Origin of the sequence: Roseibium aestuarii (assembly GCF_008477545.1) — a bacterium.
Classification (GTDB): domain Bacteria; phylum Pseudomonadota; class Alphaproteobacteria; order Rhizobiales; family Stappiaceae; genus Roseibium; species Roseibium aestuarii.
The window spans coordinates 1-115343 of sequence record NZ_VORA01000006.1; the positions used below are offsets into that span (position 1 = coordinate 1).

The window sequence follows — 115343 nt, forward strand, 5'->3', positions numbered from 1 at the left end:
ATCGTCATCCTCAACGCAAGGATCAGGGACGACCTCGCTAAACAGAGTTGATGACGGCAGCACAGGTGAGAGGTCCCGGATCAGGTCCGGGACGGCCGGCGATGAGCTTGGGGCGGAGGGGCCATCCTTCGGCAGGGTACGAGGTGCCGCCTCAGGACGAAGGTTCATGTGATAAGCGTGCTCATGAGAAGGGGCGCGGGCCGCACGCCAGGCAACAAAAAAGCCGCCCTTTCGGGGCGGCTTCTTGCGTCTTCGGGCGGTCTGACAAAGGTCAGACGCGGCGCTCGACCAGCATCTTCTTGATCTCGGCAATAGCCTTGGCCGGGTTCAGACCCTTGGGGCAGGCTTGCGAGCAGTTCATGATGGTGTGGCAGCGGTAGAGGCGGAAGGGATCTTCCAGGTTGTCCAGACGCTCGCCGGTGGCTTCGTCGCGGCTGTCGATGAGCCAGCGATAGGCCTGCAGCAGGATGGCCGGGCCGAGGTAACGATCGCCGTTCCACCAGTAGCTCGGGCAGGAGGTGGAGCAGCAGGCGCAGAGAATGCACTCGTAGAGGCCGTCCAGCTTCTGGCGATCCTCGTGAGACTGGCGCCATTCCTTTTCCGGTTCCGGGGTCGTCGTCTGCAGCCAGGGCTCGATGGAGCGGTGCTGGGCGTAGAAGCGGGTGAGATCCGGCACCAGATCCTTGACCACCGGCATGTGCGGCAGCGGATAGATCTTGACCACGTCGCCGGCCACTTCTTCCATGCCCTTGGTGCAGGCCAGGGTGTTGGTGCCGTCGATGTTCATCGCGCAGGACCCGCAGATCCCCTCGCGGCAGGACCGCCGGAAGGTCAGGGTCGGGTCGATGTTGTTCTTGATGTAGATGAGCCCGTCGAGAACCATCGGACCGCAGTCGTCGAGATCGACGAAATAGGTGTCGACCCGGGGATTGCGTCCGTCATCCGGGTTCCAGCGGTAGATCCGGTATTCACGCAGGTTGGTCGCGCCGGCGGGCTTGTCCCATACCTTGCCTTCCGTCACCTGGGAGTTCCGGGGAAGCGTCAGCTGAACCATTTTTCTTCGCTCCGCATTTGGGCCCTGGTGTCGCGTCCGGGCCGCGTTCGAAACGGTCTGGTGACTTACGTCAGCGCGAAGACCGTGTTGTCGTCGGTTTCACCGGCGTTCCCGTAACCGAGGGCCGGCAGAAGCGCCAGGCAATCCTCGGCCCAGTGGGACCGGCAATTGGTTTCAAGCAGTATGACACGGGGCCAGAGGTCCCGCGGGGAAGACTTCAGGAACGGCAGGAGGACGCGGTCCTCGAAGCCTTCCACATCCACCTTCATCACGTCGATCCGGGTCAACCCGGCCTGCACCACCACATCGGCCAGGGGGCGGACCGGAACCCGGGTGGGGCGCCAGTCGCCGGCCCATTCGCCGGTGGTGAGGTCGGGCACCAGGGTCGCAAAGCCGCAATTGGACGGCTCGGACCACAGGTCCAGTTCACCGGCCTCGGCCCCCACCGCCGTCTCCGCGATGCGGATGACGCCGGAGAACCCGTTGGCCGCCGCATTGAAGCGCAACTTCGCCGCCGTTTCCGGGTTGGCCTCGACCGCCAGAACCTCTGCCCCGCGCGAGGCGGCGAAGAGGGAATAGCTGCCGATGTTGGCGCCCACATCCACGAAGCAGGTGCCCGTGGAAAGATGAGCGGCCAGAAGCTTGTGCTCCGCCCGCTCGGGCAGACGGCCCTTGGCCAGGATCTTGCGATCGTCGTAATTCGCACCCGGATAGATGCGGAACTTCAGCCCTTCGGCTTCCGTGTCATAGGGCCCGGCGAAGAAGCGGGCGACGAGAGAGCGGATGCGCTTGCGCAGGGAGGCGGACAGATCGTGCCGATCCGCCAGCCGCCAGGCCGCCTTGACCAGACCTTCGGCACGATAGGTGCCGAAGGGACTGGTCACATCCGTCAGGGTCGCCGTCATGCTCACCGGGCGCCTTGCTCCTTAGTAGACGCGCGCCTTGGGCGCGATCTTCTTCGGGTCGATGCCGCCGTCCTCGTATTTGGTCAGCGGATCGAGGACGACCGGACGGTAGTCCAGCTTCACGTCACCGGCCTCATTGACCCATGCGAGGGTGTGCTTGCGCCATTCGTCGTCGTTACGACCGCCGAGCGGACCGTCCTTGTAGTCCTCGCGCGCATGGGCCCCGCGGGACTCCTTGCGGGCTTCGGCGCCGTAGACGGTGGTGATGGCGTTGGCCATCAGGTTTTCCAGCTCGAGGGTTTCCACCAGGTCGGAGTTCCAGATCATCGACCGGTCGGTGACCTTGATGTCCTTCAGCTCGCCCCAGATGGTGGACAGACGCTTGCAGCCCTGCTCCAGGCTTTCCTGGGTGCGGAAGACGGCTGCGTCTTCCTGCATGGCCTTCTGCATCTTCAGGCGCAGGTCAGCCGTCGGCGTGGAGCCGCTGGCGTGACGCAGGCGGTCGAAGCGATCCATGATCTTCTCGCAGGAGGCTTCGCTCGGCTTCGGAGTGGCTTCGTTCGGATCAACCACCTCACGGGCCCGGATCGCGGCCGCGCGGCCGAAGACCACAAGGTCGATGAGGGAGTTGGAACCCAGACGGTTGGCGCCATGCACGGAGGCGCAACCGGCCTCACCCACGGCCATGAGGCCCGGCTGGATGCGGTTCGGATTGGCGCTGTCGGCGTTGAGCACTTCGCCCCAGTAGTTGGTCGGAATGCCGCCCATGTTGTAGTGCACGGTCGGCAGGACCGGGATCGGCTCCTTGGTGACATCCACGCCGGCGAAGATCTTCGCGCTTTCGGAGATGCCCGGGAGACGCTCTGCCAGCAGGGCCGGATCCAGGTGATCCAGATGCAGGAAGATGTGGTCCTTGTTCTTGCCGACGCCGCGGCCTTCGCGGATTTCCAGCGTCATGCAGCGGGACACCACGTCGCGGGACGCGAGGTCCTTGGCGGACGGGGCGTAACGCTCCATGAAGCGCTCGCCTTCGGAGTTGACGAGATAGCCGCCTTCGCCGCGTGCGCCTTCGGTGATCAGACAGCCGGAGCCGTAGATGCCGGTCGGGTGGAACTGCACGAACTCCATGTCCTGGAGCGGCAGGCCCGCACGGGCCACCATGCCGCCGCCGTCACCGGTGCAGGTGTGGGCAGAGGTGGCGGAGAAGTAGGCGCGGCCGTAACCACCGGTAGCGAGCACGACCATCTTGGCCGCGAAGCGGTGGATGGTGCCGTCGTCCAGGTTCCAGGCGATCACGCCCTGACACACGCCGTCTTCCGACATGATCAGGTCCAGTGCGAAATACTCGATGTAGAATTCCGCATTGTGGCGCAGGGACTGGCCATAGAGCGTGTGCAGGATGGCGTGACCGGTCCGGTCGGCAGCGGCACAGGTGCGCTGCACGGGGGGGCCTTCGCCGAAGTTCTGCATGTGGCCGCCGAAGGGGCGCTGATAGATGCGGCCATCTTCGGTGCGCGAGAACGGCACGCCGTAATGTTCCAGCTCGTAGACGGCCTTGGGCGCTTCACGGGCCAGGTATTCCATGGCGTCGGTGTCGCCGAGCCAGTCGGACCCCTTCACCGTGTCGTACATGTGCCATTCCCAGCTGTCCGGCGTCATGTTCTTGAGCGACGCGGCGATGCCACCCTGGGCGGCAACGGTGTGGGAACGGGTCGGGAAGACCTTGGTGATGCAAGCCGTCCGCAGACCCTGCTCGGCCATGCCGAGGGTCGCGCGCAGACCTGCGCCGCCGGCGCCGACCACCACCACATCATAGGTGTGATCGACGAATTCATACGTCTTGGCCATCAGGGTCAGCCTCCAAAGCCAATTTTGAGCACTGCAAAGATGCAGCCGAGACCAACGACCGTGCAGAAGAACGTGTTGGCCATCAGGGTGAGGAACTTGATGCCGTCGCCGTGGACGTAATCCTCGATGATCACCTGCATGCCGAGCTTCATGTGGAAGATGCCCGAGAGGATGACCAGCAGCAGAAGGATCGAGACCAGCGGATTGCTCAGGCAGCTCACCACGTCCTCATAGGAACCGCCCTGAAGGGAGATCACCAGAATGACGAAGGCGGAGATGAGGAACACGTTGGCGACAGCGGTGACGCGCTGCTTCCAGAAGTGATCCGTGCCATCCTTTGCAGAGCCAAGGCCGCGGACCTTGGCAAGAGGGGTGCGCATATCAGACATGATGTTCTCCCTCAGCGGACCATGTAGCCGATGATCCAGAGGACCAGGGTCAGGGTGACCGAGCCGATGATCGTGGCGCGGGCCAGCCATTCGCGGGCTTCGCGTCCAAAGCCGGCTCCCATGTCCCAGATGAAGTGGCGCAGGCCGCCGAGCATGTGATGAACCAGAGCCCAGGTGAACCCGAAGAGGATCAGGCGGCCGATGATCGACCCGTAGATCCCGTTCACGAACTCGAAATACTCCGGACCCGCAGCGGCTGCGATCAGCCACCAGGCCAAAAGAAGCGTCCCGAAATAAAGTGCTCCACCGGTGATGCGGTGAAGAATCGACATGACCATCGTCAGGATCAGCTTGTAGATCTGAAGATGGGGCGACAGGGGGCGGTTGCCCCGCAGGTCGGCATTCGACATGGAAATCTCTCCCGTACGACGCCAGTTTACGCTGACGTAAACGTAACCTTCTCAAGGCGTTGTCTAGAAGCGTTCTAGCGCCAACGTCTCCATTCGTCAAAGCATCGTATGGGGGAAATCTAAACGAGATTTGTGCCGGAAAGCCGATTTTTCAGCGCATTGGACAGGACGGCCACCGGCATCGACCATTTAAACCGATTGATCCCGGCAAAAGGTTATACGTGCCGACAAAGTTTCATGCTCGGTCAAGTCAAGGTGATGGTCGGGTCAGATCGCCTGACCTGCCTTCATGCGCTTGAAGAGATGCATCATGAAGATGGTGGCGAAGATTGGCGTCACGAGATTGAGGATCGGAACGGCCAGAACGCCCGCGATCACCAGTCCGCCCATGAAGACGGTGCCGCTGCGCGCCCGGCGCAGGGCCTTGGCCTCGGCCACCGGCATGAAGCGGGTCGCGGCGAATTCGAAGAACTCGCGTCCGAGCAGGTAGCCGTTGACGAGGAAGAAGGCGACCAGGTTGACCCCGGGAATGAGCAGCAGGAACAGGGCAAAGATATTGCCCAGGATCACCACGCCGGTGAAGCGGATCGCCATCAGGATGGAGGGAATGAAGGCCATGGCGCGGCCGGGCCGGTCGTTCGGGTAATCCCGCGTCTCGACCAGATCGGCAATCTCGTCCTGGAAAAGACCTGCGAGCAGGGCGGAAACCGGGGCGATAAGGAAGCCGAGGACAAAGATCGCGCCGATGCCGGTCAGCAGGGCCAGAACCGTTTCCATCCAGCCGTAAGGCAGCTCGACGAAGCCGGCGAGGACGCCCTGCAGCCCGACCCAGATGGCCAGCAGGATGCCGAGGGTCAGGCCCAGCATCTTCAGGAAGATCGCCCGGAACGGGGCTTCGAAAACCTGGGACATGGCACGGGAAGCTGCGGGGAACATGGTGACTTTCGACAATTGGTGGCGCGTCTCCTCGAGATAGGGAAGATGGGCGGTCGATGCAAGGCCGGCCCGGGCCCGGATCTGACCCGGCAGCACGGATCCCCGCAGCCCTGATCCCCCGACGCCCAGCTCATGGCCACGTGGGGCAGGCTAGAGGACAGTCGCGCCCTCAGCAGCCAGTTGCTTGAACGCCTTCTGCCGGGCGGTCTCGTCGGTCGCCAGAATGGCCTCGCTTGCAAGCTCGACCTGGAAACCTCGCGCGAGGCCCGCCTGGGCCGTCCGGGCGACGCAATAGCACGCGTCCAGCCCGCAGATGCGGAGGGTCCCGACGTTCAGGCTGGCCAGAAGCCGGTCGAGCTCTCCTGTTTCAAAGGCGTCCTGCACGCGCTTGATCAGGATGTGGTCCGGCGCGGCCTTGAAGGGCGCGGCCAGATCTGTGCCCGACGTTCCCGCGATGGCCTGCCCCTTCATCACCAGGCGAGCCAGAACCCGCGTTGACGGGATCGACCATTCCTGGCGAACCGCGATGACCGGCGTTCCGCTGGCCCTTGCCGCGGCAACTTCCGCCAGGACCGCCGCTTGCGCCCGTGCCTTGCTCGCGTCGCTGTAGGCGCGGCCGGCCCAGAAGACGGCCTGCAGGTCGATCAGCAGCAGCGCCCTGCCAGACCTTTCGCCGATCCGCTCGCCCCGGCTCACCCTTCCGATCAGCCGGATGCCATTGGCGAGCCAGAGGAAGACCGCGACCACGGGAGCCGCAACAAGGAGCCAGATCATTCGCGTTCCTCCTTCACGGCGGTCTTCATCTTCTGCAGGAGCGCCGAGGTCACCTGCAACGTCGTCCGGACCTCATCCGGATTCAGCTCGGCACCGAGCGCCGCGACGATCTCGAGCTCGCGCTCCGTGACCCGCGCAATCAGCTGCTCTCCCTTGCCGGTCAGGGCGATGAGCGGCGAGGCCCTGTGCCTCGGGTTGTCCTGTTTCCGGGTCAGGCCTTCTGCCAGCGTTTCATTGACCATCACCTGCACGTATTGCCGCTTGATCTCCAGATGAACGGCAATGTCCGGCACACTCAGGCTGCCGTGCCTCAGCAGGATCTCGAGGACGGCGCGCGCCCTCACGGTCAGGCCGGTGCCCTGGAGCCCCTGCTCCACCAGCGTCTCGGCCGCCTGCATCAGCGGGCGCGACATCCAGATAATCTTGTAAAGATCGTCATGCTTCATCATGACATTAGTCATGTCAGATTGACATGTATGATGTCAAAATATTTCTGATCGAGAGGCCACAGGCAATACCCGGTCTGCGTGGCGCCGGTCGTGGCACGGAACAGTTGTGAATGAGGCGGGTGTCTGCGCGGGTCCGGCGTGCTGGACGTGTCAGACCCGAGTGCGGGCCTTCAGGGCTTGGGCAAGCGTGCCCTCGTCGAGATAGTCGAGTTCGCCGCCCACCGGCACGCCATGGGCAAGGCGGGTGACGTTGACGTCGAGACCGGTCAGCCGGTCCATGATGTAATGGGCCGTGGTCTGACCCTCGACGGTGGCGTTGATCGCGAGGATCACCTCGGCGACCTCTCCCGACCGGCAGCGCTCGACCAGGCTCTCGATGTTGAGGTCTTCCGGCCCCACGCCGTCGAGCGGCGACAGGGTGCCGCCGAGCACGTGATAGGGCGCGTTGATGGCCGCCGCCCGTTCCAGGGCCCAGAGATCGGCCACGTCTTCCACCACCACCAGAACCGAGCGGTCACGCTTCGGGTCGGCACAGATGGCGCAAGGGTTGGTGGTGTCCACGGTGCCGCAGGTGTCGCAGACGCCGACCTTCGCCACCGCCACGCCCATGGCCTCGGCCAGCGGAACGAGCAGCTGCTCCTTCTTCTTGATGAGCTGAAGCGCCGCACGGCGCGCCGAGCGCGGCCCGAGCCCGGGCAGGCGGGCGAGCAGCTGGATCAGGCGCTCGATTTCAGGACCGACAACTTTGTTCTGCGCCATCGTTTCACATCTTCACATTCGGAAATCCGCCCTCACCCGGACCTCGCGGTCCGACCTCTCCCCCGCCGGGGAGAGGTTGATTGGCGCATGCCTTTCGGCCTGTCCCCTTCGCCTCTTCAAGGGGAGAAGGTGCCCCGGAGGGGCGGATGAGGGGTGTCAATCAAGACTCAGAACGGCAGCTTCATGCCTGCGGGAAGGCCCATGCCGCTCATCAGCTCCTGGGTCTTTTCCTGCATCTGAGTCTCGGCCTTGACGCGGGCTTCCGTGTGGGCGGCGATGATCAGGTCTTCCAGGATCTCCACGTCCTCTTCCTTGAAGAGAGACGGGTCGATCTTGAGGGAGCGGATCTCGCCCTTGCCGGCGATGGTGATCTTGACCAGGCCGCCACCGGCGGTGCCTTCGGTCTCGATCTCGGCAAAGGCCTGCTGCAGGTCGCCCATCTTTTCCTGCATCTGCTTGGCCTGCTTCATCATCTTGAGGAAGTCCATGATCCCCGTCTCCATGCTGTGGGTCTGTGTGTTTGCGGTCGGCCCCGCGAAGGGGCCGGGTCCGGTCTCTGCCCCTGCCTTAGTGCAGCGGGCGGCCGGTGACAATTCCCTATGTCAGGTGCCACTGTCTGGTCCCTATATCGGGAGCCGGTCAGGCTTCGTCCAGATCATCGTCGCCCAGCGCCTCGGAGAGAAGCGGATCGACCAGACCGGCCTCCTCCTCTTCTTCCTCATGCACCCGGATGTCGACAATGCGCGCGCCGGGGAACTGGCTGAGCAGGGCAGCGACAGTCGGGTGCGCCTTGGCGTCGGAGAGGAGCTGCTGCTGGTTGGCCTCCTCCTCCTCGTGGATCGTCGGGCGGCCGGGGGACTGGCTGACCACCACCACCCAGCGCATGCCGGTCCATTCGGTCAGCTTGCGGCCGAATTCCCCTGCGATGTCCGGCTGGGCATCCTCGGTCGGCTGGATCTCGATCCGGCCGGGCTCGAACTTGACGAGCCGCATGTGGCGGTTGATCGCCACCTTCATCATGATGTCGCGCTTCTCGGAAGCCAGGGCCGCGCAGTCGCGCAGGTTGGACAGTCCGACGGCGGGTGCCGCAACGGGCTGGGGCGCATTGCCGGGCATGGGGCGCGCGGCAACGCGCGGCGCGCCCTGGGGCAGGCCACCCTGAATGGCGGAGAGCTGCGGGCGCGGCTGAGCCTGTGCCCCCTGCAGCATGGCCGTCGGGCCGCCAGAGCCGCCAGAGGGCGCCCCGTGAGTGCCATAGGCCTGAAGTCCGGAACCGGACGGGCCCGATCCGCCTCCGCCGCCAGAGCCGCCACCACCGGACGGGCCACCAGAGGGACCACCGGGCACAAGCGTGCCATTGCGCAGCTGGTTGAGCAGGTCGGACGGGTCGGGCAGGTCGGCCGAATAGGCGAGGCGCACGAGAACCATGTCCGCCGCAGCAAGCGGCTTGGGGGCGGCCTGAACTTCCTGGATGCCCTTGAGCAGGATCTGCCAGGCCCGCGACAGCAGGCGCATGGAGAGCTTCTCGGCAAATTCCCGCCCGCGCAGCCGCTCGGTCTCGGTCACGGAGACCTCGTCGCCGGCCTGGGGCACCACCTTCATGCGAGTCACAAGATGGGTGAAGTCCGCCAGATCGGTGAGGACAATCGCCGGATCGGCGCCCACCGCATATTGTTGCGCCAGTTCGTCCATGGCAGCGGCGAGGTTGCCGGACACCAGATGGCCGAAGAGATCGATCACCCGGGCGCGGTCGGCGAGACCCAGCATCTGGCGCACGTCGTCGGCGCCGATCTCGCCCTGACCATGAGCCATGGCCTGATCGAGGAGCGAAAGGCTGTCACGGGCCGAGCCCTCCCCGGCGCGGGCGATCAGCGTCAGGGCCTCGTCGGAGATGGAGATGGATTCCGCATCGGAGATGCGGCGCAGAAGACCGACCAGCTTGGGCTGTTCGATGCGGCGCAGGTCGAAGCGCTGGCACCGGGAGAGCACGGTCACCGGCACCTTGCGGATCTCGGTGGTGGCGAAGATGAACTTCACATGTTCCGGCGGCTCTTCCAGCGTCTTCAGCAGGCCGTTGAAGGCCGCGTTGGAGAGCATGTGCACTTCGTCGATGATGTAGACCTTGTAGCGGGCCGTCGCCGGACGATAGCGCGCTGCTTCGGTGATCTCGCGAATGTCGTTGATGCCCGTATGGGAGGCGGCGTCCATCTCGATCACATCGACATGACGGCCCTCCATGATGGCCCGGCAGTGGGTGCCCTCCTGCTCCAGCCGCACGGTCGGACGGTCGATGACGCCAGGCACTTCGTAATTCAGGCCCCGGGCCAGAATGCGGGCGGTCGTCGTCTTGCCCACGCCGCGCACGCCGGTCAGCATCCAGGCCTGCGCGATGCGGCCCGTGTCGAAGGCGTTTTCCAGGGTCTGGACCATGGGCTCCTGCCCGACCAGATCCTCGAAGGTCTCCGGGCGGTACTTGCGCGCCAGCACCCGGTAGGCGCTGTCGCGCGACGCCGGTTTGCCCATGCTGTGATCGGTCGTCAGCGCGGCCGCCGGATCGGCGCCGTGCTGCGGAAAGCCAGTGTCATCCATGAGCGCACCATACTCATTTTTTTCCCGAGTGGGACGGGCTTTTGCAAGTTTTTCTGTGAACGGCAGCCCAGCGCCGGAACCGGCTGCCCCAGCGCGGGTTCCCTTGACAGCCCCCCTGCATGGAGACCCCTCATGGCACCCAGACGCACTCTCGCCGGAGACATGGCCAGCCTCTGGTTCCAGGCTCCGCTCGTCATCGGAATGCGCTGTGGCGCGATGGCCACCGCCGCCCTGACCGGCAAGGCGCAGGATGGCGCGGAGATGAACCGCATGGTCATGGAAAAGGCGAGCGCGTCCGTAGAAGGCGCAACCGCCTTCAATCTGGCCCTTGCCCGGCAGGGGCTGGCGGCGTTTCACGACATCGCCTTCGGGCGGCAACCGACCGCTCAAGCGCGGGCCGGAGAAGCGCTGGCCGCCGCCGCCATGGCGCCCTTCGCCAAGCGCGTGCGCGCCAATGCGCGCCGGCTGTCCCGCCGGCAGGCCTGAAAGCCGAGCCTCAAAAAGCAAAAAGCGCCGCGGAAATCCGACGGCGCTCTGGCTCTTCATGTCCTTCGTCTTCAGATCCATGATCTGAAGTGAGGGTGGGAGGCTGGCACGATGACCCGTACCGAATCTCGTTAGGGCTGCTTCCTTCCGGACCTGACCCGGTTGGCGAGTGGTTCGTCCACCACCAACCTCCCGAGGGCCTTATATCAGCATGAGGGTGGGTCTTGGCAAGAGGGCTTGCCAAGTTTGTTCCCGAGCACGGCAGACCGCCTCCTGGCTTCGTCCTCGCTTGCGAGGGCTGGCTTGCGCGAAGACTGGATTTGCCGGACCGACGGACTATAGTCGGCCCCACCTCAGCCTTGCAGGACGCTTCCATGCCCATGCCCGCCCAGCCTTCCTTTTCCATGACGCCCCGGCTCGAGGGCGACAGCCTGCCCGTGACCGATCTGCCGCTCTGCGCGGTGCGGCTCATGAAGGATGCGAATTATCCCTGGCTGATGCTGATCCCCCGGCGCAATGACATGATCGAGATCATCGATCTGGAGCCGGAGGACCGGTTGCAGCTGATGCGCGAGATCGCCGCCGTGAGCGAAGCGCTGAAATCGGTCAGCGGCTGCGACAAGATCAATGTGGGCGCGCTCGGCAATGTGGTGTCCCAGCTGCATGTCCACGTGGTGGGCCGCTTCCAGGGAGATGCCGCCTGGCCCGGTCCGATCTGGGGCGCGGTGCCGGCCGTGGCCTATGAAGACAATGCGGACACGCGGCTGATCGAACGGCTGCGCGACGCGATTGCCCTCTGAAGGCCGACGCTTCTCCCGTTTCTCTTCTCTCCCTTTTCCGAGCGGATGATTCCGCTGCCTCCCTGTTCCGGATCGCCCATGACCGCCGTCGACACTTCCATCTTCCCCGCCATGAGTTTTTGCGACAATCCGCTGGACCGCTGCTCGGAGCACCGCAGCGACGCGGCCTGGCTCGAGGCCCGTCTGACCGCCGAGGACGCGCGGGTCGTGCTTTGCACCTCCAGCCAGATCGTGCTGCGCTCCGGCGAACCGCCGCTCATCGGCCACACGCTCGAGGCTGCCCTGTCCCTTGGCGCGTCTCGCGAGGAGCTGGTGTTCCTGGGGCAAATGCCGGATGGAACCGCGCCGCTGTTTGCCGGCGCCCTGGAGATGTCGGAAGACGACACGGCCACGCTGGAGGGCTGTTTCGGCATGGACCTGCGGACGCTGGCGCTCAAGCGGCTGGTGAGTGAACCGGATCTGAGCGCGCTCGCCCAGGCCCGCGCCATGCTGCACTGGCACAAGAGCCATCTGTTCTGCGCCCGCTGCGGCAAGCAATCCGACATGCGCGATGCGGGTTACCGGCGCGAATGTTCCTCCTGCGGCGGTCAGCATTTCCCGCGCACCGACCCGGTGGTGATCATGCTCGTCACCGATGGCGACAAGCTGCTGCTTGGCCGCCCGCCGCGGCTGGCCACCGGCGTCTTCACCACGCTGGCAGGCTTCATGGAGCCGGGCGAGACCATCGAGCAGGCGGTGCAACGGGAAACCATGGAAGAGGCCGGCATTCCGGTCGGCGATGTGCGCATTCTCGCCAACCAGCCCTGGCCCTTCCCCGCCAACCTGATGCTCGGCTGCATCGGCCATGCCACGGGAACCGAGATCGCCATGGACGCCAATGAGCTGGAAGCCTGCCGCTGGTGCGACCGGGCGGAAGTGGGACAGATGATCGACGGCACCCATCCGGCGGGCGACCGCATTCCGCCGGCGCTCTCCATTGCCCATCACCTGATCACGGGATGGTACGAAGGCCGCTACGCGTGAGCTCTCGCGGTGCCCGTCTGCCCCGGCCGGTGCCTGTGCTAGGCTGAGCCAACATCAGAATCAGGAGCACTGCCCCATGTTGTCCCCTCGCCTTTGCAAGGCCCTGCGCCGGATTGCCGTGCTGTCTTTCACAGGCCTCGCCGCAACCTCGGCACAAGCCCAGGATGCCGGGTTCCGCAGGTTCCTCGATGCCGAGGTGGCGCCGCTCGCGCGCAGTTCGGGGATCAGCGCGGCCACTCTGGAGGCGGCCTTTGCCGGCATGAGCCCGGACACCTCGCTTCCCGGGCTCGTTGGGCCCGGTGGCAAGGGCAAGGCGCCGGAGATCAACTTCCAGGCCGAATTCCGCAAACCCGCAGGCTACTTCAAGGAGAGCCAGTTCAACGCACTGGCGGGGCCCGGCCGGGCGCTGATGAAGAAGCATGGGGCGGCGCTGAGCCAGATCGAGGCGCGCTACGGGGTTCCGGCGCGGATCATCCTGGCAATCTGGGCGCGGGAATCCGGCTATGGCGGGGCGAAAATCCCCCATGACGCGCTGCGGGTTCTGGCCACACGTGCCTATATGGGCGAGCGCCGGGACTATTTCCGCGACGAACTGGTGGCGGCGCTGAAGATCCTGCAGAACGGAGACATCTCTCGCAAGGGTCTGAAGAGCTCCTGGGGCGGGGCCCTCGGTCAGCCGCAATTCATGCCGAGCAACTTCCTGAAATACGCCGTCGACTTCGATGGGGACGGGCACCGCAACATTTGGACCTCCGACGTCGATACGATGGCCTCCATCGCCCACTACCTGTCGGAACACGGGTGGCAGCGCGGACGGGACTGGGGCTACGAGGCGGTGATCCCCCAGACCATCTCCTGCGCCGAGGAGGGCCCGGACAACCGTCGCCCGATCGCCGAATGGGTGCGCGCCGGGGTGACACGGGCGAATGGCAAGCCCTTCCCGGCGGGAGAACTGCCCCTGGCCGGCAACATCCTGATGCCGGCGGGCCGCTACGGTCCGGCCTTCATCGCCACGGAAAACTTCTACGTGCTCAAGGCCTATAACGAGAGCGATACCTACGCGCTTTTCGTTGGCCATCTGGCAGACCGCTACGGGTCCGATGCGGGTTTCATTCAAGGTTGGAAGCCAACGAAGGACACCACCCGTGGCGCCGTGCGAAACCTGCAGAAGGCGCTGGAGGCCAAGGGCCATGATGTGGGCGGCACCGACGGACTGATCGGCTTCAAGACCCGCCGGTCCATCGGCCGGGATCAGGAGAAGAACGGCTATTACCCCACCTGCTGGGTGGGATGATCCACACCCCAACGCGTCCGTCTTGCAAAGCGCCGCGCGGACCCTGTGCAAATTGACGTAAAGTCATTTCAGGCAGGATCTTGCGCGTGATGAATTTTCCCAGACTGACCGCGCGCTATCGCCGGCTTCTCAAGTCCTTCGTGAAGCGCACCCGGCATTTTTTCCTGTTTCGCCATGGGCGTCACGGCTACCTGCTCCTGAATGCCACGGAGCCGACCTCCCGCGAACTCTTCGCGGGCTACACCTATGACTATGACACGCTTGACTTCATCGCCGACCTGATCCGTCGGGAAAAGGTGACCGTCTTTCTGGATGTGGGCGCCAACTGGGGCAGCTATTCGCTGATGGCGGCCCGCGCCGGCGTGCCCCGGGTCGAGGCCTTCGAGCCCAATCGCAAGGTCTTCGGCCAGCTTGCCGCCAATATCGTCCTCAATGACCTGCACCGGCAGATCCGGGCCTGGAACGTGGCCGCCAGCGACCGGAACGGTGAGGGCGAGCTCTTCCTCGATCCACGCGCCACCGACGTCTCCACCCTGACGCCGGACCGCATGGATGCGAAGTGGAGCTACAGCGACCGGCTGCTCTGTGCCATGCGCCGCCTCGACGATTTCATGCCGCTGAGCGGAGAGACCCTCTTCGTGAAGGTGGACGTGGAAGGGGCCGAAGCCCTCGTCTTCTCAGGCATGCGGGAGATCCTCTCCCGAAACCGGGTGCATCTTCTCGTCGAACTTCTGGACGACCGGGACAAGGCCATCGCCAAGCTCAAGGAGCTGGGACTGAAACCCGTGAAGACCTTCGGGACCAACACCTATTTCACCAACAGCGCGCCCTCCGCCGAAGAGGAGCGTGAGGGTGCCCCGCAACCCCTTGCTGCCATGTCCAGCGCCTTCGCCTGACCGTGGTTCAGCCTTGAGACGGCGTCGCTTAGGCGCTGTGTCCTCTCGGAAATCAGCGCAAAGAGCTGGAATTGTCTTGCCATGAGCGGCTTGCGGGGCGGAGAATGAGAACCTTCCTTCCCTCCCCGGATGGTCTCGGCCCGTGAGACAGCCCAAGCTTCTGACCACCATGAGAACCTACTCATGGTCTCTTTTCCTGTCCGACCTTGCTGCCGGCATCACCGTCGCGATGGTGGCGCTGCCGCTGAGCCTGGCGATCGCCATCGCGTCCGGCGCGGATCCGGGCACCGGCCTCGTCACGGCCATCGTCGGCGGCTTCTTCATCTCGGCGCTTGGCGGCAGCCGGGTGCAGATCGGCGGGCCGACCGGGGCCTTCATCGTCGTGGTCTACGGGGTGATTGCCAGCCACGGGCTTTCCGGACTGGTTCTGGCGACCTTCATGGCCGGGATCCTGCTCCTGATTGCCGGGTTCTTCCGCATCGGCCGGCTGATTTCCCATGTGCCGGAAGCGGTCGTCAACGGCTTCACCATCGGCATCGCCATCATCATCGCCTCGAGCCAGCTCAAGGATTTTCTGGGGCTGGATGTCAGCAACCTGCCGGCGGACTTTCTGGAGAAGATCCCGGTGCTGTGGGCCGCGCGGGACACCGCGAATCCGTCCACGCTCACGGTGGCGTTGCTCTCTCTCGGGCTGATCATCCTGTTCCGGCGGCTGGCGCCGAAGCTTCCCGGGCTGATCGTCGCCGTCGCCATCGGCTCGCTTGCCGTGGTTCTCGGCGGACTGCCCGTCGACACGATTGCGACCCGCTTCGGCGCCCTGCCCTCGTCCCTGCCCGCGCCCCACCTGCCTGATCTCTCGCTGGCGCGGGTCATCGAGCTCTTTCCGTCTGCCGTGGTCATCGCCTTTCTGGCCGGGGTGGAGTCCCTCCTGTCGGCGCTTGTCGCCGATCGGATGATCGACGGTCACCACCGGCCCAATGCGGAGCTGCTGGCGCAAGGGGCGGGCAACATCGCCTCATCCCTCTTCGGCGGATTGCCGGTCACCGGCGCCATCGCGCGCACGGCAACGAACATCCGGGCAGGCGGCAAGACCCCCGTCGCGGGCATGGTGCACGCGCTCGTCATCCTGATCGTGATGCTGGTGGCCGCACCGCTCGCCGGCTATCTCGCCCTGCCCGCCATGGCGGCGGTGCTGATCATGACCGCCTGGAACATGAGCGAACCGCACAAATGGGCCGGCTATCTGGCCGAGCCCTGGACCGACAGGATCCTGCTGCTGGTGACCCTTGTGCTGACGGTTGTGGTGGACCTGACGGTCGCTATCGGCGTCGGGGTGGCGCTGGGACTGCTGCTGCGGCTACGCCACGCCGAGGTGCTGCCGGAGGACTGGACCCCGCCGGAGCGGTGAGCGTCAGCCCTCACCCGATCCTTGCGGATCGACCTCTCCCAAACCCGGGAGAGGTTTTCCTGAGCATCTGCGGATTGCCTTATGCGCTGACCACCCCCTCCGGAGCGGTCTCGATGCGGAAGGCGGCCGCCATCAGAGCCTTGGTATAATCGGTCTTCGGCGCCTCGAAGATCTCGTGGGCCTGACCCTGTTCCACCACCTTGCCCGACTTCATCACCACCACCTCGTTGGCCAGCGCACGGACCACCTTGAGGTCGTGGGAAATGAAGAGATAGGCGAGGCCATGCTTCTTCTGCAGATCGCGCAGGAGATCGACCACCTGAGCCTGCACGCTCATGTCGAGGGCCGAGGTCGGCTCGTCGAGCATCACGAATTTCGGCTCCAGCACCATGGCCCGGGCAATCGAGATACGCTGACGCTGGCCGCCGGAGAATTCATGCGGATAGCGGAAGCGGGTGGCGGCATCGAGGCCGACCTCTTCCAGCGCGCGGGCCACGCGGGTGTCGCGCTCCTCGGCGGTGATGCCCGGGAAATGGACAGCGAGCCCTTCTCCCACGATATCGGCGACGGACATGCGTGGACTGAGCGCGCCGAACGGGTCCTGGAAGACGATCTGCATGTCCCGGCGCAGCGGGCGCATGTCCTTCCAGCCAAGGCCCTGAATGTCCGCGCCCTTGAAGGCGATGCGGCCAGTGGAGGAAATCATGCGCAGGATGGCGAGACCCAGAGTGGTCTTGCCCGAGCCGCTCTCTCCCACGATGCCCAGCGTCTGACCTTCACGCACCGTGACGTCGATGCCGTCGACCGCCTTCACGTGGCCGACCGTGCGCCGCAGGAAACCGCGCCGGATCGGGAACCAGACCTTGAGGTCTTCGGCTCGGACCACGACCGGTGCGCTGTCGTCATGGGCCGGGGGGCTGCCCTTGGGTTCGGCCGCCAGCAGGTGGCGGGTGTATTCATGTTGAGGATTGGCGAAGATCTCGGCCACCGGGCCGCTCTCGACGATCTCGCCCTTCGTCATCACGCAGACCCGGTCGGCGAACTTGCGCACGATGCCGAGGTCATGGGTGATGAAGAGCATCGCCATGCCTTCTTGGCGCTGCAGGTCCTTCAGCAGCTTCAGGATCTGGGCCTGCACCGTCACGTCGAGCGCGGTGGTCGGCTCATCGGCAATCAGCAGGTCCGGCTCGTTGGCCAGCGCCATGGCGATCATCACGCGCTGGCGCTGCCCGCCGGAAAGCTGGTGCGGATAGGAGCCGAGCCGGGTTTCCGGCTCGGGAATGCCCACCTTGGTCAGAAGGTCGATCACCCGCTCGCGCGCCTGGCGCTCGCCCATGCCGCGGTGGATCTTCAGCACCTCGGCGATCTGGCGCTCCACCGTATGCAGCGGATTGAGCGAGGTCATCGGCTCCTGGAAGATCATGGAGATCTTGTTGCCGCGCACCTTGCGGATGGCCGTGTCGCCGGCGGTCAGAAGATCCTTGCCCTGAAACAGGATCTGGCCGGTCGGATGGGAGGCCGGCGGATAGGGCAGGAGTTTCAGCACGGACAATGCGGAGACGGACTTGCCCGAGCCGCTCTCGCCCACCAGCGCCAGGGTCTCTCCCTTGCGGATGGAGAAGGAGATGCGGTTCACGGCAAGGCTGCGGGTCTCGCCCTCGCCGAAGGCCACGGAAAGGTCGCGCACATCCAGCAGCGGTTGATCCTGCGGGGTCTTGGCGGTCATGGAGGTCTCGTCACTCATGGATCGCCCTTTCAACGGAAGCTCTTGCGCGGGTCGAAGGCATCACGCACCGCCTCGCCGATGAAGATCAGCAGGGACAGCATGAGCGAGATGACGATGAAGCCGGTGATGCCGAGCCAGGGCGCCTGAAGGTTGTTCTTGCCCTGGGCCAGCAGCTCTCCGAGCGACGGCGAGCCGGGAGGCAGGCCAAAGCCGAGGAAGTCCAGCGCCGTGAGGGTGGAGATCGAGCCGTTCAGGATGAAGGGCAGGAAGGTCAGCGTGGCCACCATGGCATTGGGCAGCAGATGGCGCCACATGATGGTGAGGTTGGACACGCCCAGCGCCCGGGCGGCGGAGATATATTCGAAGTTGCGGCCGCGCAGGAACTCCGCCCGAACCACGCCCACCAGCGCCAGCCAGGAGAAGGCCAGCAGGATGCCGAAGAGGGTCCAGAAGCCGGGGATGAGCACCGAGGAGACGATCAGGATCAGATAGAGGGTCGGAATCGCCGACCAGATCTCGATGAAGCGCTGGAACAGCAGATCGACCCAGCCGCCGTAATAGCCCTGAACCGCACCGGCCGCGATGCCGATGAAGGACGAGGCCACGGTGAGCGTGAGGCCGAAGATGACCGAGATGCGGAAGCCATAGACCAGACGCGCCAGAACATCGCGGCCCTGATCATCCGTGCCGAGCCAGTTCCAGTTGCCGACGACGCAATTGGGATCGTTCGCCCCTTCCGGGTACTGGGCGCAACGGGTCTCCTTGTCCATGGACCAGGAGGGCGGTGCGGGGGCCGGCACCGGGATCTCGTTGTTCACCGTCCGATAGGAGTACCGCACCGGCGGCCAGAGCATCCAGCCATTGGCGCCGATCTCCTCCTGGATGAAGGGATCGCGATAGTCGGTCACGGCGAGGAAGCCGCCGAACTTCTCTTCCGGATAGTCCACCAGAACCGGCGCCAGCAGCTCGCCCTTGTAGCTGACGAGGATCGGCTTGTCGCTGACCAGCACCTCGGCGAGGAGGCTGAGGCCGAAGAGAACGAGGAAGATCCAGAGCGACCAGACGCCACGCCGGTTGGCCTGGAAGTTGGCGAGGCGGCGGCGGTTGATCGGCGACAGGCGATGCCGCTCGACCGGGACAGGAGACGAGTTCATGGGCGCAGGAGTTGCGGTGCTGTCCATGGTCAGACCTCCCGGCTTTCGAAGTCGATCCGCGGATCGATCCAGGTGTAGGTCAGGTCGGACAGAAGGGTTACCAGCAGGCCCATGAGGGAGAAGATGTAGAGGGTGGCGAAGACCACCGCGTAATCGCGATTGATGACGGATTCAAAGCCGAGCAGCCCGAGACCGTCGAGAGAGAACACCGTCTCGATGAGCAGGGAGCCGGCAAAGAAGGCGGAGATGAACGCGCCCGGGAATCCCGCCACCACGATCAGCATCGCGTTGCGGAAGACGTGACCGTAAAGCACCTTGCGCTCGCTCAGACCCTTGGCCCGGGCGGTCACCACATATTGCTTGCGGATCTCGTCGAGGAAGGAATTCTTTGTCAGCAGCGTCGTGGTGGCAAAGGCAGACAGGGCCATGGCCGTCAGGGGCAGGGCCAGATGCCAGAAATAGTCGACGATGCGCATGGGCCAGGAGAGGCTCTCCCAGTTTTCCGAGGTCAGACCGCGCAAGGGGAAGAGATCGAGGAACGAGCCCCCGGCAAAGAGCACGATGAGCAGAACCGCGAAGAGGAAGCTCGGGATGGCATAGGCCACCACCACCACGGCCGAAGTCCAGACATCGAAGGTCGAGCCGTCGGAAACCGCCTTGCGGATCCCCAGCGGAATGGAAATCGCATAGGAAATCAGCGTCATCCAGAGACCGAGGGAGATGGAAACCGGCATCTTCTCCTTGATCAGCTCGAGGATGCTGATGTCGCGGAAATAGCTCTCGCCGAAGTCGAAGCGCGCGTAGTCCCACATCATGCCGACAAAGCGTTCGAGCGGCGGCTTGTCGAAGCCGAATTGCGCCTCCAGCTCCTTGATGAATTCGGGATCCAGCCCTTGCGCGCCGCGATACTTGGAGGAAACCCCATCCATGGTGCCGACGCTGTCGGCGCCGGGTGCCATGTCGGAGCTGCCGCCAGAGATGCGCGCGGTGGCGGACACGTCATTTCCCTGGAGCTGGGCGATCACCCGCTCCACCGGTCCGCCGGGCGCGAATTGAATGATGAAGAAATTCACCGCCATGATGCCGATCAGGGTCGGGATCATGAGGAGCAGACGTCGCAGAATGTAAGCGCCCATGCAGCTTTGCTCTTGTCTCTTGGTGTCTGGGGGCTACCCGGCCTTGCCGAGCGCCTTCGCCTTGTCCGGCTCGATCCACCATGTGGTGGCCACCGGGAAAACGTCATAGGCCGGCAGGGTTTCCGGATAGCCGAACATGTCCCAGATGGCCACGGTGTGAATGGACTTCGTCCACTGCGGCACCCAGTAGTGCCCCAGCCGCAGCACCCGATCGAGGGCGCGTGTCGCGGTGAGAAGCTCCTCGCGCGAGGCGGCGCCCGTCATTCCTGCGATCAGCGCATCCACCGCAGGACTGTCGATGCCTGCCAGATTGCGCGTTCCCGGCGTGCGGGCCGCCTCGGAACTCCAGAGCTGCTTGACGTCCTCGCCGGGGGTTGCCGTCAGGGCAAAGCGGCTGGAGACGATGTCGAAATCGAAATCGTTCACCCGCGACTGATACTGGGCTGGATCCACCACCCGGAAGGTCGCCGCGATGCCGAGCCGTTCCAGGTTCTGGATATAGGGCAGCACAATGCGTTCGAAGGAGGGCGAATTCGACAGGAACTCGAAGGAGAGCTGCTCTCCCTTGCCGTTCACCAGACGGGTGCCGTCCTTACGATAGCCCGCCTCGCCCAAGAGCTTCAGGGCGCGGGCCAGCAGCTTGCGGTCCGTGCCGCTGCCATCGCTCACCGGCGGCATCCAGGCCTCGGCAAAGACCGCCTCGGGAAGCTCTGCGCGGAACGGCTCCAGCAACGCCAGCTCCGCCTCGGAGGGCAGGCCGGTCGCCATCATGTCCGAGTTCTCGAAGAAGGACCGGGTGCGCTCATAGAGGCCGTAGAAGAGGGACTTGTTCGACCATTCGAAATCGAAAGCCAGACCGATCGCCTCACGGACCCGGGGATCCGCGAACTTGTCGCGCCTGGTGTTGAGGAACCAGCCCTGGGCGCCCGCCGGCCGGTCATCCGGGAAGGTCTTGCGCACCACCTTGCCCTCGTTCAGGGCGGGGAAGTCGTAGCCGGTGGCCCAGAGCTTGGAATAGAACTCCTCGTGGAAGGTGATGTCGCCCTTCTTGAAGGCCTCGAAGGCGACCTGATGGTCGCGGAAGAACTCCACGCGGATCGTGTCGAAGTTGTTCTGACCCGCCATGACCGGCAGGTCCTTGGCCCAGTAATCCTTCACCCGGTCATATTCGATGTAGCGCCCGACCGCCCGGTCGCCGACCTTGTAGGGGCCGGAGACCAGCGGCGGGGTCAGGCTCGACTGCTCGAAGTCGTAGGTGGTGTAATAGGCCTTGGACACCACGGGCAGCACGGAAACCAGAAGCGGCGTCTGGCGCCCCTGGGTGCCGGAGAAGACCAGCTCCACCCGGCCGGGATTGAGGGCGACGGCCTTGTCGAGGCTGGCGAGGACCTGCCGCAGCTGGGGGTGCCCCTTCTCCTTCAGCAGCATCATGGAGAAGGCCACGTCCTCCGCCGTGATGGGCGACTTGTCGTGGAAACGCGCTTCCGGGCGCAGATTGAAGGTGTAGGTGTTGCCGTCTTCCGACACCTCGACGGAGCGGGCGATCAGACCGTAGACCGCGTCCGGCTCGTCATAAGCCCGCACCATCAGACTGTCGAAACAGATCTCCATCAGTGGTGGCGCGTCGCCCTTGAGTGTCAGGGTGTTCAGCGTGTTGAAGGTCTGCGGGTTCTGATTGTAGCTCCAGCCCCCGGGGCGGAACATCAGCTTGCCGCCCTTGGGAGCGTCCGGGTTCACATAGGTGAAGGCGGAAAAATCCGCGCCGTGCTTCAGTTCTCCGAAAACAGAGAGGCCGTGACGCGGCCCGATGGCCGGCATGGCTCCGTCAGCGGCCCGGGCCGCATCGATGCCACCCAGCCCCGAAAGCCCCCAGCCCCCGAAGGCAGAGGCGCCGAGCGCGGCTGCCGAAAGCTGAAGGACCCGGCGGCGGGAGGGGCCGCCGTTCTCCGGTTCACCGGGACGGTCGGGTCCGCACCCGCTGGCGGCGCCGGTCATTTCGGCGCCCCGGTCTTGGCGGCCTTGGCCTCGTCATACCACCAGATCGTGGGGAAGCCCGGCGTGTATTCCGGAATTTTCTCGGGATGACCGAACCGGTCCCAGCGGGCGGTGCGGTCATAGTCGAGATACCACTGGGGGATCACGTAGTGATGGTGCACCAGCACCCGGTCCAGCGCCCGGGTGGACGCGACCAGCGTTTCCCGATCCTCGGCGAAGATGATCCGGTCGATCAGGGCGTCGATGCCCTTGTCCTTGATCCCGGCATAGTTCTGCGACTGCTCCAGATCGGCCGAACCGGAGCCCCAGTAGTTGCGCTGCTCGTTGCCCGGCGACAGGCTCTGCCCCCACAGGAGGGTGGCCATGTCGAAGTCGCGCGACCGGATGCGATTGATATATTGCGGCGTATCGAGAACGCGCAGGTTCAGCTCGATGCCGATCAGCTTGAGATTGTCCGCCAGCGGCAGGACGGTGCGCTCCGCGGTCGGGTCGGAGGCCAGATACTCGATGGTGAAGGGCTCGCCCGTCTTGGCATTGACCAGCTTCTTGCCGTCCAGCTTCCAGCCGGCTTCCTGCAGCAGCTTCAGGGCCTTGCGCAGGTTGGAGCGAACCGCCTGGGGCGATCCGCCCACCGGGTTCTCGTATTCGGTGGTGAAGACGTCGGCAGGCACCAGATCCTTCACGCTTTCCAGGATCTCCAGCTCCTTGCCGGTGGGCAGGCCGGAATGGGCCAGCTCGGTACCAGCGAAATAGGAGTTGATGCGCTTGTACTGGCCGAAGAAGGCCGTGCGGTTCAGGCTCTCGAAGTCGAAGGCGAGATTGATCGCCTCCCGCACGCGCGGGTCCTGGAACTTCTCGCGGCGCAGGTTGGGCACGAAGGCCTGCATGATGCCCGAGCCATGATCGGGGAAGGTTTCCAGCACGATGCGCCCCTGCTTCACCGCATCAATGTCATAGGCGGTTGCCCAGTTCTTGGCGATGTTCTCTGTGCGCCAGTCGAACTGGTCGCCCTTGAAGGCTTCCAGCATCACGTCATTGTCGCGGTAGCTGTCGTAGCGGATCTCGTCGAAATTGTTCGTGCCCACATTTGCCGGAAGATCGGCACCCCAGTAGTCGGCAACGCGCTCATAGGTGACCGAGCGGTTGAACTCGAAATCCTTCACCCGATACGGTCCGGAGCCCATCGGCGCTTCCTGCAGGCCGGAGGCGATGTCCCGCGTCTCGCCCTTGGCATTGGTGCCTTCCCACCAGTGTTTCGGCAGAATGGTCAGCTGGCCGACGATATGGGGCAACTCGCGATTGTTGCTCGTGTCGAATTCGAAACGAACGACGCCCGCCTCCGGCGAGGTAACGCTCTTGACGTTCTGATAGTAGAACTTGTCGCGCGGGCTGAGCTCGATGGACTTCTCGAACGACCAGATCACGTCATCGGTGGTGATGGGTTCCCCGTCGTGCCAGCGAGCCTTGGAGTTGATGCGGTATTCCACCCAGGAAAAGTCGTCCGGATAGCGCATGGCCTCGGCGATCTGGCCGTACATGGCGCTGATGTCGAGCTCGTCCAGCGAGGAGGTCATCAGGTTTTCGTAGACGAGAAGAACGCCCGGCGCCGGGTTGCCCTTGGGCAGGACCGGATTGAAGGTGTCGAAGCCGCCGCTGGTCGACAGGCGCACGCGGCCGCCCTTGGGAGCGTCCGGGTTCACATAGTCGAAATGCTTGACGTCGGGACCATATTTCGGCGTGCCGGTCAGGGCCGTGGCGTGGTGCCATTCCGGCGAGGCCGCACCTTGCGCCATCACCGGACCGGCAAGCCCGAGCCCCAGTCCGAGCCCCCCGGCAAGAAGAAGTGTTCGCAGTCCCGCAGCCCCCATGTCTCCCGTGCGCTTCAGACGCGCGATCAAGCGACCGGAATGAACCTGGGCCATGCAACTCTCCAAATTTCGTAAGACGCGACAGCTCGTGCCGGAGGGTCGATTCATCGATCCTTCCGACCCCTTCATACTAGGAGAGGATTGGGGCGCTCGCCAGCCCGCCCAAGGCTAGATGACGGAAATTTAACATGAAGGCTTTTCGCTGGGAACGCCGACCTTGACCGGCTGAAGGGCCGTGGCGGAGAGGGTCGACCCGCCTCTGCCGCGCGATGTCGGTGATGTCGGCTTGGGGCGCGGACGGGACTTTTCGCCCTTGCGCAGATACATGGCCTGGTCGGCGGAGCGCAGGATCTCCTGGGCCGTCAGCCCATCCTCCGGATAGCGCGACATGCCGATCGACACATCGACAGAGAGGCTTCCGGCTCCCGCTGCGATAGGGGCGCGGATCGCACTGCGCAGACGTTCGACGAACATGAGCCGGGCCTCGTCCTCCATGCGGTTGCAGGTGAGGATCACGAATTCGTCGCCGCCGATGCGCGCCGCCGTATCGGAATTCCGGATCTCCACGGAGAGGCGCCGGGCGACTTCGCGCAGCACCAGGTCGCCGATCTCATGTCCGTAGGTGTCGTTGATGGGCTTGAACCCGTCGAGATCCAGATAGAACAGGTCATAGCCGCGCCCCTCCCGCTCGACCATGCGGCTCAGCTGGTTGATGCGCTCTTCCAGCAGCCGGCGATTGGCCAGCCCGGTCAGGGTGTCGTGCAGGGCCAGCCCCCTGACCTGGAAGACCTCATGAACAAGGAAGAAGCTCAGCACGGAGATAAGAAGCGTTGCGGCAATTCCGAAGAAGTGCGCCATCATCGCGCCGACGGGGATCTGACCCGCATCCGGGCGCAAGCGGTACATGACAATGTCCCACGGAGCGAGAGTCGGCAGACTGACGGAGATCCGCGCCACCTCGGTGGCCAGTTTCATGTCGCCGGGAAAGTCCTCTTCGAGCGGCCGCGGCGGGGTGTCTGCCCGCTCGACCCGAAGAACATGGGTGTCGGGCTCCACGGAAAGCTGAAGGGTCTGGAAGAGCTGGCTCTCGTCGACAAGGAAGCTGGCAAGACCCCAGAAGACCGATGTGCCCTCCACCCGGTCACGGCGCGCGGCCACAGACTGGCCCAGCGGCAGATGGATCGGAACCTCGACCATGATGCCCCGATCGCCGGACCGCAACTCGCGGGCATCCGAAAGGAAGCTGCGACTGCTTTCCCGCGCAGCCTCAAGGGTGACATACATGTCCGGATTGGCGTCCAGATTCTCTCCGAGGACGAAGGGCTCGGCCCCGCGTGGATAGCTGAATGCGACCCTTGCACCGCGCGACAGGTGAAGGGACAGGATCTCGTCATGCCCCTGCAGCAGCCGCTCGGTGAAAGTCTCGAACCGCGCACGGTCGATCTCCGGATCGACCGCGAGATAGGCCTCCAGCCCCTGTCCAAGGGACATGATCTCGCGCACCCGCCCCTGAAGGCGTGCCTCTGCCTCGAGAACCTGCCGCTGAAGGGTGTTGCGAGCCCGTGCACTGTCAGAGGAATCCACCAATGACCCCACGTAGCTGGTCACCCAGAGCCCGCAGATCAGGCAAAGAGTTGCGGCCAGGGACGCGGGAACCACTCCACTGCTTGTTCGACCCGGAAAAAGGCGAAATACCTGCCGCAAGATCTCTCCTCCAAATCACTGCAAAAATCAACAGTAAGGATTAGATCGTAATTTGCTTAAATCTATATTATCGGAATAAATCAGACTGCAAGAGCTAATATATGCAAGTTGCAACGATAATATTGTCAATTATAACCATGAAATATCTATATTCACCCCACAAACAGACAAGGCCGCCCACAGAGGCGGCCTCGGTCCTGAACGGGGTTCTCGACGGGAGCGGTGAACGCCCTCACGCATTGATCTTGCGCTGTTCCTTCGTTTCCAGTGCGGCAAGAGGCGTGCGCGCATTGGTGCTGGAAGACCGCTTGCGGGATTTCTCGTGATACATGCGCGCGTCTGCGGTCCGGCGCAACTCGATGATGGTGCGTGCATCTTCCGGATAGCTTGCGGTCCCCACGCTGGCCTTCATGTCGAGTTCGACGGAAGACAGGTCCACCCGGTCATGCAGAGCTCCCTCGATACGCTTGCGGAAGGCTTCCCGGTCGGCGGCCTTGAGGGAGCCGACCACAAGGACGATGAATTCGTCGCCGCCGATGCGAGCGACCATGTCGTCATTCCGGGTCAGCCGGCGCAGGCGCTGCCCCACTTCCATGAGCAATTCATCGCCGACCTCGTGGCCATGAGTGTCATTCACGGCCTTGAACCCGTCGAGATCGACAAAGAAGATGTCGAAGGCCTGACTGGACTTGCGGGATCCCTCGACCAGTCCCTGCATGCGGCTTTCGATCTGGCGCCGATTGGGCAGTCCGGTGAGCGGGTCGTTCAGGGCGAGACTGCGGACCTTCTGCAGTTCGTAAATCACGAGGAAGACCAGACCCGCGATCAGGCCCGACAGGAGGAGACCGATCCCGCCAACCCAGAACACGGCGGCGCCGGTTGTCTTCCAGCCACCTTGGGTGCGCGCCTTGAGGATCCAGCCGGAACCACCGGGGACATCGATCGACAGGGTGACGAGACCCTCTGCGGCATCCAGCACCGTGCCTGCAATGTGAGCATTCTCCGCGGAGATCCCGCCGCTCGCATCGCGGGCCAACTCGATCTCCAGCCCCGACGGAAGATTGATCAGATCCGCCGACTTGAGGATCCGCTCAATGTCGAGCACGAGCGTCGCCACGCCCCAATAAGGCCACTGGCCAATCTCGCGGCGTCCCTCATGCGGGGTGTAGATGGGGATGCGGACCAGAAGGCCGCGACCGCCCTGCACCAGATTGATCGGCCCGGAGACAACCGTCGAGCGCTGGGTCATGGCCCGTTCGATATCCGGCCACTGGGCTTCCACCTTGCGATAGTCGAGGCCGATGGCGCGGCTGTTCACCTCGTTCGCCGGATAGACGAACCTGATGACATTGTCGGGCGCGACGCCGAGGGAGCGGATGTTCGGATTGTCTTCCACCAGATTGGCGCCAAGAAACTCGAAGTCTTCCTGCGACAACTCCGGATGGCGGCTGATGTAGCTGCGAAACCCTTCCCCCAATGCGACCGCCTCGAGCAGGCGGCCTTCGAGGCGCGCCTTCATCTGGGACAATTGGCCAAGGACGCTCTGCCGCTGCTGAGCGACAAGACTTCCCGACACCAGACTGGCGACATGCAACGTCAACCCGAGCGACAACACAGCTGCGATCAAAGACGCAATGATTGCAGGGCCGCGGACGGGATGTTTGGAATACCAGTTCTGGAGCCGGGTCATGGCGCTCCCCTCGTCTGTACCTCGAACAGGCGATTACGTAGCGTCCATTGTTGGTGCAAAGGTCTTAACATTGGTAAAATACAAAAGACCACGCCCGTTAAAAGCGTGGTCTTTCTGCGTCTCAATTGTTGCGAAAAAGGCTTACGCAACAATACCCTTGGTGATTTTACTGAGCGGTCGCAGTGGCTTCCGGAAGCGGCACCGGACTGTCAGCCTGTTCGCGCAGATAGGCGATCAGATCGGCGCGTTCTTCAGGCTTCTTCAAGCCCGCAAAACCCATGCTCGTTCCCGGCACATGGTCCTTCGGCTTCAGGATGAAGGCGTCCAGATGGTCGAAGCTCCACTCCGGGTTCTGCTCGCCAAAGGCGACCATGCCGGCGGAATAGGCGAAGCCCTCATGGGAGGCCGGCTTGCGACCGACGACGCCCCAGAGTGCCGGACCAACCTTGTTGGCGCCACCCTGGCTGAAGTCGTGGCAGGCGGCGCATTTCTTCGCGACCTTCTCGCCATCGGCAGCCGATGCGGAGGCCAGACGAACGGCAATGGGCTCCTCGGTGGCCGCTTCTGCGGTCTCTGCCCCTGCACCGCCCTCTTCGGTGGCAACGGCAATCGCGTAACCAGGCGTTTCCGGCTCTTCCGTTTCGAAGATGATGTCGGACACGATGCCGACACCCATCGTCAGGATCAGAACCATCAGAACCGCCCCCGCGGCCTTGTTCAGCGTGAAGGAATCCATACTTCCCGGCTCCTCTCTCCGGCCTCAAGCTCATGCGCGTTCAGGCCCGACTCAATGCGCATCCGGACCCGCCAAGCTTTTTAGATAGTTGCCGGACCCTACAAATTTTTTGACCTCTCTGTCCATAGGTATAAAAGGACGAGGCCTATGACAATCGGCCGCATTCACGCGGCCGGTCGAAGGCTATTCTTTCAGGAGATGCCGTTGATTTCGCCGCTTGTTCTCATTCCGGCCCGCATGGCCGCCACACGCCTTCCGCGCAAGCCGCTCGCCGACATCTGCGGCAAGCCGATGATCGTGCGCGTGTGGGAACAAGCCATGGCCGCCGAACTGGGCCGCGTGGCGATTGCCTGCGACCACGAGGAGATCGCCGCCGCTGCACGCGCGCATGGGGCGGAAGTGGTGATGACCTCTCCCGACCATGCGTCCGGTTCGGACCGGATCCACGAAGCCGCCAACCTGCTGGACCCGAACCGCGCCCATGACGTGGTGCTCAATCTTCAGGGGGATGTGCCGCTGATCGAGCCGGAGGCCGCCCGCGCTGCCTTTGCGCCGCTCCAAGATCCGGACGTGGCCATCGGCACCATCATGACGGAGATCCGCGACCCGCGCTTCCGGGACGATCCGAGCTTCGTGAAGACCGTCGCGAGCCCGCTCGGAGGCCGGCGCCACCGCGCGCTCTACTTCACCCGCGCCACCGCGCCCTCGGGCGACGGGCCGCTCTACCAGCACATCGGCGTCTACGCCTATCGCCGCGATGCGCTGGAGCGCTTCGTGTCCCTTCCGCCCTCTCCGCTGGAACTGCGCGAGAAGCTGGAGCAGCTGCGGGCGCTGGAGGCGGGAATGCGCATTGACGTGGAGGTGGTCGACAGTGCACCGATGGATGTGAACACGCCGGAAGACCTGGAACGGGTGCGCGCGGCCTTTGCCAAGGCCTGAGACCGCGCCGGACCAGACCCACAAGGACAGGACAGCCCGGAACCGGGCCACAGGACACAAGTGATGAGCGACAGAAAGAAGATCGTCTTCCAGGGCGAAATCGGGGCCAATTCCCACATGGCCTGCCAGAATGTCTATCCGGACTACGAGGCCATTCCCTGCGCGACCTTTGAAGACTGCTTCACCGCCATGGAAAACGGCGAGGCGGACCTGGGCATGATCCCGGTCGAGAACTCCGTCGCCGGCCGGGTGGCCGACATCCACTATCTGCTGCCGCGTTCCAGCCTGCACATCATCGGCGAGTATTTCCTGCCGATCCGCTTCCAGCTGATGGCACCGAAGGGGGCGACCCTCGAAGGCCTGAAGAGCGTGCAGAGCCACGTGATGGCGCTCGGGCAGTGCCGCAACATCATCCGCGACCTGGGGCTGAAGGCCATCGTGGGCGCCGACACGGCAGGTTCCGCCCGCCAGGTCGCCGAGGCAGGCGACCTGAGTGCTGCAGCGCTGGCGCCGGGACTTGCCGCCGACATCTACGGTCTCGACATCCTGAAGCGCGACGTGGAAGACGCCGCCCACAACACCACCCGCTTCCTCATCCTGTCGCCGGAAGACCGCCTGGCCGCCAACACCGGCCAGCCGATCATCACCACCTTCATCTTCCGGGTGCGCAACGTTCCGGCCGCGCTCTACAAGGCGCTCGGCGGCTTTGCCACCAACGGGGTGAACATCACCAAGCTGGAAAGCTATCAGCTGGAAGGCCAGTTCTTCGCCTCCATGTTCTATGCGGATGTGGAAGGCCATCCCGATGATCCGAGCGTTGCGCTGGCGCTCGAGGAGCTGCGGTTCTACTGCGCCGAGCTGAAGATGCTCGGCGTCTATTGCGCCAGCCCGTTCCGCGAGAAGATCCGTGAACCGGAAGCCAACCGCGCCCTGCGCCCGGCCGCTTCCAACTGACCCCCTTCCGACCGAAGAGACCTTGAGCCCCATGACCGACCTGCGCTTCGACGCCCTCTGCATCGGCAACGCCATCTGCGACGTGTTCGCCCATGTGGAAGAGGACTTCCTCTCCCGCGAGAACCTGATCAAGGGCTCGATGCGCCTGATCGACACGGACGAGGCCGTCCGCCTCTATGGCAAGATGGGCCAGACCGTGCGCATTTCCGGCGGCAGCGCCGGCAACACGGCGGCCGGCATCGCCTCGCTGGGCGGCAAGCCGGCCTTCTTCGGCAAGGTGGCCGATGACGAGCTGGGCGACAGCTACGCCCATGACATGGTGGGCACCGGCGTGCATTTCGACACGCCCCGCCTGATCGGCGAGATCCCGACTGCCCGCTCCATGATCCTGATCACGCCGGACGGCGAGCGCACCATGAACACCTATCTGGGCGCCTGCACCCGCTTCGGCCCGGCCGACGTGGATGCGGATGTGGTCGCGGCCTCGGCGGTGACGTACATGGAGGGCTATCTGTGGGATCCGGAAGAAGCCAAGAAGGCCTTCCTGGAAGCCGCCCGCATCGCCCATGCCAACGACCGCAAGGTCGGCATCACCCTGTCCGACAGCTTCTGCGTCGATCGCTACCGCGCCGAGTTCATCGGCATGCTGAACGACCGCACGGTCGACCTGATGTTCGCCAACGAGCATGAGATCAAGGCGCTCTACGAGACCTCCGATCTGGACAGCGCCGTCATGGCCGCCTCCCGCAGCGGGGCGCTGACCGCGCTGACCCTGGGCGAGAAGGGCGCCATGGTCATCACCGGCGACGAGGTGCTGGAAGTGCCCGCGCGGGCCGTCTCCGACGTGGTCGACCTGACGGGGGCCGGCGATCTCTTTGCCTCCGGTTTCCTCTTCGGCATGGCCCGCGGCCTCGATCTGGCGACCTGTGCCGAACTCGGCTGCCTCTGCGCCTCCAACGTGATCACCCATGTGGGTGCACGCCCGGAACGGCCGCTCAGCCAGGCCGCGACGCAGGCCGGTTTCAAGTTCTGAGGACTTCCGAGCCTCGAGTGCAAAGGCGGTCCGGACCCCGGGCCGCCTTTTTTCGTTCTCGGGCCCTGCTCCGCTGAACCAACACGCCACTCTCCTCATCCCCGCGCAGGCGGGGATGCAGGACCCGAGTACCCCCGCGCAGTTGCCTTCAGAAGTTCTGGATCCTCGGCACAGGGCCGAGGATGACGGCTGAAAGGTGCGGGCGAGGAGACCGGCGAGTGGATCCCCGAGCAAGTGAGGATGACCGGGAGGGATACGGGAGCGCCGACCCGCTGCACCTCCCAAACACAAAAAAGGCGGCGCCTTGCGGTGCCGCCTTTCTGAAGATCGAACCTTGAAAGCCTCAGTCGGCCAGGTCTTCCTTGCTGGTGACGTTGCCGTCTTCGTCCAGGTGGTAGATCACCGGGGTGCCGGTGCCGAGTTCCCGCTTCAGGATCTCATCCGGGGTCAGCTTTTCCAGTTCCATGATCAGGGAGCGCAGGGAGTTGCCGTGAGCGGCGACGATGGTGCGCTTGCCAGCCAGGACCTGCGGCAGGATCTCGGCGCGATAATAGGGCAGCACGCGCTCGGCGGTCATCTTCAGGCTCTCGCCGCCCGGAGGCGGAACGTCATAGGAGCGGCGCCAGATGTGGACCTGCTCCTCACCGAACTTCTCGCGGGCCTCGTCCTTGTTCATGCCGGTGATGTCGCCGTAGTCGCGTTCGTTGAGCGCCTGGTCGCGGATGGTCTCCAGATCCTGCTGGCCCAGTTCCTCGAGGATCAGGGCAAGGGTCTTCTGGGCGCGGGACAGGGCCGAGGTGTAGGCGAGGTCGAAAGTCAGCTTCATGTCCTTCAGCTGCCGGCCGGCGGACTGGGCCTCAGCAACGCCCTGTGCCGTCAGGTCCGGATCCTTCCAGCCGGTGAAGAGGTTCTTCAGATTCCATTCGCTCTGACCGTGACGGACAAGCACCAGAAGGCGTTCCATGGTCGTATCTCCTCGCAAATTCAATCAGTCATTCAGGCCGAGAACATCGGCCATGGAGTAGAAACCGGGGCCCTGCTTGCGGGCCCAGAGCGCCGCCTTGACGGCACCCTTGGCAAAAAGCTGGCGATCCTCGGCCCGGTGGATGAGCTCGATGCGCTCTCCTTCGCCGGCAAAGATCACGGAGTGTTCGCCGATCACCGAGCCGCCGCGCAGGGTGGCAAAGCCGATGTCGCCCGCGGTGCGCGCGCCGGTGATGCCATCGCGGGACCGCACGGAGCGGGCCTCCAGGTCGATGTCGCGTCCGTCGGCCGCCGCCTGTCCGAGCAGCAGCGCGGTGCCCGAGGGCGCATCCACCTTGTGCTTGTGGTGCATTTCCAGCACCTCGATATCGAAGTCCTCGTCCAGCGCCCTTGCGGCCTTCTTCACCAGTGCAGCCAGAAGATTGACGCCGAGGCTCATGTTGCCGGACTTGACGAGCGCCACGGACCTTGCCGCCTCGTGCAGGGGCGCGTCCTCACCGGCGGCCCAGCCGGTGGTGCCGATGATATGGGCGATGCCCGCACGGGCCGCGAGGGCGGCAAACTGGAGAGACGCCTGAGGTGCGGTGAAATCCAGAACGGCCTCGCCCTTGCCGAAGGCGGCTGCGGCATCAGCCGTGATCGCGACGCCGAGCGGCCCGACGCCGGCCAGCTCCCCCGCGTCCCGGTCGAGGGAATCGCTGCCGTCCCGCTCCACTGCGGCGACCAGAACGGCCCCCGGGGTTTCCGTCACGGCCCGCACAAGGGCCCGTCCCATCCGGCCGGCCGCGCCAACGACCACAAGGCGCATATCGCTCATACCCAATCCCATGTCGCTTGAGGGTTGCCTGATCATCCCCGGATCGCGCAACGACGCAACCCCTTTCGGACAAACGGATTACACCGGCTTGCGCCCAAAAGAAAAGGGCGGAGACATGTGTCTCCGCCCTTTAATCCGTTCAGATGCCGAGAACCGGGATTACTCCTCGGTCTTCTCGATTTCCTTGCCGGTTTCCTGGTCGACGACCTTCATGGACAGGCGAACCTTGCCACGCTCGTCGAAGCCCATCAGCTTGACCCAGACCTTGTCGCCTTCATTCACCACGTCGGTGACCTTGGCCACCTTCTTGGGAGCGAGCTGGGAGATGTGGACCAGACCGTCCTTGGCGCCGAAGAAGTTCACGAAGGCGCCGAAATCGACGCACTTCACGACGGTGCCTTCGTAGATCACGCCCACTTCCGGCTCGGCGGCAATGGAGTTGATCCAGTTGACGGCGGCCTTGATGGCCTTGCCGTCGGAAGAGGCGATCTTGACGGTGCCGTCGTCCTCGATGTTCACCTTGGCGCCGGTCTTTTCCACGATCTCGCGGATGACCTTGCCGCCGGAACCGATGACTTCACGGATCTTGTCGACCGGGATCTTCATCACTTCGATGCGCGGTGCGTGTTCACCCAGCTCGGAGCGAGCTTCGGTGATCGCGTTGGCCATTTCGCCGAGGATGTGGATACGGCCGTCACGCGCCTGAGCCAGGGCGACCTTCATGATCTCTTCGGTGATGCCGTCGATCTTGATGTCCATCTGCAGCGAGGTCACGCCATTGGCGGAACCGGCCACCTTGAAGTCCATGTCGCCGAGGTGATCTTCATCACCCAGGATGTCGGACAGGACGGCGAAGCGATCGCCTTCCTTGATCAGACCCATGGCGATGCCGGCCACCGGAGCCTTCAGCGGAACGCCGGCGTCCATGAGGGCGAGCGAGGTGCCGCAGACGGTTGCCATGGAGGACGAACCGTTGGATTCGGTGATCTCGGAGACAACACGCAGGGTGTAGGGGAAGTCGTGCTTGGCCGGCAGCATCGGGTTGATGGCGCGCCATGCCAGCTTGCCGTGACCGATTTCGCGGCGCCCGGGGGAGCCCATGCGGCCCGTTTCACCGACCGAGTAGGGCGGGAAGTTGTAGTGCAGCATGAAATGGGACTTGTAGGTGCCTTCCAGCGCATCCACGAACTGCTCGTCTTCGCCGGTACCGAGGGTGGCAACCACGAGGCCCTGGGTTTCACCACGGGTGAACAGGGACGAGCCATGGGCGCGCGGCAGGATGCCGACTTCCGAGGTGATCTGACGCACGGTGGACAGGTCACGGCCGTCGATGCGCAAACCGGTGTCCAGGATGCCGCCGCGAACGATCTCGGCTTCGAGCTTCTTGAACTGCTCGCCCAGAACGGTGCCTTCCGGCGCGGTGCCTTCGGCTGCGTTGGTGATCAGGGCCTCGACGACCTTCGCCTTGGCGGCGTCGACAGCGTTCTTGCGCTCGGTCTTGGCGGTGATCTTGTAGGCCGCCTTCAGGTCTTCGCCTGCGATTTCCTTGACCTTGGCAAAGAGAGCGGAGTGATCCGGCAGGTTCAGCTCGCGCGGTTCCTTGGCAGCGGTCTCGGCCAGCTTGATGATGGCATCGATGACCGGCTGGAAGCCACGGTGACCGAACATCACGGCGCCGAGCATCGTGTCTTCGTCCAGTTCCTTGGCTTCGGATTCCACCATCAGAACGGCTTCGGTGGTACCGGCCACGATCAGGTCCAGAGCGGACTCGGCCATGTCGTCAACGGCCGGGTTCAGCACGTATTCGCCGTTGATGTAACCGACGCGGGCGCCGCCGATCGGGCCCATGAACGGAACGCCGGAGATGGTCAGGGCAGCGGAAGCCGCAACCATGGCCAGGACGTCCGGAGCGTTTTCCATGTCGTGGGACAGGACCGTGACGATCACCTGGGTGTCGTTCTTGTAGCCGTCGGCGAAGAGCGGACGGATCGGACGGTCGATCAGGCGAGACGTGAGGGTCTCGTGCTCGCTCGGACGGCCTTCACGCTTGAAGTAGCCACCCGGGATCTTGCCGGCTGCGAAAGCCTTTTCCTGGTAGTTGACGGTCAGCGGGAAGAAGTCCTGGCCCGGCTTCGGCGACTTCGCGGAGACGACGGTGGCGAGAACCTTGGTTTCGCCGTAGGTCGCCATGACGGCGCCGTCAGCCTGACGGGCAACCTTGCCCGTTTCGAGGACGAGAGGACGACCGCCCCACTCGACTTCCACACGATGGATATCAAACATTGTCTGTCCTTACAGCTTGGTCCCGGGACCACGAACGGTTCCGGGATCAGGTCCGGTCGGCCCCGTATGGGCCGGTTGCCGGAGCGACGAGCCACGGGCAAGACGACGGGCAACTCTCGAGGGATCCGGAGATCCGTTTCACATCGAGAGTGGCCGGCAATCCTGCCCCATGACCAGTCACGTGTTCTCTAATAGTAAAACGCGGCGGGCAAATCCACCCACCGCGTTCAGAAGATCCGGTCTTAGCGACGAATGCCGAGGCGCTGGATCAGGGTCTGGTAGCGCTCTTCGCTCTTGGACTTGAGGTAGTCCAGCTGGGAACGGCGCTGAGCAACCATCTTCAGCAGGCCACGACGGGAGTGGTTGTCCTTGTCGTGAGACTTGAAGTGGCCAGTCAGGTTGTTGATCCGCTCGGTCAGAACGGCCACCTGGACTTCCGGAGAACCGGTGTCGCCTTCCTTGGTGGCGTATTCCTTGATCAGTGCGGCCTTGCGCTCTGCAGTAATCGACATCGCATGTCCTTTCAAAGTTATGCAGCCGGCCCGAAAGCCGGCGGTTCTTGTGGCTCGTCTGAGCCTCTTTCCCCGTCACCAGAGCCGAGATGTCGTCCAGCAAAGGTTCTGCGGGAAAGCAAAGGGCCGGATCTCCGGCCCAATGAGCGGGTGTTATGACGGAAAACCGCCGGGAGATCCAGCTTTTTCGCGGCGCCCCGGCCAGGGGCCCCGCGCAGCCTGTCTCAAAGGTTAAAGACGCGGGCGGGCTGGAAGCGGCCCTTCTCGATGGAACCGATGGCCACCGGCACCCCGGCATGGGAGGCGAAGACCTCGTCGGCGTTCAGCGGCGCGTCGCGGCCACGCAGCAGGATCGCCATGCCCTGGCGGATCTTGCCGGCATCGTCCAGGCTGACGGGCAGTTCGCGGACATGTTCCAGGGCCTCGCGGACCGGCAGGATGAATTCCTCGACCAGAGCCTCGACGCCCGCACCCTCTTCCAGTTCCTCGACGGCTTCCTGAAGCTCTTCGAGGGTGACCATGTCCTCCTCGCCGAACGGGCCGACAAGAAGACGGCGCAGCTCGGTCACGTGACCGCAGGTTCCCAGACGCTGGCCCATGTCGCGGGCAAGCGCGCGCACATAGGTACCCTTGCCGCATTCGGCCTCGAACACCGCCTTGTCGGGCGACGGGCAGGCCACGAGATCGAGACGATGCACGTCGATGGGGCGGGCCTCCAGCTCCACTTCCTCGCCGTCACGGGCAAGGTCATAGGCGCGCTCGCCGTCCACCTTGATGGCGGAGAAGATCGGCGGAACCTGCATGATGGTGCCGACGAACTCGCCGAGGATCTCGCGGATCGCTGTCTCGTCCGGGCGCACATCGGAGGTTGCGATCACCTCGCCTTCCGTATCGTCCGTGGATGTCTGGGTGCCCCAGGTCACCTCGAAACGGTAGATCTTGCGCCCGTCCATGACGAGGGAGACGGTCTTGGTCGCTTCACCGAACGCCAGCGGCAGGCAGCCGGAGGCACGCGGATCGAGCGTGCCCGCGTGGCCGACCTTCGCCGGGGACAGGATCCGCTTGATCTTGCCAAGGGCATCGTTGGAGGTGATGCCGTAGGGCTTGTCGAGCACGAGCCATCCATTGATGGTGTTGCGGGGACGCTTCTTCTGTTGTTGCCGTTTCGCCATGGATCTGTCCGGTGGTGTTCAACCCGGGGACCTTCGATCGTCATCCCGGTTTGGCGCCAAAGCGGCAAGACCGGGATCCAGTAACCCCGGCCTGCGTGCCTGATCGCCAGCGTTCCTGTTTACTGGATCCCTGCCTGCGCAGGGATGACGCGCCGCGTGCAGCACGCCAGCATCACTCCTCGTCGCCGGTCTCGTCATCCGCATCCAGATCGCGCGCCACGCCGGAGGAGTGGAGCAGCTGATCGATGCGGGAGGCGTCGTCGAAGCGGGTGTCGAGAATGAAGCGCAGGTCGGGCATGTATTTCATGGTGATGCGCCGGGACACCGAGCCGCGCAGGAACTTCGCGCAGCGGGTCAGTGCCTTGACCACCTTGTCGCCGTCGCCCCCGCCCAGCGGCATGACGAAGCAGGTCGCGAGCTTGAGATCCGGGGTCATGCGGACTTCGGGAATGGTGACGATGATCCCGTCGAGGTCGGGGTCATTGAGCCCGCCACGGGTCAGGATATCGGAAAGTTCCTTGCGGACGAGCTCGCCCACGCGGAGCTGGCGCTGCGACGGCGCCTTGGCGCCCTGTCCTGGAGTACGTGCCATGTGGTCTTCGGTCCTGTCGTCTGCGGTGGCCGGCCGGATGCGGCGCCATGCGCAAATGCAAGCCGCCGGCGCCCCTCCCCCAGGGAGCGGCGCCGGCGGGCGTGTTTCGTCGTGCGAGTGTGCTCGTCAGAGCGTGCGGGCGATCTTCTCGACCCGGAAGCACTCGATGATGTCGCCCGGACGCATGTCCTGGTAGTTGACGAAGTTCATGCCGCACTCCTGACCGGATTCGACGGACTTGACCTCGTCCTTGAAGCGCTTGAGCGTGCCCAGCTGACCTTCGTGGATGACAACATCGTCGCGGATGAGGCGCACGTTGGCACCGCGTTCCACCACGCCTTCGGTAACCAGACAGCCGGCGACCTTGCCCACCTTGGTGATGTTGAAGATCTCGCGGATCTCCGCATTGCCGAGGAAGGTCTCGCGCAGTTCTGGCGAGAGCAGGCCGGACATGGCTGCCTTAACGTCATCCACCAGATCGTAGATGATGTTGTAGTAGCGCAGTTCGATGCCTTCGCGCTGAGCCGCTTCGCGGGCCTGCTTGTTGGCACGGACGTTGAAGCCGATGATCGGAGCCTTGGAAGCCGCCGCGAGCGTGATGTCGCTCTCGGTGATCCCGCCGACGCCGGACATCAGGATGCGGGCGCTGACTTCGTCGGTGCCCAGTTCGTTGAGGGCATGCACGATGGCTTCCGCAGAACCCTGCACGTCGGCCTTGAGGACCAGCGGGAATTCCTTCCGGCCCTTCTCCTGCAGACGGTTCATCATCTGCTCGAGCGAGCCACGGGCGCCGGAGGCAACCACGGAGGCCTTCTCGCGGATCTGGCGCTGACGGTAGTCAACGATCTCACGGGCGCGGGCTTCGTTCTCGACCACGGCGACCATGTCACCGGCAGCAGGGGTGCCCTGGAAGCCGAGGATCTCGACCGGCTTGGACGGATCGGCGGACTGGACCTGCTTTCCATCCTCGTCGAGCATGGCGCGGACACGGCCCCATTCGGCCCCGGCGACGACGATGTCGCCCGGCTTCAGGGTGCCCTTCTGGACCAGGACGGTGGCAACCGGGCCACGGCCGCGATCCAGCTGGGCTTCGACCACGATGCCTTCGGCGGTACGGTTCGGGTTGGCCTTGAGCTCGAGAACTTCGGCCTGCAGCAGGATCATTTCCAGCAGCTTGTCGAGGTTCGTGCCGGCCTTGGCGGAGACTTCGACGTCGATCACGTCGCCGCCCATGCCTTCGACCACGATGGAGTCGTTCAGCAGTTCGGTGCGGACGCGGTTCGGGTCGGCCGAGGGCTTGTCCATCTTGTTGATGGCAACAATGATCGGCACGTCGGCTGCCTTGGCGTGGGCAATCGCTTCCTTGGTCTGCGGCTTGACGCCGTCATCGGCGGCCACGACCAGGACCACGATATCCGTCGACTTGGCCCCACGGGCACGCATCTGGCTGAAGGCCGCGTGACCCGGGGTATCGATGAAGGTGATCTTGTTGCCGTTCTGCTCGACCTGATAGGCGCCGATATGCTGGGTGATGCCACCGGCTTCGCCGGAGACAACCTTGGCATTGCGGATCGCATCCAGCAGCGAGGTCTTGCCGTGGTCGACGTGACCCATGATGGTGACGACCGGCGGACGCGGCAGCAGGGTTTCCGGAGCATCGGCTTCGGAGAACAGGCCTTCTTCCACGTCGGCTTCGGAGACGCGCTTGACGGTGTGACCCAGTTCGGAGGCAATCAGCTCGGCGGTGTCGGCATCGATGACGTCGTTGATCTTCATCATCTGACCCTGCTTCATGAGAAGCTTGATCACGTCGACGGCACGTTCCGCCATGCGGTTTGCCAGTTCCTGGATGGTGATGGCTTCCGGCAGGATGACTTCACGGGAAATCTTCTCGCGGACGACCTGCTGCTGGCCACGCTTCGCCTTTTCCTGACGACGGCGCATGGAGGCCAGAGACCGGGCACGCTGCTCGTCACCACCGGTTGCGGCGGAGATCGTCAGCTTGGAGCGGCGACGGCTCTCTTCGGTGGTGCGGGGGCGAGCCGGGGCCGGAGCGGCCTTCGGACGCTTGACCGTGCGAAGACCGGCCTTGGCACGTTCTTCTTCCTCGGTCTCGCCGGCACGGGCCTGAGCCTGTTCCTTGCCGACGCGGGCCGCGACCTGCTTCGGATTGGCCTTGCGGGCAGCAGCGGCAGCGGCAGTTTCGCCAGCATCGGCTTCAGCAGCCGGAGCAACCGCCGGAGCGGCCTCGACAGCCGGCTTCGGCCGCGCAGCTTCCTCGGCGGCGCGCTTGGCTTCTTCGGCTTCGCGGACCTTGCGTTCTGCTTCTTCGCGCTGGAGACGCTCTGCCTCTTCGGCGGCGCGGATCTTCGCCAGTTCAGCCTGACGCTTTTCCTCTTCCTCGCGCTGCTTGCGCTCGACGACTTCCCGTTCCTGGGCGGCCTTCAGCGCGATTGCACGCGCTGCGGCTTCTTCCTTGGTCAGGGTGCGAAGGACGTTGCCGCCCTTGCCGCGCTGCTGGGCCTGACGGCGCGCTGCATCGGGCTGCGGCTTGCGCGGAGCGACCTCGGACGGCTTGTCCAGCCGCTGGGTCTGAAGCGGCGGCTGCTCCGGCTTGGGCTCCTGGCCCGGCACCACAACACGGCGCTTCTTCTTCTCCACGACGACAGCCTTCGACCGGCCATGCGAGAAGGACTGGCGCACCGTTCCCTGGTCGCCACCGCCGCCCCGCTTGAGGCCGAGCGTCTTTCGCTCAACACTGATCGTCTTGTCGCCTGGATTTTTTGTATCGCTCATATTGCCTTCAGTCCTGCGCAACTGCACCGTCTGCGTTGCCTGTCATTTCAAGGGCGGAGTTGGAGCGAAATGCTTCCAGTTCGCTTACACGCGATAGGAAGTTTCTGCTCGCCGGCCCCGCCAGCAGTGCAGCATGTATCACATTTGAACGACCCAATGCCAAATCCAATTGAGTCGAATCGAACAAACGGACGATTTGCAGCCCGTTTGCAGTCTCAGTGCGAGCCGCGGCCACGGCCGACAGCTTGCGAATGCCATCCTCGGCGGCGTCTGCCGCGTGGATCAGTCCGACGACCGGGTCGCGCCGCAGCGCTGCCTCGACCTTGGAGAAGCCGGTCGTCAGCTCCCCCGCCTTGCGCACCATGGACAGGGCGCCCAAGGCCGCCGTTTCCATGAGGCGATCAACCTGATCGGCCAGGCCCGGTTCGACCCGCGCCTCGCCCTTGAAGCCCCGGCCAAACACCTTACGCCGGTCCTTTTCCGCAGTCTCGACCACGGAGCGGGCGGCCAGAAGCCATACGCCGCGCCCCGGGAGGCTGCGCTTCAGATCCGGGACGACCTGATCGTCCGGACCGAGCACGAAGCGCAGCAGGCGATCCACGGGATAGACCGTCCGGGATACGGCACATTGCCGTTCGGTCGGCTCGTTCTTCCTGGGCACCTGCATCTACTCCAGCATGGGTGGTCCGCGCCGGCCGTCGGGGACGGCGCGGGCCCTGTCATCAACCGTTGAGGATCACGCCAGTGGTTTCGCCGGCGTCTTCGCCCGCGTCATCACCAGCCTCGTCCTCGAGGTCTTCTTCCAGTTCTTCCTCGGCTTCCAGTTCGGAGGCATCGATCCAGCCGGCGGCAACGCGCGCGGCCATGACCATTGCTTCCGCATCGGCGCGAGACAGTTCGTAGCCCGTCAGGGCGCCTTCGAAGCGCTTGACTTCGCCGTCCTTGCGCTCGGTCCAGCCGATCAGATCGTCGGCGGCGCAACCGGCCAGGTCCTCGACGGACTTGATGCCGTCCTTGCCGAGGGCAACAAGCATGGCGGTGGTCAGGCCGTCAATCGACTTCAGCTCGTCGGCGACGCCGAGTTCGCGGCGCTCTTCGTCCAGCTTGGCTTCCTGTTCTTCCAGGAAGTCGCGGGCACGGGCCTGGATCTCTTCTGCGGTTTCCTCGTCGAAGCCTTCGATGTCGGCGATTTCCTCGAGGTCCACATAGGCCACTTCCTCGACGGAGGCAAAGCCTTCGGTGGCCAGCAGCTGGCCGACCATCTCGTCGACGTTGAGGGATTCCATGAACAGGTTGGAACGCTCGACGAATTCCTTCTGACGGCGGTCGCTTTCTTCCTGCTCGGTCATGATGTCGATGGCCCAGCCGGTCAGCTGGGAGGCCAGACGCACGTTCTGACCGCGACGGCCGATGGCCAGCGACAGCTGCTCGTCGGGAACCACCACTTCGATGCGCTCGGCGTCTTCGTCAAGCACCACCTTGGCCACTTCGGCCGGCTGCAGCGCGTTGACGATGAAGGTTGCCGGATCCTCGTTGAAGGGGATGATGTCGATCTTCTCGCCCTGCAGTTCGCCGACAACGGCCTGAACGCGGGAGCCGCGCATACCGACGCAGGCGCCGACCGGATCGATCGAGCTGTCCTTGGAGATCACGGCGATCTTGGCGCGCGAGCCCGGGTCACGGGCAACGGCACGGATCTCGATCACGCCATCATAGATTTCCGGCACTTCCTGGGCAAAGAGCTTGGCCATGAACTGCGGATGAGTACGCGACAGGAAGATCTGCGGGCCGCGCTGTTCGCGACGCACGTCATAGATATAGGCGCGGATGCGGTCGCCGGTGCGGAAGAGTTCACGCGGGATCAGCTCGTCGCGACGGACAATGCCTTCGCCACGGCCGAGATCGACGATGACGTTGCCATATTCGGCGCGCTTGACCACACCGTTGATGACTTCGCCGACACGATCCTTGAACTCGTCGAACTGGCGGTCGCGCTCGGCTTCACGAACCTTCTGCACGATGACCTGCTTGGCGGACTGGGCGGCGATACGGCCGAAGTCCAGCGGCGGCAGGGGCTCGGCGATGAAGTCGCCGTAGTTGGCTTCCGGATTGCGCGCCTGCGCATCTTCCAGGGAGATCTCGGTGGAGATGTTCTCCACCTGCTCGACCACCTGAAGAAGGCGCTGCAAACGGATCTCGCCGGTCTTGGCGTTGATCTCGGCGCGCACTTCCGTCTCGGTACCATAACGGGACCGGGCGGCCTTCTGGATCGCATCCTCCATGGCGGCGATCACGATGTTGCGGTCGATCGACTTTTCCCGAGCAACCGCGTCAGCGATCTGAAGCAGTTCCAGCCGGTTCGCGCTGATAGCCATTCAATCCACTCCTCTCGCGCAGCACGTCTCATTGGCTGGCTGCGCGTTGTCGTCAAAAGCCCGAGCTTGTTTCCGCTCAGTTGGGCTTGTTGTCCCCGTCATCCATGTCGTCATCTTCGCGGGCTGCCAGGGCAGCCTTTTCCGCCTGAAGGGCGGCGGTGATGAGATCGTCGGTCAGCACCAGCTTGGCTTCGCCGATATCGGCAAGCGGCAGGGCCACCGTGTCCTCATCTCCCTCGCGAACGTCCTGCAGGCGCACCAGCGCCGCATTGTCCTTCACGCCCAGCAGGATGCCGCGGAAGCGCTTGCGGCCTTCCTGCATGACATCCATCTCGACCTTCAGCACGTGGCCGGACCAGCGATCAAAATCGCCTGCACGCACCAGCGGCCGGTCGATGCCCGGAGAGGACACTTCCAGGTGGTAGGCACGGGTGATCGGATCATCCACGTCCAGCGCCGGCGACACGCCGCGGCTGATGGTTTCGCAATCCTCGACGGTCATGGTGCCGTCCGGCCGTTCGGCCATGATCTGCAGCGTGCACCCGTTGGCCGCGCTGACCTTGATGCGCACCAGTCGGTAGCCCAGATCTTCGATGACCGGCTCGACAATGGCGGCAATGCGGGCTTCAAGCCCCTGTTCGACAACAATGCGTGCTTCGTGTTGGCTCACGCTCAAACTCCTTGCTGACAGCCTCGATGCTGTCCGGATCCACCTCATTCGCCGAAGGGGCGAAGCAAAAAAGAGCGGGTCCCTTCCGGGCCCACCCTCATACCGCCAACCAGCCGTTTGAGATGAAACACGGGCTGTATACAGGCAAAGACGGGTCCATGGCAAGGGCCAAGGGCAATTCATCGCCGCGGAGGGCGCAAGAACCGCCCCGTCACCCGGGCCATTCCACCCGGCTCCCCCCGTGGCCCCAGCCCATTTTCGGCCAGGCACCGCCACCGGTGAGCGATGCCGGTCGACCCGAGCGGCTCAGACCCGCAGGAACGTCAGATAGCGGGGAACGCGGCCCTCGCGCAGGGCCTTGCCCTCATAGCGGGTGCCGGGCCAGTTGGCCCAGGGGCTCTTCCAGTCGGCCGCGCGCGTCGCGGTCCAGCGGAAGCCGCCGTGATCGCGGATGTGGCGCAGGGTCCAGTCCACGTAGGTGTCGATGTCGCTGGCAAAGCGGAATTCCGCTCCCGGCTTCACGGCGCGGGCATAACGCTCAAGGTTCTGCTCGTTGATGAAGCGGCGCTTCCAGTGGCGCTTCTTCGGCCAGGGATCCGGGTATAGCTGATAGGCCATGTCGAGGCTGGCTTCGGGCAGCCAGTCGAGCACGTTGACCGCGTCGTCATCATAAAGACGCACGTTGCCCAGCCCCTCTTCCTCCAGGGCGGCGACCACCTTGGCCATGGAGCCCACGAAGGGTTCGATCCCGATATAGCCGACGGTCGGGTTCTCGCGGGCCCGGTGCAGCAGATGCTCGCCGCCGCCGAAGCCGACTTCCAGGCACACGGTCTCGACGGGCGCATCGAACAGGTCGCGCAGGTCGGCGGGTGCGGGTTGGCTCAGGTCCAGCGCCAGGCGCGGCAGGAGGTTTTCCATCAGGTCGGTGCGGCGCGGGCTGAGGGGCTTGCCCTTGCGGCGGCCGAAGAAGGAGCCTTCGTAACGGTCGGTCATGATCTTCTCAAACGGCAACGCCGGCCAACGGGATGTCCGGGCCGGCGTCACTCTTCATTCTGGGTTGGGTCCGGTTGGCGGGCCTTATCCCGCAATCGACCGCAGTGCGTCAACCAGATCCGTCTTCTCCCAGGAGAAGCCGCCGTCCGCATCCGGCGTCCGGCCGAAGTGGCCATAGGCGGAGGTGCGTTCGTAGATCGGGTTGTTCAGCTGCAGATGCTGGCGAATGCCGCGCGGGCTGAGGCCCATGACATCGCGCAGGCCCTTTTCCAGCTTCGCCTCATCGCACTGGCCGGTGCCGTGCAGGTCCACATAGACCGACAGCGGATCGGCCACGCCGATGGCGTAGGAGAGCTGGATGGTGCAGCGCTCGGCCAGCTCGGCAGCGACCACGTTCTTGGCCAGGTAGCGGGCGGCATAGGCTGCGGACCGGTCCACCTTGGTGGGATCCTTGCCGGAGAAGGCGCCGCCGCCATGGGGGGCAGCCCCGCCATAGGTGTCGACGATGATCTTGCGGCCGGTCAGGCCGGCATCACCGTCCGGACCACCGATGACGAAGGCCCCGGTCGGATTGACGTGCCAGACGGTTCCGGCGTCGATCCAGCCCTCGGGCAGGCTCTCGCGGATGTAGGGCTCAACAATGGCGCGCACGTCGGCGGACGTCAGGCTGGCGTCCAGATGCTGGGTGGAGAGAACGATGGAGGTGACGCCCACCGGCTTGCCACCGGCGTAGCGCACGGTCACCTGGCTCTTGGCATCGGGGCCGAGCACCGGCTCCTGGCCCGACTTGCGGACCTCGGCCAGGCGCTTCAGGATCTTGTGCGAATAGAGGATCGGCGCCGGCATGAGCTCTTCGGTCTCACGGCAGGCATACCCGAACATGATGCCCTGATCGCCCGCACCCTCGTCCTTGTTGTCGGCCGCATCAACGCCCTGGGCGATGTGCGCGGACTGGGCATGGAGATGCACCGAGATGTCGCAGGTTTCCCAATGGAATCCGTCCTGCTCGTAGCCGATGTCCTTGATGGCCATGCGGGCGAGATGGGCGATGTAGTCCTTGGTGATCTCTGCCGGGCCGCGGGTTTCACCGGCGATCACCACGCGATTGGTCGTCGCGAGGGTTTCACAGGCCACACGGGCTTCGGGCATGCGGGAGAGATAGGCGTCCACCACGGCATCGGAAATGCGATCGCATACCTTGTCCGGGTGACCTTCGGAGACGGACTCCGACGTGAAGAGGTAGTCCTGACGGGCCATTGGCTATCGTCCTTCTGGGAAAAAACAAGGCAGGAGCGGCGAAGTTCCTCGCCGCTCCTGCCACATCAATCTAAGAAGTTTTATGACACGTCAACCGATTACCGCTCGGTCATACCGTATCTCATTCGTCGCCGGCGAGCGCGCGCACCAGATCGACCACGCGGCGGCGGACCTTCGGGTCCTCAATGCGCACAAAGGCCTTGTTGAGCGAGAGCCCTTCGGAAGACGACAGGAAGTCGACCACATAGGACGTGGGCTGCATCTCCGCAAAACCATCGACTTCATCGGGCGTGCCGGGTGCATCCTCGAAGAAGAAGGCGACCGGAACCTTGAGGATGGTTGCGATATGCTGGAGACGGCTCGCACCGACGCGGTTCGTGCCCTTCTCGTATTTCTGGATCTGCTGGAAGGTGATGCCGAGGCTTTCACCGAGCTTTTCCTGGGACATGCCAAGCATCATGCGGCGCAGGCGAACGCGGCTGCCGACATGGATATCAATGGGATTGGGAGCCTTCTTACTGGGCATCGGACACTGATCTTTCTTTGTCTTCTCGCTTTGCGCGATTGGTTGGCCTTTCGCGAACAAGCGCCCGACCAGAGTGCCTCACATCACCGGTCGGACTGGAGCCGCCCCATCTGCTCCTGCCCGTTCGCTGTGCAGACGCTATCCACAGCGGCAAATCGGTTGTAGCATGTGAAATAGACAAACCCAAGGCGAAAGATCAATTTTTACGCGAGTACGGGTTGTAACGGTAGTAAGATGCCAATATTGCAAGAAGAATCAGTAGGATCGCGTAAATGATACTACCTAGACGCGTGTAAACTGTACCCTGCAAAGCCTTGGGGACTGCTGCGTCTGCAACCGCGCGCTCTCCCAGTTCAAGCCGCGTAACGAAACGTCCCTTTGCGTCCACAACCGCCGAGATGCCAGTGTTGGCCGCCCGCACAAGCGGCAAGCCTTGCTCGATGGCCCGAAGGCGCGCCTGGGCAAGATGCTGATAGGGGCCGGCCGTGTGCCCGAACCACGCATCATTGGTCACGTTAAGGATCAGATCCGGGCGTCCACCTTCCATCGCAAGCTCATTGGGGAAGATGGCCTCGTAGCAGATCAGCGGCAGAAGGGTCTTGCCCGAACGCAGGGTCAGCGGCATGCGCGCGAAGCCGGGCTCGAAGACGCCCGGTCCCTGCACCAGCCGGGAAATGCCGAGGGCCTCGAAGATCTCCGACAGGGGAAGATACTCGCCGAAGGGCACGAGGTGGAGCTTGTCGTAGGCTCCGCTGATCTCTCCGTCGGGATCGAAGAGATAGAGGCTGTTGTAATAGCGCGAGGCCTCCGGGGTCTCGCCCTGCTCCAGCCGGATGGCGCCGGTTGCCAGCTGGTTCTCCCCGTGCAGCAGCGCGGAGATGGCCACCAGCGCGGTCGGCGTGCGGGTCAGCAGAAAGGGCACCGCGCTCTCGGGCCAAATGATCAGGCGCTCGGCCCCCACGCGCGCGCCCTCGCCCAGAGGCCGTGACGACAGGTCCAGATAGGAGGAAAAGACGCGGTCGCGGTTTTCAGGCACCCATTTCTCGTCCTGCGGAATGGCCGGCTGGACGATGCGCACGTCGAGGTCGGAGAGGCCCGGCTCCTCGACAGCATGCAGGCGCCAGAGGCCGAAGACGCCCATTGCGACGAGAAGCAGGGTCGCCGCGCCGAAGCCGCGCCAGCGCGTCTTGAGCTCGCCCGTCAACAGGGCCGGGGCAGCAGCGATCAGCAGGACCAGCAGCCCCAACCCGTAAAGACCGACAAGGCTGGCGGTCTGGGAGAGTTCGAGACTGCCCGCGACCCCATAGCCGAAGCTGTTCCAGGGAAAGCCCGTCAGCACGTGGCCGCGCAGCCAGTCCGACAGGGAGAGCGTGATCGCCAGAACGAGAATGCGGCTTCCGCCCGGCGTCCAGAAAAGCGCCGCGAGAGCCAGAGCCGCGCCATGGAACAGGGCCAGCCCGACGGGCATGGCGGTCACGGCGAAAGGCATCAGCCAGGCATAGCGGTCGCCATCGACGAGAAAGGCCGATCCGACCCACCAGAGCCCTGCCAGGAAATAGCCGAAGCCGAAGAACCAGCCGACGGAAAAGCCACGAAGCATCCGCTGGCGCCGTGTGAGATCGCTGTCACTCAGGGCGCCGTCCAGAAGCCAGACCAGGCCGGGAATGGCCAGCAGCAGGAGGACCGACAGATCCACCGGCGGCAGCGACAGGGCCGCGACCACGCCCGCCACAACCGCATAGAGCCGACGGCGCCCCCCCCAAGCAAGAAGACAGGCGTTCGGCACCGCGCTCAAGGCGGCGAAAGGTCCACTCATGTGACGGAAATCCCGTGCGATTCGGCCTGAAACGGAGGGTGACAAGCCGCCTCCCCCCGGTCAAGCTGCGTTTCCCTTGCGCAAGGCGCTCAGGCTTCCGGCGCGGTCTCCTCGGCAGCCGGGCTGCCTTCCGGGCGCTTGGCGCGGCGACGCTGATCGGCGACGCGGACCTCGGGCCGACGACGACGGATGCGCAGGCGCTTGATGCGCCGCGGGTCGGCGTCAAGGATCTCGAACTCGAAGCCGGGCACATCGGGCACATGCAGCAGCTCGCCGCGCACCGGCACCCGGCCGATGGAGACATAGAGCAACCCGCCGAGCGTATCGACGTCCTCGCTGGCCTCGGATCCGGAAAGATCCGTGCCCAGTCCCTTGCCGAGCTCCTCGAGCGGCAGACGCGGATCGGCAACCCAGATGCCGTCGGAGACGGGCTGCATCATGGCTTCCTCGTCCTCGTCGTGCTCGTCTTCGATGTCGCCCACTACCGTCTCGACCAGATCTTCAAGGGAGATCAGACCGTCGGTGCCGCCGTATTCGTCAATGACCAGCGCCATCTGGATCCGGTCCGCCTGCATCTTGGCCATCAGATCCGTGGCCGGCATGGACGGGGGAACAAAAAGAAGCTGGCGGATGAGACCCACGTCCTTGAGGGACCGGGTCAGATCGACGCCGGAAAGATCCATTTCCTGGGAGTTGTCACCGGCTTCGGCCATGGTCTCGGCCTCCGGCAATTCGGCGGCACCATTGACCATCGGCCGACAGGAACGCTCGCCATGCTCGGCGATATAGGCCATGAGATCCTTGATGTGGACCATGCCGCGCGGATCGTCGAGGGTCTCGACATAGACCGGCATGCGGGAGTGCCCGGATTCCTGGAACAGCTCCATGAGCCGCCCGAGGGTGGTGCTGGCCTCGACCGCATCGATATCGGCGCGCGGGATCATCACGTCATCCACGCGCAGCTCCCGCAGGCGCAGGATGTTGCCAAGCAGCATGCGCTCCTCGGCGGAAAAGACCGTGTCGCCGTCGCTTTCGCGGGCGAGCTCGTTCTGGAGGTTCTCCCGGAGGGAGGCCGTGGCATGCCGCGGGAACAGGAGGGCCTTGAAGCGCTGGATCAGCGCACCCTTCTGCCGCGGCCTACTCGGTTGCGGATCTTCGTCCTGCGACTTCGCGGCCGGAGCGCCACCGGAGGCCGCTGCCTCGCTTCGCCCGCTTTCGGAAACCATCATCATCATCGTTCTACAAACAGACTTTCTAGATCAAACAAGGGCCTGAAGACCTTCACTCCGGATCCGCCTCAAGCGGCCGGTCGGCATAAGGGTCGGCAATTCCCAGGGAGGCAAGAATGCGCCGCTCCAAGCCTTCCATCAGTTCGGCTTCTTCATCATCCTGATGATCATAGTCGAAAAGGTGAAGAATTCCGTGAACCACCAGATGGGTGAGGTGAGCGGAGAATTCAATCTCCATCTCGTCCGCTTCCCGCTGCACCGTCTCAAGGGCGAAAACAATGTCGCCGAGAAGCGGGCCATAGAGCTCGCCGTCCGGATCACTGCCGGGGAAGGACAGCACGTTGGTCGGCTTGTCCTTCTCGCGCCAGTCACGGTTCAGCTCGCGGATCGCCGCGTCATCGGTGAAGACGAGCGAGACCTCCGATCCGTCGACGGCCTCCAGGGCCGCTTCGCGAAAGGCTGCGCCCAGCGCCGTGGTGCAGAGCGCGCGCAGGGCGTCCTCCTCGGGCCACCCTTCCACGGAGAGGGTGATGTCTATGGCGAAATCCTCCGGCAGATCCGCAGATCCTGCCGGTTCAGGCGCAGTCATGGTCTCGTCTTTCCAATGCGCTCTCAGCTGTCTTCCGGTTCCAGGGCCTGCTCCAGGTTCGAAGCCGGCCGCCGGGTGCGCTCGTTTCGCTCCATCCGGTCCGCAAAGCGGCGTTCGCGCGCCTGAGAGGCTTCGCGCGACGCGTTGTCATAAGCGGTCACGATGCGCGCGACAAGCTCATGACGCACCACGTCGGTTTCGGTGAAGCGGACGGTCGCCACGCCCTCGACCCCGTCGAGCAGTCCGAGAGCCTCGCGCAGGCCGGACGTCTGGCCCACGGGAAGGTCGACCTGGCTGGGGTCGCCGGTGACGATCATCTTCGAGCCCTCGCCCAGACGGGTGAGGAACATCTTCATCTGCATGGAGGTGGTGTTCTGCGCCTCGTCGAGCAGGACCACCGCATCGGACAGGGTGCGGCCGCGCATGAAGGCAAGCGGCGCCACCTCGATCATGCCCGAGGCCAGGCCGCGTTCGACCTTTTCCGGCGGCATCATGTCGTAGAGCGCGTCATAGAGCGGACGCAGGTAGGGATCGACCTTTTCCTTCATGTCGCCGGGCAGGAAGCCGAGGCGTTCGCCGGCTTCCACCGCCGGACGGGACAGGATCAGGCGGCTGACATCGCCGCGCTCGATGAGGGCGGCGGCATAGGCAACCGCCAGATAGGTCTTGCCGGTGCCGGCAGGTCCGGTGCCGAAGATCAGGTCGGCCCGGTCCATCGCCCGGATGTAGGCATCCTGAGTGGCGGTGCGGGCGACCACGGTCTTGCGGCGGGTGGAGATCTGCGCGAAAGCAAGGCGCGAGCGCGGCTCCAGGGTCGGCAGCGTCAGCTGCGCCTCGGCGGAAGCCGCCATGCGCAGCGCGCCATCCACGTCGCCCGGATGGATCTCGTGCCCCTGCTGGAGACGCTGATAAAGGGCTTCCAATGCGGCACGCGCCTGGGAGCAGCCTGCGGCGGACCCCTTGAGGGTCACCTGATTTCCGCGGGCGATGGCGTCGATGCCGAGTTTCTGTTCGATGAGCGCGAGGTTCTGGTCGAATTGACCGAACAGATCGCCGATCAGCCTGTTGTCTTCAAACGCAAGTACGATATGCGTCAGGTCAGATGCCGCAGCTTGGGGCTCACGCGTCAAATGCCGCCTCCTCGATGGACCGGATCACGCTCCGGCACTTTCATCTTGCCCGGCCTTCAGGCGACCGAACAGGGAATTCCGGCCGATCTCGACGATTTCCACCGGTTGTACGGTGCCGATCATCTCGTCCGGCGCATCGGCCTGAACGGCCTGCAACCACGGGGATTTGCCCACGAGCTGGCCGGGGCGCTTGCCCTTGCGCTCGAAGAGAACCCCGAAGGTCATGCCCAGACGCGAGGCGTTGAACCCCGTCTGCTGGGCGGTGATGAGCTCCTGCAGGGCGTGCAGACGCTGGGTCTTCACGTCCTCGTCCACCTGTCCGTCCATCAGGTCGCCGGGCGTTCCCGGGCGCTGGCTGTACTTGAAGGTGAAGGCGGAGCCATATTCGACCCGGCGCACCAGATCCATCGTGTCCTCGAAATCCGCATCCGTTTCGCCGGGGAAGCCGACGATGAAGTCGCCAGAGAGGGCGATTTCCGGGGCCACGGCGCGGATCCGGTCGACAAGACGGAAATAGTCGTCCCGGGTGTGCTTGCGGTTCATCGCCGCCAGGATCCGGTCGGATCCGGCCTGCACCGGCAGATGCAGATAGGGCATGAGCTGCCGCAAGTCACGATGGGCGCTGATCAGGTCGTCATCCATGTCGCGCGGGTGACTGGTGGTGTAGCGCAGGCGCTCCAGCCCGTCGATCTCCGCGAGCCGGCGCAGCAGACGCCCGAAGCCCCAGGCCTTGCCGTCCGCGCCTTCGCCGTGCCAGGCGTTGACGTTCTGGCCGAGCAGCGTCAGCTCGCGCACACCGGCAGCGACCAGCTGGCTGGCTTCGGCCAGGATCTGCTCCACCGAGCGGGACACTTCGGCGCCACGGGTATAGGGCACCACGCAGAAGGTGCAGAACTTGTCGCAGCCTTCCTGCACGGTCAGGAAGGCCGTGGGGGCGCGCCGCGGCGCAGCAGGTTGCGCGGACCGGGCCGCCGCATCCGACAGGTGGCGGAACTTGGCGTCGATGTCGAATTCGGTCTCGACGATCCGGCCCCCCTTGCCCGCCTGCTTCAGCAGGGCCGGCAGCTGATGATAGCTCTGCGGTCCGATCACCAGATCCACCACGGGCGCACGGCGGGTCAGCTCGCGTCCTTCGGCCTGGGCCACGCAACCGGCGACGCCGATCATCGTGTCCTTGCCGTGCAGGGCGCGCTCTTCCTTGATCTTGCGGATGCGGCCGAGCTCCGAATAGACCTTTTCGGCGGCCTTCTCGCGAATGTGGCAGGTGTTGAGGATCACCAGATCCGCATCCTCGAGGGTCTCGGTGGGCGCAAAGCCTTCCGAGCCGAGAACATCGGTCATACGCTCGCTGTCATAGACATTCATCTGGCAGCCATAGGTGCGCATGAACACCTTCTTCGGCGCGGTCGCCGACGCGGCGGCGGCGTCCTCGTGGTCCGGGCCCGGAGCCAGTTCCTGCTGATGCGTCATTCCGTCCTCGTTGCCGCCGGTTGCGGGCGGCATCCCTCCGACGCCCGCAACAACGGCTGGCGTCCCGTCATCTCTCGGTTTGCATTGTCCGGCAGGGGCGCTCCGCACGGCACGGACACCGGGTCCGCGCGGACGACCGGGAACGGTCGCGCGATGGAGCGCCATGGCACGACAGGCATCTGGTCCCGTCCGGCTCTGCCTCGTGTTTCAGGCGCCAGCTTTAACCTCTTTTGCCGGGCTTGAGAAGACGAGAGCGGGCGGCAAGGCCGGAACCTCCTCGTCGACTGCCGGGTCCGGCTGCGGGAGGCGCGTTTCGCGGGGCGCGTGCCAGCCCTCGACAAGGGCGTCGACCGTCATGGCGCGCACGCTGTCTTCCATCTGGCGGGTCAGGGCCTTGCGGTCCGTCGTCCCGTCAACGCGCACCGGCTCGCCCCAGGTGATGCGGATATCCATGGGACCACGGGTCAGCACCCCCCAGAGGTGACCGGCCATCTCCATGTCGCCATACCAGGCCACATGAGGCCGGAACTGGCGCCCCATCGGCACCCCGTGCAGGGAGACATAGGCGACAGACAGGGGCTGGACCCAGACCCCGCCCTTTTCGCCCACGGCGCGTGTGGCGGCGCCCAGAAGGGCGGAGCGGAAGGGCAGCACGCCGTTGCCGTCGTTCGAGGTGCCCTCGGCGAAGAGCACCATGGCATCGCCTCCGGCCATGCGCTCGGCGATCTCTCCGGTGACCTGCCCCGTCTCGGTGCGGCGGGTGCGATTGACGAAGACCGTGCGCTGAAGGCGGGCGAAGAGGCCGAAGATCGGCCAGCCGGCCACTTCGGACTTGGCGATGAAGGACAGGGGCATCAGGGAGCCGATGACCGTGATGTCCACCCAGGAGGCGTGATTGGACACGACCAGAAGCGGGCGCCCGGCCTCGGGCCGGCCGGACTGGCGGATGCGCATGCCGAGAAGGCGGGTGGCCGCCAGATGCCAGAGATGGGGGAGCCTGCGCTGTACCGGCAGGCCGAGCTTCATCGCAAGCCACTGCGGCGGGATCAGCGCGCAGGTGACGATCGTCAGACCCAGAATGGTGACGACGGCCCTAGCTCGCCTCATCCTCGCTCCCCGGTTTTTCGGAGGCCGCGACATCCGGCGCATTCAGCGGCACGGCGTAAAGCTCCAGGCGGTGATCCACCAGCTTGTAGCCGAGACTGCGGGCGATGGCTTCCTGAAGGAGCTCGATTTCCTCGCTGCGGAACTCGATGACCTGGCCAGAGCGCAGATCGATGAGGTGATCGTGATGCTCGTCGGGCACCGTCTCGTAACGGGAGCGACCGTCGCGAAAATCGTGACGCTCGATCATGCCCGCGTCCTCGAAGAGCTTCACGGTGCGGTAGACGGTGGAGATGGAAATGCGCGGATCGATGGCGACCGCGCGGCGGTAGAGCTCCTCGACATCCGGATGATCTTCCGAGGCCTCTTCCAGAACCGCCGCGATGACCCGGCGCTGCTCGGTCATGCGCAGGCCCTTGGCCGCGCAAAACTCCTCCAGCGCTGTCTGCCGCGTCTCGGTCATGGGGTCGTCGATCCTTCCATCCGTCCCTGAGCGCGCCCTGCGCCGCCGCCGCTCAGGCGATTAGCGAAGATCGACGCGCATGACAAGCGCCGTTCCATCCCCGTCACCGGCGCTGTAATAGCCCTTGCGTTCCCCCACTTTGCGAAATCCGAGCGCCTTGTAAAGCGCAACAGCGGGAAGATTGGCGGCATCGACCTCGAGAAACAGGGTTTCGCAGCGGTCGGAATAGAGGCGGAAGAGTGCCTGCTTCATCAGGGTCTTTCCGAGCCCACGCCCGCGACAGGCCGGGTCGACGGCAAGGGTCAGAACCTCGGCCTCTCCCGCCACGGCGCGGATCAGGACAAAGCCCTTGAGACGGGACGACCGGAGCAGGCCGGGCACACGGGCCACCAGGCAGAAGGCGCCCGGCTCTTCGGCCATGCGGTGCAGCTCGTCAGCGTCCCAGCCGTGGGCAAAACAGGCCGCATGAATGTCGGCGAGCGGGGCGAAATCCTCGCTGTCGGCCGGCTCAACCACCGGAGGCTGGGAACGGGGCCAGGAGAAAATCATTGGCGCGCGATCTTCCCCTGCTTCTGAGGTGCCGCATCGGGCGGGCGAAGATAGAGCGGCACGGGCAGGTCGGTCTGGGGATTGGCGCTCAGGCCAAGCTGCGCCACGTCGCGCACATCCGGATAGGCCGCATCGCTGATCACCCGCTCCGGACCGAGTCCTGTCACCTCCGCAATGCGCGGCGCGATGGCGCCAGCAAGGCGGACATCGGCCGGCAGAAACGCGGCGAGGTCCTGCATGCGGCGCACTTCAGGGGCGGAGAGGGCAATGCCATCGACGCCAAAGAGCTGGCCGTAGACCTCGTCGCCCTTGCCTTCGAGCGCCACGTAAAGCGGCGTCGTGGCGGCCTCCAGATGGGGCGCGGCCAGGGCCGAAAGGGTCGTGATGCCGACCACGGGCATGCCGAGCACCAGACCGAAGCCCCGGGCAACGGAGAGGCCGACGCGCATGCCGGTGAAGCTGCCCGGACCCGTGGTCACCGCGATCCGGTCCAGGGCAGAGAAGACGCAGGAGGCTTCCGCCATGGCCTCGGCAATCATGTCCATCAGCCTTTCGGCATGGCCACGGCCGATCTCCTCGGACACGACAACAGGTGCTGCCCCGTCGGCCTCCGTGTCGAGGACGGCGACGGCACAATTGGCCAGAGCGGTGTCGATTGCCAGAATACGCATGATCAACCGAAGTAGACGCCGGGGCCGGTCCTGTCGAGATGCGCTTTCGACTTACCCCAAGGGTTGCGATTGATTTCTGGGCCGTTCGGGAGATCGAGTGGCGCCGGAGACGCACCCTTGCCAAGAATGCGAGGGGATCTATTCGCGAGCACCCCAGCCCGGAAACAGGAAATCCCCGCACGAGGGCGGGGATGTCTTGCTGGTGTCAGGGTGTCGAGAAGCGGACCCGATCAGATCGGGCGAACTTCCTCGACTTCCGGAACGAAATGGCGCAGCAGGTTCTGGATGCCGTGCTGCAGGGTCGCCGTGGACGACGGGCAGCCGGCACAGGCGCCGCGCATGGACAGGTAGACGATCCCGTCACGGAAGCCCTTGAAGGTGATGTCGCCGCCATCCTGAGCCACGGCCGGACGCACGCGGGTCTCGATGAGGTCCTTGATCACGGTGACGGTTTCCTCGTCGGCGGCATCGAAGAATTCGCCTTCCTCGGTGTCCTCGCCGGCAGTCGCGGTGGCCATGACCGGCTGACCGGACATGAACTGCTCCATGATCGCGCCGAGGATGGCCGGCTTCATGTGCTGCCAGTCGGTGTCATCCTTGGTCACGGTGATGAAGTCATGGCCGAAGAAAACGGCAGCCACGCCCGGAACGGCGAAGAGCTTTTCCGCCAGCGGGGACGCCCCGGCTTCTGCGGCGGAGCGGAAGTCATAGGTGCCTTCCGGCAGGACGACGCGGCCGGGCAGGAACTTCAGGGTCGCCGGGTTCGGCGTCGCCTCGGTCTGGATGAACATGGTCGAACTCTCGCAATCGGATGGGCGCTCAGGGGCGCCACTCATCGGTATCTGGCGATAGATTTATCCCAGCCCGGCGGGGAATGGAACCTCCGCCGGTGTCTTTCTAAGGGTCATATGGGAAACATGGTTCCCTTCGCCAAGTCCTTGGGGTCCAAGTCCGGGGGGGGGCCAAGTCCCGGCACCAGGTCACGGAGGCTGCGATCGCTCAGGCGAGCGCCGCGATGGACTCGTCGTCGAGGGTGCCGGGCACGATCGTCACGGGGATCGGGAAGCTGCCCGAGGCCTTGCCGGCAATCGAGGACACGAGAGGGCCCGGGCCGTCCTTGCTCAGGCCAGCCGCCAGAACCAGGATCGCGATGTCGGAATCCTGCTCGATGACGTCGAGGATCACCTCGGAGGTGTTGCCCTCGCGGGTGATGCATTCCGGCTCGGTGCGCGCCACGGCCCGCACCCGCTCGGCCGCCCGGGCCAGGGTGCGATCCGCGGTTTCCTGCGCCTCGGCCCGCATGATGTCTTCCACGCCCAGCCAGTGCTGGAAGTCGCCCTGGGCGATGACGAACATGAGCAGCACCACGCCACCGGTGCGCGCGGCGCGCTTGGCCGCATAGACGATGGCCCGGTCACATTCCGGGGTGTCGTCCACGATGACCAGGAACTTGCGGCGGTGGCCTTCCTCGTTGCTCTTGCGGATCGCTACCATCTTGCGTGCTGCCTCCGGCTGCCTCGATTGATCGGGAGATTAGAGAATGAACCGGGAGAGATCCACGTTCTTCGCCAGCTCGCCGATGTTTTCCCGCACATGGGCGGCATCAATGGTGACCACCTCGCCCGGCTTGTCGGGGGCGACGAAGGAGATCTCGTCGAGGATGCGTTCCATCACCGTCTGCAGGCGGCGGGCGCCGATGTTCTCGATGGTGGAATTGAGGTCCACGGCAACGGAAGCAATCTCCTCGATGGCGTCATCGGTGAAGACCAGCTCCACCTCTTCCGTCTTCAGCAGGGCCACATACTGCTTGATCAGGCTGGCTTCCGGCTCGGTCAGGATCGCCTTGAAGTCTTCCTTCGTCAGGGGCTTCAGCTCCACGCGGATCGGCAGGCGGCCCTGAAGTTCGGGCAGCAGGTCCGAAGGCTTGGCCACGTGGAAGGCGCCGGAGGCGATGAAGAGAATGTGGTCGGTCTTGACCGGGCCATGCTTGGTGGAAACCACCGTGCCCTCGATCAGCGGCAGCAGGTCGCGCTGCACGCCCTCGCGGGAGACATCGGCGCCGGACCGGCCTTCGCGGGCACAGATCTTGTCGATCTCGTCGAGGAAGACGATGCCTGCGTTCTCGACCCGGGAAATGGCTTCCTGAATGATCTTGTCATCATCCAGTAGCTTGTCGGATTCCTGATCGATCAGCAGGGCGTAGGAGTCCTTCACGGTGACGCGCTTCGTCTTGGTCTGGCCGCCGAAGGCCTTGCCGAGAAGATCGGACATGTTCATCACGCCGATGCTGCCGCCGGGCATGCCCGGCATGTCGAAGCTGGGCATGGACGCCTGGGCGCGGACCTCGATCTCGATTTCCTTGTCGTTCATCTCGCCGTCGCGCAGCTTCTTGCGGAAGCTGTCGCGGGTCGCCGGGCTGGCGGTCTTGCCGACCAGGGCGTCGAGCACGCGTTCCTCGGCCTGCAGATGGGCCTTGGCCTTCACGGCCTCGCGCTGCTGACTGCGGACCATGGAAATGCCGGCTTCCACCAGATCGCGGATGATCTGTTCCACGTCGCGGCCCACATAGCCGACCTCGGTGAACTTGGTGGCTTCCACCTTGGCGAAGGGCGCATTGGCGAGGCGGGCCAGACGGCGGGAAATCTCCGTCTTGCCAACGCCGGTCGGGCCGATCATGAGAATGTTCTTCGGCAGAACCTCCTCGCGCATCTGGCCTTCCAGCTGCTGGCGCCGCCAGCGGTTGCGCAGGGCAATGGCCACGGCGCGCTTGGCGTCCTTCTGGCCGACAATGTAGCGGTCGAGTTCGGATACGATTTCGCGGGGCGAAAAGTCGGTCATCTCACGTCTTTCATTCAGTCGGAGCAGAGCTGTGCTCAACGCTCAATTGGGGGCGGGCACATAGGCCAGCAAGGGGGACCCGGCCAGTGGCCGCAGCAGAAGGCGGCGCAACTGGTGCCAGCCGGAGCCGACGAACAGGATCACGGCGCCAAGCACGACCAGGGTGACCGCAAAGGTCGCCTCGGAGGACACGCTGGTCTCTGCGATCAGATAGCCGATGGCAAAGCCGAGATAGCTGAGGGCCGAAACCAGCAACGCACGGCGGTCGACCACCAGCGCGATGACCGCCAGAACGAGGAACAGGACGATGACCGCAGTGTAATAGGCGGAGGTCTCCGCTCCGGCGACGCCGGACATGAGATCCAGAACCGAATGCACGATCAGCGGCGCGGCCATCAGATGCAGCCAGAAGGCCTTGTCGGAATTCAGGGTCACCCGGCCCGGGTCACGGGCATCGAAGACCATGGCAAGCGCGAAGGTGAGCAGGCCAAGAACCAGGAAGAACAGGGAGTTCCAGCTGGCAATCAGTCCGGGCACCACGGTCTCGACAATGACGGCGCCGAGGAAGAGGCAGCCGGCCGTGATGGAGGCGATGCCGACGGGAACCTTGAAGCGCCGGTAGAAGAGCACGGAGCCCGCGATCACCACGAGGATCATGGGAATGACGAAGAGACCCTCGTGCTCGTGCAGCCACCGACCCGGATCGGCCAGCGTCAGGTCCTGATGGACCACGAGGCCGAAGCAGGCGGCGAAGAAGAAGGGCGTGAAGGCGACACTGAGCAGGAAGGACGGCAGAGCAAGCCGCATGCGCCGGGCAAAGACCTCGGCGAGCGCCCAGGTTGCGGCCGCGCAGACCCCGGCAATGCCCCAGGCCGGCACCACGTCCTGCAGGCCGTAGAACAGGCCGAGCATGAGGATCACCAGACCGATGCTGATGAAGATGTCGTGGAAGCCGCGCACGAAGCGGACCTCTTCCCGGTCGGCATAGGACACGTCGAGCGCGCTGACATCCGCAGAGGCAGCCTCTCCGGCGGCCCAGAACTCCACCAGCCGGTCGGCCTGATGCTCGGTCAGAATGCCTGCATCCACGGCGGCCTGAAGACGATCAGGGGCGAGAGGGGCTGAATCCGCAATGTGCGAGGCGGGCGATGCGTCACTCAAGTGGTGCTCTCCAGAGTTTCAATCAGAACGTTGCCGTTGGTATAGACGCAGATTTCGGCGGCAATCGCCATGGCCTTGCGGGCGATCTGCTCCGCATCGGCGTCCGTATCCACCAGGGCGCGGGCGGCCGCGAGGGCATAATGTCCGCCCGATCCGATGCCCATGACGCCGCCTTCCGGCTCCAGCACGTCACCATTGCCGGTCAGCACCAGGGTCACGTCCTTGTCGGCCACGATCATCATGGCTTCCAGCTTGCGCAGATAGCGATCGGTGCGCCAGTCCTTGGCCAGCTCGACGCAGGCGCGCATCAGCTGCCCGGGATATTGCTCCAGCTTCGCCTCGAGGCGCTCGAGCAGGGTGAAGGCGTCAGCGGTCGCGCCGGCAAAACCGGCGATCACCTCGCCACGGCCGAGCGGGCGCACCTTGCGGGCAGTGTGCTTGATCACGGTCGCGCCGAGCGACACCTGTCCGTCGCCGGCGATGACGACCTTGCCGCCCTTGCGGACAGTCAGGATGGTGGTGCCGTGCCAGCTTGCGGGTCCTTGAGTCTCGCTCATCGACGCCTCTCTTTTCATTGACATGTCTTGTGTTTCGCGCGCGCCCGCAGACGATGGACGTCCGATCTCGAGGCCGCGCCGGGTTGCGCCCTATGTAAGCCCCATTGCGGGTTTTTCCAAGCGGACGCATCCGCGCAGGCGCGTTTCAGCGTGCGGCGTTGAGCCGCCGGGCATGGTCGAGAAGCGTCTCCACAAGCCCGTCCAGCTGGGCAGAGAGGCCCTCATCGGTGAGCTCTCCGGCCGTGTCGAAGGCCTTGTCCGCGCGGGCGATGCTCACCATGCGCGGCAGCACCAGGGCACCCAGCCCCACTTCCAACACCGTGCGCGTGCCGATGAGCCCGCGCATGCCGCCAAATCCACCCGGAGACGCGGAGCCCAGGGCAAAGACCGGACGGCGGAAGGCCGCAGTCGCCGGTTCCCCCGGGCCATTGGCGCGGCTGATCCAGTCGAGCGTGTTCTTCAGGATCGGGGTCATGGCGGCATTATACTCGGGACAGGCGATGAAGATGCCGTCCTGGGCCTGAAACAGGCGCTTCAGGCGGAAGGCATTCTCGGGCACGCCCTTGTCCTGTTCCAGATCCGCGTCATAGAGGGGCAGCGGATAGTCCTTGAGGGAGATCCAAGTGGCCTCCGCATCGGCGAGCGCGAGTTTCTTGGTCACCAGCCCGGCCAGCCGGGTGTTATAGGAGCCCGCGCGAATGGAGCCGGAGAAGCTGAGAATTCTGGTCTGTCTCATGGAGTGTCTATCCCTTTCATGGCGTCGGGCAGCGCGGGGTCAGGCAAGAAGCCGCCGATAGACAAAGACGCGCGCGGGGGGAAGGTTGCGCCAGATCCACGGCGAGATGGTGACGGAGATCGAGGGGTCTACCGGCTTGATCGGGGGCGCGAGGCCATAGGAGAACTGGATGAACGGGGCGCCGGGGGCCATATGAGCCAGAGCCGCGTCGAGAAGCGCGATGCGCTCGCGCTCGGGGCGGGTCAGCAGGGGCAGGCTGGACACGATGCCCTGCACCGTGCCGGGCTCGATGCCGTTGCGCGCGAGGGTGACACGGAGCCCGTAGGCATCTCCCTCGACGATCTGCACGCCCGGAAACCGGGCCTGAAGCAGACGGCAGAATTCGGAACTGTATTCGATGAGGTGAAGGTCGCGGGGCTGAACGCCGCGCTTCAGAATTGCTTCGGTGACGACGCCGGTTCCCGGACCGAGTTCGAGAACGGGCGCGCCGGAATGGGGATGGAGATACTGGGCCATGGCGTGGGCCAGTTCCGGGCCGGAGGGGCTGACCGCGCCGGTTTTCAGCGGGCTTTCAAGCCAGGTTCGGAAGAACCGCAGCTCGTCGGCCGCCTTGTCGCGGACCATGGCCATGCGGTCCGACTTCCATTTCTTCAAACCAGACTGACGCAATTGCTTCATTCGCACCGTCCTCCTCACCGCGCTTAAGGTGGGTGGAGGACGGCGCAAACGCAAGCCGCAAGATCAGGCAGACAGACGCATCCGTCGCAGGATGCGCGCCGGCCGGGTCAGTTTCCGAGGTTCTCGATGAAGTCCTTGACCTTGGAGAAGAAGCCGGCGGATTCCGGATGGTTCTCGCCGGTTCCTTCCTTCTCGAACTCGGCCAGAAGTTCGCGCTGGCGCTTGGTCAGGTTGGACGGGGTCTCCACGGTCACCTGGACGTACATGTCGCCCATCTGGCTGGAGCGCATGACCGGCATGCCCTTGGAGCGCAAGCGGAACTGCTTGCCGGTCTGGGTGCCGTCGGGAACCTTCACCCGGCTCGTGCCGCCATCAAGGTTCGGCACCTCGAACTCGCCGCCGAGCGCCGCGGTGGTCATGGAAATCGGCACGCGGCAATAGAGATCGGCTCCGTCACGCTGGAAGATGCTGTGCGGCTTGAGCGACAGGAAGATGTAGAGATCGCCCGCCGGGCCACCGCGCAATCCGGCCTCGCCCTCACCGGCGAGACGAATGCGTGTGCCGTCCTCGATCCCGGCCGGGATGTTGACCGACAGGGTGCGTTCCTGGGTCACGCGGCCGGCGCCTGCGCACTTGTCGCAGGGGTCGCTGATGACCTGGCCCTTGCCCTGACAGGTGGGGCAGGTGCGTTCAAGCGTGAAGAAGCCCTGAGCCGCCCGGACCCGACCCGCGCCACCGCAAGTGCGGCAGGTGGTGGGGCTGGTGCCGGGCTTGGCGCCCGAACCCGTGCAGGCATCGCAGGTGATGCTGGTCGGAACCTCGATCTCGACGGTCTTGCCGTGGAAGGCTTCTTCCAGGGTGATGTCGAGGTTGTAGCGCAGGTCCGCGCCGCGCTCGCGGCCACCGGACCGGCGTCCGCCGCCCATGCCGAAGAATTCTTCGAAGATATCGGACATGGTGGAGGAGAAATCGGCGCCATGTCCGCCACCGCCACCGCCGAAACCGCCATTCTCGAAGGCTGCGTGACCGAACCGGTCATAGGCCGCGCGCTTCTGGGGGTCCTTCAGGGTATCATAGGCCTCGTTGGCTTCCTTGAAGCTGTTTTCGGCCTCCGCATCCCCCGGATTTCGGTCGGGATGGTATTTCATCGCCATCTTTCGATAGGCGCTCTTCAGCGTCTTTTCATCCGCATCGCGGGTGACGCCCAGTACCTCGTAGAAATCGCGCTTGGCCATTCTCGGTCACTCGTCTTGGGGCCGGACCCAAAAGGGCGGCAACCGCTCCATGTCGTGCCCTGTCTGCGTTCCGCGCCTTGCGCGCATCAGCGCGAAGGGGGCACGACAGGGGCAGGAGATGCCGCGGCCGGCACGATCCGGCCCCGCATCCCGTGAAGGATGCGAGGCCGGACCTGTTTCATCTCAGCGATCAGGACTTCTTGTCGTCGTCCTTGACTTCCTCGAAGTCGGCGTCGACCACGTCGTCGTCCTTGGCTTCCTCGGAGGCCTCACCGGCTTCCGCTTCGGCCTGGGCCGCTTCGTACATCGCCTGGCCCAGCTTCATGGACGCTTCCATGAGGGTCTGGGTCTTGGTCTGGATGTCTTCGAGGTCTTCCGTCTGCAGGGCGGCCTTCAGGCTTTCCAGCGCGGTCTCGATGGCACCCTTCTCGTCGGCGGACACCTTGTCACCGTAGTCCTTCAGGGACTTCTCGGTGGAATGGACCAGGGATTCACCCTGGTTCTTGGCTTCCACCAGTTCCTTGCGGCGCTTGTCGGCTTCGGCGTTGGCTTCAGCGTCCTTGATCATCTTCTCGATGTCAGCGTCGGACAGACCACCGGAGGCCTGGATGCGGATCTGCTGTTCCTTGCCAGTGCCCTTGTCCTTGGCGGACACGTTGACGATGCCGTTGGCGTCGATGTCGAAGGTGACCTCGATCTGCGGCACGCCGCGCGGTGCGGGCGGCAGGCCGGTCAGGTCGAAGCGACCGAGCGACTTGTTGTCCGCAGCCATTTCGCGTTCACCCTGGAACACGTTGATGGTCACGGCCGTCTGGTTGTCTTCGGCGGTCGAGAAGACCTGGCTCTTCTTCGTCGGGATCGTCGTGTTGCGATCGATCAGACGGGTGAAGACGCCACCGAGGGTCTCGATGCCGAGCGACAGCGGGGTCACGTCGAGCAGCAGGACATCCTTGACGTCACCCTGCAGAACGCCGGCCTGAATGGCAGCACCCATGGCCACCACTTCGTCCGGGTTCACGCCCTTGTGCGGCTCCTTGCCGAAGAAGGTCTTCACGGTTTCCTGGATCTTCGGCATGCGGGTCATGCCGCCGACCAGAACCACTTCGTCCACTTCGCCGGCTGCGAGGCCCGCATCCTTGAGGGCGGCCTTCATCGGCTCGATGGTGCGCTTGACCAGATCGTCGACCAGGCTTTCGAACTTGGCGCGGGTCAGCTTCAGGGTCAGGTGCTTCGGACCGGTCGCATCCGCCGTGATGAACGGCAGGTTGATTTCGGTCTGGGACGAGGACGACAGCTCGATCTTCGCCTTTTCCGCAGCTTCCTTCAGACGCTGCAGGGCCAGCTTGTCGTTCTTCAGATCGATGCCCTGTTCCTTCTTGAACTCGGAAGCCAGGTAGTCGACCAGAACCATGTCGAAGTCTTCACCGCCGAGGAACGTGTCACCGTTGGTGGACTTCACTTCGAAGACGCCATCGCCGATTTCGAGGATGGACACGTCGAAGGTGCCGCCGCCAAGGTCATAGACGGCGATGGTCTTGCCGTCGTTCTTCTCCAGGCCATAGGCCAGAGCAGCTGCGGTCGGTTCGTTGATGATGCGCAGGACTTCAAGACCGGCGATCTTGCCGGCATCCTTGGTGGCCTGACGCTGAGCATCGTTGAAGTAGGCCGGAACGGTGATCACCGCCTGGGTCACGGTCTCGCCGAGATAGCTCTCGGCGGTTTCCTTCATCTTCTGCAGGATGAAGGCAGACACCTGGGACGGTGAGTACTTCTCGTCATGAGCCTGAACCCATGCATCGCCGTTGTCGGCCTTGACGATCTCGAACGGGACGAGCTTCTTGTCCTTGGCAACGGTCGGATCATCGAACCGACGGCCAATCAGGCGCTTCACGGCGAACAGGGTGTTCGTGGGGTTGGTCACTGCCTGGCGCTTGGCCGGCTGACCGGTCAGACGCTCACCGTCTTCGGTGAATGCCACCATCGACGGGGTGGTGCGGGCGCCTTCAGCATTCTCGATGACTTTTGCAGTCTTGCCGTCCATGACGGCGACGCACGAGTTGGTCGTGCCGAGGTCGATACCAATGACCTTTGCCATTTTAAGCCTCTCTTTCTAGCAAACCGGAAAGACCCGTTTCGGCATCAATCCGGCTCCTCTTCATGGATTGTCCGAAGCAGGCCTTCGAACACTCGCGACGAGCGCGTTGATCGCTATATAGGTGGATGATCCTGCGGCTGCAAGACGGGGATCCGCGGGTTTTGCGGAGCATCCAGTCATCGGACGGCCGGGTTTCAAAGTGGTTACCAAGGGGAACGCACGATACCGCTCCCGCCGTTATCCAGAGGTGATGCCATGCCCGCACCGACACCACCCCGGCCGGAGAGCCTGCCGGCAACTCTGCCTGAAGGTCTGCGCCTCATCCCCGGCCGCTTTGATCGCGCTGCCCAGGAGGCGCTCGTGGCGGATCTGCGCGGCATTCTCGCAAAAGCCCCCCTCTTCCGGCCGGTGATGCCGCGCACGGCCAAGCCGTTTTCCGTGCGGATGAGCAATTGCGGCGCGCTCGGCTGGGTGTCGAACGTCAACGGCTACCGCTATCAGGCGACCCATCCGGTCACCGGAACCCCGTGGCCCGGGATCCCGCCCGTGCTTCTGGACCTGTGGCGGGAGGTGGCGCCCGACGCTCCGGAGCCGGAGGCCTGTCTCATCAACTATTATGAGACCACAGCGAAGATGGGAATGCATCAGGACCGGGACGAGGAGACGTTCGATGCGCCCGTGGTGTCGGTCTCCCTCGGGGACACGGCCACCTTCCGCGTCGGCGGCACCACGCGGGGCGGCAAGACGTCGTCCTTCCGGCTGGCCTCGGGCGATGTTGTGGTTCTCGGCGGCGAAGCCCGCCTCGCCTATCACGGCATCGACCGGATCCTGCCCGGCTCCTCAACGCTGCTGAAAAATGGCGGACGGATCAATCTGACACTGAGGCGGGTGACGAGGGCGACGTAAAACCCTCACCCGTCGCTGCGCTCCGACCTCTCCCGATCTCGGGAGAGGTGACCTGGTGCATGCCGCTCCGCTGGTGTCATCGGCGCATCGCACTGAAGCAGGATTATTTCGAGGACGGCCTGCGTTTCCTGCAAGACCTGATTGTTCCAGAACCTCACAACCCGAAAGCCGACGCTCTCCAGAAAAAGCGTTCGTGCCGCATCCTGATCTGCTTGAAGAGAATGATGCCCCCCGTCGAGTTCCACGACCAGCTCGGCTTCCTTGCAGACGAAGTCAGCGACATATGGCCCAACGGGAACCTGGCACCTGAATTTCCATCCATTCAGGCCGCGGTTTCGCAAATGATACCAGAGCAGCTGCTCCGCATCGGTGGCATTGCGACGAAGGTGTCTGGCAAAGGTCGTTTTCTTCAAACGGCGCTCTCTGCAGCTTGACCCCAAGTACTGCTTGAAGCGGAGAGCACTGCAAGAGCGTAACGGTAATCACCTCTCCCGAGACCGGGAGAGGTCGGAGCGCAGCGACGGGTGAGGGTTCAGGCCCACATGCCTGCCGCAATGGCCACCATGGCGGCGGCGATGATCCAGAGAGCGAGGCGGCCGGAGCGGGTGTGGCGGGCTTCGGCCTTGCCGATGGCCTCGGCGGTTTCCGCATCGAAACGCAGGCCCTGTTCGACCATGCGCTCCATTTCCGACGACATGCGGCCGATGCGGTCGGCAAAGATCGGCAGGTCGTTGGCGATGCGGAACATCGAGCCCACCAGATTGCCGGTGTCGCGCAGCTTGCCGACCGGACCGAGGTTCTCGCGGATCCAGTCGCCGACCACAGGCTCGGCAGTCTTCCACATGTCGAGGCGCGGATTGAGCGTGCGGGCCACCCCTTCCACCACGACCATGGTTTTCTGCAGCATGATCAGCTGGGTCTGGGTGCGCATCTCGAAGAGTTCGGTGACCTCGAAAAGCTGGGTGAGCAGCCGCGCCATGGAGATTTCCGAGGCATCGTGACCGTGGATCGGCTCGCCGATGGCGCGGATCGCCTGGGCGAACATGTCCACGTCCTGATGGGCCGGAACGTAACCGGCCTCGAAATGCACCTCGGCGACCCGGCGATAGTTGCGGGTGATGAAGCCGTAGAGGATCTCGGCCAGGAAGCGGCGCTCGCGCGGAGACAGGCGGCCGGTGATGCCGAAATCGACGGCCACCAGCGTTCCGTCGGTTTCCGCAAACAGGTTGCCCTGATGCATGTCCGCATGGAAGAAGCCGTCGCGCAGGGTGTGGCGCAGGAAGCTCTGGATGACAGTGTCGCCCAGACGCTCGAGGTCCTGACCGTCGTCAAACAGGCCTTCCACGTCGGACAGCTTGCGGCCGTCGATCCATTCCATGGTCAGCACGCCCTTGGCGGTGCGCAGCCAGTCGACGGAGGGAACGCGGAAGCCGGGATCCTGAGCCGTGTTCTCGCCCATCTCGGACAGGGCGGCAGCCTCGAGGCGGAAATCCATTTCCATGGCCACCGACTGGGCGAGCGTGTCGACCACCGCCACCGGGCGCAGACGCCGTGAAGGCGCGTGGAAACGCTCCACCAGACGGGCCACCATGTAGAAGCTCTGGAGGTCGCGCTGGAAGCGGCGCTGCACATTGGGGCGCAGCACCTTCACGGCCACCTTTCTCAGGGTGCCGTCCCGGTCCCGCAGGGTGGCCGGATGCACCTGGGCGATGGAGGCGGCAGCAACCGCCGGTTCGAAGCTTTCGTAGATCGCTTCCACCGGCTGACCGAGAGCCTCGGCCACGGCGCGACGGGCGGCTTCGTGGTCAAAGGCCGGCAGACGGTCCTGCAGGGCGGAAAGCTCCTTCGCCGCTTCCTTCCCGACCACGTCGGCACGGGTGGCGAGGAACTGGCCGAGCTTCACATAGGAGGGGCCGAGGCGGTTGAGCGCGTCGGACAGGCGCAGGTCGGCGCTCTTGTCGCGCACGGACCGGCGCTCCAGCAGGCGCGCGGCGCCAATCGCCAGGCGCGGACCGGCGGGCAGGTCGGGCAGACTTGCCAGACCGAAGACGCCCTCCCGGGCCATCACGAACCCCGCCCTGGCAAGGCGGAGCAACGGCATTACCGCAAAGCCCATGGATCAGAATTTCCAGCCGGAATGAAGGGCGGCGATGCCACCGGTGTAGTTGCGATAGGTCACCCGCTCGAAGCCGGCCTCGCGGATCATCTCGGCGAAGCGCTCCTGATGGGGGAACTTGCGAATGCTTTCGACGAGATAGCGGTAGGGTTCGCCGTCGCCGGTGATCACCTGGCCCATGGGCGGGATCGCCTTGAAGGAGAAGGCGTCATAGACCTTGTCGAGCAGAGGCACGTCGACCTCGGAGAATTCCAGGCAGAGGAACCGCCCTCCCCGCTTCAGAACCCGGTGCGCCTCGCGCAGGGCCTTGGGGATGTCCGGCACGTTGCGGATGCCGAAGGCGATCGTGTAGGCGTCGAAGGTCTTGTCCGGGAAGGGCAGATCTTCCGCATTGCCCTGGGAAAAGCGGATCAGCTCGCTGAGGCCCGCCTTGTCCGCCCGATCCTGACCGACATTCAGCATGGAATTGTTGATGTCGCAGACGACCGCCTTCACCGCGTTGTTGGAGCGGCGCACCACCTTGGTGGAAATGTCTCCGGTGCCGCCGGCCACATCCAGCAGGGTCCATTCGCGGGCCGGGGTCTTGGGCGGCGCCAGCACGGAGACCATGGCGTCCTTCCACACCCGGTGCAGGCCACCGGACATGAGGTCGTTCATCAGGTCATAGCGCTCCGCCACCTTGTGGAAGACGTCGTTGACCATGCCCTGCTTCTGGCCTTCCGCCACGGTGGTGAAGCCGAAGCTGGTGGGCATGTCCTCCGGCGCGCGGCTGGACGACGTACGGGCAGAAGCCTGATCTTGCGCCATGTCTCGAGGTCTCCTTGAATGCGAACGGACGGCTGGGGCCGAAGAGGCCTGCTCCTATATGTCGCTGTCTGGCCGCTTTTCACACCGCCCGCCTGCAAATTGCAAGCACGCGAGACGAAATTCGGCCACGGGACCATAGAACAACCCGGCGGGCGTGACTATGTTCCGCCCTGTCTTGCCAGCCCAGGAACACCGATCCATGCCAGAATTGCCCGAAGTCGAAACGGTCCGGCGCGGTCTCCAGCCCAGCTTCGAGGGCGCGCTTGTGACGCAGGTCGAGCAACGGCGCCCGGACCTGCGCTTCCCCTTCCCCACGGACTTCGTCGCACGGCTGGAAGGCCGCCGCGTGGAGGCCCTGTCCCGCCGGGCAAAATATCTTCTGGCCGATGTGGAAGGCGGGGACGTTCTGGTCATGCACCTGGGCATGTCCGGATCCTTCCGCATCGAGACCTCGGATCCGGATCCGCTGATGCCCGGCGCCTTCGCCATTCCGCGCGGCAAGGACGAAAAGCACGACCACGTGGTGTTTCGCCTCAGCGCGCCGTCCGGCCAGAGCACCCGGGTCATCTACAATGACCCGCGCCGCTTCGGCTTCATGACGCTGGTCGAGCGCGGCGGCCTGGCCTCCCATCCGCTGTTTGCGGCCATGGGCCTGGAGCCGCTGGGCAACGCGCTGGATGGGGGCACCATCTCGCGCCTCTTCGCGGGCAAGGCCGCCCCTCTCAAGGCCGCGCTGCTCGATCAGAAGCTGATTGCCGGGCTCGGCAACATCTATGTCTGCGAGGCCCTGTGGCGCGCCGGACTGAGCCCGACCCGCAAGGCCGGCACCATCGCCTCGAAATCCGGCAAGGCAACGGAGCGGACGACGGCGCTCGCCGGACATATCCGCGACACGCTGAACGAGGCGATCGAGGCGGGCGGTTCAAGCCTCAGGGACCATCGCCAGGCGGATGGCACGCTGGGCTATTTCCAGCACCGTTTCAACGTCTATGACCGGGAAGGCGAGCCCTGCCGCAAGCCCGGCTGCGGCGGCACCGTGAGCCGCATCGTCCAGTCGGGACGTTCGACCTTCTACTGCCCCTCCTGCCAGCGGTGATCCGGTTGCATCCCTTTGGGCGTTCGGCTAGGCCTTGTAGGGAAAAATGCGTTCGCTCCGGACGTTCCGGAGACGGCGCAAGAGGATCCGAGGGGAAGCAATCATGGGTTACGAGCATATCCGCGTCGAGAGCAAGGGCCGCGTCGGGGTCATCACCCTGGACCGTCCGCAGGCGCTGAACGCGCTCTGCACGCCGCTGATCGACGAGGTGAACCAGGCGCTCACCCAGTTCGAGGGCGACGACAAGATCGGCTGCATCGTGCTGACCGGCTCCGAGAAGGCCTTTGCCGCCGGGGCGGACATCAAGGAAATGTCCGAGCTCACCTACATGGACGCCTATCTGGGCGACTTCATCACCAAGTGGGAACAGGTGTCGCGGACCCGCAAGCCGATCATCGCGGCGGTGGCCGGCTATGCGCTCGGGGGCGGCTGCGAGCTGGCCATGATGTGCGACTTCATCATCGCGGCCGACAACGCCAAGTTCGGTCAGCCGGAAATCACCCTGGGCGTCATGCCGGGGGCTGGCGGCACCCAGCGCCTCACCCGTCTGGTGGGCAAGTCCAAGGCCATGGACCTGTGCCTGACCGGGCGCATGATGGATGCGGAGGAAGCCGAACGCAGCGGCCTTGTGGCCCGGGTGGTGCCTGCCGACGATCTGATGACCGAGGCCCTGAAGGCGGCGGACAAGATCGCCGGTTTCTCCCTGCCCATCGCCATGATGACCAAGGAAAGCGTCAACCGCTCCTATGAGACGACGCTGACCGAAGGTCTGCGCTTCGAGCGCCGGGTGTTCCATTCGATGTTCGCGACCGAGGACCAGAAGGAAGGCATGGCCGCCTTCGTGGAGAAGCGGAAGCCGCAATTCTCCAACAAATGACTCAGAACCTTGCGCTTTGCCGTTGACGGGCGTCTGAACCCCGACTATAAGCAGCGCCCAACCGGTGGCGATCGTTTCGCTGCCGCTGTTTTTCATCGGAACAGCCTTGCTCCTCAGGGACAGCCGTTTCGACCTTCAACTGAACGAAAGTTCCACCTTGGATCAGGATTGAGCCCATGGCCAACACTCCCTCGGCCAAGAAGGCGGCCCGCAAGATTGCCCGCCGGACGGCCACGAACAAAGCTCGTCGGAGCCGCGTGCGGACCTACCTGCGTAAAGTCGAAGAAGCTATTGCTTCCGGCGACCAGGCTGCCGCTAACGAGGCACTGAAGGCTGCTCAACCGGAAATCATGCGCGCTGCCGGCAAGGGCGTGATGCATGGCAACACCGCATCTCGCAAGGTGTCTCGTCTGAGCGCCCGCGTGAAGGCACTGAGCGCCTAAGCCAGTCTCTTCGCACATGCATGCGATCTGAAAAACCCGGCCTCTGGCCGGGTTTTTTGTTTGCCGCGCAATTTTGCCAAGGTAAATTTTCGGCGCGAAATGCTGCCTTTACGAAGTTTTCCCGAGGCTCAAATTTGGCAGACTTTCCTCTTATCTTTCAAGGCCTTACCCATATGTCGGGAGGGTCATGCGGAAGGTTTGCGGATTCGACCCCTGTCAAGCGGAAACGGCTCGATTTTTTTTCGCCACCACAGCTTATCGCATGAGCAGGACAGCCGGGCGCAAAAGTCGTTAAGCACCAAGGGATTTCGCAGGCGCAAACAGGCTCCACCTGTCAAACTTACGTAACGTCCAAAGCATGCCTGCTAAGGATTTGTTCAGGACATGCGCTTGCTGCCCCCTACCCCCCTGTATATGTTTAAAACATCGGTTGGGCGGCAAGCGAGACCGGCAAAAAGCATCAAATAAGATCTGGGGTAGTCATGATAAATTCCAATCATCATCACGCTACGAATTCAGCCAGACACTTAGATAATGAATACGAAAACGTATTTGTTGATCTGAGATAAATACCGACGGTTTCGCGTTTTTCTTCTTTAATTCGTCTGCGGTTTTTACTGGAGCATGCTATAGCGTGTGCTCCATGGGGGGATCCGTGTGCCACGTCTCTGAAATCTCCGGACATGGGCTCGTTGCGCCCGCGGCTGGCTGTGCCAGATATGATGCGACGGCAGCCGCCCAGCCCTGGGTGAAGCCCCTGCATGCCGGGGCTTCCGATGGCCGGAGGTCTTTGAAACATGGCAACAATCTGTCCTCGGACAGGAAGGACGCGACCACGCCGGACATGGCCCTTGCGTCAAGCAGGAAATTTGCAAACGCCACGTGGCTGACAGACTTGAGGAATTTTGCGCCGGGTGAAAAAAACGCCGAGAAAGGACTTGACCTGACGGCCCCGATCGACATTTTGTGCCGCTCCAACCGGCGGCGCCCGATGTCCAAAGACGGGACCCTAACCGCCTGGTCGATTTCCGCAAACGGCAGTGACGCAAGCCCAGGGCTTGCCCCCGTCGAGGAACCAAATTTGCAAGACCCGACCGGGGTTTCCCGGACCACGCCGGCCAGATCCGCCGCAAGGCAGGATCCGGTCACGGCTTGCAAACGCACATGACCGCGCCCCCACCGGGGCGACGCAAGACAAACAGTCCCAACTCACGTGGGACGCAATAAGAGCCACGAATGTGGCATGGGCAAAGACGAGCGGCTGTGGCGGATCGCTCCGATAACAGGAGGCGGAAGACAATGCAGGTTCAGGAGGCAATTGGCTCTGAACACTGGAACCGTGTGAAAAAGCGGCTCCGCGCTGAACTTGGAGAAGACGTCTTCTCCAGCTGGTTTGCACGTGTGGATCTCGAGGATCACAGCGACGGCACCGTCCGTCTGTCTGTCCCGACCCGCTTTCTCAAGCAGTGGATCCAATCCCATTACAACGATCAGCTGGTCGGCCTCTGGAAGGGCGAGTGCGAGGGTGTGCACCGCATCGAGCTGACCGTGCGTGGCGCCATGCGCCCGCGTCCCATCGCACCGCCGGCTGCAAAGACCCTGGCTGCTCCCAAGCGCCCGAAGGTCAGCGGCGACACGCGCCTCGAAGGCTTCACGACCTCCCATCCGGTCGTCGATGCCCAGGCTGCGACCGCAGCCGTTGGCGTTGGCCGTCCGGACTCCAGCCTGGAGGCGTCCCGTGATGTCTTCCAGGGTGCAGCCCTGGACCCGAAATACACCTTTGAGACCTTCGTCGAGGGCGACTCCAACGGTCTGGCGCTGGCCGCCGCCCGTCAGGTTGCTTCCGGCAGCCCGGTGACCTTCAACCCGCTCTATCTCCATGCCGCTGTCGGCTTGGGCAAGACCCACCTGATGCAGGCGGTCGCCGCGAAGGTGCGCGGATCCGGTCGCAAGGTGCTCTATCTGACGGCCGAGCACTTCATGTACCGCTTCGTCGCGGCGCTGAAGGCTCAGTCGGCGCTTGCCTTCAAGGAAACCCTGCGCACCATCGATCTCCTCCTGATCGACGACATGCAGTTTCTCCATGGCAAGCAGGTGCAGCAGGAATTCTGCCACACCCTGAACGCCCTCATCGACGGTGCCCGTCAGGTGATCGTAGCCGCAGACCGGGCTCCCTCCGAACTGGACACCCTGGACGACCGGGTTCGCTCGCGTCTATCCGGCGGTCTCGTGGTCGGCATCCAGGAGCCGGACTTCAACCTGCGCCGCAACATCCTGACCACCCGCGTCACCCAGGCGCAGCGGACCTATTCGAACTTCGAGGTTCCGGAAGGGGTTCTGGATTACGTGGCACGCCACGTGGTGTCCTCGGGCCGTGACCTGGAAGGCGCGCTGAACCGGCTGATTGCCCACAATCAGCTGACCAACCAGCCGATCACCCAGGACATGGCGGAGATGACGCTCCGCGACCTGATCCGCACCAGCGAACCGCGCCGGGTGAAGATCGAGGACATCCAGCGGGTCGTCTCGAAGCACTACAACGTGACCAAGGCCGATCTGCTGTCTGCCCGCCGGACCCGCACCATCGTGCGTCCGCGCCAGATCGCCATGTATCTGGCCAAGGTGATGACCCCGCGCTCCCTTCCGGAGATCGGACGCCGCTTCGGAAACCGGGATCACACCACGGTTCTGCACGCCGTGCGCAAGATCGAGGAGATGGCGCGCACCGACACCGGCCTGTCGCAGGAGCTGGAGCTGCTGAAGCGCATGCTCGACGCTTAAGAAAAGCGGGAAAGAGCCAAGAAATCAGAGGGCGTCCTTCGGGGCGCCCTCTTGCATTTGGGCGGACAAAAGGGCAGTGTCTTCCCCCCGTTCCCGATCCGGAACATCGTCATTTTCACGAGCCGGTTTCCCGGCCCTCCATGAGTACGGACGAAAGCATGAAAGCGACCCTCGAGCGGACCGACCTCCTCAAGTCCCTGACCCATGTGCACCGGGTTGTCGAGCGCCGGAACACCATTCCGATCCTCTCGAACGTGCTGCTGCGGGCAGAGGGCGGGTCGCTGAAGCTGAAAGCCACCGACCTGGACCTGGAAGTTCAGGAGACCGTTCCGGCCATGGTCGAGCGCCCCGGCGCCACAACCGTCCCGGCGCACATGATCTATGACATCGTGCGCAAGCTGCCCGACGGCTCCCAGGTTGTTCTGGAAACGACCAGCGACTTCGCCACGCTCGAGATCCGCGCCGGCCGCTCGAAGTTCTCCCTGCAGATGCTGCCGGAGACCGACTTCCCGGATCTGACGGCCAGCGACTTCAGCCACGCCTTCAGCCTGACCGCAGGCGACATCCGCAAGCTGATCGACACGACCCAGTTCGCGATCTCCACCGAGGAGACCCGCTACTACCTGAACGGCATTTTCATGCACACGGTGGACACGCCGGAAGGCAGCCGCTTCCGTGCCGTTGCCACCGATGGTCACCGTCTGGCGCAGGCCGAAGTGGCCGCCCCGTCCGGCGCCATGGGCATGCCGGGCATCATCGTGCCGCGCAAGACCGTGGGCGAGATCCAGAAGCTGCTGGAAGCGCCGGATGCCGATGTGCAGATCGAACTGTCCGACACGAAGATCCGCATCGTCACCGCCAATATCGTACTGACCTCGAAGCTCATCGACGGCACCTTCCCGGACTACGGCCGGGTGATCCCCCAGGGCAACGACAAGGAGCTGCGAGTCGACCGGGACGAGTTCAAGGAAGCTGTCGACCGCGTGTCGACCATTTCCTCCGAGCGCGGCCGTGCCGTGAAGCTGTCGCTGACCGACGGCCGCATGATCCTGACCGTGAACAACCCGGACTCCGGCAGCGCGACCGAAGAGCTGATGGTCGAGTATGATGCGGATCCGATGGAAATCGGCTTCAACTCCCGCTACCTGCTCGATATCGCGAACCAGCTGACGAGCGATACGGCCTTGTTCCGTCTGGCGGATTCCGGCTCGCCGACCCTGATCCGCGACAGCACCGTCGACGAATGCCTGTTCGTCCTCATGCCGATGCGCGTCTGACATTGCCTGCCGCCGACCGGAGATCCGCTCCGGTCGGCGCCCGGGCCTCATCCTGCCGCAAGACCGGAGCAGGGGCATGCTGACCCGCCTGACCCTCACCGATTTCCGAAACTATCGCGGCCTGGACCTCGTCTTTTCCCGGCCGCTGGTTGCCTTTGTCGGCAACAACGGGATCGGAAAGACCAATATCCTTGAAGCCATCTCCCTGCTGACCGCCGGCCGTGGCCTGCGCCGGGCCGCGCTCGGTACCCTGTCGCGCGTCGATGGGCCCGGCGGCTGGAGCCTTGCCGCCCGGCTGGAACAAGACGGCTACGAGCACCGGATCGGCACGGGCCTCGGCCCGCAGGAGGCCGGTCGGCGGGTGCGCATCGACGGAGAAGAGGCGCGGACCTCGGAAGCGCTGCTCGACTACATGCGGGTGCTCTGGCTGGTGCCCGCCATGGACGGGCTCTTCATCGGCCCTGCCGGTGACCGCCGGCGGTTTCTCGACCGGCTGACGCTCTCCCTCAATCCCGCCCACGGGCGCATGGTCACCGACTTCGAAAAGGCGCTGCGCCAGCGCAACCGGGGGCTGGAGCAAGGCGCGTCGGCACAGGTGCTGACCGCGCTCGAGCGGCAGGTGGCGGAGCTGGGCATGGCCGTGTCGCTGGCCCGGGCCGAAACCGTGCGCCTGCTCAGCGCCACGCTCGACGATCAGGAACCGGAGCCGGAAGCAGCCGCCCCCGACGCGCCCGCGCCCGCATCCTTCCCGCAGGCGGTGCTGGGGCTCGAGGGCGAGTTCGAGAGCCGGTTCGCGGGTCTCCCTGCAAGCGATGCGGAAGCGCTTTACATGCAGGCGCTCGCCGAGGGCCGCGCCCGCGATCGCGCCGCCGGGCGGACCCTCTTCGGACCGCATCTGAGCGACCTGACCGTGCTGCACCGGGCCAAGGGCATGCCTGCGGCCCAAAGCTCCACCGGCGAGCAGAAGGCCCTGCTGATCGGGCTGGTTCTGGCCCATGCGGACCTGACGGCGCGTGTCACCGGGCGGGCGCCCGTCCTGCTCCTCGACGAGGTCGCGGCCCATCTCGATCCCGGCCGGCGCAAGGCGCTCTTCGACCGGCTGCTGCGCCTGGGCGGACAGGTGTTCATGACCGGAACCGATGCGGCGCTCTTCGAGGCGCTGCCCGTCGAAAGCGAGATCTTCGCCATCACCGCGCAAGGGGCCCGGGCGCTGTCTCTGCCAGGCGCCCGAGAGACCGGCGACACACCCTGAAAACACCGCTCAAACGCGGGGTTTTCCACCATTTTCCGGGCGCTCATACCCCCGCCACTTTTGCGTGGTTGAACCCTTGGTCCAACCCCTTATAACGGGTGTTTACTTCACAAGAGCCATGAGTGACTGATTCGCATGAGCGACACCTCCACGCCCGAACAAACCCCCTCCGCCGATGCTGCCCCGTCGTCCGAATACGGCGCGGATTCCATCAAGGTCCTGAAGGGGCTGGACGCTGTCCGCAAGCGCCCGGGGATGTACATCGGTGACACGGACGATGGTTCCGGCCTGCACCACATGGTCTACGAGGTGGTCGACAACGCGATCGACGAAGCCCTTGCAGGACATGCGGACCGGGTGACCGTGACGCTCAACGCGGATGGCTCCGTGACGGTGACCGACAACGGGCGCGGCATTCCCACCGACCTCCATCCGGAGGAAGGGGTGTCCGCAGCCGAGGTCATCATGACCCAGCTTCATGCGGGCGGTAAGTTCGACCAGAACTCCTACAAGGTGTCCGGCGGTCTGCACGGGGTGGGTGTCTCGGTGGTGAACGCCCTGTCGGTGCGGCTCGATCTGCGGATCTGGCGCAACGACAAGGAACACTTCATGCGCTTCAGCCATGGCGATGCCGTGGCGCCGCTCGAAGTGGTCGGGCCGTCCAACGGCAAGAAGGGCACGGAAGTCACCTTCCTGCCCTCGCCCGAGACCTTCACCAAGACCGAATTCGATTTCGCCACCCTGGAGCACCGGCTGCGGGAACTGGCCTTCCTGAACTCCGGCGTGCGCATCCGCCTGTCGGACAAGCGCGGCGCCGACGAGCGGGTCGAGGAGCTGTTCTACGAGGGCGGGCTGGAAGCCTTCGTGCGCTATCTCGACCGGGCCAAGCACCCGCTGATCGAACAGCCGATCACGGTTCAGGCGGAACGCGACGGGATCACCGTCGAAGTGGCCATGTGGTGGAACGACAGCTACCACGAGCAGGTTCTGTGCTTCACCAACAACATTCCGCAGCGTGACGGCGGCACCCATCTGGCCGGCTTCCGCGCCGCCCTGACCCGCCAGATCACCGGCTATGCGGACACGTCCGGCCTGCTGAAGAAGGAAAAGGTCTCGCCGACCGGCGACGACTGCCGCGAGGGCCTGACCTGCGTTCTTTCCGTCAAGGTGCCGGACCCGAAGTTCTCGTCCCAGACGAAGGACAAGCTGGTCTCCTCCGAAGTGCGCCCGGTGGTCGAGAACCTGGTTGCAACCGCCCTGGCCGAATGGCTGGAAGAAAACCCGGCACCGGCGCGGTCCATCGTCTCCAAGGTGGTGGAAGCCGCCAGTGCCCGTGAAGCCGCCCGCAAGGCGCGCGAGCTGACGCGCCGCAAGGGCGCGCTGGACATCGCCTCCCTGCCCGGCAAGCTGGCCGACTGCCAGGAGCGCGATGCTTCCAAGGCCGAACTGTTCCTCGTCGAGGGTGACTCCGCAGGCGGCTCCGCCAAGCAGGGCCGTCACCGCGAGAACCAGGCCGTTCTGCCGCTGCGCGGCAAGATCCTCAACGTGGAACGCGCCCGCTTCGACAAGATGCTGTCGTCGAACGAAATCGGCACCCTGATCACGGCGCTCGGCACCGGGATCGGCAAGGAAGAGTTCAACATCGAGAAGCTGCGCTACCACAAGATCATCATCATGACCGATGCTGACGTGGACGGCGCCCACATCCGCACCCTGCTTCTGACCTTCTTCTTCCGTCAGATGCCGCAGCTGATCGAGAACGGCTACATCTATATTGCCCAGCCGCCGCTCTACAAGGTGAAGCGCGGCCAGTCCGAGCAGTATCTCAAGGACCAGAACGCCCTTGAGAACTACCTGATCTCGACAGGCCTTGAAGACACCTCCCTGACCCTTGCCAGCGGCGAAGTCCGCATGAGCGAGGACCTGCGCCAGGTGGTGGAGCAGGCCCGGACGATTTCCGGCATCTTCGACGGACTGCACACCCGCTACAACCGGGATGTGGTCGAGCAGGCCGCCATCGCCGGCGCGCTGAACGAAGAGGTTCTTCACGACGCCGACAAGGCGAAGGAAGCCGCGGCCTATATCGCCCGCCGTCTCGACATCCTGGCGGATGAATTCGAGAAGGGCTGGACCGGGGAAGCCCGGGAAGACGGCAGCCTGGTGTTCAAGCGCACCGTGCGCGGCGTGGAGGAAGTGGCCATCATCGACCCGGCGCTGCTCGGCTCCTCCGATGCCCGCCGCCTCGACAACCAGGCCAAGCATCTGCAGGAAATCTACGGCAAGGCTGCCGTTCTGCGCCGCAAGGACACCAACACGGAAATCCGTGGCCCGCGCTCGCTCCTGTCCCAGGTCTTCTCCTTCGGCCAGAAGGGCATCTCGCTGCAGCGCTATAAAGGTCTGGGCGAAATGAACCCGGAACAGCTCTGGGAAACCACGCTGGACCCGAATGTCCGCTCCCTGCTGCAGGTGAAGATCCGCGAAGCCGACGACGCGGACGACATCTTCACAAAGCTCATGGGCGACGAAGTGGACCCGCGCCGCGAGTTCATCCAGGACAACGCCCTGTCGGTCGCCAACCTGGACATCTGATCCGGGCCAGCACCAAGCACGAAAGGCCGCCCAAGGGGCGGCCTTGTCGTATCTGAACCCTTGGTTTCGGCACAAGGCTGGGACGACAAAGGCGAGGGTTTGTCTGAAGGCCTAACCGTCCGTCATTCCCGGCCTTGTGCCGGGAATCCATGCCGTTCCCTATGGTGGGGAGGGGCCTGGGCTGTCAGCCATGGAGCTGACCCACGGGGCCGCCGGACCAGGGCCGGGCGGCACCGATATGGAAGCCCTGTCCGCCCCAGAAGCCGGCCTGACGCATGGCCTCCAGCTCGTCCGCGCTCTGCAGGTGCTTGGCGATGCCGCGAATGCCGAGATCCTTGAGCGAGGTCACCAGACAGCGCAGCAGGGACAGCTTGCGGGCATCATGGACAGCCGGACGGGTCATGACCGGATTGACCTTCACCGCGGAGAACCGCAGGGCCACAAGCCGGTCCATGGCCACCCAGTTTCCGGTGAAATCGTCGAGCACCGTATGAATGCCGAGATCGGCGCAAATGGTCAGGAAGCTGCCTATCCCTTCCGGTTCGCGCAGCAGATCCCGTTCGGAAATTTCCACGCTGAGACGGCCGGCCAGCAGCGGATTGCCCTGAAGACGGGCGCGCAGCAGCTCGCGCAGGCCGGACCCGGTGGCAGCCGCCGCCGACACGTTGAGCCCGATGAGGCTGCGGTCCGCATGGGCAAGGGCCAGATCGATGACCTGATCCATGATCCAGGTGTCCACCTGGGCCAGCCATCCGCGCCGGTCGGCCAGAGCGATGAGCTGGCTGGGGGTGAGGCGATCGTCGCCCTCCCGGTGGCGCAGAAGGACCTCCTGCCCCAGCGGCTTCAGATCCGTCAGCCGAACCAGAGGCATGGCATGAAGCTCGAGCTCTTCGAGTTTCAGATCCCCGAGATCCTCGCCATCCTGAACCGATCCGGTCTGGCTGCCATCGGCCGCGCCCCAGGCCGGCGCAAGACGTTCCGCCAGGGCGGCCGTCTGCAGCGACACCCGGTCGGGATCCGGATCGAGATCGGGCTGATGCCATTCCACCAGGCATGTGCCGCCGCCCTGACGCTTGCCCTTCAGGCACAGGGTATCGGCATGATGGATCAGATCGGCTGCAAGTTCCTCGCCAGAAGCCTGCGCCGGATCGAAGAGGCTGACACCGATGGACCCGGTGATGGAGAAGATGCGCCCGTTGCGGGGCAGGGTCAGGGCGGCCAGATCGTCCCGCAGGCGGCGGCTCAGCTCCAGGGCCTCCTCCTCGCCGGACACGAAGACGGTTGCCGCAAATTCATCGCCGCCGGTGCGGGCTGCGGTTCCGCGTTCGCCCATGCGGCGGGTCAGGCATCCGGCCACCAGACGCAGCATCTCGTCGCCGCAGGCGTGGCCCGCCAGGTCATTGATCTTCTTGAACTCGTCCAGATCCACACAGAGCACCGCGATCACCCCTCCCTGGCTGGTTCCGGTCCGTGCCGTCATTTCCCTTTCGAGATCCCGCTGGAAGGCCCGCCGGTTGGCGAGACCCGTGACGATGTCCTGATAGGCGAGACGCCGGATCTCGGCCACTTCCACCGGATCGGCCACATCGGACCGAATGGCGGCCCAAACGGTGGCGGACGACGCAGGGCCTTCGGCCTTGGCAGCACAGAAGAAGCGGACCTCGACGCCCTGCTCTTCCGGCAGGGCCCCAAAGCGCAGACCGTCGCGGGCAACGGAAAGCACCGGATGGGTGCGCAGATAGAGCGTCTGGCCGCTGCCCTTCCGGGTCAGGGCCAAGGCCTCTGCCAGGGTTTCGGACGCCACTTCCGCGCCGGTTTCCTCGGCAAGGCGCCGGGCGCTCACCGACGCCGGCTCGTCAGCCGGGAAGGACATCATGCGATCCGGGAAGACCCCGGCCGGCGGCTGACCTGCCGGAGACATCACGTCCTTGCGATGGTGTACATCAGGGGTCGCATCCTCGGCGGCAGTCTGCGCCACCACCTGGCCGGACCAGAGGCCTGCACGAAGCTGGAGAAGGATGAGGCGGGTGTCGGCGGGAACGGCCGGCACCGGGCGCATGTCGGCGCCAAGGGCCACCACATGGCCATCGCGGGTGGTGAGCAGGCCATCGAGGCTCCGGGAGGCGCCAGCCGCGACATCGCCCAAGGGGCCTGCCAGCAGCTGCTCGGAGGCCGGATGGAACAGGTCGGAAAGCGCCAGCACCTGCCCCGTCTCGGGCGGACGGGAAAAGACCTCGAGAAAGGCGCGGTTCGTGGCCACCACGTCGCCGGAACGGCTGACAATGGCGGCAGCTTCCGCGAACCCTTCCAGAAGGGACGCATAGACGACTTGCAACAACTCTGCGTCGGGGCGAGGACGTTGACCTGTCCGCCCCAAAGCATATTGCCGTCTGACTCTCATCAGACCATCCCTTCCAACTATTACTTGTGACGAACAGTGCCGAATACAAATTACAGGGCAGGCACCATGTGTATAAATACGAGTACTAGCACATTCCGGCGCGTTTTCTCTGCTGCCGCTGCTGTTCCCACAGCCCAATGATTTACTCTGGTTAACAACAAGTTAACAAAATTGCTTCAAATTTTAAATAAAGCAGACACATCATGACCTTGAGGAAGGCGCACCCTTCCGCGCACAGGAGACGCCAATTCGCACGGCACGGTGCGCGCACCCGCCAGATCCCGGAAAATCACCCGCAGGAGGCCTCACCCTACCTTCCGTAGAGCGAATCAGGCACCGCAACCGGTCAGGCCGCCCGACAACCCGAAATTGATCGAAGCATCACCCTAAAATCAAAAAATAAAATGGGTGCATGTAATGACATGTGTTTCAACCGGATGTATTCTTTGCAGGTGGTCGATGGGGCCACGTGCACTTTGACTTCAAGCGCGGGTTGCGACCCGCGCTTTTTTCTTGGTCAGGTCTTCACCGTCAAACCCGCCTGCCCGCATCGATGCGGTCGAGATAGGCCTGCGCGGTCTCGAGATAGGCCTCGCGGGTGGCGGCGTCCATCCGGTCCCAGGTGCGATAGATCTGGGAAAGGCGCATGTTGCCCTTCAGCCGCTCCCGGTGGCGGTCTAGGAAATGCCAGTAGAGCGGCGTAAACGGGCAGGCTCCCTCGCCTGTCTTTCGCTTCACCGAGTAGGCGCAGCCAGTGCAATAGTCCGACTGGCGATGGATGTAGTTGCCGCCAGCCGCATAGGGCTTGGATCCGAGCAACCCGCCATCGGCAAACTGGCTCATGCCCAGGGTGTTGGGCAGCTCCACCCATTCGAAGGCATCCGCATAGACCGCGAGATACCACTCATGCACCTGGTGCGGATCCACGCCCGCCAGAAGCGCGAAGTTGCCCGTCACCATCAGGCGCTGGATATGGTGGGCGTAGGCCTCCCGGCGGGTCTGCCTCACGGCCGCCGCAACACAGGCCATGTCCGTCTCCCCGCTCCAGTAGAAGTCGGGAAGGTTCCTGTTCGCGCCAAGGGCATTGCGCTCCCGATATTCCGGCATCTTCAGCCAGTAGATGCCGCGCACATATTCCCGCCAGCCAATGATCTGCCGAATGAAGCCCTCCACCGCATTGAGCGGTGCGTGGCCGGAGCGATAGGCCGCCTCGGCCTTGCGGCACATTTCGAGCGGATCCAGCAGACCCGCATTGAGATAGGGCGAGACGACCGCGTGATAGAGGAAGGGCTGGCCCTGCAGCATGGCGTCCTGATAATCCCCGAAGGAGGGGAGCGCCTTGTCGAGAAAGGCCTCGAAGGCCGTTTCCGCCTGATCTCGCGTCACGGCGAACCAGAAGGGCTCCAGATCGCCGAAGCCACCGGGGAAGCGGTCGGCGACCATGTCGAGCACGTCGCGGGTCACGGCGTCCGGCTCGAACCGGGACGGACGGGGCATGAACAGGTCCGGATCAGCCGCCTTGCGGTTTTCCGCATCGAAGTTCCAGCGCCCGCCAGCGGGCTCGTCCCCCTCCATGAGCAGGCCCGTGCGGCGGCGCATGTCGCGGTAGAAATATTCCATGCGCAACTGCTTGCGCCCTTCCGCCCAGTCGGCGAACTCCGCCCGCGAACAGAGAAACCGGTCGTCCTCGATGATCACCACCGGACAGCCGGCCTCAACCTCCCAGGCGCGCATGGCCTGCAGCACGCGCCACTCTCCGGGAAAGGTCACATGGACCTCCTCGGGTTCCAGCCGGTCGCAGGCCCGCTTCACCTCTCCGGAAAAGCTTCCCGTGTTCTGCGGATCATCAAGGGTCACATAGTCGACCTGCCAGCCATCGGCGCGCAGCTCCGCCGCGAAATGGCGCATGGCCGACAGGAGGAAGGCGATCTTCTTGCGGTGATGCGGCACATAGGTGGTCTCCTCGCTCACCTCCATCATCAGAATGCGGTCGCTGTCCTTGCGGCCCCCGCGCAGGCTGGGCAATTGCCGGGTCAGCTGATCGGCAAGGACGGGGAGGAGACGGCGAACGGGCATGGGCAGACGGAAACCTCCAAGCAGATGGCGCGCCGAACAGACGACAGCGAGAGAATGCGGGCCGATCACCGGCACCGGTCGAGCATGGCGGCGGATCTTTTGACGGGCGGTCCTCTTGTCATGTGGCGCCCGCGCGCCGAGGCGCTCGGGGTGTTCGCATCGGCATAGAGGACAGGTACCGCCTGCAGGGCCGGAGTGATCTTCAGCGATGTTACGCCGGGAACGACGCCGCGGATCTGCCCCCCCGCTGCCGACGGCATCGCGATTGCCCCCTCTCCGCCCCGCTACCGGATCACTCCCCTCGCCTAAAGGCTCAGGGCTTGGGCTCAGGGCTCAGGGCTCAGGGCTCAGGGCTCAGGGCTCAGGGCTCAGGGCTCAGGGCTCAGGGCTCAGGGCTCAGGGCTCAGGGCTGCGTGGCGGAACCTGTCCAAAAGGGCAAGAAAGCAATTGAAGGCCCGACCGTCTTGCGCTATCAGGGGCACCTGTCCGCCCGGTTCCTTCCGGATGCACGGCCCAAGCACCCGTAGCTCAGCTGGATAGAGTGCTGCCCTCCGAAGGCAGAGGTCACAGGTTCGAATCCTGTCGGGTGCGCCAATAAAAGCTCCAAGCCATTGTTTTACAACAGCTTGCTCGAATGAAAAAGCGGCCGTAGCACATGTCGGAGCACAAAACGCCTGCCCATTCCTTCTAGGCCGACCAGGCCTCCCGTCTTTTCCTCAGTGTCCTTCTCGCTTCACGAAAGCCGATAGATATTTGCATGATCAGAGGCTGGCAACCCGGGCATCAGCCTGTCCTTCGGACGCATGCGTTCAGTCGCGAGCTTTCAAGGCCAGCGCACCCTCCTCCCGGTCAAGATGAGCCGATGAGTCAAAGACTGTTCCTCTGACCGGACGGCAGATGCCGGGCGGTGCGGCCCGGCATCCATCTTTCCCGAAATCTGATCGGATCTCAGCGCGGGGCCATGCGGACGGCGCCGTCAAGGCGGATGACCTCGCCGTTCAGGTACTGGTTCTCCACCATGAAGCGGACCAGATCGGCGAATTCGGCCGGATCGCCCAGACGCGCCGGATAGGGAATGCTGGCCGACAGGGACTGGCGGCTTTCCTCCGGCAGGATGGCGAGAAGCGGGGTCAGGAAGATGCCCGGGGCGATGGTGTTGACGCGGATACCAAAGCGGGACAATTCGCGCGCTGCCGGCAGGGTCATGGCTGCCACGCCGCCCTTTGAGGCGGAATAGGCTGCCTGCCCGACCTGCCCGTCGAAGGCCGCCACGGACGCCGTGTTGACGATGACGCCGCGGGACTGGTCTGCCCCGGTCTCGGCCACGGGCTCGTGGTTCTGCATGCGCGCCACGGCAAGGCGCATCATGTTGAACGTGCCGACAAGATTGACCCGCAGCACCCGCTCGAAGGTCGCCAGCGCGAGGGGACCGTCCTTGCCCACGATGCGGCCCGGCGTGCCCACGCCGGCGCAGTTCACCAGCACCCGCAGGGGGCCGCCTTCGGCCTCGAGCGTGTCCATTGCCCGGGTGACCTGGTCCTCATCGGCCACATCGGCGACAAGCGCCACGCCCCCGATCTCGCCTGCGATCCGGGCCGCAGCTTCCGCATTCACGTCGAGGACACCGACCCTGGCGCCCTGAGCAGCCAGAAGCCGCGCCGTTGCCTCGCCAAGTCCCGATCCGGCGCCCGTTACCAGGGCGCATGCACCTTCCAGCTTCATTCCGAAAATTCCTCCCAAGAGCAGCCCCATTTGGCGGGCTGCCAATCATTCTCCTGCCCTGATCAGGGATCAGGCGCCTTGCGGACGGCACTGCGCCCGAAGGTCTGCGCCAAGCCTTGTCGCGAAAGCCGGCTTTGTCCAGAAGCAACATGGGCTTCACCCCTGCGCGCCGTCTCACCCGGACACACCGGGCCGACCTGCCCAAAGGTCATCTGTGGAGCGTCGCCGCGCCCTTGCCCGAACGGCGGCCAAGGCTTGCCGGTCAGGCCGGTGCCGGGGGCAGGACGGAAGACCCCTCGTCATTCTTTGCAAAGGTTTTTGGGGTTAAGTCGCGGAACCTGCCTCCCAGTCGAGAAAGTCCTCATGCTCCGCTTCTGTGTTGCCGCCTGCCTGCTTGGTGCCGCTCTCCCCCTGTCCGGTTGCGCCGTCATGGCCGTGGGAGGCGCGGTGGTGGGAACGACGGCCAGCGTCGTCGGAACGACCGTCTCGACCAGCGCAAAGGTGGTCGGCGGTACCGTTTCCCTAGCCATCCCCGACGGGGACGAGGAGGAGGAGCGCGAAATCCAGAGGTAAGGTCTTCGTTGGGCCCGCCAGCTGCCCGGCCAAGGTGGACGGCGCGTGGACCTCGGGCTAGAACCCGTCAGACACGGGACTGCCCGACAGTGGGCTGCCGGAACTCTGGAGCTCCCATGAAGATCGCCATTGTCCTGCCGCGCGGCATGCATTTCGGCCCAGAGGGTGCCACGTCCATCGACCTGGTTACCCGCGACCTGCTGAGCCACAGCCGGTTCCGCGACAGCACCACGGTGCTCGGCGAAGCGGTTGCGATCCCCTTTCCCGGCGTCGCCTTCCAGGCCGTTGACGGCACGAGCCAGAAAGACCTGACCCGCGGCTATGCAAGGGCCCTGCGGCACCTTCAGCCGGACGTGATCGTGGTGCACCAGCATCCGGAGACGGCGGCAGCGCTTGCAAGGCAACTGGCGGGAACACCGGTCATCCTGCATCGGCACGGGCTCCTGAAGGAAAAGCGCTCCGGCCTTTCACGCTGGCTGAAGAGCCGCCTGTTCCGGCGCCTGTCTCTCATCGTCTTTGTCTCCGACTTCATCGAAGACCGGTTCCTCACCCAGTTCCCTGGTCTCGCAGGCCGGACCACTGTGATTGTGAATGGCGTCGACATGCAGGTGTGGGCCCCCTCCGAGAAGGACCGGACCATTGCCTATGTGGGCCGTGCCCGCGAGGACAAGGGATTGCTCCCGCTGATCAATGCCTTCACCGACCTCTCGAAACACCCTGCGGCAAGTGGCTGGGGGCTTGAGCTGGTTCTCGGCGTCCAGACGGAGGCGGAAGAGGCCTTTGCGGACAGGCTGGAGGCCCTCGCCGCGCGCAAGAGCGGCATCCGCATCCGCCGCAATCTGCCCTCGACCGAGGTGCGGGACACGCTTGCGCGCGCGTCAATCGCCGCACTCCCGTCCATCGTGCGGGAGGGTTTTCCCAGAGCCGTCGTGGAGGCCATGGCCTGTGGCTGCGCCACCATTGCCACGGCCCAGGGCGGGACCCTCGAGGCGGCTGGAGATGCCGCGCTGCTTCTGGACAACCCGAGCGCCCCTGACTTCAAGGACCGGTTGCGACACGCCTTGCTCGGCCTGATCGAGAATGACCCTCACAGGCAGGAACTGGGCCAGCACGCTCGAACCCACGCAGAGGCCACCCTCGGCATTGCCGCCGTTGCGGCGCGCTATGACGCGCTTCTGGCCAGCGCCGCCCGCGTCGGCTAGACAGAAGATCGACTGTCCCACTCCATGATGAGCAGACCCACATGAACGACCGCCCCCTCAAGATCGGCATTCTTGTTTGCACGGCAGGCCGACCGCAGATGCTCCTGCGCTGTCTGGCCTCGCTTGCCGCGCAGCAGGTTCCCGATCACGTCTCGCTCGAGGTGCATGTGGTGGAAAATGACAAGGTGCCTCATTCGCGCGAGGCGGTGAAAGCCTTCGCGGCATCCGCACCGGTCACTGTTCATTACGCGCAGGAGCCCCGGCGCGGCATTCCCTTTGCGCGCAACCGCACGCTCACCGAGGCGACCGGGCGCGGGTATGACTGGATCGCGCTGATCGACGACGACGAGGAAGCTCATCCGGACTGGATCGCGCGGCATCTTGCCTCTCTGGCGCGGCACGGCGGCAGGATCAGCCGTGGTCCGGTCGTGCCCCACTATGAGCAGCAACCGCCCGAGTGGTGGCCGGGCTATGTTCCCGAAACCCAGCCGGAAGGAACGGTTCTGACCCGCTCCAACACCGGAAATGTCGTCTTTGATGCAAGCCTCCTCGAGGAGCCGACATCCCTGCGTTTCAACGAAGTCTTTCTCTATGGCTACGAGGATCTGGATTTCTTCGAGCGCGCCCATGGGCTGGGTTACAAGATCATCTGGACACCATCCGCCGTGGTCGAGGAAGACGTTCCAGCCAGCCGGGTCCAGCCCCAGCGGATCTACGCCTGGGCCAGATCCAGTGCGGCGGCCCATGTGCAGGTCGGCATCCTGCGGAAGGGCTATGGTCGCAGCTTCCTGAAATTCTCGATCAAGGGTCTTCGCCGAATCCTCGCCGGGTCAATCGGTGTCGTGTTGTTCGGCGCGCTGATGTGGACGGGTCTGCCGAAGACCCGCCGGCTCTATCATCGCAGCCGGCTGAAGATCGCCCGCGGCACAGGAAACTGGCTCGGCCTGCGGTCGGCGCAAAATGGATATTACGATGTCATCGACGGACGCTGACAACCGGTCCGCGCGAGCGGCGGGAGCGGTTCCGCGCCGGCTCTTCACCTTCTGGACCGGCGACAACCCCATGTCCGATGACCGGAAAAGATGTGCCGCGACACTGCACAACGCCGGTTGCTCCGTTCATCTGGTGACCCCGGAGACGCTGAGCAACTGGATCGTGCCTGATGCGCCATTGCATCCGGCCTTTGACCTGCTGAGCGCCGTGCACAAGTCGGATTATCTGCGCGCCTATTTCATGCATCACCACGGGGGTGGTTATTCCGATGTGAAGGAAACCCGAGAAAGCTGGCTGCCGGCATTTGAAAGGCTGGACGCGAACTTGAATGCCTTCGCGATCGGCTATCCGGAACAGCGCGGCAAATGGATTTCTCATTTTCACCGGCATCCGTTGCACGGCCAATCCTATTATCTGGACCAACCGACGAGCGCACGCGCCAACGGTCTGCGACATCGCTGGCTGCGCCATTGCCGCAGATATCTGATTGGCAATGGCGCCTATATCTTCCGTCACCACACGGCCTTCACCGCGGAATGGATGCGGCAGATCCACTTCCGGCTCGATCTGGTCTCGGACGCCTTGCGCCTTCACCCGGCGCGTGATCCCCGCGACGCCCCGGGACATCCCCTCCCGGGAGAAGGCCCGTCCCGCTATCCGCTGCCCTGGTCGGCGATCTGCGCCGACGTGCTGCATCCGCTGGAATACCGTCATCGCGGCCGCTTCCTGCACGGCGTGCCGACGCCGAACCTGAAGAATTATCGCTGAGCCGGATCAGACGGCGGGAAGTGCCTTCAGCGCCCGTTCCAGCTCTGCCAGGTCGACTTCGGTTGTCGCCGTGAAGCCACGTCCCTCGGGGGCCAGTGTCATCTGGCTCTCGTAGGTGAAGCCCAGTTCCCTGGCCAGCATGTAGTATTGCGGGGAGCCCATGGTGGGGCTGAAGAGTTCGATGATGTGGCAGGGCGCGCCGGCACGGAAGATCAGGTTCGTCAGCCCGGCGCCATGGGCGCCGAGCAGCACTCCGGCTGTCGAGAAGAGTGCCGCCTGCTGAACCAGATCGAGGCCCGCCGGATCCACCAGCTCGAAACCGTAGGCCTGCGCCAGGGCGCTCACCTTGTCCTGATTGCGGAACTGACGGCCGTTGGCGGCATTCGCCCCACGCAGCACGAACAGGCGCCGGCTTCCCGACGGCGCCTCCGGGCGCAGTCGCTCGGCAATCCAGCCGTGATACCGCCGATCATTGAACCAGACCCGGACCACATGGGCCGTCTCCACCCGCACCACCTCGCGCTTGCCCTGCACGATCAGCTGGCGCTTGCCGAAGACGCCGGCCTCCACCGCCCGCTTGAAGAACCCGGTCCGCGCCGTGCCTTCTGGAACGAGAAGGGGGATCGTGTCCGGAATGCCTGCGAACTCGGCCACGGCTGCCTTGCTCAGCACATAAAGGAAGAAGTGGAAGTAGTTGTCACCATGCACATGGTGCAGCAGCACCGCCTCGGACAGGACCCTGCCCGGCTTGCGCAGATGGGAGAAGAATCGCGGATTGCGCTCGCGCTCCGGTTGGTCGCTCGATCCCCACAGCACCCGACCCCGGTGGAAGAGGATCCCCATCTTGGGATCCACGGTCACGGGAACCGACAAGCGGTAGACAGCCTCTTCTTCGGTCTTGCCCCTGCGGTCCGCGAGATACTGCCTTGCCTGATCGGGCAGGATGGCCGGACCGGCATCATCTTCGTTCGGCCGCGTGGCCCGCATCAGCGGCACGGCAAGTGCTGCAAAATCTCCGCTGGGCCAGAGCCTGTTGAGGCCACGGCCCAGCGCCTTGCGGGCGCGGTGATACTGATCGCGCAGGGGATAGCTCATCTCGGCAGACCTTGTCTTGGCCGGTCGGTCAGACCGCGCCCATCTGCCCCAAGACCTACCCGCCGATGGTGATCTCCACCAGTGCCTGTGTGCGATTTTCCTCGATATGGGCAATGGCACGGGCAAGAACGGCAGGCAATTCGACCGGATCGCTGACCTTGGCGGTCCAGGCACGGCTCGCCTCGGCCACCTTGGTGAAGTCCGGGCTCGGTGAGAGATCGACCAGCGGCATGTCGTTGGAGCGCGCCGCATAGCCCTGCGGATAGATGCCCGTGACCGACTGGCGCACCGCGCCCCACTCGGAATTGTTGAGCACCAACAGCAGGACCGGAAGCCCAAGGCTTTCGGCGATCTGATGGCAGGCGGTGGGGTTGGCGAACATGTAGGAGCCATCGCCCAGGGTGGCGACAACGAGCCTGTCGCGATCCGCCAGCTGAACGCCGAGCGCACAGGGGAAGGACCAGCCCAGCCCGCCGGAGTGGGGCTCCTGGAACCAGGTGCCGTGGTCCTTCAGGTCCAGCTGCGCCATGGGGCAGCCGAGCTCGGAGAGCACCGTGGCGGCCTTGCCTTCGATCGCATCGGAGAGGCAGCGGGCCACATAGGCCTTGGTCATCGGGTCGCGGGCCCCGGCCTCTGCGGCGGCATCGACCTTGGCGAGAAGTCGTATCGTATGGGCCGCGACAGACGCCCGGCGGGACGCCCGCTTTTCTGCGGTTGCGGCAGCATGGGGGGCGAGCGCCTCGCCGAGCGCCAGCACCGCATCGGCGGTGTCGGCCATGATGGTCAGGTCAGAGCGGAAATTGCGGATCGGGAAGCGGGAATGAAGGGGGTTCTGGCCGATCTGGATGACCTTGGCGCCGTCCTTCAGCTTGTGCACGTCCGGCGACCAGGGGGCGAGGCAGTCGAGGACGACGATCACATCCGCTTCGGACAGATAGGGCTCGAGATCCGCGCCGAGGTTCATGGGATGGCGGGTGGGCAGAGCGAGCTGGACCGCCCAGTACTGGGACACCGGAATGCCCCAGTCGTCGACCAGCTGCGAGAAGGCCGCGAAGGCTTCCGTCGAGCCGGTGCCGCGCTGCGCGATGATCAGCGGCTTTTCCGCGGTGGCGATCAGCCGGGCTGCCTCGGCAATGGCGCCGGCGTGAATGCCGACCTGTGCCGCGGCCATGGTCGGCGCGGGGTCCAGCTCGGACACCGGACAGGGCTCGCAAAGCACCTCGCGCGGCAGGCTCATGTAGACGGGACCGCGCGGGGCCGAGGTCGCGATGGCATAGGCCCGATCGGCCATTTCGGCCACCTGTTCGGGGAAGCGCAGTTCATAGTCCCACTTGGAGGCCTCGCGCACGAGTGCCGCCTGATCGCGCATCTCCTGCCCCCAGCCGATGGGCACGGTGCGCGCGCCGAGGCGATCCCGCTCGACCACCGGGGTACGGCCGGAGAAGAGCAGGACGGGCACGTGATCGGTTGCCGCATTGATGGCACCGATGGCGCAATTGGCCAGCCCGACGTTGGTGTGGGCCATCACCGCCTGGGCCTTGCCGGTGGCGAAGTAGTAGCCATGGGCCATGCCCATGGCCGCATGCTCATGGGGCATGATCAGTGCCTGTGGAAGATCCACATGCTTGGCGCGGGCTTCCGCCAGACCTTCGATGATCGGCGGAAAATCCGTGCCGGAATTGGCGAAGATATAGTCCACGCCCAGGGTCTTGAGCCGCGCCAGAAGTGCGCCGCCCGCGGTCATGGTGGCAACGGCCTGTTTGCTGCCCGAAACGGACAGGGATGGCGACGACTTGGTGCTGTTCTGACCCGGCATGTTTGTCCTCCCGGTGCCCGCCATCGCGGGCGAAGTGTGTGGCGTTGGACAAGCCAATACAGGAGGTCGGGAGAGCCTCGAAGAGGTGGAACGCAATCGTGCCGTTTGCCGGCACGCGCCGTGCCGGCCAGCGCGCCCGCACGCCGCCAGGATCCCTCAGGGCCGTCGGAAGGACAGCGCCCCCGGGCGCACCTCGACCTGGAAGAGAGGCGCGCGCACCGGCTCTCCATCGAGGTTCAGCTGCATCTCTTCCTCGCCCTCCAGGCGGAAGGACGCCGCCCGGTGGGTGATCATGCGCGACCGCAAGCCCTCGGTGCCGCCTTCGACCAGATGGCCGAAGAGTTCGCTTACGTCGCCGCTCTCCGGTACGGGCAGAAGAGCGAGATCGAGCAGGCCGTCGTCAAAGCGTGCCTCGGGGCAAAGCTGGACGCCGCCCCCCGCCTGGCGGCCGTTGCCGAGCGCCAGCGCGATGAAACTTCCCTCCCATTCGAACCCGTCGGCGGTGATGCGGGCGGAAGAGGCCGTCAGCTCCCCCATCCTCTGCAATCCGGCGAAGAGATAGGAAAGCCCGCCGAAGAGCTTCTTCAGGCGCGGGTCGGTTTCGGCCGTCACGCGGGCACCGAAGCCGCCGGTGGCCACGTTGACGAAATGGTGCCGGTTGTCGTTCCAGGACACCTGACCGATGTCGAGGGGACGCGCCTGACCGCGCGCGGCGAGCCAGAGACATTCGCCGATATCGTCCGGGTTGAGGTCAATCGAGCGGGCGAAGTCATTGGCCGTGCCGAGCGGCAGGACTGCCACGTCGAAGGGAATGCCGTCGGGGGCGGCCGCATGGAGGGCCGCAGCCACCTCGTTCAGGGTGCCATCGCCACCGGCTGCCACAAGGACATCGATCCGCGCCTCGCCACGGGCGACCTCGGCCACCGCTTCACGGGCCAGACGCACCGCGTCGCCGGCTTCCCAGGTAACGCGAACCTCGACCGGATGGCCCTTGCGGCGCACCCGTTCCACGGCCCGGCGCACGTCCTCCCGGCCTGCGGCCTTGCCGTGCAGGATGATCCTCAAGCTCGAATGCGTCGTGTTCGTCGTCGCCATCAGCGACCTCCCTGCGGGTGCCTTCCGGCCGCTAGCTGGGAAGCATGGTCTCCGGATCGGTGGTTTCCGTCCGCGCTTCCTCCAGCAGCCAGTTTCTGAAGGTGGAAACGACCGGACGCAGGGTCCGGTTCTCGGGATAGACAAAATAATATCCGGAGCGTTGCGCTACCTTGATGTCGAACAGCTTCACCAGACGGCCGGCGGCCAGCTCGTGCCGGACGAAGAACCGTGGCAGGAGCGCCGCGCCCAAATGATGGATGGTGGCCTCCGACATCATTCCGAATTCGTCGAAACGCGATCCCTGGAAGGCGGTTTCCACCTCCACGCCGGCGAGGTCGAACCACTGCTTCCATGCCAGAGGCCGGGTGGAGAGCTGCAGGCGCGGCACCCGGATCATGTCCGCCGGGGTGGAAATGTTGTGCCGGTCGCGGAAGACCCTGGAGGCCACCGGGATCATTTCCTCCGCGAAGAGCGGCTCGGCAATGGCGCCGGCCCAGACCGGATCGCCGTGGTGGATCGCCCCGTCGAAGGCCTCTGCCTCGAAGTCGAAAGGCTGGAGCCGCACGGAGATGTTCAGCCCGGCGCGGGGGAAGCGCTTCTGGAACTCGCCCAGACGCGGGGCGAGCCAGCGGGTGCCGAAGGTGGGCAGAACCGCAAGATTGAGCACGTCCTCGCTGCCTGCGTAGGACATGACCTGCCGGGTTGCGGCGGTCAGATCCATCAAGGGGCCGCGGATCTCGTGCAGATAAAGGCGGCCGGCGTCGGTGAGGACGATGCGCTGACGCACCCGGCGGAAGAGCTCGACCCCGAGCCGGTCCTCCAGCTGGCGAACCTGCTTGGAGATGGCGCCCTGGGTGAGATGAAGCTCTTCGGCCGCCCGGGTGAAGCTGCCGTGGCGCGCGGCGGTCTCGAAAGCGATCAGGGCGTCGGCGGGCGGGACAAAGGCGCGTTTCATCTGGGAACCGGGAAGCTTGGGGAATGATCAGGGAGGAAGGGACACGACCCCCTTGCGCCCGGACGGCCCGGACGCCAAGGCGGCGGCAGACCCCAAGATCGGGACTCGCCACACCGTGTTCATTCCACATCGGCATGAATAGAGGATCAGAATTCTCTTTTTTGCAAGTCTTTTTGCACCCATTATGACAATATGTAATCACTCAGATTGTCCCCGGGAGGACCCGATGACCGCTTCCAACACTTCCTCGCCCGCCGGCGGTGGTACCTTCAACTGGCAGGATCCGTTCTTCATGCGGGACCAGCTCACCGAGGATGAACAGCTCATCCAGGACAGCGCCCGCGCCTATGCGCAGGAAAAGCTGCTGCCGCGGGTGATCAGCGCCTATCGCGAAGAGCGCACCGACCGGGAAATCTTCAACGAGATGGGCGAGCTCGGCCTGCTGGGCGTCACTCTGCCGGAAGACTATGGCTGCGCCGGCGCCTCCTATGTCGCCTATGGTCTCGTCGCCCGTGAAGTGGAGCGGGTCGACAGCGGCTACCGCTCGATGATGAGCGTCCAGTCCTCCCTGGTCATGTATCCGATCTATGCCTATGGCACCGAGGAACAGCGCCAGAAGTACCTGCCGAAGCTCGCCTCCGGCGAATTCGTCGGCTGCTTCGGCCTGACCGAGCCGGATGCCGGGTCCGATCCGGCCGGCATGCGCACCCGCGCCGAGAAGATCGACGGCGGCTATCGCATCACCGGCTCCAAGATGTGGATCTCCAACTCCCCGATCGCTGACGTCTTCGTGGTCTGGGCCAAGTCGGAAGCCCATGACGGTGCGATCCGCGGCTTCGTGCTGGAAAAGGGCATGAAGGGTCTGAGCGCGCCGAAGATCGGCGGCAAGCTCTCCCTGCGCGCCTCCATCACCGGCGAGATCGTCATGGACAACGTGGAAGTGGGTGAAGATGCCCTGCTGCCCAACGTGTCCGGCCTGAAGGGTCCGTTCGGTTGCCTCAACCGCGCCCGCTACGGCATTTCCTGGGGCGCGCTCGGCGCTGCCGAAGATTGCTGGATGCGTGCCCGCCAGTACGGTCTGGACCGCGAGCAGTTCGGCCGCCCGCTGGCACAAACCCAGCTCTTCCAGAAGAAGCTGGCCGACATGCAGACCGAAATCACCCTGGGCCTGCAGGCCTCCCTGCGCGTCGGCCGTCTGTTCGACGCCGGTCAGGTGGCTCCGGAAATGATCTCCATCGTCAAGCGCAACAATTGCGGCAAGGCCCTGGACATCGCCCGGATCGCCCGTGACATGCACGGCGGCAACGGCATCCAGGAAGAATATCACGTGATGCGTCACGCCCAGAACCTCGAGACGGTGAACACCTACGAGGGCACCCACGACGTGCACGCCCTGATCCTGGGCCGCGCCCAGACCGGCCTTCAGGCCTTCTTCTAAGCGCGGCTTTGCCCCTGGCGGAGGAACCACCCGGTTCCTCCGTCCTTTTTCTTCTCCCTCGGTTTGCGTTCAAGGATCAGTAGCGTGACCACACGGCTTGCGGATGTTGCCATCATCGGGGGAGCTGCCATCGGCTCGTCCCTCGCCTATCACCTGGCCTCACGGGACGACGCTCCCGGCCGCATCCTGGTCATCGAGGCCGATCCGACCTATCAGGTCTGCGCCTCGGCCCGCTCGGCCGCCTCGATCCGCCAGCAGTTTTCCAGCGCCGTCAACATCGAGATCTCCCTCCACGGCATCGCCTTCATGCGCGACGCCGCCAATCTGCTGAGCGTGGATGGTGAAGCGCCCCTCATCGAGCTGAAAGAGGGCGGCTATCTCTTCCTCGCCACCCCGGACAAGCTCGACATCCTGCGCGAGAACCATGCGCTGCAGACCCGGCTCGGCGCGGACATCGCCTGGTACAGCGCCCCGCAGCTGGCGAGCAAATATCCCTGGCTGGAGACCGGCGATCTGGCGGCCGGCTGTCACGGCACCACCGGCGAGGGCTGGTTCGACGGCTACGGCCTGATGCAGGGCTTCCGCCGCAAGGCCCGTTCGCTCGGGGTGGACTATGTCTCTGCCCGGGCGGAGACGATTCGCCGGGACGGCGAGGGCTGGCTGGTCACACTTTCGACCGGCGAGAGCGTCAGCGCCGGCACCCTGGTCAATTGCGCCGGTGCCTCGGGCGGGGCCGAACTCTGCGCCCAGATCGGGCTGGATGTGCCGATCCGCCGCCGCAAGCGCTGCGTCTTCACCTTCGAATGCCGCGCGCCGCTCGATGATTTCCCCATGCTGATCGACACCACCGGCGCCTATGCACGCCCGGAAGGGCCGAGCGGCTTCATCTGCGGCATTGCGCCGGACGATGCCAATGATCCGGACGTCGCTCCGGACGATTTCGAGGTCGACTGGGCGCTGTTCGAGGAAACCCTTTGGCCGACGCTGGCCGGACGCGTCCCTGCCTTCGAGAGCCTGCGTCCCGGCCGGGCCTGGGCCGGCCAGTACGACATGAACCTCTTCGACCACAATGCCTTCGTCGGGTCGGTGCCCGGTCAGGAGAACCTGTTCATGGCCCTCGGCTTCTCCGGTCACGGATTGCAGCAGAGCCCGGCGATCGGGCGCGGCCTGTCGGAACTGGTGATGACCGGCGGCTATGAGACGCTCGACCTGTCTCCCCTGCGGGTGGAGCGCCTAGCCGAGAACATTCCGCTGATCGAGCGCAACGTGGTCTAGGCACAGGCCCGGATCTTCAGGCCCTGCCTTCGTCCGGAACGGTGTCGGTGAGGATCGTCAGCAGTCCAACGGCGCCCCACGGCGCCGTTTTCGTTCAGGCGAGATCATCAGACCCGAGGTCGAGGGCGACGGGTGCCAGTGGCGCGCGCGGGGACACGCGTCCCTGCGGGGCCAGGCCTCCATGACCCGAGAGATCCGCCAGCTGATCGAAGACCTTGCCGAAGGAGGAGCCCAGCGCCGCCTCGGATTGGGAGGCCGCCGTCATGATGTCCCGGGTGCGGGCCCAGTCCGCACAGGAGGTCATGGCCTCGCTCAGCACCTGACGCATGCGGGTGACAAGCCCGCGATCCGGCTCGAAGGGCGGGCTTTCATGGCGCAGATAGCTCGCCTGAGACACCTGGAGAGTGAGGGCATGAATGCCGGCTTCCGGCTGGCCATAGCGGGAGACGATATAGCCGCCGTGAACGTGGTGATTGCTGTCGACGGTCTGGTCGCTGGCCTCGCGCACGGCGCGCTCGAAGCGGCGGCGCAGGCCGAGATCGCAGGTCGTATCCTGACGGGTTCCGATGCAGAAGGACGGCAGCGGCTCGTCCCGCAGACCGCGGATGCGCGAGCGGGTGGACTGGCAATCGAAGAGTACCACCGTGTCGTGGTCCTGCCGCAAGCGGTTGAGCTGGCTGGCCACCGCCCGGTGGAAGGGCTCATGATAGAGAAGTCGGCGCTCTTCCATCTCGACCGGGCCCGGGCCTTCGCCCTCCCGGTAGATCCGGCGCTGGTCCAGGGTCATGGCCGGGCACAGGGCCTCGCCCACCCGGATGGCCTTGCGGGCTTCCGGCTTGTCCGGGTCCTGATCCACGTCGATCACCAGACGTGACACCGGCTGGACGATCACCGTCGCATCCAGATCCCGGGCAAACTCCATCACATGGTCCAGACGCCAGGCAAGATCGGTCTGCAACCGGCCGGTCGCGCTGAAGCGCCCGCCCACGGCCGGATGGATCTGCTCTCCCGAATGGGGGAGGCAGAGAAGCAGAGGACTTCGTCCCACGTGGGTCACGATCATGTCGGGGTCCGCTTGCCGCACCGATTGATGGATGGGGGCATCCCCCCGGAGGTCTGAAGGCCCCGCCGGCGCGTCGCTTGAGCCTGCGCTCGCGACAGCACCCCTGACGGCCCGAAAACACATGGCCACCGGAAAACTCCGGCGATGGCCGGAAAACAGGTTAACGGGTCCTTAACCCTTGTGCATAGGCTGATTTGGCCTTTGTCCAAACCGGTTTTTCCATCCCCCGGCCGTTAATCCCCAGACCGGGTTAGAAGCCCGCCGCACCATCCTTGGGCACGCCCAGCAAATCATCAATTTCCGCTGCAAACCCATCACCAAATGTGACTTTTCCGCCGGAAATGCTTCCCCTAGTGTGGCGCGCAATTCGTCGACCCGTCCGGCCACGGCCCCGGACCAACCTTAAGGCTCGCCCTGATGACGCTGCGCAACGGCAAGGAATTCCTGATGATCCCCGGTCCGACCAATGTGCCGGACGAGGTGCTGCGGGCCATGCACCGGCCGGCGATGGACATTTATGAAGGGCCGCTGATGGAGACCACTCAGGTCTGCCTGGACGGTCTGAAGCGGATGTTCCGCACGGACGGCAAGCCCTACATCTACATCTCCAACGGACACGGCGCCTGGGACGCGGCACTGACCAACACGCTGAGCCGTGGCGACAAGGTTCTGGTACTGGAATCCGGGCGTTTCGCCACGGTGTGGGGCGAAGGCGCCACCGTCACCGGACTGGACGTGGAAGTAATGCCCGGCGACTGGCGCATGCCCGTCGATCTGGAGGCGCTGGCCGAACGTCTGTCCCGTGATCCGGACCATGCGATCAAGGCCATTCTCGTGGTGCAGGTGGACACGGCCTCTGGTGTGCTGAACGACATTCCCGGCATTCGCCGCGTTCTCGATGCGGCCGGACACCCGGCCCTGCTGATGGTCGACCTGATTGCCTCGCTGGGCTGCGTGCCCTTCGAAATGGACGCCTGGGGCGTCGATCTGGCGTTGACCGGCTCCCAGAAGGGTCTGATGACGCCTCCGGGGCTTTCCTTCATCGCTGCCGGTCCCCGCGCGCTGGAAGCCCACAAGACGGCGGATCTTCGGGTCAACTATTTCGACTGGACCTTCCGCGACGGGCCGGAGCATTACCAGAAATACTGCGGCACCCCGCCGGTGCAGATGCTCTTCGCGTTCCGCGCCGCCCTCGAGCTGATCGAGACCGAAGGACTGGAAGCCGTGTGGAAGCGGCACCGGATGCTCGGCGACGCGACCCGCGCGGCCGTGCAGGTCTGGGGCGAAGCCGGGGCCATCGAGATGAACATCCTCGTGCCGGAAGCCCGCTCCGACAGCGTTTCGGTGTTGCGCTTCAACGAAGGCGACGCCAATGCGGTGCGCGCCTTTGCCCGGGAGACCTGCGGCGTGACCATCGGCGGCACCATCGGCGAGCTGGCCGGCAAGGGTCTGCGCATCGGCCACATGGGTCACGTCAACGGCGTGATGCTGCTTGGCACCCTTGCGTGCCTTGAGCTGGCGCTTGGCCGCTGTGGCGTGCCCCATGGGCGCGGCGGGGTCGAGGCGGCCATCGCCTGCATCAGCGACGGCCTGAACGGCTGATCCGGACTCAGAGCTCCTCTTCCAGACGGTCGCAGATCGTCTGGAGGACCTGCACCCGGGCCCAGTGCTTGCTCTCGGACGAAATCAGGGTCCAGGGCGCGATGCGGGTCGAGGTCCGGTCGATCATGTCGCCCGCGGCGACGGCGTATTGGTCCCACTTGAGCCGGTTGCGCCAGTCGTCATCCGTGATCTTGTGCTGCTTGTAGGCGGTTTCCTCGCGCGCCTTGAACCGGCGCAGCTGTTCGTCGGCGCTGATTGCCAGCCAGAACTTGCAAACGATGAGCCCGGACTCGATGAGCTCCGCCTCGAAGCTGTTGATCTCGTCATAGGCCCGCAGCCATTCCTCGTGGGTGGCAAACCCCTCCACCCGCTCGACGAGAACCCGCTCGTACCAGGAGCGGTCGAAGATCGCCACATGACCACGCCGTGGCAACCGCCGCCAGAACCGCCAGAGATAGGGCCGGGCCTTTTCCTCGTCGGACGGGGCGGAGATCGGGTGAACCTGATAGATGCGCGGATCCAGCGGCCGGATGACCCGGCGGATGGCGCCGCCCTTGCCGGCCGCATCATTGCCCTGGAACACCAGAACCATGCCGCGCTTGGCAAAGGCCTTGGTGTCCGAAATGCGGGAGAGCTTGTCCTGCAGCGCCTGCCGGCGCTCCTCGTAGTCCTTCTTGTCGAGTTTCGCCGTCAGATCGATGGCATCGACGGCGCTGCGCTTCTCCAGCCCGCCGATCACCGGGGGGGCGGCAACCTCGCGCGGCTCCCCGTCCGCCAGCTTCAACTCGATCGACTGGGTGATGGTCTGCGCCAGGGAGGCATCGCGATATTCCGGATCCTCGGAGGGGATCACGAACCAGGGCGCATAGCCCTTGCTGGTGGCCAGGATGATGTCCTCGCCGACTTCCGCCGCCTTGTCGCGGTTCTTGTAGGTAGACCAGTCCGCCAGCACGTGGCGCGCGGCACTTTTCTTCTCGATCGCCTTGAGGCGCTTCTTCTGCTCGTCCCTGGGCAGCACGTACCAGAATTTCAGGATGAGCACGTTCTCGTTGGCCAGCATCTCCTCGAACTGGCGCACCTGATGCAGGGCCCGCTGGAAGCCGTCGTCATCCAGCTTGCCGTAGATCCGGTCGCGCAGGATGGGCTGATACCAGCTGCCGAAGACCACCGCCGTCTCACCCTTGGCGGGCAGATCGCGCCAGTAGCGCCAGAAGGGCGGATGAAGGCGCGCCTCCTCGGTCGGTTCGCTGTAGGCATTGCAGACCAGATGCCGTGCTTCCATCCAGCCGTAGAGCCGGGCAATGGACTCGCCCTTGCCCGCGCCGTCGAGCCCGTCGACCAGGATGACGACCGAGAAATTCTTCCGCTCGATCATTTCCAGCTGGGCCGTCAGCAGCCGCTCGCGCAATTTCGGCTCCAGCTCGCGGAAATCCTTCTTGTCGAGCTTCTGGGGCAATTCGGCGGATGCAAACATGTGAACACAATCCCGATCGGGCCGAGCCGCCTCGAAACGGGGGCAAACGGCGGCAAAAAACGGTTCGGACGCCGGTCCTGCAGGGATCCTGACAGGAACCGGCCGCCTGGTAAAACGATCTCTTCCTTAGAAGTTCCTTCACCATCCTCGCGCAAACAGGATCACGGGAGGACCTGCGCGACGGCAAGCCCGAAACGGGATCGGAAACACAACGACAAGTTCCGCTCCGCCCCCCTGTTGAGCGCGCGCTCTTCCGCCTATATGAAGCGCTAGCCAATGTCCCGGAAGCCGCCTGCCCTCTCCTTCGTCGAGACGTCAGGCCTGTGATGCGAGTTCAGGTTTCTTGACTGCAATCTTTGAAAATCTCGTTGGCTTCATCGGCGACAATCCAGCGCTTGCCGGTCTCATCTGCTTCGCCGCCGCCATGGGCGAGGCGCTGTTCATCATCGGCCTGGTGGTGCCCAGCACCGTCGTGCTTGTGGGCGCCGGCACCCTGATTGGTCTGGGCAAGCTGGACGCGGTCTCGATCTTCATCTGGACTACCCTGGGCGCCACGGTGGGAGACGCCCTGTCCTACTGGTTCGGCTACTTCTACAAGGACAAGGTTCGCAAGCTCTGGCCCCTGTCGCGCTATTCCAGCCTGATGGACCGGGGCGAGGAGTTCTTCCGCCAGCACGGCGGCAAGAGCGTCTTCATCGGCCGGTTCGTGCCGGGGGTGAAGTCGGTCGTCCCTGGCATCGCCGGAATGGTGGGCATGAACGCCACCCGCTTCACAATCATCAACGTGACCTCTGCCTTCGTCTGGGCACTGGCGCATCTGGGACCGGGCATTCTGGCCGGTTCCGCGCTGGGAGCCATCGGGCAGGTGAGCGGACGGCTCGCCTTCGTGCTCGGCGGGCTTTGCGTCGTCACCTTCGTCACCATCATGCTCGGCCGCTGGCTGATCCTGATCATCATGCCGCTCTTCCCCAACACCCATTCAGTGGTGGTGTCGTGGCTGGCGCGCCGGCCCGACCGGGTCTCGCGCTGGATCGCCGAGGCGCTGGATCCGGAAAATCCGCGCTCCACGGGCATGCTGCTTTCGGCGGCCTTGCTGCTTGTCACCATGCCGCTGTTCTTCTGGTTCATGGGCGAGATCGCGCCCGGCGAGCCGATGGTGCGCGCCGACGTGGCCATCCTGAACCTCTTCGATTCCCTGCGCTCGCCCATCGGCGACAAGCTGATGGTGATCGTCACCCTGCTGGGCGATGGCATCGTGGTGACGCTGGTCGCCACGGTCATCATCGCCTATCTGTTCCTGCGCAAGGCCTGGCGCCGGGCCACGGGCGTGCTGATTGCCATTGGCGGCACGGCGCTCTTCGTGCCGCTGATCAAGGCGCTGCTGGAACGCTCCCGCCCAATGGATCTCTACACCGGCGCGCAGATGTTCTCCTTCCCGAGCGGCCACGCGACACTCAACACAGTGCTCTTCGGCATCTGCGCGGTGCTGATTGCCCACGACCGCAGCCGCTGGGCAAAGGCCTCGATCTTCACTGTCACCGCGATCTACGTGATCGCCATGGCCTTCTCGCGGGTCTATCTGGGCGCGCACTGGCTCTCCGACGTGCTGGCCGGGCTGATGTTCGGCACCGCCATGGTCGCCGCCTTCGCCTTCGTCTTCTCTCCCGTGCATAACGAGAAGCTCGGCCGCATCACGCTTGCAGGCATGACCGTTGCCTCGCTTGCGCTCTTCGGCAGCTGGCACGTGATGCGGGCCCTGCCCTCGGCCATGGAAACCTATGCGCCGCGCAGCGAGATCATCCGCATGACCGGCAGCACCTGGCGCGGTTTCGGCTGGTCGCAGCTGCCGGCCCAGCGCATCGAGCTGAGCGGCGAGACCAAGGAGCCGCTGGTGATGCAATATGCCGGCGACCCGAAGCGGCTGATCGACAAGCTGGCTGGCGAAGGCTGGCGCCCGGCCCCCGAATGGACACTTTCCAGCGCCTCCGGTTTCGTGGAAGGGCAGACCCCGGCCGAAGATCTTCCCGCCTTCCCGCGCACCCAGAACGGCCGCCAGCCGGCCCTGACGCTGATCCGCAAGGACGAGGGCGCAGCCCCCTCCGACAGCCGCTGGGTCATGCGTCTCTGGCCCTCGCGCTATGCGGTGCTTGAAGGGCGCCAGCTGCTGCCGCTCTATACCGGCTCCGTGCTGCACGAGGAAATCATCCGGCCGATGGGCGAATTCTCCGGCCCGAAGACCGACCGGCAGACGCCGGAACCCAAGGACAACCCGCTGTCGAGCCTCAGCACCTCCCTGCAGCGGGAACGGCCGAATGGCGAGACGGTGGTTCTGGCCGTGGAGCCCTCCGACGCGATCCCCGATCCCCTGCCCTGACCGGCAGGGCCCACTCCCCTTGCCGCTCCCCCGTGGCTGTGGCACACAAACCTTTCCCCTGAGGGGCACCGCCAAGGAAGGACCCGACCCATGGACGCCAGACAGATCAATGACGAGCTGACCGTCAGCCCGCAAATCAGCGTGAATGATGTCGCCCGGATTGCCGCGCTCGGCTACAAGTCGCTCATCTGCAACCGGCCGGACCACGAGGACCCGGGTCAGCCGAGCTTTGACGAGATTGCCGCCGCCGCAGAGGCCGCCGGTCTCGAGGTGCGGTTCCAGCCGGTCGTTTCCGGCATGGTGCTGAACGAGGATGCGGAAACCTTCGGCCAATCCCTGGCGGATCTGCCCAAGCCGGTCTTCGCCTATTGCCGCTCCGGCACGCGCTGCGCCATGCTCTGGTCGCTCAGCAAGGTCGGCAACCTGCCGGCGGACGAGATCCTGGAAGCCGCCGGCCGCGCCGGTTACAATCTGGCGGGCATGGCCCACCGGCTGGAAGGCTGATCGGACCCCATCTTGCTCGACCAGCGCTGGCATCCCGGCGACAGCGGCATTCTCGTCGTGGTGTTTTCCCAGGTCCGCATTCCGGCGGGAAAGTTCGGGCTTGAGCGCCTGTTCCAGCGCACCCGCCACAGCTGCCTGTTCCTGAACGATCTTTCGGGCGGATGGTACCGCGGCCTCGACGAGACAATCGACGCCGCGGTGTCGAACGCCCTTGCCCGGCCGGGCTCTCGGCCGGGAACGGCACCGACACGGATCATCTATTATGGCTCGTCGATGGGCGGCTATGGCGCCCTTCGCACCGCCCTGCGCCGGGGCGACGGAGACCTCCATGCCTTCGGCACCGAACTGTGCCTCGGGCGGCCGGGATCCCGCAGCCTGGCGGCCGGGGTCACGGCCAGCGGTCTTGCCCATGATCTGCCGGAGGCCCATCCGGATACGGCGCGCCGCACCTTGCGGCTCTATTTCGGCTGTTTCGACGGCACCGATGCGCTCAATGCCGCACGCGCAGCAGATCTCCTGCCGCAGGCGCTGCTGCATTGCCTTGCCTCCACCCATGGCAGCCACGACCATCTCTACACGCTCAACCTGATCCGCAGGATCACCGGAACCTTCCAGCGCGATCCCGAGACGGAGCTGGCGTCGAAGGGTCTGATCCTGCATCCCTCCCTTGCCGCGCTGACGGACTTCGGCCAGCTTTTCGAGCGCTTTGCCACTGGCGAATGCCCCGCGCCCGAGACGCTGAGCGCGCTGCCGGAGTTCGACAGGAACCCGGGAATGCGGGCGCTTGCGGCCGAATTCGAGGCCCGCGCCGGGCAGACCGAGGCGGCCCTGTGCCGGCTGGAGTTGCTGGAGCGGGAGATCGATGCCGATCCGGTCTGGCAGGGCCTGCCGAAACGCTGGCGCAAGAAGCTGCCGCTTCGCCGGGTGGAGATCCTGCGCGACAGCGGCGATCCGGTTCGGGCGCGCGCCGCCCTTCAGGCCGCCTGCACGACCTTTCCGGTCGACGACCAGATGGTGGCCCTTGGTGCAACGCTCGGTCTCGCCCTGCACGTAAAGAGTTCCTGAATTTCACTTCCGAGAGCCGGAATTGCTTGCCATAAGCACTTACCGAATTCCCTCGTTTTTACGCGACCTTGTTAAAACATTTGGCGATGGCCCTTGCAAAAAACGAACATATAAGGAACAAATAGGGAATGAACTCCGAGGCGTTCCCCCCGTCCAACCGGCTGGTCCTGGACGATCCCTTAACGGACGGACGGCAGTCCGAAATGGCCCTGAGGATCTGGCGCGGCACGGGCAGGTTGCTGCGCAGCCTGAACTATGCCTGCCTTGCCGAGCTCAGCCTCGCCTCCGGCCGGCGGGCGGACCTGATCGCCCTTGGCCCCAAGGGGGAAGTGATCATCGTGGAGGTGAAGTCCTCGGTTGCCGACTTCCGCGCGGACAGCAAGTGGCCGGACTACCGCCAGCATTGCGACCGGCTCTATTTCGCCACCCATCCGGACATGCCGCTGGAGATCTTCCCTCAAGACGCCGGGCTGATCGTCGCCGACGGGTTCGGCGCGGAGATCCTGCGCGAGGCCCCCGAGCACAAGCTTGCCGCCGCCACCCGCAAGGCCGTGAGCCTGCGCTTTGCCCGGATCGCCGCCGGACGGCTTCAGGATCTGGGCGATCCGGACGGCCGCAGCTTCTTTCACGGTCTCTGACATCCGCCAGACCCGCGCCTGCGTAAGGACTTTCAGGATCCCTCGTCCGCCCGGCCATGCCGGCGGTCCGCGTCCCGGAAGCCCATGCAAGCAGAGCCTCTTCAGATCGTCTGGTTCAAGCGTGACCTGCGCGTTGCCGATCACGCGCCGCTGACCCTTGCCACCCGCACGGGACCGGTGCTGCCACTCTACGTGATCGAGCCGGACCTCTGGCGTCAGAGCGATGCCTCAGGCCGGCAGCTTGCCTTTCTGCTGGAAAGCCTCGCCGAGCTGGACCGGGAGCTGTGCCGCCTCGGCCAGCCGCTTTGCCTGCGCTTCGGCGCCATGCCCGAGGTGCTGGCCGAGCTCCACGCCACCCACCGGATCGGCGGCCTGTGGGCCCATGAGGAGACCGGCAACGGCTGGACCTTTGCCCGCGACATTGCTGTGCGCGGCTGGTGCCGGGAAACCGGCATTCCCTTCACCGAATTGCGCCAGACCGGGGTGCATCGGGCGCTTCGATCCCGCGACGGCTGGGCCGCCCGGTGGGAACAGGAGATGCGCGGCGCCCTGCTGCCGCCTCCCGCTTTGCCACCTCTGCCCGCGCCCGTGAGGCAAGAGGCCCTGCCCGGCCTGCGGGATCTCGAGACCCGGCTGGGGCTGGCGACCGATCCTTGCGAGGGGCGGCAGCCCGGTGGACGGCGTGCCGGTCTTGTCTGTCTCGACAGCTTCCTGACCCGGCGTGGACGGACCTATCGCCGCGCCATGTCGACACCGCTCGAAGCCTTTGACGCCTGCTCGCGGATCTCGCCCCATCTTGCCTTCGGCACCCTGTCCCTGCGGGAAGTGACCCAGGCCACCCGCACCCGCGAGGCCGCAGCCCGGGCCGCCGGAGACCGGGACTGGGGCGAGGCCATGACGTCCTTCTCCGGCCGTCTGCACTGGCATTGCCATTTCATCCAGAAGCTGGAGGACCAGCCGGACCTCGAAACGCGCTGCCTGCACCCGGCGCTTGAGGGCCTGCGGCCGCGTGAACCCGATGCCCAGCGGCTGGCCGCTTGGTGCAACGGGGAGACCGGGCTGCCCTTCGTGGATGCCTGCATGCGCGCCCTTCGGGCGACCGGCTGGATGAACTTCCGCATGCGGGCCATGCTGATGGCGGTGGCCAGCTATCACCTGTGGCTGGACTGGCGGTCGACCGGCGCCCATCTGGCGCGGATGTTCACCGATTACGAACCGGGTATCCACTGGCCTCAGGTGCAGATGCAGTCCGGCACGACAGGCATCAACACCATCCGCATCTACAACCCGGTGAAACAGGGACTGGACCAGGACCCGCAAGGGCTTTTCATCCGCCGCTTTGTGCCCGAGCTGGCGGCGATCCCCACACCGTTCCTGCATGAACCCTGGCGGGCACCCAATGCCGCGCAGGTGCTGGACCGGGTCTATCCGGCGCCCATCGTCGATCATCTGGCGGCCGCACGGGAGGCGCGACAGACGCTCTGGGCCCTTAGAGGCGCCCGTGGGTTCCACGCCACCGCCGACCGGATCCAGGCGCGGCACGGGTCGCGGCGCGCCGGTCTTCCGATGACCGGCCAGGGCAAGCGCGGAGAGAGCACGAGGGGAAAAGGCCGCGCGGCGTCGCCCCCGGACCAGCTCGATCTCTTCGGGACCGGCGAGACGCCGCGCCAATCAGAGAGGGCGGGGTCATGAGCGGGCATCGCAAACCCCATCTGCCGCAGAAGACCTGCCGCACCTGCGGCCGGCCCTTTGCCTGGCGCAAGAAATGGGCCCGGGTGTGGGATGAGGTTCTCTATTGCTCAGACAGGTGCCGGCGCGGCCGCAAGCGGTCAGGACAGGACCCGCAAGCTCAGGATCAGCGCTTCACCTGACGCAGGTCGGCCATGATCGCGTCGGACCAGGCGACCGCATCCTCCTTGCACAGGCGATCAAACAGGATCTGCCAGCGGTCGCGGCGTTCTTCCAGAGGCATGGTGATGGCGGTCTGAAGGCCCAGGGCCACGTCCTCGGCCGAGTGGGGATTGACCACGATGGCTTCCTTCATGCCCTCAGCCGCCCCCGCAAAGCGGGACAGCACGAGCACGCCGGGATCCTCGGCCCGCTGGGCAGCGATGTATTCCTTTGCGACAAGGTTCATGCCGTCTCGCAAGGGGGTGACGAGACAGACGCGGCTGGCCCGGTAGATGCCGGCAAGGGCCCGGCGCGGGAAGGAGCGGGTGAGGAAGCGGATCGGCGTCCAGTCCAGATCGGCAAAGCGCCCGTTCACATGGCCGGTCAGCTCGTCCAGCTCGCGGCGGATCTCGATATAGGCGTCCAGCTCCGCCCGGGAAGGCGGGGCGATCTGCATCAGCGACACCTGACCGCGGTTTTCCGGATAGTCCTCCAGCAGCCGTTCGAAGGCTCTGAAGCGTTCGGGCAGTCCCTTGGAATAGTCGATCCGGTCAACGCCGATGATCTGCTGGCGCCCGCCCAGAAGCTTTTCGAGCCGCGCCATGTTGCGCCGGGCGTCTGGAGTCATGGCGAATTTGGAGAAGGCTTCCGCATCGATGCCGATGGGATAGCAGCGGGCAACCGTCTCGCGGCCGGCCATCCGCAACCTCCCCTCGCCCAGCTCGTCTGCCCCCAGCTCCTCGACGGCAAAGCGCCGGAAATTGTCCGCGTCGCGGGCCGTCTGGAAGCCGAGCAGGTCATAGGCCATCATGGACCGGACGATCGATCCGGCATTGGGCAGGGCGGCCAAGATCTCCGGCGCCGGGAAGGGAATGTGAAGGAAGAAGGCGAGCGGGTTGTTCACCTCCATGGCGCGCATCTGGGAGGCGAAGGTCAGGAAGTGATAGTCATGCACCCAGACCATGTCGTCGGCCTCGAGCAGGGGCCGCAGCCGGGTGGCAAAGCGCTCGTTGACATGGCGATAGCCCTGCTCGAACCGCCGGTCGAACACGGCGAGATCGAGCCGGTAGTGCAGGACCGGCCAGAGGGTTCGATTTGCATAGCCGGCGTAGAAAAGGTCGTAGTCGGCCTGGGTCATGTCGAGCTGGACCATCTGGACCTTGCGGGTCTTCGTGGTCTTGAAGGCGCCGAAGGTTCCCTCTTCCGAGATCTCTCCGGACCATCCGTACCAGACACCACCGCTCTTGGTGAGGGCATCCACGAGGGCCACCGCCAGTCCTCCGGCGCGCCCCGTGTCCTTCAGGGGTCCCACGCGGTTTGACACGACGACAAGGCGGCCCATGAATTTCCCTCCAGTCCAGGTTTGTGATCTCTCGCCCCCGTGCGACGCACCGGGAGGTGAGCCGGCGGCATATGCCTGCCGCCGCCGGTCTCAGATGACGCTTTCCCAGCCCTTGCTGAGGCGCACGGCGCCGTTGATGATACCGACCATCGAATAGGTCTGGGGGAAGTTGCCCCAGAGCTCGCCGGTGGCGGGCGTGGTGTCTTCGGACAGCAGGCCAACGTGGTTGCGGCAGGCCAGCATGGTCTCGTAGATCTCGCGGGCCTCTTCCTTCCGGCCAATGCGCGCCAGCGCGTCGATGTACCAGAAGGTGCAGATGTTGAAGGCGTTTTCAGGGGCACCAAAGTCATCCGCCGCATGGTAGCGGAAGAGATGATTGCCGCGGCGCAGGGTCTCGCCGATGCGGTCGACCGTGGCGATGAAGCGGGGATCGTTGGGCGGCAGGAAGCCGACCTCCGCCATCAGCAGCAGGCTGGCATCCAGGTCGTTGCCCTCGAAGCTCTCCACGAAGGCGTTCTTGCCCGGATTCCAGCTGCGCTGGCAGATGGTCGAATGCACCCTGGCGGCCCGTTCCGCCCAGAACCGGGACCGATCGGTCAGGCCGAACTGGTTGGCGATCTTGGCCAGCCGGTCGCAGGCCGCCCAGCACATGAGCGAGGACGACGTGTGGACGCGCGCCCGGGTGCGCAACTCCCAGATGCCCGCATCCGGCTGGTCATGCATGGCAAAGGCGCGCTCGCCGACCATCTCCAGCCGGCGGAAATCGTCGAGGCCCGGCTGATGCAGCAGGCGCTTGTCGAAGAAGGCCTGGGAAGCGGCAAGGACGATCTGGCCATAGACGTCATGCTGGAAATGCTCGTAGGCCTGATTGCCGACGCGCACCGGGCCATTGCCGCGATAGCCAGGCAGGTCGACGAAGCCTTCGACCAGCTTTTCCTCCAGACCGATTCCGAAGAGCGGCTGGACGTGGCCCCCGCCGGTGACCGCCACCACATTGTTCAGGTAGCGCAGGTAGTTCTCCATCGTCTCCATTTCGGAGAGGGAGTTGAGCGCCCGCACCACGAAGAAGGCGTCGCGGATCCAGCAGTAGCGGTAGTCCCAGTTGCGCTGGGTGCCGTGGGCTTCCGGGATCGAGGTGGTGGCGGCGGCGATGATCGCGCCGGTTTCCTCGTAGGTGCAGAGCTTGAGGGTGATCGCGGCGCGGATCACCGCTTCCTGATATTCCAGCGGAAGCCCAAGCCGGCGCGTCCAGTGGCGCCAGTGCAGCTCGGTGTTCTCCTCGAAGTCGCGGCAGAGCGTTTCCGGATGGTCCGTCAGGCTCTCGTCGGGGCCGAGATAGAAGGAGAGCGGACCGTCGAGCAGGAACGGCGTTTCCTCGCGCACATAGGTGATGGAGGCATTGGTCGTCAGGCGCAGGATCGTGCCGTTGCCGACCCAGCGAATGTGGTTGGACCCGAAGGTGACATCCGGCACCCGCTGGCCCCAGGCAAAGCGCGGGCGGCAGCGGACCCGGATGCGCGGATGACCGGAGAGGGTCCGCACCCGCCGCACCAGGGCATTGGGGCGGAACATGCGCCCCTTGGTGGTGAAGCGGGGGGCGAAGTCGGTCAGCTCGATGGCATTGCCGGACCGGTCATAGATGCGGGTCTTCACGATGGCCGTGTTGGGCACGTATTCCTGTTCGGACCGCACCGCGCCATCGAGCTCGATGGCAAAGCGGCCATCGCCCTCGTCGCCTCGGGTGCCCAGCAGGGAATGGAAGACCGGATCGCCATCGAAGCGCGGCAGGCAGCACCAGACCAGGCCGCCCATCCGGTCGATCAGCCCCGCATAGGAGCAGTTGCCGATCATGGCGAGATCGAGCGAGGGCTCAAGCTTTACAGGCGGCGTCCAACCCATGTTCCAGTCTCCGAAAAATCAAACCACCTTGAGAGAAGCGCGATCCAGCCAGGCGTGAACGGCCGCCACCCCGGACAGGCGATAGCGGGCGCAGCTGTCGCCCTCGCCCACCTTGATGCCGAAGCCCCCGAGGGCCTGGGCGGCGGCAATTCCGTCCTCGTCGGTCACGTCGTCACCGATGAAGACGGGCGTGCGCCCGGCAAAGGGCATCTGCCCCATGAAGTGCCGCAGGGCGACACCCTTGTCGGAGGCATCGGGCTTCGCCTCGATCACCATCTTGCCGTTGACCCGGTGCAGGCCGGGCAGATCCTGCAGGGCCTCTTCGACGAAGGCCGCCAGCTCCTGTTCCAGATCCGGATGGGAGCGATAGTGCAGCGCCAGCGTCGGGCCCTTGTCCTCGAAGTAGATGCCGCGTTCCAGCAAGCCGCTGTCCCGGGTGCGCTGCTTGAGCAGGCGGATCTCCGCCCCCTCTTCGGCCCTGTGGACGCGGGCGCCCAGGGTCTCCCGATGCTCCAGCCCGTGAAGGCCGGCAGCGGGCAGATGCAGCGGCGCCAGGAACCCGTCGATCTCGGCGACCGGCCGGCCAGAGACCACCGCGAGCGCCCCGTCCAGATCGGTCTGGATGCGGCGCAGGGTGGCGATCAGCGCGGAGGGAACGGCCACGTCCTCCGGCCGGGCGGCAAGCTCGGCCAGGGTGCCATCGAAATCGAGGAAGAGAGCCATGCCCGGCTCAAGGTGCGGCGCGTCATTCATGGCACCAACCTAGGAAGAACAACCGGAAAAGAAAAGACTTGCGAGAAATTTAGCCGCGCGGCAGCGCAAAATCGGAGGCCCGCGGACGCGCAGCCGGGGCGCAGGCGGACCTGCCGCGCGCCACAAGGGGCGACGCGCGACAGGCCGGGATCCGGAACTTGCGGATCAGACGTAGCGGTTGACCACGTTTTCCAGGAATTCCTGACGGCCGGAGACCGGCTGCGGGGTCAGGTTCTCGGCCAGAACGCGGGCCTCGATCTCTTCCAGGGTGGTTTCGCCCTTCAGCATCTTCTGGGCTTCCGGTGCGTTCCAGCCGGCATAGCGATCCTCGACGAAGGAGGTGATCACGCCGTCTTCCAGCATGCGGGCCGCAGCCTTCAGGCCGCGAGCGCAGCAGTCCATGCCGCCGATGTGGGCGATCAGCAGGTCCTGCGGGTCGAGGGACTGACGACGCAGCTTTGCATCGAAGTTGGTGCCGCCGGTGGTGAAGCCGCCGCCCTTCAGGATCTCGTAATAGGCCAGCGCCATTTCCGGAACGTTGTTCGGGAACTGGTCGGTGTCCCAGCCGGACTGGTAGTCGTTGCGGTTCATGTCGATGGACCCGAAGATGCCGAGAGCATTGGCGGTCGCCAGCTCGTGCTCGAAGGAGTGACCGGCCAGGATCGCGTGCCCCTGCTCGATGTTCACCTTCACTTCGTTTTCCAGGCCGTGACGCTTCAGGAAGCCATAGACCGTCGCGACGTCATAGTCGTACTGGTGCTTGGTCGGCTCCTGCGGCTTCGGCTCGATCAGGATCGTGCCGTTGAAACCGATCTTGTGCTTGTACTCGACGACCATGTTGAGGAAGCGGCCCAGCTGGGCGTCTTCGCGCTTCATGTCGGTGTTAAGCAGGGTTTCATAGCCCTCACGGCCGCCCCACAGAACGTAGTTCTCGCCGCCCAGCTTGTGGGTCGCGTCCATGCAGGTCTTCACGGTCGCGGCGCCGAAGGCGAAGATGTCCGGGTTCGGGTTGGTGGCCGCGCCCGCCATGTAGCGGCGGTGCGAGAAGAGGTTCGCCGTGCCCCAGAGCAGCTTGACGCCGGTGGCGGCCTGCTTCTCGGCGAAGTAATCGACGATCTCGTTCAGGTTCCTGGTGTTTTCCGCGAGGGTCTCTCCTTCCGGACGCACGTCGGCGTCATGGAAGCAGTAGTAGGGTACGCCGAGGGTGGTGAACATCTCGAAGGCCACGTCGGCCTTGAGCTTGGACAGCTCCATGCTGTCGGCCGGGAACCAGCGACGCTCGAAGGTCTGGCCGCCGAACGGGTCGCCGCCCGGCCAGGCGAAGTTGTGCCAGTAGGCCACGGCGAAGCGCATGTGATCTTCCATGCGCTTGCCCATGACGATCTCGTCCGGGTTGTAGAAACGGAAGGCCAGCGGGTTGGTGCTGTCGGCGCCTTCATAGGCGATCTTGGCGATATCGCCGAAGAATCCGGTGCTCATTTGGGTGGTGCTCCTTAGAAGCCGGCCTGTTTCAGGGCCGGGTAGAGGGTTTTCCAGCGGGCATAGGCGCTGGCATAGGTGTCCTTGAGGTCCGCGCGCGGAGCAATGGAATGCCGGATGGGCGGCGCGGTGAAGATGCCGTCGGTGGTGCCGAGCGCGGCGGCCTGGCCGAGACGGGCGGCTCCGAGAGAGGCGCCGAAGTCGCCGTCGGCCGGAACGTCGATGGTCACGTCCAGCAGGCTGGCGATGATCTCCAGCCAGACCTGCGACCGGGAGCCGCCGCCCACGGCGGTCAGGCGCGTTGCGCGGGTGCCTGCGGCCTCCAGGGCGGCCATGCAATCCTTCAGGGCGAAGGCAACGCCGTCGAGCACCGCATGGGTCAGCTGCTTGCGCTCGGTCGCGTGGCCGATGCCGAAGAAGCCGGCACGAATGTCCACGTCATTGTGCGGGGTGCGTTCGCCGCCGAGATAGGGCAGGAACAGCACGTCCGACGGACCGTCGACCGGGCCCAGTTCCGCCGTCAGCTCGGCCGGGGTGACGTTGAGGGTCCGGGCCAGCCAGTTGAGGCTGTCGGTGGCCGACAGTATCACGCCCATCTGGTGCCAGGTGCCGGGCACCGCATGGCAGAAGGCATGGACCGCACTCTCCACATTGGGAGAGAACTTGTCGTTGGTGACGAAGACCACGCCCGAGGTGCCGAGAGAGACGAAGCCGGTGCCCGGCTCGACCGCGCCCACGCCGCAGGCCGAAGCGGCGTTGTCGCCGCCGCCACCGGCCACAACCGGCGCACGCTCCATGCCCCAGCGAATGCAGAGTTCCGGCAGCAGGGTGCCGGAAACCTCGGAGCCTTCCACGAGGCGCGGCATGTGATCGCGGGTGAGGCCGGTTGCGGCCAGAAGGTCGTCCGACCAGTCGCGCCTGGCCACATCCAGCCACAGGGTGCCGGCGCTGTCGGACATGTCGCCGACGTGTTCACCGGTCAGGCACAGGCGGACGTAGTCCTTCGGCAGAAGAACCTTGGCGACCCTTGCGAAGATCTCCGGCTCGTTCTCGCGCACCCACTGCAGCTTCGGCGCGGTGAAGCCGGGCATGACCCGGTTGCCGCCCAGGGTCAGGAAGCGCGGTTCACGCTCTTCCAGCTCGGCGCACTGGCGGGCGGAGCGGCCGTCGTTCCACAGGATGCAGGGGCGCAGCGGTTCGTTGGCCGCATCCAGCAGGGTTGCCCCGTGCATGTGGCCGGACAGGCCGATGCCCTTGACGGCGGCCATTTCCGCCGGGGCCTTGCGGGCGATGTCGTCCATGGTCTGCAGGCAGGCAACCCACCAGCTTTTCGGGTCCTGTTCGGACCACAGCGGATGGGGCCGCTCCACCGTCAGGTCGGCGGTGGCCTGAGCCACGAGAGACTGGTCCTCGGACAGCAGGATCGCCTTGACCGAGCTGGTGCCGATATCGAGACCGATATACATGAGGTGCGTTCCTCAAAAATGATCTGAAAAAGGGCCGGATCAGATCCGGCTCCAGAAATTCCGTGCGACGTGCCCTAGCGCAGAACGGGGGGACCGGTCAACCGGCCCCCCGCTGTCTGCGGCGAACTGCCCTCAGGCAGCTGCCTCATCGTCAGAGATGGCACCCGGTCCCGGGGTCACGCCCGGAGGACACTTGCCAAGGATGATCATGCCGAGAAGATCGTCGGCAGAGACCTTGTTCACGTCGGCGATGCCAACGACCTTGCCGTTCTTCATCACGGCTGCGCGGTCGCACAGGGCCTTCACCTGGTGGACGTCGTGGTCGATCAGGAAGATGCCGAGGCCCTGGGCCTTCAGCTCCTTGATCAGCTCGGCGACCATCTGGGTCTCGTGCGGGCCGAGAGCCGCGGTCGGCTCATCCATGATCAGGATGCGGGCGTTGAAGTAGACCGCGCGCGCAATGGCGACCGACTGGCGCTGACCGCCGGAGAGTGCCTTCACGGGAGCGTGGAACTTCTTGAAGTTCGGATTGAGCTTGCCCATGATCTTGCGGGTTTCCGCTTCCATGGCGTGCTCATCGACGAAGCCGAGCTTCGTGGTCAGCTCACGGCCGAGGAAGAGGTTCGAAGCCGCATCCAGGTTGTCGGCGAGAGCCAGCGTCTGGTAGATCGTCTCGATGTTGTGCGCGCGGGCATCCCGCGGGCTCTCGATCTTGACCTTCTTGCCATCCACCAGGATGTCGCCGCTGTCGGCCTGATACGCGCCGGAGAGCATCTTGATCAGGGTCGACTTGCCAGCGCCGTTGTGGCCCAGCAGACCCACGACTTCACCCGGATAGAGATCGACGGACACGTGGTCGACGGCGTGCACGCCCCCGAAGGAGATGCACATGTCCTTCATTTCGACGAGAGGAGTAGCCATCGGATCAGTCTCCCGTGCGCTTGCGATAGAGGATGTCGACGAAGACCGCGAAGACGAGGACGATGCCGACGACAATGTTCTGGAGCGGGGCATCCACGCCCACCATGGCCATGCCCGACTGCAGGGACTGCATGATCAGCGCGCCGAGGATGGCGCCATAGATCGTGCCCACGCCGCCGGCCAGGGCGGTGCCGCCGATGACGGCCGCGGCAATCACGCGCAGTTCGTCGAGGGTGCCGATGTCGTTGGTGGAGAAGCCGAGACGGGCAGACGCCACGGCGCCGGCCAGAGCACACAGGCCGCCCATGATCGCGAAGATCTTCACGGTCAGGAAGCGGGTGTTGATGCCGGACAGTTCGGCTGCATCCGGGTTGCCGCCGGTGGCGAAGATGTAGCGGCCGAGACGGGTGCGCTGCGCGACCACGGTCATGGCGACCGCAACGGCGATCAGCAGGAGCACGGAATAGGGAATGCCGTAGCCCATGGTCAGGCCTTCCGGCAGGGTCTCGCCGGCATCCGCGAACATGCGCTTCAGGCGCGGCAGCGGAATTTCATAGGCATTGAGCGTGGCGACGAAGCCGAGGATGGCGGCAACGGTGACGACGGCAATGACGCCTTCCGCCCACAGCGGCTTCACGGGGAAGTCGTGGGACTGGGCGCGCTTGCGGTTGTTGAACTGCAGCAGCACGGCAACCAGAACGGCGAGAACGCCGAGAACCCAGGACCAGGTCTCGCCGAGCGTGCCGTCGATGCCGCCAAGCATCTTGAAGGTCTCGTCGAGCGGGCCGATCGTCTGGCCGTCGGTGATGAACCAGGCGACGTTGCGCCACACCAGAAGACCGCCGAGGGTCACGATGAAGGCGGGGATGCCGAGGTAGCCGACCATCCAGCCCTGGAAGGCGCCGATGATCACGCCGGCGATGACGCCCGCGACGATGGCCAGGACCCAGATCAGCGGATGACCGAGCTCAAGGCCCACCACCTGCGGCAGGAACTGGGTCTGGGTGACCGCCATGATGGCGGACACGGTGGCCAGCAGCGCCCCGACCGACAGATCAATGTGACGG

Annotated in this window: 99 protein-coding genes, 1 tRNA gene and 1 other RNA gene (1 of these 101 running past the window's edge); 31 read left to right on the top strand and 70 right to left on the bottom strand. The window is 64.8% G+C overall.

Features of this window, described 5'->3' with window-relative positions; genetic code table 11:
• Positions 1 to 271: 271 nt before the first annotated feature.
• The 11 genes from FR728_RS16615 to FR728_RS16665 form a co-directional block, all read right to left on the bottom strand.
• A complete protein-coding gene (locus FR728_RS16615) occupies positions 272 to 1054 on the bottom strand; it encodes a succinate dehydrogenase iron-sulfur subunit (protein WP_149893877.1) in 783 nt (260 codons plus the stop codon).
• A gap of 65 nt (positions 1055 to 1119) precedes the next feature.
• A complete protein-coding gene (locus FR728_RS16620; protein WP_149893998.1) occupies positions 1120 to 1959 on the bottom strand; it encodes an FkbM family methyltransferase in 840 nt (279 codons plus the stop codon).
• A gap of 21 nt (positions 1960 to 1980) precedes the next feature.
• A complete protein-coding gene (sdhA, locus tag FR728_RS16625; protein WP_149893878.1) occupies positions 1981 to 3807 on the bottom strand; it encodes a succinate dehydrogenase flavoprotein subunit in 1827 nt (608 codons plus the stop codon).
• A gap of 5 nt (positions 3808 to 3812) precedes the next feature.
• Complete coding sequence (sdhD, locus tag FR728_RS16630; protein ID WP_149893879.1) at positions 3813 to 4196, bottom strand: succinate dehydrogenase, hydrophobic membrane anchor protein; 384 nt, start codon at positions 4194 to 4196, stop codon at positions 3813 to 3815.
• 11 nt (positions 4197 to 4207) lie between these two features.
• The gene (gene sdhC / locus FR728_RS16635; protein ID WP_149893880.1) at positions 4208 to 4606 is read right to left on the bottom strand and encodes a succinate dehydrogenase, cytochrome b556 subunit; all 399 of its coding nucleotides are present in this window, start codon (positions 4604 to 4606) and stop codon (positions 4208 to 4210) included.
• Positions 4607 to 4873: 267 nt separating this feature from the next.
• Positions 4874 to 5542, bottom strand: coding sequence for a sulfate transporter family protein (locus FR728_RS16640; RefSeq protein ID WP_149893999.1), 669 nt, complete (start codon positions 5540 to 5542; stop codon positions 4874 to 4876).
• Between the two features lie 150 nt (positions 5543 to 5692).
• On the bottom strand, positions 5693 to 6316 hold the full coding sequence (locus FR728_RS16645) for an isochorismatase family protein (RefSeq protein ID WP_149893881.1): 624 nt from the start codon (positions 6314 to 6316) through the stop codon (positions 5693 to 5695).
• A complete protein-coding gene (locus FR728_RS16650) occupies positions 6313 to 6765 on the bottom strand; it encodes a MarR family winged helix-turn-helix transcriptional regulator (RefSeq protein ID WP_149893882.1) in 453 nt (150 codons plus the stop codon). The genes FR728_RS16645 and FR728_RS16650 overlap by 4 nt, the downstream gene beginning before the upstream one ends.
• Positions 6766 to 6915: 150 nt before the next feature.
• The gene (recR, locus tag FR728_RS16655; RefSeq protein ID WP_149893883.1) at positions 6916 to 7524 is read right to left on the bottom strand and encodes a recombination mediator RecR; all 609 of its coding nucleotides are present in this window, start codon (positions 7522 to 7524) and stop codon (positions 6916 to 6918) included.
• A gap of 167 nt (positions 7525 to 7691) precedes the next feature.
• Positions 7692 to 8012 (bottom strand): YbaB/EbfC family nucleoid-associated protein, encoded by a 321-nt coding sequence (locus FR728_RS16660; protein WP_149893884.1) that lies wholly within the window; start codon positions 8010 to 8012, stop codon positions 7692 to 7694.
• Between the two features lie 151 nt (positions 8013 to 8163).
• Entirely contained in the window at positions 8164 to 10113 is a 1950-nt protein-coding gene (locus FR728_RS16665) for a DNA polymerase III subunit gamma/tau (RefSeq protein WP_280115354.1), read from the bottom strand.
• Positions 10114 to 10245: 132 nt separating this feature from the next.
• On the opposite strand from FR728_RS16665, the gene FR728_RS16670 reads away from it, so the two are divergent.
• A complete protein-coding gene (locus FR728_RS16670) occupies positions 10246 to 10599 on the top strand; it encodes a hypothetical protein (protein WP_149893885.1) in 354 nt (117 codons plus the stop codon).
• A 95-nt stretch (positions 10600 to 10694) separates the two neighbouring features.
• Here FR728_RS16670 and ffs read toward each other — a convergent pair.
• Positions 10695 to 10792: signal recognition particle sRNA small type (ffs, locus tag FR728_RS16675), an RNA gene on the bottom strand.
• Between the two features lie 181 nt (positions 10793 to 10973).
• Between ffs and FR728_RS16680 the strand changes: the two genes are divergently transcribed.
• The 5 genes from FR728_RS16680 (at position 10974) to FR728_RS16700 (ending at position 16020) form a co-directional block, all read left to right on the top strand.
• Positions 10974 to 11399 carry an HIT family protein gene (locus FR728_RS16680; protein WP_244304704.1) on the top strand — a complete coding sequence of 142 codons (426 nt, stop codon included), beginning with the start codon at positions 10974 to 10976 and terminating at the stop codon, positions 11397 to 11399.
• A gap of 78 nt (positions 11400 to 11477) precedes the next feature.
• Positions 11478 to 12422, top strand: coding sequence for an NAD(+) diphosphatase (gene nudC, locus FR728_RS16685; protein WP_208998882.1), 945 nt, complete (start codon positions 11478 to 11480; stop codon positions 12420 to 12422).
• Between the two features lie 76 nt (positions 12423 to 12498).
• On the top strand, positions 12499 to 13716 hold the full coding sequence (locus FR728_RS16690; RefSeq protein WP_149893886.1) for a lytic murein transglycosylase: 1218 nt from the start codon (positions 12499 to 12501) through the stop codon (positions 13714 to 13716).
• 89 nt (positions 13717 to 13805) lie between these two features.
• Positions 13806 to 14612 carry an FkbM family methyltransferase gene (locus tag FR728_RS16695; protein ID WP_149893887.1) on the top strand — a complete coding sequence of 269 codons (807 nt, stop codon included), beginning with the start codon at positions 13806 to 13808 and terminating at the stop codon, positions 14610 to 14612.
• A gap of 142 nt (positions 14613 to 14754) precedes the next feature.
• A complete protein-coding gene (locus tag FR728_RS16700; RefSeq protein ID WP_208998883.1) occupies positions 14755 to 16020 on the top strand; it encodes a SulP family inorganic anion transporter in 1266 nt (421 codons plus the stop codon).
• Between the two features lie 79 nt (positions 16021 to 16099).
• On the opposite strand, the gene FR728_RS16705 is transcribed toward FR728_RS16700, so the two are convergent.
• The 8 genes from FR728_RS16705 to FR728_RS16740 form a co-directional block, all read right to left on the bottom strand.
• A complete protein-coding gene (locus tag FR728_RS16705) occupies positions 16100 to 17764 on the bottom strand; it encodes an ABC transporter ATP-binding protein (RefSeq protein ID WP_244304706.1) in 1665 nt (554 codons plus the stop codon).
• A gap of 11 nt (positions 17765 to 17775) precedes the next feature.
• Positions 17776 to 18927, bottom strand: coding sequence for an ABC transporter permease (locus FR728_RS16710; protein WP_149893888.1), 1152 nt, complete (start codon positions 18925 to 18927; stop codon positions 17776 to 17778).
• A gap of 2 nt (positions 18928 to 18929) precedes the next feature.
• Positions 18930 to 20036 (bottom strand): microcin C ABC transporter permease YejB, encoded by a 1107-nt coding sequence (locus tag FR728_RS16715; protein WP_149893889.1) that lies wholly within the window; start codon positions 20034 to 20036, stop codon positions 18930 to 18932.
• Positions 20037 to 20069: 33 nt separating this feature from the next.
• The gene (locus FR728_RS16720; RefSeq protein ID WP_149893890.1) at positions 20070 to 22031 is read right to left on the bottom strand and encodes an extracellular solute-binding protein; all 1962 of its coding nucleotides are present in this window, start codon (positions 22029 to 22031) and stop codon (positions 20070 to 20072) included.
• Positions 22028 to 23953: an extracellular solute-binding protein gene (locus FR728_RS16725; RefSeq protein WP_208998884.1), complete on the bottom strand. Its 1926-nt coding sequence runs from the start codon at positions 23951 to 23953 to the stop codon at positions 22028 to 22030. The genes FR728_RS16720 and FR728_RS16725 overlap by 4 nt, the downstream gene beginning before the upstream one ends.
• 129 nt (positions 23954 to 24082) lie before the next feature.
• Entirely contained in the window at positions 24083 to 25558 is a 1476-nt protein-coding gene (locus FR728_RS16730) for a GGDEF domain-containing protein (protein WP_149893891.1), read from the bottom strand.
• 277 nt (positions 25559 to 25835) lie between these two features.
• Positions 25836 to 27122, bottom strand: coding sequence for a diguanylate cyclase (locus FR728_RS16735; protein WP_244304713.1), 1287 nt, complete (start codon positions 27120 to 27122; stop codon positions 25836 to 25838).
• A 337-nt stretch (positions 27123 to 27459) separates the two neighbouring features.
• The gene (locus tag FR728_RS16740; protein WP_149893893.1) at positions 27460 to 28029 is read right to left on the bottom strand and encodes a c-type cytochrome; all 570 of its coding nucleotides are present in this window, start codon (positions 28027 to 28029) and stop codon (positions 27460 to 27462) included.
• 198 nt (positions 28030 to 28227) lie between these two features.
• On the opposite strand from FR728_RS16740, the gene FR728_RS16745 reads away from it, so the two are divergent.
• The 3 genes from FR728_RS16745 (at position 28228) to FR728_RS16755 (ending at position 30955) form a co-directional block, all read left to right on the top strand.
• Positions 28228 to 28968, top strand: coding sequence for a 3-deoxy-manno-octulosonate cytidylyltransferase (locus FR728_RS16745; protein ID WP_377176244.1), 741 nt, complete (start codon positions 28228 to 28230; stop codon positions 28966 to 28968).
• Between the two features lie 63 nt (positions 28969 to 29031).
• Positions 29032 to 29922 carry a prephenate dehydratase gene (locus FR728_RS16750; RefSeq protein ID WP_149893895.1) on the top strand — a complete coding sequence of 297 codons (891 nt, stop codon included), beginning with the start codon at positions 29032 to 29034 and terminating at the stop codon, positions 29920 to 29922.
• A 31-nt stretch (positions 29923 to 29953) separates the two neighbouring features.
• Positions 29954 to 30955, top strand: a complete 1002-nt coding sequence (locus tag FR728_RS16755) for an adenosine kinase (RefSeq protein ID WP_149893896.1) — start codon at positions 29954 to 29956, stop codon at positions 30953 to 30955.
• 343 nt (positions 30956 to 31298) lie between these two features.
• On the opposite strand, the gene FR728_RS16760 is transcribed toward FR728_RS16755, so the two are convergent.
• The 31 genes from FR728_RS16760 to dnaK all read right to left on the bottom strand — a co-directional run bounded on the left by FR728_RS16760 (position 31299) and on the right by dnaK (position 64253).
• The gene (locus FR728_RS16760) at positions 31299 to 31919 is read right to left on the bottom strand and encodes a 2,3-bisphosphoglycerate-dependent phosphoglycerate mutase (RefSeq protein WP_149893897.1); all 621 of its coding nucleotides are present in this window, start codon (positions 31917 to 31919) and stop codon (positions 31299 to 31301) included.
• A gap of 24 nt (positions 31920 to 31943) precedes the next feature.
• Positions 31944 to 32756, bottom strand: coding sequence for a 4-hydroxy-tetrahydrodipicolinate reductase (gene dapB / locus FR728_RS16765; RefSeq protein ID WP_149893898.1), 813 nt, complete (start codon positions 32754 to 32756; stop codon positions 31944 to 31946).
• 159 nt (positions 32757 to 32915) lie between these two features.
• A complete protein-coding gene (gene pnp / locus FR728_RS16770; protein WP_149893899.1) occupies positions 32916 to 35039 on the bottom strand; it encodes a polyribonucleotide nucleotidyltransferase in 2124 nt (707 codons plus the stop codon).
• A 242-nt stretch (positions 35040 to 35281) separates the two neighbouring features.
• On the bottom strand, positions 35282 to 35551 hold the full coding sequence (rpsO, locus tag FR728_RS16775; RefSeq protein ID WP_149893900.1) for a 30S ribosomal protein S15: 270 nt from the start codon (positions 35549 to 35551) through the stop codon (positions 35282 to 35284).
• A gap of 224 nt (positions 35552 to 35775) precedes the next feature.
• A complete protein-coding gene (gene truB / locus FR728_RS16780) occupies positions 35776 to 36723 on the bottom strand; it encodes a tRNA pseudouridine(55) synthase TruB (protein ID WP_149893901.1) in 948 nt (315 codons plus the stop codon).
• A 172-nt stretch (positions 36724 to 36895) separates the two neighbouring features.
• On the bottom strand, positions 36896 to 37315 hold the full coding sequence (gene rbfA / locus FR728_RS16785) for a 30S ribosome-binding factor RbfA (RefSeq protein WP_149893902.1): 420 nt from the start codon (positions 37313 to 37315) through the stop codon (positions 36896 to 36898).
• Between the two features lie 126 nt (positions 37316 to 37441).
• A complete protein-coding gene (gene infB, locus FR728_RS16790) occupies positions 37442 to 40111 on the bottom strand; it encodes a translation initiation factor IF-2 (RefSeq protein WP_149893903.1) in 2670 nt (889 codons plus the stop codon).
• 7 nt (positions 40112 to 40118) lie between these two features.
• Positions 40119 to 40778, bottom strand: a complete 660-nt coding sequence (locus FR728_RS16795; RefSeq protein WP_280115355.1) for an RNA-binding protein — start codon at positions 40776 to 40778, stop codon at positions 40119 to 40121.
• 55 nt (positions 40779 to 40833) lie between these two features.
• On the bottom strand, positions 40834 to 42486 hold the full coding sequence (gene nusA / locus FR728_RS16800; protein ID WP_149893904.1) for a transcription termination factor NusA: 1653 nt from the start codon (positions 42484 to 42486) through the stop codon (positions 40834 to 40836).
• Positions 42487 to 42562: 76 nt separating this feature from the next.
• A complete protein-coding gene (rimP, locus tag FR728_RS16805; protein ID WP_149893905.1) occupies positions 42563 to 43156 on the bottom strand; it encodes a ribosome maturation factor RimP in 594 nt (197 codons plus the stop codon).
• Positions 43157 to 43462: 306 nt separating this feature from the next.
• Positions 43463 to 44149, bottom strand: a complete 687-nt coding sequence (gene trmB / locus FR728_RS16810; RefSeq protein ID WP_149893906.1) for a tRNA (guanine(46)-N(7))-methyltransferase TrmB — start codon at positions 44147 to 44149, stop codon at positions 43463 to 43465.
• An 84-nt stretch (positions 44150 to 44233) separates the two neighbouring features.
• Complete coding sequence (gene metK / locus FR728_RS16815) at positions 44234 to 45406, bottom strand: methionine adenosyltransferase (RefSeq protein WP_149893907.1); 1173 nt, start codon at positions 45404 to 45406, stop codon at positions 44234 to 44236.
• Between the two features lie 121 nt (positions 45407 to 45527).
• Positions 45528 to 45932: a helix-turn-helix domain-containing protein gene (locus FR728_RS16820; RefSeq protein WP_149893908.1), complete on the bottom strand. Its 405-nt coding sequence runs from the start codon at positions 45930 to 45932 to the stop codon at positions 45528 to 45530.
• A gap of 196 nt (positions 45933 to 46128) precedes the next feature.
• Positions 46129 to 47748 (bottom strand): apolipoprotein N-acyltransferase, encoded by a 1620-nt coding sequence (lnt, locus tag FR728_RS16825; RefSeq protein WP_149893909.1) that lies wholly within the window; start codon positions 47746 to 47748, stop codon positions 46129 to 46131.
• A gap of 89 nt (positions 47749 to 47837) precedes the next feature.
• Positions 47838 to 48977 (bottom strand): transporter associated domain-containing protein, encoded by a 1140-nt coding sequence (locus tag FR728_RS16830; protein ID WP_244304710.1) that lies wholly within the window; start codon positions 48975 to 48977, stop codon positions 47838 to 47840.
• A gap of 52 nt (positions 48978 to 49029) precedes the next feature.
• Entirely contained in the window at positions 49030 to 49566 is a 537-nt protein-coding gene (gene ybeY, locus FR728_RS16835; protein WP_149893910.1) for an rRNA maturation RNase YbeY, read from the bottom strand.
• A gap of 23 nt (positions 49567 to 49589) precedes the next feature.
• Positions 49590 to 50696 (bottom strand): PhoH family protein, encoded by a 1107-nt coding sequence (locus FR728_RS16840; RefSeq protein WP_208998886.1) that lies wholly within the window; start codon positions 50694 to 50696, stop codon positions 49590 to 49592.
• A 24-nt stretch (positions 50697 to 50720) separates the two neighbouring features.
• Positions 50721 to 52166 (bottom strand): tRNA (N6-isopentenyl adenosine(37)-C2)-methylthiotransferase MiaB, encoded by a 1446-nt coding sequence (miaB, locus tag FR728_RS16845; RefSeq protein WP_149893911.1) that lies wholly within the window; start codon positions 52164 to 52166, stop codon positions 50721 to 50723.
• A gap of 207 nt (positions 52167 to 52373) precedes the next feature.
• A complete protein-coding gene (gene olsA / locus FR728_RS16850; RefSeq protein WP_149893912.1) occupies positions 52374 to 53273 on the bottom strand; it encodes a lyso-ornithine lipid O-acyltransferase in 900 nt (299 codons plus the stop codon).
• Complete coding sequence (locus FR728_RS16855; RefSeq protein ID WP_149893913.1) at positions 53260 to 53733, bottom strand: Fur family transcriptional regulator; 474 nt, start codon at positions 53731 to 53733, stop codon at positions 53260 to 53262. Before FR728_RS16855 ends, olsA begins: the two co-directional genes overlap by 14 nt.
• A gap of 60 nt (positions 53734 to 53793) precedes the next feature.
• The gene (locus FR728_RS16860; protein WP_149893914.1) at positions 53794 to 54282 is read right to left on the bottom strand and encodes a GNAT family N-acetyltransferase; all 489 of its coding nucleotides are present in this window, start codon (positions 54280 to 54282) and stop codon (positions 53794 to 53796) included.
• Positions 54279 to 54953 carry a tRNA (adenosine(37)-N6)-threonylcarbamoyltransferase complex dimerization subunit type 1 TsaB gene (gene tsaB, locus FR728_RS16865; protein ID WP_149893915.1) on the bottom strand — a complete coding sequence of 225 codons (675 nt, stop codon included), beginning with the start codon at positions 54951 to 54953 and terminating at the stop codon, positions 54279 to 54281. The genes FR728_RS16860 and tsaB overlap by 4 nt, the downstream gene beginning before the upstream one ends.
• 230 nt (positions 54954 to 55183) lie before the next feature.
• Positions 55184 to 55744 (bottom strand): NifU family protein, encoded by a 561-nt coding sequence (locus FR728_RS16870; RefSeq protein ID WP_149893916.1) that lies wholly within the window; start codon positions 55742 to 55744, stop codon positions 55184 to 55186.
• 208 nt (positions 55745 to 55952) lie between these two features.
• Positions 55953 to 56447, bottom strand: a complete 495-nt coding sequence (locus FR728_RS16875) for a universal stress protein (protein WP_149893917.1) — start codon at positions 56445 to 56447, stop codon at positions 55953 to 55955.
• Between the two features lie 39 nt (positions 56448 to 56486).
• Positions 56487 to 57791, bottom strand: a complete 1305-nt coding sequence (hslU, locus tag FR728_RS16880; RefSeq protein WP_149893918.1) for an ATP-dependent protease ATPase subunit HslU — start codon at positions 57789 to 57791, stop codon at positions 56487 to 56489.
• A gap of 42 nt (positions 57792 to 57833) precedes the next feature.
• The gene (locus tag FR728_RS16885; protein ID WP_149893919.1) at positions 57834 to 58952 is read right to left on the bottom strand and encodes a hypothetical protein; all 1119 of its coding nucleotides are present in this window, start codon (positions 58950 to 58952) and stop codon (positions 57834 to 57836) included.
• Positions 58949 to 59509: an ATP-dependent protease subunit HslV gene (gene hslV / locus FR728_RS16890; protein WP_149893920.1), complete on the bottom strand. Its 561-nt coding sequence runs from the start codon at positions 59507 to 59509 to the stop codon at positions 58949 to 58951. The genes FR728_RS16885 and hslV overlap by 4 nt, the downstream gene beginning before the upstream one ends.
• A gap of 145 nt (positions 59510 to 59654) precedes the next feature.
• Entirely contained in the window at positions 59655 to 60245 is a 591-nt protein-coding gene (locus FR728_RS16895; protein WP_149893921.1) for an NADPH-dependent FMN reductase, read from the bottom strand.
• Positions 60246 to 60284: 39 nt separating this feature from the next.
• The gene (locus FR728_RS16900) at positions 60285 to 60923 is read right to left on the bottom strand and encodes a class I SAM-dependent methyltransferase (protein WP_149893922.1); all 639 of its coding nucleotides are present in this window, start codon (positions 60921 to 60923) and stop codon (positions 60285 to 60287) included.
• A 107-nt stretch (positions 60924 to 61030) separates the two neighbouring features.
• Positions 61031 to 62158: a molecular chaperone DnaJ gene (dnaJ, locus tag FR728_RS16905; RefSeq protein ID WP_149893923.1), complete on the bottom strand. Its 1128-nt coding sequence runs from the start codon at positions 62156 to 62158 to the stop codon at positions 61031 to 61033.
• A 190-nt stretch (positions 62159 to 62348) separates the two neighbouring features.
• A complete protein-coding gene (dnaK, locus tag FR728_RS16910; protein WP_149893924.1) occupies positions 62349 to 64253 on the bottom strand; it encodes a molecular chaperone DnaK in 1905 nt (634 codons plus the stop codon).
• Between the two features lie 255 nt (positions 64254 to 64508).
• Here dnaK and FR728_RS16915 point away from each other — a divergent pair, with 255 nt between their 5' ends.
• Positions 64509 to 65159: an alpha-ketoglutarate-dependent dioxygenase AlkB family protein gene (locus tag FR728_RS16915; protein ID WP_149893925.1), complete on the top strand. Its 651-nt coding sequence runs from the start codon at positions 64509 to 64511 to the stop codon at positions 65157 to 65159.
• A gap of 5 nt (positions 65160 to 65164) precedes the next feature.
• Here the strand turns inward: FR728_RS16915 and FR728_RS16920 are convergent, their stop codons facing one another.
• From FR728_RS16920 to ubiE, 3 genes are all read right to left on the bottom strand, one after another.
• Positions 65165 to 65599 carry an endonuclease domain-containing protein gene (locus FR728_RS16920; protein ID WP_341872942.1) on the bottom strand — a complete coding sequence of 145 codons (435 nt, stop codon included), beginning with the start codon at positions 65597 to 65599 and terminating at the stop codon, positions 65165 to 65167.
• A gap of 92 nt (positions 65600 to 65691) precedes the next feature.
• Positions 65692 to 67275: a 2-polyprenylphenol 6-hydroxylase gene (gene ubiB, locus FR728_RS16925; protein ID WP_149893927.1), complete on the bottom strand. Its 1584-nt coding sequence runs from the start codon at positions 67273 to 67275 to the stop codon at positions 65692 to 65694.
• Positions 67276 to 67278: 3 nt separating this feature from the next.
• Complete coding sequence (ubiE, locus tag FR728_RS16930; RefSeq protein WP_149893928.1) at positions 67279 to 68082, bottom strand: bifunctional demethylmenaquinone methyltransferase/2-methoxy-6-polyprenyl-1,4-benzoquinol methylase UbiE; 804 nt, start codon at positions 68080 to 68082, stop codon at positions 67279 to 67281.
• A 199-nt stretch (positions 68083 to 68281) separates the two neighbouring features.
• Between ubiE and mutM the strand changes: the two genes are divergently transcribed.
• The 7 genes from mutM to gyrB all read left to right on the top strand — a co-directional run bounded on the left by mutM (position 68282) and on the right by gyrB (position 78397).
• The gene (mutM, locus tag FR728_RS16935) at positions 68282 to 69178 is read left to right on the top strand and encodes a bifunctional DNA-formamidopyrimidine glycosylase/DNA-(apurinic or apyrimidinic site) lyase (protein ID WP_149893929.1); all 897 of its coding nucleotides are present in this window, start codon (positions 68282 to 68284) and stop codon (positions 69176 to 69178) included.
• A gap of 103 nt (positions 69179 to 69281) precedes the next feature.
• The gene (locus tag FR728_RS16940) at positions 69282 to 70055 is read left to right on the top strand and encodes an enoyl-CoA hydratase (RefSeq protein ID WP_149893930.1); all 774 of its coding nucleotides are present in this window, start codon (positions 69282 to 69284) and stop codon (positions 70053 to 70055) included.
• A 176-nt stretch (positions 70056 to 70231) separates the two neighbouring features.
• Entirely contained in the window at positions 70232 to 70498 is a 267-nt protein-coding gene (gene rpsT / locus FR728_RS16945; RefSeq protein ID WP_149893931.1) for a 30S ribosomal protein S20, read from the top strand.
• Between the two features lie 1299 nt (positions 70499 to 71797).
• Positions 71798 to 73279: a chromosomal replication initiator protein DnaA gene (gene dnaA, locus FR728_RS16950; RefSeq protein WP_149893932.1), complete on the top strand. Its 1482-nt coding sequence runs from the start codon at positions 71798 to 71800 to the stop codon at positions 73277 to 73279.
• A gap of 158 nt (positions 73280 to 73437) precedes the next feature.
• Positions 73438 to 74556 carry a DNA polymerase III subunit beta gene (gene dnaN / locus FR728_RS16955; RefSeq protein WP_149893933.1) on the top strand — a complete coding sequence of 373 codons (1119 nt, stop codon included), beginning with the start codon at positions 73438 to 73440 and terminating at the stop codon, positions 74554 to 74556.
• A 76-nt stretch (positions 74557 to 74632) separates the two neighbouring features.
• On the top strand, positions 74633 to 75808 hold the full coding sequence (gene recF, locus FR728_RS16960) for a DNA replication/repair protein RecF (protein WP_149893934.1): 1176 nt from the start codon (positions 74633 to 74635) through the stop codon (positions 75806 to 75808).
• Positions 75809 to 75943: 135 nt separating this feature from the next.
• Complete coding sequence (gene gyrB / locus FR728_RS16965; protein ID WP_149893935.1) at positions 75944 to 78397, top strand: DNA topoisomerase (ATP-hydrolyzing) subunit B; 2454 nt, start codon at positions 75944 to 75946, stop codon at positions 78395 to 78397.
• A 184-nt stretch (positions 78398 to 78581) separates the two neighbouring features.
• Here gyrB and FR728_RS16970 read toward each other — a convergent pair whose 3' ends face one another.
• Positions 78582 to 80735, bottom strand: coding sequence for a sensor domain-containing phosphodiesterase (locus tag FR728_RS16970; RefSeq protein WP_188318938.1), 2154 nt, complete (start codon positions 80733 to 80735; stop codon positions 78582 to 78584).
• Positions 80736 to 81329: 594 nt separating this feature from the next.
• Complete coding sequence (locus tag FR728_RS16975; RefSeq protein WP_149893937.1) at positions 81330 to 82874, bottom strand: cryptochrome/photolyase family protein; 1545 nt, start codon at positions 82872 to 82874, stop codon at positions 81330 to 81332.
• A gap of 517 nt (positions 82875 to 83391) precedes the next feature.
• On the opposite strand from FR728_RS16975, the gene FR728_RS16985 reads away from it, so the two are divergent.
• Positions 83392 to 83468, top strand: a tRNA-Arg gene (locus FR728_RS16985).
• 354 nt (positions 83469 to 83822) lie between these two features.
• Here FR728_RS16985 and FR728_RS16990 read toward each other — a convergent pair.
• Positions 83823 to 84596 carry an SDR family NAD(P)-dependent oxidoreductase gene (locus tag FR728_RS16990; protein WP_149893939.1) on the bottom strand — a complete coding sequence of 258 codons (774 nt, stop codon included), beginning with the start codon at positions 84594 to 84596 and terminating at the stop codon, positions 83823 to 83825.
• 363 nt (positions 84597 to 84959) lie between these two features.
• On the opposite strand from FR728_RS16990, the gene FR728_RS16995 reads away from it, so the two are divergent.
• The 4 genes from FR728_RS16995 to FR728_RS17010 all read left to right on the top strand — a co-directional run bounded on the left by FR728_RS16995 (position 84960) and on the right by FR728_RS17010 (position 88132).
• On the top strand, positions 84960 to 85169 hold the full coding sequence (locus FR728_RS16995) for a hypothetical protein (RefSeq protein ID WP_149893940.1): 210 nt from the start codon (positions 84960 to 84962) through the stop codon (positions 85167 to 85169).
• Positions 85170 to 85285: 116 nt separating this feature from the next.
• Positions 85286 to 86371: a glycosyltransferase family 4 protein gene (locus tag FR728_RS17000; RefSeq protein ID WP_149893941.1), complete on the top strand. Its 1086-nt coding sequence runs from the start codon at positions 85286 to 85288 to the stop codon at positions 86369 to 86371.
• A gap of 41 nt (positions 86372 to 86412) precedes the next feature.
• A complete protein-coding gene (locus FR728_RS17005; protein ID WP_149893942.1) occupies positions 86413 to 87363 on the top strand; it encodes a glycosyltransferase family 2 protein in 951 nt (316 codons plus the stop codon).
• A gap of 133 nt (positions 87364 to 87496) precedes the next feature.
• The gene (locus tag FR728_RS17010) at positions 87497 to 88132 is read left to right on the top strand and encodes a hypothetical protein (RefSeq protein ID WP_188318939.1); all 636 of its coding nucleotides are present in this window, start codon (positions 87497 to 87499) and stop codon (positions 88130 to 88132) included.
• Between the two features lie 6 nt (positions 88133 to 88138).
• Here the strand turns inward: FR728_RS17010 and FR728_RS17015 are convergent, their stop codons facing one another.
• The 4 genes from FR728_RS17015 to FR728_RS17030 all read right to left on the bottom strand — a co-directional run bounded on the left by FR728_RS17015 (position 88139) and on the right by FR728_RS17030 (position 93093).
• Positions 88139 to 89227, bottom strand: coding sequence for a glycosyltransferase family 61 protein (locus FR728_RS17015; RefSeq protein ID WP_208998887.1), 1089 nt, complete (start codon positions 89225 to 89227; stop codon positions 88139 to 88141).
• Between the two features lie 55 nt (positions 89228 to 89282).
• Positions 89283 to 91043, bottom strand: coding sequence for a thiamine pyrophosphate-requiring protein (locus FR728_RS17020; RefSeq protein WP_149893944.1), 1761 nt, complete (start codon positions 91041 to 91043; stop codon positions 89283 to 89285).
• Positions 91044 to 91199: 156 nt separating this feature from the next.
• Positions 91200 to 92138: a lipid kinase YegS gene (yegS, locus tag FR728_RS17025; RefSeq protein WP_149893945.1), complete on the bottom strand. Its 939-nt coding sequence runs from the start codon at positions 92136 to 92138 to the stop codon at positions 91200 to 91202.
• Positions 92139 to 92169: 31 nt separating this feature from the next.
• Positions 92170 to 93093, bottom strand: a complete 924-nt coding sequence (locus FR728_RS17030) for a LysR substrate-binding domain-containing protein (RefSeq protein WP_149893946.1) — start codon at positions 93091 to 93093, stop codon at positions 92170 to 92172.
• 226 nt (positions 93094 to 93319) lie between these two features.
• Here FR728_RS17030 and FR728_RS17035 point away from each other — a divergent pair, with 226 nt between their 5' ends.
• Complete coding sequence (locus FR728_RS17035) at positions 93320 to 94531, top strand: acyl-CoA dehydrogenase (RefSeq protein WP_149893947.1); 1212 nt, start codon at positions 93320 to 93322, stop codon at positions 94529 to 94531.
• Between the two features lie 84 nt (positions 94532 to 94615).
• Positions 94616 to 95806, top strand: a complete 1191-nt coding sequence (locus FR728_RS17040; RefSeq protein ID WP_149893948.1) for an NAD(P)/FAD-dependent oxidoreductase — start codon at positions 94616 to 94618, stop codon at positions 95804 to 95806.
• A gap of 94 nt (positions 95807 to 95900) precedes the next feature.
• On the opposite strand, the gene FR728_RS17045 is transcribed toward FR728_RS17040, so the two are convergent.
• Entirely contained in the window at positions 95901 to 96869 is a 969-nt protein-coding gene (locus tag FR728_RS17045; RefSeq protein ID WP_188318940.1) for an N-formylglutamate amidohydrolase, read from the bottom strand.
• A gap of 417 nt (positions 96870 to 97286) precedes the next feature.
• On the opposite strand from FR728_RS17045, the gene FR728_RS17050 reads away from it, so the two are divergent.
• On the top strand, positions 97287 to 98471 hold the full coding sequence (locus FR728_RS17050) for a pyridoxal-phosphate-dependent aminotransferase family protein (RefSeq protein WP_149893950.1): 1185 nt from the start codon (positions 97287 to 97289) through the stop codon (positions 98469 to 98471).
• Positions 98472 to 98478: 7 nt separating this feature from the next.
• On the opposite strand, the gene pap is transcribed toward FR728_RS17050, so the two are convergent.
• A complete protein-coding gene (pap, locus tag FR728_RS17055; protein WP_149893951.1) occupies positions 98479 to 99945 on the bottom strand; it encodes a polyphosphate:AMP phosphotransferase in 1467 nt (488 codons plus the stop codon).
• Positions 99946 to 100288: 343 nt separating this feature from the next.
• Between pap and FR728_RS17060 the strand changes: the two genes are divergently transcribed.
• The 6 genes from FR728_RS17060 (at position 100289) to FR728_RS17085 (ending at position 106397) form a co-directional block, all read left to right on the top strand.
• Positions 100289 to 102319, top strand: coding sequence for a bifunctional DedA family/phosphatase PAP2 family protein (locus FR728_RS17060; protein WP_208998888.1), 2031 nt, complete (start codon positions 100289 to 100291; stop codon positions 102317 to 102319).
• Positions 102320 to 102409: 90 nt separating this feature from the next.
• Complete coding sequence (locus tag FR728_RS17065; protein ID WP_149893952.1) at positions 102410 to 102823, top strand: protein tyrosine phosphatase family protein; 414 nt, start codon at positions 102410 to 102412, stop codon at positions 102821 to 102823.
• A 12-nt stretch (positions 102824 to 102835) separates the two neighbouring features.
• The gene (locus tag FR728_RS17070) at positions 102836 to 103888 is read left to right on the top strand and encodes an alpha/beta hydrolase (protein WP_149893953.1); all 1053 of its coding nucleotides are present in this window, start codon (positions 102836 to 102838) and stop codon (positions 103886 to 103888) included.
• A gap of 128 nt (positions 103889 to 104016) precedes the next feature.
• Positions 104017 to 104526, top strand: coding sequence for an MmcB family DNA repair protein (locus FR728_RS17075; RefSeq protein ID WP_149893954.1), 510 nt, complete (start codon positions 104017 to 104019; stop codon positions 104524 to 104526).
• Positions 104527 to 104610: 84 nt separating this feature from the next.
• Entirely contained in the window at positions 104611 to 106218 is a 1608-nt protein-coding gene (locus tag FR728_RS17080) for an FAD-binding domain-containing protein (protein ID WP_149893955.1), read from the top strand.
• Positions 106215 to 106397 carry a DUF2256 domain-containing protein gene (locus FR728_RS17085; RefSeq protein ID WP_149893956.1) on the top strand — a complete coding sequence of 61 codons (183 nt, stop codon included), beginning with the start codon at positions 106215 to 106217 and terminating at the stop codon, positions 106395 to 106397. The genes FR728_RS17080 and FR728_RS17085 overlap by 4 nt, the downstream gene beginning before the upstream one ends.
• On the opposite strand, the gene FR728_RS17090 is transcribed toward FR728_RS17085, so the two are convergent.
• The 7 genes from FR728_RS17090 to FR728_RS17120 form a co-directional block, all read right to left on the bottom strand.
• Entirely contained in the window at positions 106382 to 107758 is a 1377-nt protein-coding gene (locus tag FR728_RS17090; protein ID WP_149893957.1) for an alpha,alpha-trehalose-phosphate synthase (UDP-forming), read from the bottom strand. The genes FR728_RS17085 and FR728_RS17090 overlap by 16 nt on opposite strands.
• 90 nt (positions 107759 to 107848) lie before the next feature.
• Positions 107849 to 109657, bottom strand: a complete 1809-nt coding sequence (locus FR728_RS17095; protein WP_149893958.1) for a glycoside hydrolase family 15 protein — start codon at positions 109655 to 109657, stop codon at positions 107849 to 107851.
• Positions 109658 to 109675: 18 nt separating this feature from the next.
• On the bottom strand, positions 109676 to 110410 hold the full coding sequence (otsB, locus tag FR728_RS17100) for a trehalose-phosphatase (RefSeq protein ID WP_208998889.1): 735 nt from the start codon (positions 110408 to 110410) through the stop codon (positions 109676 to 109678).
• A gap of 165 nt (positions 110411 to 110575) precedes the next feature.
• The gene (xylA, locus tag FR728_RS17105) at positions 110576 to 111889 is read right to left on the bottom strand and encodes a xylose isomerase (protein WP_149893959.1); all 1314 of its coding nucleotides are present in this window, start codon (positions 111887 to 111889) and stop codon (positions 110576 to 110578) included.
• 14 nt (positions 111890 to 111903) lie between these two features.
• Positions 111904 to 113355 (bottom strand): xylulokinase, encoded by a 1452-nt coding sequence (gene xylB, locus FR728_RS17110; RefSeq protein WP_149893960.1) that lies wholly within the window; start codon positions 113353 to 113355, stop codon positions 111904 to 111906.
• A 132-nt stretch (positions 113356 to 113487) separates the two neighbouring features.
• On the bottom strand, positions 113488 to 114255 hold the full coding sequence (locus FR728_RS17115) for an ATP-binding cassette domain-containing protein (protein WP_149894012.1): 768 nt from the start codon (positions 114253 to 114255) through the stop codon (positions 113488 to 113490).
• A gap of 25 nt (positions 114256 to 114280) precedes the next feature.
• Positions 114281 to 115343, bottom strand: partial view of a sugar ABC transporter permease gene (locus FR728_RS17120; protein WP_149893961.1) — the 3' portion only. 233 nt of this gene lie beyond the right edge of the window; the window shows 1063 of its 1296 coding nt (coding positions 234-1296); its start codon lies off the right edge, out of view — the gene reads right to left on this strand; the stop codon is at positions 114281 to 114283.

Bases quoted from the DNA above. Each gene is read 5' to 3' on its own strand.
- FR728_RS16615 (WP_149893877.1), bottom strand. From the start codon at position 1,054: ATGGTTCAGCTGACGCTTCCCCGGAACTCCCAGGTGACGGAAGGCAAG.
- FR728_RS16620 (WP_149893998.1), bottom strand. From the start codon at position 1,959: ATGACGGCGACCCTGACGGATGTGACCAGTCCCTTCGGCACCTATCGT.
- sdhA (WP_149893878.1), bottom strand. From the start codon at position 3,807: ATGGCCAAGACGTATGAATTCGTCGATCACACCTATGATGTGGTGGTG.
- sdhD (WP_149893879.1), bottom strand. From the start codon at position 4,196: ATGTCTGATATGCGCACCCCTCTTGCCAAGGTCCGCGGCCTTGGCTCT.
- sdhC (WP_149893880.1), bottom strand. From the start codon at position 4,606: ATGTCGAATGCCGACCTGCGGGGCAACCGCCCCCTGTCGCCCCATCTT.
- FR728_RS16640 (WP_149893999.1), bottom strand. From the start codon at position 5,542: ATGTTCCCCGCAGCTTCCCGTGCCATGTCCCAGGTTTTCGAAGCCCCG.
- FR728_RS16645 (WP_149893881.1), bottom strand. From the start codon at position 6,316: ATGATCTGGCTCCTTGTTGCGGCTCCCGTGGTCGCGGTCTTCCTCTGG.
- FR728_RS16650 (WP_149893882.1), bottom strand. From the start codon at position 6,765: ATGATGAAGCATGACGATCTTTACAAGATTATCTGGATGTCGCGCCCG.
- recR (WP_149893883.1), bottom strand. From the start codon at position 7,524: ATGGCGCAGAACAAAGTTGTCGGTCCTGAAATCGAGCGCCTGATCCAG.
- FR728_RS16660 (WP_149893884.1), bottom strand. From the start codon at position 8,012: ATGGACTTCCTCAAGATGATGAAGCAGGCCAAGCAGATGCAGGAAAAG.
- FR728_RS16665 (WP_280115354.1), bottom strand. From the start codon at position 10,113: ATGGATGACACTGGCTTTCCGCAGCACGGCGCCGATCCGGCGGCCGCG.
- FR728_RS16670 (WP_149893885.1), top strand. From the start codon at position 10,246: ATGGCACCCAGACGCACTCTCGCCGGAGACATGGCCAGCCTCTGGTTC.
- FR728_RS16680 (WP_244304704.1), top strand. From the start codon at position 10,974: ATGCCCATGCCCGCCCAGCCTTCCTTTTCCATGACGCCCCGGCTCGAG.
- nudC (WP_208998882.1), top strand. From the start codon at position 11,478: ATGACCGCCGTCGACACTTCCATCTTCCCCGCCATGAGTTTTTGCGAC.
- FR728_RS16690 (WP_149893886.1), top strand. From the start codon at position 12,499: ATGTTGTCCCCTCGCCTTTGCAAGGCCCTGCGCCGGATTGCCGTGCTG.
- FR728_RS16695 (WP_149893887.1), top strand. From the start codon at position 13,806: ATGAATTTTCCCAGACTGACCGCGCGCTATCGCCGGCTTCTCAAGTCC.
- FR728_RS16705 (WP_244304706.1), bottom strand. From the start codon at position 17,764: ATGAGTGACGAGACCTCCATGACCGCCAAGACCCCGCAGGATCAACCG.
- FR728_RS16710 (WP_149893888.1), bottom strand. From the start codon at position 18,927: ATGGACAGCACCGCAACTCCTGCGCCCATGAACTCGTCTCCTGTCCCG.
- FR728_RS16715 (WP_149893889.1), bottom strand. From the start codon at position 20,036: ATGGGCGCTTACATTCTGCGACGTCTGCTCCTCATGATCCCGACCCTG.
- FR728_RS16720 (WP_149893890.1), bottom strand. From the start codon at position 22,031: ATGACCGGCGCCGCCAGCGGGTGCGGACCCGACCGTCCCGGTGAACCG.
- FR728_RS16725 (WP_208998884.1), bottom strand. From the start codon at position 23,953: ATGGCCCAGGTTCATTCCGGTCGCTTGATCGCGCGTCTGAAGCGCACG.
- FR728_RS16735 (WP_244304713.1), bottom strand. From the start codon at position 27,122: ATGAAGGCGCGCCTCGAAGGCCGCCTGCTCGAGGCGGTCGCATTGGGG.
- FR728_RS16740 (WP_149893893.1), bottom strand. From the start codon at position 28,029: ATGGATTCCTTCACGCTGAACAAGGCCGCGGGGGCGGTTCTGATGGTT.
- FR728_RS16745 (WP_377176244.1), top strand. From the start codon at position 28,228: ATGCCGTTGATTTCGCCGCTTGTTCTCATTCCGGCCCGCATGGCCGCC.
- FR728_RS16750 (WP_149893895.1), top strand. From the start codon at position 29,032: ATGAGCGACAGAAAGAAGATCGTCTTCCAGGGCGAAATCGGGGCCAAT.
- FR728_RS16755 (WP_149893896.1), top strand. From the start codon at position 29,954: ATGACCGACCTGCGCTTCGACGCCCTCTGCATCGGCAACGCCATCTGC.
- FR728_RS16760 (WP_149893897.1), bottom strand. From the start codon at position 31,919: ATGGAACGCCTTCTGGTGCTTGTCCGTCACGGTCAGAGCGAATGGAAT.
- dapB (WP_149893898.1), bottom strand. From the start codon at position 32,756: ATGAGCGATATGCGCCTTGTGGTCGTTGGCGCGGCCGGCCGGATGGGA.
- pnp (WP_149893899.1), bottom strand. From the start codon at position 35,039: ATGTTTGATATCCATCGTGTGGAAGTCGAGTGGGGCGGTCGTCCTCTC.
- rpsO (WP_149893900.1), bottom strand. From the start codon at position 35,551: ATGTCGATTACTGCAGAGCGCAAGGCCGCACTGATCAAGGAATACGCC.
- truB (WP_149893901.1), bottom strand. From the start codon at position 36,723: ATGGCGAAACGGCAACAACAGAAGAAGCGTCCCCGCAACACCATCAAT.
- rbfA (WP_149893902.1), bottom strand. From the start codon at position 37,315: ATGGCACGTACTCCAGGACAGGGCGCCAAGGCGCCGTCGCAGCGCCAG.
- infB (WP_149893903.1), bottom strand. From the start codon at position 40,111: ATGAGCGATACAAAAAATCCAGGCGACAAGACGATCAGTGTTGAGCGA.
- FR728_RS16795 (WP_280115355.1), bottom strand. From the start codon at position 40,778: ATGCAGGTGCCCAGGAAGAACGAGCCGACCGAACGGCAATGTGCCGTA.
- nusA (WP_149893904.1), bottom strand. From the start codon at position 42,486: ATGGCTATCAGCGCGAACCGGCTGGAACTGCTTCAGATCGCTGACGCG.
- trmB (WP_149893906.1), bottom strand. From the start codon at position 44,149: ATGACCGACCGTTACGAAGGCTCCTTCTTCGGCCGCCGCAAGGGCAAG.
- metK (WP_149893907.1), bottom strand. From the start codon at position 45,406: ATGGCCCGTCAGGACTACCTCTTCACGTCGGAGTCCGTCTCCGAAGGT.
- FR728_RS16820 (WP_149893908.1), bottom strand. From the start codon at position 45,932: ATGCCCAGTAAGAAGGCTCCCAATCCCATTGATATCCATGTCGGCAGC.
- lnt (WP_149893909.1), bottom strand. From the start codon at position 47,748: ATGAGTGGACCTTTCGCCGCCTTGAGCGCGGTGCCGAACGCCTGTCTT.
- FR728_RS16830 (WP_244304710.1), bottom strand. From the start codon at position 48,977: ATGATGGTTTCCGAAAGCGGGCGAAGCGAGGCAGCGGCCTCCGGTGGC.
- ybeY (WP_149893910.1), bottom strand. From the start codon at position 49,566: ATGACTGCGCCTGAACCGGCAGGATCTGCGGATCTGCCGGAGGATTTC.
- miaB (WP_149893911.1), bottom strand. From the start codon at position 52,166: ATGACGCATCAGCAGGAACTGGCTCCGGGCCCGGACCACGAGGACGCC.
- olsA (WP_149893912.1), bottom strand. From the start codon at position 53,273: ATGAGGCGAGCTAGGGCCGTCGTCACCATTCTGGGTCTGACGATCGTC.
- FR728_RS16855 (WP_149893913.1), bottom strand. From the start codon at position 53,733: ATGACCGAGACGCGGCAGACAGCGCTGGAGGAGTTTTGCGCGGCCAAG.
- FR728_RS16860 (WP_149893914.1), bottom strand. From the start codon at position 54,282: ATGATTTTCTCCTGGCCCCGTTCCCAGCCTCCGGTGGTTGAGCCGGCC.
- tsaB (WP_149893915.1), bottom strand. From the start codon at position 54,953: ATGCGTATTCTGGCAATCGACACCGCTCTGGCCAATTGTGCCGTCGCC.
- FR728_RS16870 (WP_149893916.1), bottom strand. From the start codon at position 55,744: ATGTTCATCCAGACCGAGGCGACGCCGAACCCGGCGACCCTGAAGTTC.
- FR728_RS16875 (WP_149893917.1), bottom strand. From the start codon at position 56,447: ATGGTAGCGATCCGCAAGAGCAACGAGGAAGGCCACCGCCGCAAGTTC.
- hslU (WP_149893918.1), bottom strand. From the start codon at position 57,791: ATGACCGACTTTTCGCCCCGCGAAATCGTATCCGAACTCGACCGCTAC.
- hslV (WP_149893920.1), bottom strand. From the start codon at position 59,509: ATGAGCGAGACTCAAGGACCCGCAAGCTGGCACGGCACCACCATCCTG.
- FR728_RS16895 (WP_149893921.1), bottom strand. From the start codon at position 60,245: ATGAGACAGACCAGAATTCTCAGCTTCTCCGGCTCCATTCGCGCGGGC.
- FR728_RS16900 (WP_149893922.1), bottom strand. From the start codon at position 60,923: ATGAAGCAATTGCGTCAGTCTGGTTTGAAGAAATGGAAGTCGGACCGC.
- dnaJ (WP_149893923.1), bottom strand. From the start codon at position 62,158: ATGGCCAAGCGCGATTTCTACGAGGTACTGGGCGTCACCCGCGATGCG.
- dnaK (WP_149893924.1), bottom strand. From the start codon at position 64,253: ATGGCAAAGGTCATTGGTATCGACCTCGGCACGACCAACTCGTGCGTC.
- FR728_RS16915 (WP_149893925.1), top strand. From the start codon at position 64,509: ATGCCCGCACCGACACCACCCCGGCCGGAGAGCCTGCCGGCAACTCTG.
- ubiB (WP_149893927.1), bottom strand. From the start codon at position 67,275: ATGGGCTTTGCGGTAATGCCGTTGCTCCGCCTTGCCAGGGCGGGGTTC.
- ubiE (WP_149893928.1), bottom strand. From the start codon at position 68,082: ATGGCGCAAGATCAGGCTTCTGCCCGTACGTCGTCCAGCCGCGCGCCG.
- mutM (WP_149893929.1), top strand. From the start codon at position 68,282: ATGCCAGAATTGCCCGAAGTCGAAACGGTCCGGCGCGGTCTCCAGCCC.
- FR728_RS16940 (WP_149893930.1), top strand. From the start codon at position 69,282: ATGGGTTACGAGCATATCCGCGTCGAGAGCAAGGGCCGCGTCGGGGTC.
- rpsT (WP_149893931.1), top strand. From the start codon at position 70,232: ATGGCCAACACTCCCTCGGCCAAGAAGGCGGCCCGCAAGATTGCCCGC.
- dnaA (WP_149893932.1), top strand. From the start codon at position 71,798: ATGCAGGTTCAGGAGGCAATTGGCTCTGAACACTGGAACCGTGTGAAA.
- dnaN (WP_149893933.1), top strand. From the start codon at position 73,438: ATGAAAGCGACCCTCGAGCGGACCGACCTCCTCAAGTCCCTGACCCAT.
- recF (WP_149893934.1), top strand. From the start codon at position 74,633: ATGCTGACCCGCCTGACCCTCACCGATTTCCGAAACTATCGCGGCCTG.
- gyrB (WP_149893935.1), top strand. From the start codon at position 75,944: ATGAGCGACACCTCCACGCCCGAACAAACCCCCTCCGCCGATGCTGCC.
- FR728_RS16975 (WP_149893937.1), bottom strand. From the start codon at position 82,874: ATGCCCGTTCGCCGTCTCCTCCCCGTCCTTGCCGATCAGCTGACCCGG.
- FR728_RS16990 (WP_149893939.1), bottom strand. From the start codon at position 84,596: ATGAAGCTGGAAGGTGCATGCGCCCTGGTAACGGGCGCCGGATCGGGA.
- FR728_RS16995 (WP_149893940.1), top strand. From the start codon at position 84,960: ATGCTCCGCTTCTGTGTTGCCGCCTGCCTGCTTGGTGCCGCTCTCCCC.
- FR728_RS17000 (WP_149893941.1), top strand. From the start codon at position 85,286: ATGAAGATCGCCATTGTCCTGCCGCGCGGCATGCATTTCGGCCCAGAG.
- FR728_RS17005 (WP_149893942.1), top strand. From the start codon at position 86,413: ATGAACGACCGCCCCCTCAAGATCGGCATTCTTGTTTGCACGGCAGGC.
- FR728_RS17015 (WP_208998887.1), bottom strand. From the start codon at position 89,227: ATGAGCTATCCCCTGCGCGATCAGTATCACCGCGCCCGCAAGGCGCTG.
- FR728_RS17020 (WP_149893944.1), bottom strand. From the start codon at position 91,043: ATGCCGGGTCAGAACAGCACCAAGTCGTCGCCATCCCTGTCCGTTTCG.
- yegS (WP_149893945.1), bottom strand. From the start codon at position 92,138: ATGGCGACGACGAACACGACGCATTCGAGCTTGAGGATCATCCTGCAC.
- FR728_RS17030 (WP_149893946.1), bottom strand. From the start codon at position 93,093: ATGAAACGCGCCTTTGTCCCGCCCGCCGACGCCCTGATCGCTTTCGAG.
- FR728_RS17035 (WP_149893947.1), top strand. From the start codon at position 93,320: ATGACCGCTTCCAACACTTCCTCGCCCGCCGGCGGTGGTACCTTCAAC.
- FR728_RS17045 (WP_188318940.1), bottom strand. From the start codon at position 96,869: ATGATCGTGACCCACGTGGGACGAAGTCCTCTGCTTCTCTGCCTCCCC.
- FR728_RS17050 (WP_149893950.1), top strand. From the start codon at position 97,287: ATGACGCTGCGCAACGGCAAGGAATTCCTGATGATCCCCGGTCCGACC.
- pap (WP_149893951.1), bottom strand. From the start codon at position 99,945: ATGTTTGCATCCGCCGAATTGCCCCAGAAGCTCGACAAGAAGGATTTC.
- FR728_RS17065 (WP_149893952.1), top strand. From the start codon at position 102,410: ATGGACGCCAGACAGATCAATGACGAGCTGACCGTCAGCCCGCAAATC.
- FR728_RS17075 (WP_149893954.1), top strand. From the start codon at position 104,017: ATGAACTCCGAGGCGTTCCCCCCGTCCAACCGGCTGGTCCTGGACGAT.
- FR728_RS17080 (WP_149893955.1), top strand. From the start codon at position 104,611: ATGCAAGCAGAGCCTCTTCAGATCGTCTGGTTCAAGCGTGACCTGCGC.
- FR728_RS17085 (WP_149893956.1), top strand. From the start codon at position 106,215: ATGAGCGGGCATCGCAAACCCCATCTGCCGCAGAAGACCTGCCGCACC.
- FR728_RS17090 (WP_149893957.1), bottom strand. From the start codon at position 107,758: ATGGGCCGCCTTGTCGTCGTGTCAAACCGCGTGGGACCCCTGAAGGAC.
- FR728_RS17095 (WP_149893958.1), bottom strand. From the start codon at position 109,657: ATGGGTTGGACGCCGCCTGTAAAGCTTGAGCCCTCGCTCGATCTCGCC.
- otsB (WP_208998889.1), bottom strand. From the start codon at position 110,410: ATGAATGACGCGCCGCACCTTGAGCCGGGCATGGCTCTCTTCCTCGAT.
- xylA (WP_149893959.1), bottom strand. From the start codon at position 111,889: ATGAGCACCGGATTCTTCGGCGATATCGCCAAGATCGCCTATGAAGGC.
- xylB (WP_149893960.1), bottom strand. From the start codon at position 113,355: ATGTATATCGGTCTCGATATCGGCACCAGCTCGGTCAAGGCGATCCTG.
- FR728_RS17115 (WP_149894012.1), bottom strand. From the start codon at position 114,255: ATGAAGGACATGTGCATCTCCTTCGGGGGCGTGCACGCCGTCGACCAC.